Origin of the sequence: Caballeronia sp. ATUFL_F1_KS4A, from assembly GCF_023630905.1 — a bacterium.
GTDB lineage: Bacteria > Pseudomonadota > Gammaproteobacteria > Burkholderiales > Burkholderiaceae > Caballeronia > Caballeronia zhejiangensis.
The window spans coordinates 1-115343 of sequence record NZ_JALQEB010000001.1 but is presented as its reverse complement, the minus strand read 5'-3'; the positions used below and the strand labels follow the sequence as shown (position 1 = coordinate 115343).

Annotated in this window: 101 protein-coding genes, 1 tRNA gene and 2 pseudogenes (1 of these 104 running past the window's edge); 44 read left to right on the top strand and 60 right to left on the bottom strand. The window is 61.4% G+C overall.

The window, feature by feature from the left end; genetic code table 11:
• The 3 genes in view from NCS03_RS00520 to NCS03_RS00510 are tightly spaced (at most 38 nt apart) and all read right to left on the bottom strand, a layout consistent with a single transcriptional unit that may run on beyond the window.
• Window positions 1-1299: the 5' end (the start) of a site-specific DNA-methyltransferase gene (locus tag NCS03_RS00520; RefSeq protein ID WP_250528636.1), read on the bottom strand. Its footprint begins 1809 nt before the window's first position; the window shows 1299 of its 3108 coding nt (coding positions 1-1299); its start codon is at window positions 1297-1299; its stop codon lies off the left edge, out of view.
• A 38-nt stretch (window positions 1300-1337) separates the two neighbouring features.
• The gene (locus tag NCS03_RS00515) at window positions 1338-4256 is read right to left on the bottom strand and encodes an SNF2-related protein (RefSeq protein WP_250528635.1); all 2919 of its coding nucleotides are present in this window, start codon (window positions 4254-4256) and stop codon (window positions 1338-1340) included.
• Complete coding sequence (locus tag NCS03_RS00510) at window positions 4253-4459, bottom strand: helix-turn-helix domain-containing protein (RefSeq protein ID WP_250528634.1); 207 nt, start codon at window positions 4457-4459, stop codon at window positions 4253-4255. Before NCS03_RS00510 ends, NCS03_RS00515 begins: the two co-directional genes overlap by 4 nt.
• A 115-nt stretch (window positions 4460-4574) precedes the next feature.
• Between NCS03_RS00510 and NCS03_RS00505 the strand changes: the two are divergent.
• Window positions 4575-4763, top strand: a pseudogene (locus NCS03_RS00505) (methionine adenosyltransferase); the annotation flags it as partial.
• A gap of 1009 nt (window positions 4764-5772) precedes the next feature.
• Here NCS03_RS00505 and NCS03_RS00495 read toward each other — a convergent pair.
• The gene (locus NCS03_RS00495; protein ID WP_250528633.1) at window positions 5773-6777 is read right to left on the bottom strand and encodes a YiiX/YebB-like N1pC/P60 family cysteine hydrolase; all 1005 of its coding nucleotides are present in this window, start codon (window positions 6775-6777) and stop codon (window positions 5773-5775) included.
• Window positions 6778-8006: 1229 nt separating this feature from the next.
• On the opposite strand from NCS03_RS00495, the gene NCS03_RS00490 reads away from it, so the two are divergent.
• Window positions 8007-8318 (top strand): hypothetical protein, encoded by a 312-nt coding sequence (locus tag NCS03_RS00490; RefSeq protein ID WP_250528632.1) that lies wholly within the window; start codon window positions 8007-8009, stop codon window positions 8316-8318.
• Window positions 8319-8421: 103 nt separating this feature from the next.
• Here the strand turns inward: NCS03_RS00490 and NCS03_RS00485 are convergent, their stop codons facing one another.
• Window positions 8422-10029 (bottom strand): protein kinase domain-containing protein, encoded by a 1608-nt coding sequence (locus NCS03_RS00485; protein ID WP_250528631.1) that lies wholly within the window; start codon window positions 10027-10029, stop codon window positions 8422-8424.
• Between the two features lie 350 nt (window positions 10030-10379).
• Here NCS03_RS00485 and NCS03_RS00480 point away from each other — a divergent pair, with 350 nt between their 5' ends.
• Window positions 10380-10703, top strand: a complete 324-nt coding sequence (locus tag NCS03_RS00480; protein WP_250528630.1) for a hypothetical protein — start codon at window positions 10380-10382, stop codon at window positions 10701-10703.
• 1255 nt (window positions 10704-11958) lie between these two features.
• Here NCS03_RS00480 and NCS03_RS00470 read toward each other — a convergent pair.
• Entirely contained in the window at window positions 11959-12201 is a 243-nt protein-coding gene (locus NCS03_RS00470; RefSeq protein WP_250528629.1) for a hypothetical protein, read from the bottom strand.
• 407 nt (window positions 12202-12608) lie between these two features.
• Between NCS03_RS00470 and NCS03_RS31220 the strand changes: the two genes are divergently transcribed.
• On the top strand, window positions 12609-13193 hold the full coding sequence (locus tag NCS03_RS31220; protein ID WP_350029343.1) for a recombinase family protein: 585 nt from the start codon (window positions 12609-12611) through the stop codon (window positions 13191-13193).
• 60 nt (window positions 13194-13253) lie between these two features.
• On the opposite strand, the gene NCS03_RS00465 is transcribed toward NCS03_RS31220, so the two are convergent.
• Window positions 13254-15695: a CheR family methyltransferase gene (locus tag NCS03_RS00465; protein ID WP_250528628.1), complete on the bottom strand. Its 2442-nt coding sequence runs from the start codon at window positions 15693-15695 to the stop codon at window positions 13254-13256.
• 322 nt (window positions 15696-16017) lie between these two features.
• Between NCS03_RS00465 and NCS03_RS00460 the strand changes: the two genes are divergently transcribed.
• From NCS03_RS00460 to NCS03_RS00450, 3 genes are all read left to right on the top strand, one after another.
• Complete coding sequence (locus NCS03_RS00460; RefSeq protein ID WP_250528627.1) at window positions 16018-16233, top strand: CsbD family protein; 216 nt, start codon at window positions 16018-16020, stop codon at window positions 16231-16233.
• A 50-nt stretch (window positions 16234-16283) separates the two neighbouring features.
• The gene (locus NCS03_RS00455; protein ID WP_250528626.1) at window positions 16284-16541 is read left to right on the top strand and encodes a hypothetical protein; all 258 of its coding nucleotides are present in this window, start codon (window positions 16284-16286) and stop codon (window positions 16539-16541) included.
• 952 nt (window positions 16542-17493) lie between these two features.
• Window positions 17494-19602 (top strand): prolyl oligopeptidase family serine peptidase, encoded by a 2109-nt coding sequence (locus NCS03_RS00450; RefSeq protein ID WP_284504239.1) that lies wholly within the window; start codon window positions 17494-17496, stop codon window positions 19600-19602.
• 1410 nt (window positions 19603-21012) lie between these two features.
• Here the strand turns inward: NCS03_RS00450 and NCS03_RS31215 are convergent.
• From NCS03_RS31215 to NCS03_RS00440, 3 genes are all read right to left on the bottom strand, one after another.
• Window positions 21013-22029: a DUF535 family protein gene (locus tag NCS03_RS31215; protein ID WP_350029345.1), complete on the bottom strand. Its 1017-nt coding sequence runs from the start codon at window positions 22027-22029 to the stop codon at window positions 21013-21015.
• Between the two features lie 69 nt (window positions 22030-22098).
• Window positions 22099-24141: a YadA family autotransporter adhesin gene (locus NCS03_RS31115; protein ID WP_284504253.1), complete on the bottom strand. Its 2043-nt coding sequence runs from the start codon at window positions 24139-24141 to the stop codon at window positions 22099-22101.
• 319 nt (window positions 24142-24460) lie between these two features.
• Entirely contained in the window at window positions 24461-26095 is a 1635-nt protein-coding gene (locus NCS03_RS00440; RefSeq protein ID WP_250528623.1) for an oleate hydratase, read from the bottom strand.
• 1802 nt (window positions 26096-27897) lie between these two features.
• Between NCS03_RS00440 and NCS03_RS00435 the strand changes: the two genes are divergently transcribed.
• Entirely contained in the window at window positions 27898-28146 is a 249-nt protein-coding gene (locus NCS03_RS00435; protein ID WP_250528622.1) for a hypothetical protein, read from the top strand.
• A 2109-nt stretch (window positions 28147-30255) separates the two neighbouring features.
• Here NCS03_RS00435 and NCS03_RS00430 read toward each other — a convergent pair.
• The 6 genes from NCS03_RS00430 to NCS03_RS00405 form a co-directional block, all read right to left on the bottom strand.
• Window positions 30256-32970 carry a DUF927 domain-containing protein gene (locus tag NCS03_RS00430; protein WP_250528621.1) on the bottom strand — a complete coding sequence of 905 codons (2715 nt, stop codon included), beginning with the start codon at window positions 32968-32970 and terminating at the stop codon, window positions 30256-30258.
• Window positions 32967-33302, bottom strand: a complete 336-nt coding sequence (locus NCS03_RS00425; protein ID WP_250528620.1) for a hypothetical protein — start codon at window positions 33300-33302, stop codon at window positions 32967-32969. Before NCS03_RS00425 ends, NCS03_RS00430 begins: the two co-directional genes overlap by 4 nt.
• Window positions 33299-33523: a transcriptional coactivator p15/PC4 family protein gene (locus tag NCS03_RS00420; RefSeq protein WP_250528619.1), complete on the bottom strand. Its 225-nt coding sequence runs from the start codon at window positions 33521-33523 to the stop codon at window positions 33299-33301. The genes NCS03_RS00425 and NCS03_RS00420 overlap by 4 nt, the downstream gene beginning before the upstream one ends.
• A 2-nt stretch (window positions 33524-33525) precedes the next feature.
• Complete coding sequence (locus NCS03_RS00415; protein ID WP_250528618.1) at window positions 33526-33759, bottom strand: hypothetical protein; 234 nt, start codon at window positions 33757-33759, stop codon at window positions 33526-33528.
• Window positions 33752-34039: a hypothetical protein gene (locus NCS03_RS00410; protein ID WP_250528617.1), complete on the bottom strand. Its 288-nt coding sequence runs from the start codon at window positions 34037-34039 to the stop codon at window positions 33752-33754. The genes NCS03_RS00415 and NCS03_RS00410 overlap by 8 nt, the downstream gene beginning before the upstream one ends.
• 1070 nt (window positions 34040-35109) lie before the next feature.
• Window positions 35110-35325: a helix-turn-helix transcriptional regulator gene (locus NCS03_RS00405; protein ID WP_250528616.1), complete on the bottom strand. Its 216-nt coding sequence runs from the start codon at window positions 35323-35325 to the stop codon at window positions 35110-35112.
• A 465-nt stretch (window positions 35326-35790) separates the two neighbouring features.
• Between NCS03_RS00405 and NCS03_RS00400 the strand changes: the two genes are divergently transcribed.
• Window positions 35791-36213: a PRC-barrel domain-containing protein gene (locus NCS03_RS00400; RefSeq protein ID WP_250528738.1), complete on the top strand. Its 423-nt coding sequence runs from the start codon at window positions 35791-35793 to the stop codon at window positions 36211-36213.
• A 534-nt stretch (window positions 36214-36747) separates the two neighbouring features.
• Here the strand turns inward: NCS03_RS00400 and NCS03_RS00395 are convergent.
• The 7 genes from NCS03_RS00395 to NCS03_RS00365 all read right to left on the bottom strand — a co-directional run bounded on the left by NCS03_RS00395 (window position 36748) and on the right by NCS03_RS00365 (window position 41467).
• Window positions 36748-37341, bottom strand: coding sequence for a hypothetical protein (locus NCS03_RS00395; RefSeq protein ID WP_250528615.1), 594 nt, complete (start codon window positions 37339-37341; stop codon window positions 36748-36750).
• A gap of 16 nt (window positions 37342-37357) precedes the next feature.
• On the bottom strand, window positions 37358-38581 hold the full coding sequence (locus tag NCS03_RS00390) for a tyrosine-type recombinase/integrase (RefSeq protein ID WP_250528614.1): 1224 nt from the start codon (window positions 38579-38581) through the stop codon (window positions 37358-37360).
• 453 nt (window positions 38582-39034) lie between these two features.
• Window positions 39035-39110, bottom strand: a tRNA-Ala gene (locus tag NCS03_RS00385).
• 67 nt (window positions 39111-39177) lie between these two features.
• On the bottom strand, window positions 39178-39522 hold the full coding sequence (locus NCS03_RS00380; protein ID WP_008352285.1) for a c-type cytochrome: 345 nt from the start codon (window positions 39520-39522) through the stop codon (window positions 39178-39180).
• Window positions 39519-40319 carry a BON domain-containing protein gene (locus tag NCS03_RS00375; RefSeq protein WP_250528613.1) on the bottom strand — a complete coding sequence of 267 codons (801 nt, stop codon included), beginning with the start codon at window positions 40317-40319 and terminating at the stop codon, window positions 39519-39521. The genes NCS03_RS00380 and NCS03_RS00375 overlap by 4 nt, the downstream gene beginning before the upstream one ends.
• A 23-nt stretch (window positions 40320-40342) precedes the next feature.
• Window positions 40343-40930 carry a phosphoheptose isomerase gene (locus tag NCS03_RS00370; RefSeq protein ID WP_175979691.1) on the bottom strand — a complete coding sequence of 196 codons (588 nt, stop codon included), beginning with the start codon at window positions 40928-40930 and terminating at the stop codon, window positions 40343-40345.
• Window positions 40931-41032: 102 nt separating this feature from the next.
• A complete protein-coding gene (locus tag NCS03_RS00365) occupies window positions 41033-41467 on the bottom strand; it encodes a YraN family protein (RefSeq protein WP_250438621.1) in 435 nt (144 codons plus the stop codon).
• Here NCS03_RS00365 and rsmI point away from each other — a divergent pair.
• Window positions 41466-42347: a 16S rRNA (cytidine(1402)-2'-O)-methyltransferase gene (rsmI, locus tag NCS03_RS00360; RefSeq protein WP_175979689.1), complete on the top strand. Its 882-nt coding sequence runs from the start codon at window positions 41466-41468 to the stop codon at window positions 42345-42347. The genes NCS03_RS00365 and rsmI overlap by 2 nt on opposite strands.
• A gap of 53 nt (window positions 42348-42400) precedes the next feature.
• Here rsmI and NCS03_RS00355 read toward each other — a convergent pair whose 3' ends face one another.
• Window positions 42401-43009, bottom strand: coding sequence for a septal ring lytic transglycosylase RlpA family protein (locus tag NCS03_RS00355; RefSeq protein WP_033536464.1), 609 nt, complete (start codon window positions 43007-43009; stop codon window positions 42401-42403).
• Window positions 43010-43675: 666 nt separating this feature from the next.
• Here NCS03_RS00355 and NCS03_RS00350 point away from each other — a divergent pair.
• The 4 genes from NCS03_RS00350 (at window position 43676) to NCS03_RS00335 (ending at window position 45905) form a co-directional block, all read left to right on the top strand.
• Entirely contained in the window at window positions 43676-44332 is a 657-nt protein-coding gene (locus tag NCS03_RS00350) for an MBL fold metallo-hydrolase (RefSeq protein ID WP_008352295.1), read from the top strand.
• A complete protein-coding gene (locus NCS03_RS00345; RefSeq protein WP_175979687.1) occupies window positions 44329-44955 on the top strand; it encodes a 3'-5' exonuclease family protein in 627 nt (208 codons plus the stop codon). The genes NCS03_RS00350 and NCS03_RS00345 overlap by 4 nt, the downstream gene beginning before the upstream one ends.
• A gap of 105 nt (window positions 44956-45060) precedes the next feature.
• Entirely contained in the window at window positions 45061-45519 is a 459-nt protein-coding gene (locus NCS03_RS00340; protein WP_008352298.1) for an Lrp/AsnC family transcriptional regulator, read from the top strand.
• A gap of 185 nt (window positions 45520-45704) precedes the next feature.
• Window positions 45705-45905, top strand: a complete 201-nt coding sequence (locus NCS03_RS00335; protein ID WP_250497135.1) for a hypothetical protein — start codon at window positions 45705-45707, stop codon at window positions 45903-45905.
• A gap of 117 nt (window positions 45906-46022) precedes the next feature.
• Here NCS03_RS00335 and NCS03_RS00330 read toward each other — a convergent pair whose 3' ends face one another.
• Window positions 46023-46325 (bottom strand): H-NS histone family protein, encoded by a 303-nt coding sequence (locus NCS03_RS00330; RefSeq protein ID WP_008352299.1) that lies wholly within the window; start codon window positions 46323-46325, stop codon window positions 46023-46025.
• 369 nt (window positions 46326-46694) lie between these two features.
• Complete coding sequence (locus NCS03_RS00325) at window positions 46695-47366, bottom strand: HugZ family pyridoxamine 5'-phosphate oxidase (protein ID WP_250478947.1); 672 nt, start codon at window positions 47364-47366, stop codon at window positions 46695-46697.
• Between the two features lie 156 nt (window positions 47367-47522).
• On the opposite strand from NCS03_RS00325, the gene NCS03_RS00320 reads away from it, so the two are divergent.
• Window positions 47523-48746, top strand: a complete 1224-nt coding sequence (locus NCS03_RS00320; RefSeq protein ID WP_250435383.1) for an MFS transporter — start codon at window positions 47523-47525, stop codon at window positions 48744-48746.
• Window positions 48747-48807: 61 nt separating this feature from the next.
• Here the strand turns inward: NCS03_RS00320 and NCS03_RS00315 are convergent, their stop codons facing one another.
• The gene (locus tag NCS03_RS00315) at window positions 48808-49953 is read right to left on the bottom strand and encodes a branched-chain amino acid ABC transporter substrate-binding protein (RefSeq protein WP_008352302.1); all 1146 of its coding nucleotides are present in this window, start codon (window positions 49951-49953) and stop codon (window positions 48808-48810) included.
• Between the two features lie 539 nt (window positions 49954-50492).
• On the opposite strand from NCS03_RS00315, the gene NCS03_RS00310 reads away from it, so the two are divergent.
• Entirely contained in the window at window positions 50493-51197 is a 705-nt protein-coding gene (locus NCS03_RS00310) for a dienelactone hydrolase family protein (RefSeq protein ID WP_008352303.1), read from the top strand.
• 41 nt (window positions 51198-51238) lie between these two features.
• On the opposite strand, the gene NCS03_RS00305 is transcribed toward NCS03_RS00310, so the two are convergent.
• Complete coding sequence (locus NCS03_RS00305) at window positions 51239-51424, bottom strand: hypothetical protein (protein ID WP_008352305.1); 186 nt, start codon at window positions 51422-51424, stop codon at window positions 51239-51241.
• Window positions 51425-51650: 226 nt separating this feature from the next.
• Window positions 51651-52877, bottom strand: a complete 1227-nt coding sequence (locus NCS03_RS00300) for an MFS transporter (protein WP_250519823.1) — start codon at window positions 52875-52877, stop codon at window positions 51651-51653.
• A gap of 324 nt (window positions 52878-53201) precedes the next feature.
• Between NCS03_RS00300 and NCS03_RS00295 the strand changes: the two genes are divergently transcribed.
• The 3 genes from NCS03_RS00295 (at window position 53202) to NCS03_RS00285 (ending at window position 55385) form a co-directional block, all read left to right on the top strand.
• The gene (locus tag NCS03_RS00295; protein WP_008352308.1) at window positions 53202-53414 is read left to right on the top strand and encodes a hypothetical protein; all 213 of its coding nucleotides are present in this window, start codon (window positions 53202-53204) and stop codon (window positions 53412-53414) included.
• Between the two features lie 34 nt (window positions 53415-53448).
• Window positions 53449-54480 carry a serine/threonine protein kinase gene (locus NCS03_RS00290; RefSeq protein ID WP_008352310.1) on the top strand — a complete coding sequence of 344 codons (1032 nt, stop codon included), beginning with the start codon at window positions 53449-53451 and terminating at the stop codon, window positions 54478-54480.
• 176 nt (window positions 54481-54656) lie between these two features.
• Entirely contained in the window at window positions 54657-55385 is a 729-nt protein-coding gene (locus NCS03_RS00285) for a PepSY-associated TM helix domain-containing protein (RefSeq protein WP_239294358.1), read from the top strand.
• Between the two features lie 17 nt (window positions 55386-55402).
• Here the strand turns inward: NCS03_RS00285 and NCS03_RS00280 are convergent, their stop codons facing one another.
• The 13 genes from NCS03_RS00280 to mgrA form a co-directional block, all read right to left on the bottom strand.
• Window positions 55403-56623 carry a PepSY-associated TM helix domain-containing protein gene (locus tag NCS03_RS00280; RefSeq protein WP_250528612.1) on the bottom strand — a complete coding sequence of 407 codons (1221 nt, stop codon included), beginning with the start codon at window positions 56621-56623 and terminating at the stop codon, window positions 55403-55405.
• Window positions 56624-56750: 127 nt separating this feature from the next.
• Window positions 56751-57770, bottom strand: coding sequence for an XdhC family protein (locus NCS03_RS00275; RefSeq protein WP_175979682.1), 1020 nt, complete (start codon window positions 57768-57770; stop codon window positions 56751-56753).
• On the bottom strand, window positions 57743-58288 hold the full coding sequence (locus NCS03_RS00270) for an SRPBCC family protein (RefSeq protein ID WP_008352328.1): 546 nt from the start codon (window positions 58286-58288) through the stop codon (window positions 57743-57745). Before NCS03_RS00270 ends, NCS03_RS00275 begins: the two co-directional genes overlap by 28 nt.
• Entirely contained in the window at window positions 58279-59472 is a 1194-nt protein-coding gene (locus NCS03_RS00265; protein WP_250528611.1) for a vWA domain-containing protein, read from the bottom strand. Before NCS03_RS00265 ends, NCS03_RS00270 begins: the two co-directional genes overlap by 10 nt.
• Window positions 59469-60365, bottom strand: a complete 897-nt coding sequence (locus tag NCS03_RS00260) for an AAA family ATPase (RefSeq protein ID WP_008352332.1) — start codon at window positions 60363-60365, stop codon at window positions 59469-59471. Before NCS03_RS00260 ends, NCS03_RS00265 begins: the two co-directional genes overlap by 4 nt.
• Window positions 60366-60371: 6 nt before the next feature.
• Window positions 60372-61172 (bottom strand): FAD binding domain-containing protein, encoded by an 801-nt coding sequence (locus NCS03_RS00255; RefSeq protein WP_008352333.1) that lies wholly within the window; start codon window positions 61170-61172, stop codon window positions 60372-60374.
• A 12-nt stretch (window positions 61173-61184) separates the two neighbouring features.
• Complete coding sequence (locus NCS03_RS00250) at window positions 61185-63566, bottom strand: xanthine dehydrogenase family protein molybdopterin-binding subunit (RefSeq protein ID WP_250438595.1); 2382 nt, start codon at window positions 63564-63566, stop codon at window positions 61185-61187.
• A gap of 57 nt (window positions 63567-63623) precedes the next feature.
• The gene (locus NCS03_RS00245; protein WP_008352336.1) at window positions 63624-64100 is read right to left on the bottom strand and encodes a (2Fe-2S)-binding protein; all 477 of its coding nucleotides are present in this window, start codon (window positions 64098-64100) and stop codon (window positions 63624-63626) included.
• A 226-nt stretch (window positions 64101-64326) separates the two neighbouring features.
• Entirely contained in the window at window positions 64327-65748 is a 1422-nt protein-coding gene (gene bcaP / locus NCS03_RS00240) for a branched-chain amino acid transporter BcaP (protein WP_284504238.1), read from the bottom strand.
• 156 nt (window positions 65749-65904) lie between these two features.
• Window positions 65905-66558 carry a response regulator transcription factor RqpR gene (rqpR, locus tag NCS03_RS00235; protein ID WP_250528610.1) on the bottom strand — a complete coding sequence of 218 codons (654 nt, stop codon included), beginning with the start codon at window positions 66556-66558 and terminating at the stop codon, window positions 65905-65907.
• A gap of 10 nt (window positions 66559-66568) precedes the next feature.
• Window positions 66569-67432 (bottom strand): sensor histidine kinase, encoded by an 864-nt coding sequence (locus tag NCS03_RS00230; RefSeq protein ID WP_250435379.1) that lies wholly within the window; start codon window positions 67430-67432, stop codon window positions 66569-66571.
• Window positions 67433-67775: 343 nt separating this feature from the next.
• Window positions 67776-68546, bottom strand: coding sequence for a ferredoxin--NADP reductase (locus NCS03_RS00225; RefSeq protein WP_008352345.1), 771 nt, complete (start codon window positions 68544-68546; stop codon window positions 67776-67778).
• Window positions 68547-69044: 498 nt separating this feature from the next.
• Window positions 69045-70088, bottom strand: coding sequence for an L-glyceraldehyde 3-phosphate reductase (mgrA, locus tag NCS03_RS00220; protein WP_250528609.1), 1044 nt, complete (start codon window positions 70086-70088; stop codon window positions 69045-69047).
• Window positions 70089-70322: 234 nt separating this feature from the next.
• On the opposite strand from mgrA, the gene NCS03_RS00215 reads away from it, so the two are divergent.
• A complete protein-coding gene (locus tag NCS03_RS00215; protein WP_008352348.1) occupies window positions 70323-71120 on the top strand; it encodes a mechanosensitive ion channel family protein in 798 nt (265 codons plus the stop codon).
• Between the two features lie 60 nt (window positions 71121-71180).
• Complete coding sequence (locus NCS03_RS00210; protein WP_008352349.1) at window positions 71181-71384, top strand: DUF3185 family protein; 204 nt, start codon at window positions 71181-71183, stop codon at window positions 71382-71384.
• 12 nt (window positions 71385-71396) lie between these two features.
• Here NCS03_RS00210 and NCS03_RS00205 read toward each other — a convergent pair whose 3' ends face one another.
• Window positions 71397-72173: a phytanoyl-CoA dioxygenase family protein gene (locus tag NCS03_RS00205; RefSeq protein WP_250528608.1), complete on the bottom strand. Its 777-nt coding sequence runs from the start codon at window positions 72171-72173 to the stop codon at window positions 71397-71399.
• Between the two features lie 317 nt (window positions 72174-72490).
• On the opposite strand from NCS03_RS00205, the gene NCS03_RS00200 reads away from it, so the two are divergent.
• A complete protein-coding gene (locus NCS03_RS00200) occupies window positions 72491-72841 on the top strand; it encodes a hypothetical protein (protein WP_174447735.1) in 351 nt (116 codons plus the stop codon).
• Between the two features lie 21 nt (window positions 72842-72862).
• Here the strand turns inward: NCS03_RS00200 and NCS03_RS00195 are convergent, their stop codons facing one another.
• A complete protein-coding gene (locus NCS03_RS00195; protein WP_250528607.1) occupies window positions 72863-73978 on the bottom strand; it encodes an alkene reductase in 1116 nt (371 codons plus the stop codon).
• Window positions 73979-74102: 124 nt separating this feature from the next.
• Window positions 74103-75290: a methionine adenosyltransferase gene (gene metK, locus NCS03_RS00190; RefSeq protein WP_008352353.1), complete on the bottom strand. Its 1188-nt coding sequence runs from the start codon at window positions 75288-75290 to the stop codon at window positions 74103-74105.
• 254 nt (window positions 75291-75544) lie between these two features.
• Between metK and NCS03_RS00185 the strand changes: the two genes are divergently transcribed.
• The 12 genes from NCS03_RS00185 (at window position 75545) to NCS03_RS00130 (ending at window position 88650) form a co-directional block, all read left to right on the top strand.
• Complete coding sequence (locus tag NCS03_RS00185) at window positions 75545-76429, top strand: lipid A biosynthesis lauroyl acyltransferase (RefSeq protein ID WP_008352354.1); 885 nt, start codon at window positions 75545-75547, stop codon at window positions 76427-76429.
• Window positions 76430-76479: 50 nt separating this feature from the next.
• Complete coding sequence (dapF, locus tag NCS03_RS00180) at window positions 76480-77361, top strand: diaminopimelate epimerase (RefSeq protein ID WP_008352356.1); 882 nt, start codon at window positions 76480-76482, stop codon at window positions 77359-77361.
• A gap of 15 nt (window positions 77362-77376) precedes the next feature.
• The gene (locus tag NCS03_RS00175; protein WP_008352358.1) at window positions 77377-78096 is read left to right on the top strand and encodes a DUF484 family protein; all 720 of its coding nucleotides are present in this window, start codon (window positions 77377-77379) and stop codon (window positions 78094-78096) included.
• 2 nt (window positions 78097-78098) lie between these two features.
• Window positions 78099-79025, top strand: a complete 927-nt coding sequence (gene xerC, locus NCS03_RS00170; RefSeq protein ID WP_239294365.1) for a tyrosine recombinase XerC — start codon at window positions 78099-78101, stop codon at window positions 79023-79025.
• 35 nt (window positions 79026-79060) lie between these two features.
• The gene (locus tag NCS03_RS00165) at window positions 79061-80260 is read left to right on the top strand and encodes a class I SAM-dependent rRNA methyltransferase (RefSeq protein ID WP_250528606.1); all 1200 of its coding nucleotides are present in this window, start codon (window positions 79061-79063) and stop codon (window positions 80258-80260) included.
• 110 nt (window positions 80261-80370) lie between these two features.
• A complete protein-coding gene (locus NCS03_RS00160) occupies window positions 80371-81444 on the top strand; it encodes a CobW family GTP-binding protein (protein WP_008352364.1) in 1074 nt (357 codons plus the stop codon).
• Between the two features lie 568 nt (window positions 81445-82012).
• Window positions 82013-82429, top strand: a complete 417-nt coding sequence (gene dksA / locus NCS03_RS00155; RefSeq protein WP_008352366.1) for an RNA polymerase-binding protein DksA — start codon at window positions 82013-82015, stop codon at window positions 82427-82429.
• Between the two features lie 357 nt (window positions 82430-82786).
• Window positions 82787-83323 carry an ATP-dependent protease subunit HslV gene (hslV, locus tag NCS03_RS00150; protein WP_008352368.1) on the top strand — a complete coding sequence of 179 codons (537 nt, stop codon included), beginning with the start codon at window positions 82787-82789 and terminating at the stop codon, window positions 83321-83323.
• A 12-nt stretch (window positions 83324-83335) separates the two neighbouring features.
• Entirely contained in the window at window positions 83336-84688 is a 1353-nt protein-coding gene (gene hslU, locus NCS03_RS00145) for an ATP-dependent protease ATPase subunit HslU (protein ID WP_008352370.1), read from the top strand.
• Window positions 84689-85022: 334 nt separating this feature from the next.
• A complete protein-coding gene (gene ada / locus NCS03_RS00140) occupies window positions 85023-86105 on the top strand; it encodes a bifunctional DNA-binding transcriptional regulator/O6-methylguanine-DNA methyltransferase Ada (RefSeq protein WP_250528605.1) in 1083 nt (360 codons plus the stop codon).
• 240 nt (window positions 86106-86345) lie between these two features.
• Window positions 86346-87965 (top strand): glutamate--cysteine ligase, encoded by a 1620-nt coding sequence (gene gshA, locus NCS03_RS00135; RefSeq protein WP_250528604.1) that lies wholly within the window; start codon window positions 86346-86348, stop codon window positions 87963-87965.
• 133 nt (window positions 87966-88098) lie between these two features.
• A complete protein-coding gene (locus tag NCS03_RS00130; RefSeq protein ID WP_008352375.1) occupies window positions 88099-88650 on the top strand; it encodes a hypothetical protein in 552 nt (183 codons plus the stop codon).
• Window position 88651: 1 nt separating this feature from the next.
• Here the strand turns inward: NCS03_RS00130 and NCS03_RS00125 are convergent, their stop codons facing one another.
• Together NCS03_RS00125 and NCS03_RS00120 are read right to left on the bottom strand one after the other, a co-directional pair.
• Window positions 88652-90214 carry a DHA2 family efflux MFS transporter permease subunit gene (locus tag NCS03_RS00125; protein WP_033536461.1) on the bottom strand — a complete coding sequence of 521 codons (1563 nt, stop codon included), beginning with the start codon at window positions 90212-90214 and terminating at the stop codon, window positions 88652-88654.
• Between the two features lie 119 nt (window positions 90215-90333).
• Window positions 90334-90834, bottom strand: coding sequence for a MarR family winged helix-turn-helix transcriptional regulator (locus tag NCS03_RS00120; RefSeq protein ID WP_250528603.1), 501 nt, complete (start codon window positions 90832-90834; stop codon window positions 90334-90336).
• A 199-nt stretch (window positions 90835-91033) separates the two neighbouring features.
• On the opposite strand from NCS03_RS00120, the gene NCS03_RS00115 reads away from it, so the two are divergent.
• Window positions 91034-91309: a hypothetical protein gene (locus NCS03_RS00115; protein ID WP_008352380.1), complete on the top strand. Its 276-nt coding sequence runs from the start codon at window positions 91034-91036 to the stop codon at window positions 91307-91309.
• A gap of 186 nt (window positions 91310-91495) precedes the next feature.
• Entirely contained in the window at window positions 91496-93028 is a 1533-nt protein-coding gene (locus NCS03_RS00110) for an efflux transporter outer membrane subunit (protein WP_250528602.1), read from the top strand.
• Here NCS03_RS00110 and NCS03_RS00105 read toward each other — a convergent pair whose 3' ends face one another.
• The 12 genes from NCS03_RS00105 to gspD form a co-directional block, all read right to left on the bottom strand.
• A complete protein-coding gene (locus tag NCS03_RS00105; protein ID WP_008352383.1) occupies window positions 93029-93808 on the bottom strand; it encodes a type II secretion system protein N in 780 nt (259 codons plus the stop codon).
• Window positions 93805-94308, bottom strand: coding sequence for a type II secretion system protein M (locus tag NCS03_RS00100; protein WP_008352384.1), 504 nt, complete (start codon window positions 94306-94308; stop codon window positions 93805-93807). Before NCS03_RS00100 ends, NCS03_RS00105 begins: the two co-directional genes overlap by 4 nt.
• Window positions 94305-95651 carry a type II secretion system protein GspL gene (gene gspL, locus NCS03_RS00095; protein ID WP_250528601.1) on the bottom strand — a complete coding sequence of 449 codons (1347 nt, stop codon included), beginning with the start codon at window positions 95649-95651 and terminating at the stop codon, window positions 94305-94307. The genes NCS03_RS00100 and gspL overlap by 4 nt, the downstream gene beginning before the upstream one ends.
• A gap of 36 nt (window positions 95652-95687) precedes the next feature.
• Window positions 95688-96809: a type II secretion system minor pseudopilin GspK gene (gene gspK, locus NCS03_RS00090; RefSeq protein ID WP_250435367.1), complete on the bottom strand. Its 1122-nt coding sequence runs from the start codon at window positions 96807-96809 to the stop codon at window positions 95688-95690.
• Window positions 96806-97480, bottom strand: a complete 675-nt coding sequence (locus NCS03_RS00085) for a PulJ/GspJ family protein (protein ID WP_239294371.1) — start codon at window positions 97478-97480, stop codon at window positions 96806-96808. The genes gspK and NCS03_RS00085 overlap by 4 nt, the downstream gene beginning before the upstream one ends.
• Window positions 97458-97844 (bottom strand): type II secretion system minor pseudopilin GspI, encoded by a 387-nt coding sequence (gene gspI / locus NCS03_RS00080; RefSeq protein ID WP_008352388.1) that lies wholly within the window; start codon window positions 97842-97844, stop codon window positions 97458-97460. Before gspI ends, NCS03_RS00085 begins: the two co-directional genes overlap by 23 nt.
• Entirely contained in the window at window positions 97844-98317 is a 474-nt protein-coding gene (locus NCS03_RS00075) for a GspH/FimT family pseudopilin (RefSeq protein WP_008352389.1), read from the bottom strand. Before NCS03_RS00075 ends, gspI begins: the two co-directional genes overlap by 1 nt.
• Window positions 98318-98333: 16 nt before the next feature.
• Complete coding sequence (gene gspG / locus NCS03_RS00070; protein WP_061132519.1) at window positions 98334-98804, bottom strand: type II secretion system major pseudopilin GspG; 471 nt, start codon at window positions 98802-98804, stop codon at window positions 98334-98336.
• A gap of 152 nt (window positions 98805-98956) precedes the next feature.
• Complete coding sequence (locus tag NCS03_RS00065) at window positions 98957-99370, bottom strand: general secretion pathway protein GspC (RefSeq protein WP_175979674.1); 414 nt, start codon at window positions 99368-99370, stop codon at window positions 98957-98959.
• Window positions 99370-100587: a type II secretion system inner membrane protein GspF gene (gspF, locus tag NCS03_RS00060; protein ID WP_008352392.1), complete on the bottom strand. Its 1218-nt coding sequence runs from the start codon at window positions 100585-100587 to the stop codon at window positions 99370-99372. Before gspF ends, NCS03_RS00065 begins: the two co-directional genes overlap by 1 nt.
• 4 nt (window positions 100588-100591) lie before the next feature.
• Window positions 100592-102079 (bottom strand): type II secretion system ATPase GspE, encoded by a 1488-nt coding sequence (gene gspE, locus NCS03_RS00055; protein ID WP_008352395.1) that lies wholly within the window; start codon window positions 102077-102079, stop codon window positions 100592-100594.
• Window positions 102076-104463, bottom strand: a complete 2388-nt coding sequence (gene gspD, locus NCS03_RS00050) for a type II secretion system secretin GspD (RefSeq protein ID WP_008352397.1) — start codon at window positions 104461-104463, stop codon at window positions 102076-102078. Before gspD ends, gspE begins: the two co-directional genes overlap by 4 nt.
• Window positions 104464-105066: 603 nt before the next feature.
• On the opposite strand from gspD, the gene NCS03_RS00045 reads away from it, so the two are divergent.
• Window positions 105067-105510, top strand: a complete 444-nt coding sequence (locus NCS03_RS00045) for a lytic transglycosylase domain-containing protein (protein WP_033536472.1) — start codon at window positions 105067-105069, stop codon at window positions 105508-105510.
• A gap of 139 nt (window positions 105511-105649) precedes the next feature.
• On the top strand, window positions 105650-106912 hold the full coding sequence (locus NCS03_RS00040) for a GTP-binding protein (RefSeq protein WP_250435363.1): 1263 nt from the start codon (window positions 105650-105652) through the stop codon (window positions 106910-106912).
• 80 nt (window positions 106913-106992) lie between these two features.
• On the opposite strand, the gene NCS03_RS00035 is transcribed toward NCS03_RS00040, so the two are convergent.
• Window positions 106993-107271, bottom strand: a complete 279-nt coding sequence (locus NCS03_RS00035) for an HU family DNA-binding protein (RefSeq protein ID WP_008352404.1) — start codon at window positions 107269-107271, stop codon at window positions 106993-106995.
• Window positions 107272-107569: 298 nt separating this feature from the next.
• Here NCS03_RS00035 and NCS03_RS00030 point away from each other — a divergent pair, with 298 nt between their 5' ends.
• The 6 genes and pseudogenes from NCS03_RS00030 to NCS03_RS00005 all read left to right on the top strand — a co-directional run.
• The gene (locus NCS03_RS00030; protein WP_008352407.1) at window positions 107570-108604 is read left to right on the top strand and encodes a VTT domain-containing protein; all 1035 of its coding nucleotides are present in this window, start codon (window positions 107570-107572) and stop codon (window positions 108602-108604) included.
• Window positions 108605-108622: 18 nt separating this feature from the next.
• Window positions 108623-110434: a bifunctional tRNA (5-methylaminomethyl-2-thiouridine)(34)-methyltransferase MnmC2/FAD-dependent 5-carboxymethylaminomethyl-2-thiouridine(34) oxidoreductase MnmC1 gene (gene mnmC, locus NCS03_RS00025; protein WP_250528600.1), complete on the top strand. Its 1812-nt coding sequence runs from the start codon at window positions 108623-108625 to the stop codon at window positions 110432-110434.
• Window positions 110435-111237: 803 nt separating this feature from the next.
• A complete protein-coding gene (locus tag NCS03_RS00020) occupies window positions 111238-112440 on the top strand; it encodes a cation:proton antiporter (RefSeq protein WP_008352411.1) in 1203 nt (400 codons plus the stop codon).
• 40 nt (window positions 112441-112480) lie between these two features.
• A complete protein-coding gene (locus NCS03_RS00015) occupies window positions 112481-113593 on the top strand; it encodes a YbdK family carboxylate-amine ligase (protein ID WP_008352412.1) in 1113 nt (370 codons plus the stop codon).
• 734 nt (window positions 113594-114327) lie between these two features.
• On the top strand, window positions 114328-114972 hold the full coding sequence (locus tag NCS03_RS00010; RefSeq protein WP_008352413.1) for a MarR family winged helix-turn-helix transcriptional regulator: 645 nt from the start codon (window positions 114328-114330) through the stop codon (window positions 114970-114972).
• 153 nt (window positions 114973-115125) lie between these two features.
• Window positions 115126-115343 (top strand): annotated as a pseudogene (locus NCS03_RS00005) (glutamine amidotransferase); the annotation flags it as partial.

The following is a 115343-nucleotide window of genomic DNA, read 5'->3' as shown; positions in this document are numbered from 1 at the left end:
TTTTATGTCATCGAGTGAGCCAGGATTTGACTTGGTCCACATGCCTAGAGCCTGCCACTGCGCCCACTGCTTCTCGTTCGCCGCGATTTCCTCGTGGAATGCCTCGGGCACACGGTCCAGCGTGATGCAGTAGTCGCAAGACACAACAAACTTCTTCTTCAGCCACAACTTCTTCTGAAAGTCCTCCAGTTGGGCCATAAACGCAATCAATTCCAGCGCAATGGTGCGCAGGCACTGGATCATACGTAGGTTCTTCTCCACATCCGCAAATGCACCGGCGTTTTGGACATCATCCAGGTGTATGACTTCGTTCTTGATGTAGAAGTCCAACTCCCGACGAAGAAATCCACCCAAATCCTTATGGATGAAGTAGTCGGCGGTGTTCTTGGTGGTGTAGTCGGTCAGATGCTTTTCCAACAAGGTGCGCTGCGGATTCTTTTCTGTCGGTGCACGCGCTCCTAAGTCCAGCCAGCGAGCCTTGATGGCTTCATCCGCCAACAGTGCCTGCACAGCCTTCGCGACCAGAGCCTCCTGCTTGGTACCCTTTGCAACAGGTATGTACTCGAAACGGACGATCAGCTCCTTTCCACTCGTGCCGCCTACCTCTTCGACAGGCAATACCTCTTCTTCGTACTCATCGCCCTCTTCGTCGACGCGAATGACGGTCTTCTTCTCGATAAGCGCGAAGCGACGCTCCTTGTCGTTGTCTTTGCGGTTGTCCTTGGCAGTGTCGGCGGCAACGAGGCGAAAGTGGACAGTGCGTCCATCTTCCAGCCTGAAGCTGAAGTTAGCAAAGTTTTCTCCGCTCTTGGTGTAGTACTGGTCCTTGTTGGCCCAATTCAGAATGACTTCTTCACCCGCGTAGGGAATAGCATAGGTGTCTCCCTTGTAGCGCCGCTGGCTGATGAAGTCGCCGTTGTCGTAGTAGCGCGTGAAGAATACCAATAGGTGCGAAAACACGGAGTTCTCGTGCTCCGAGGCACCACGCGTGGACTCCAGTAGCTTCGAACGCAGCTCCTGCACCTTGGGCACGCCGTCGGGGCTGACACCGAGCGCGTGCGCGCTCTTTTCGGCCTCTTGCAATTCGGCTCGCAATTGTTGCACGCTGGCAGTGTTGCCCGCGGCCAATGCAGCTTGCACCTTTTCGGCCAGCCGATTTTCAAGGTAGTCGTTGATCTCGCTCGCGCGAGCATTAAGGATGCGATAAATGCCGAAGTCTAGTTCAGGCCGGTCTATCTGAAAGATTTCGCGCAGCTTGGCGATGAGCTGTTGGAATTTAGTGTTCTGTTTTGTCGTCATGATTCGGATTTCAATGTCTTTATTTTCCGTTGCACGCCTCACGCCACGTGCCAGCAGACGGTGAATAGCGTTTGGGTTTCCGTTCTCTCGTGCAGCCGTTGCTGAAGCGAAGCGATCAACGCATCACGTTTCTCGATGATTTCGTCCTCGACGGCGAAAATCTCTTGGCGCAGGCGGCGCTGGTTGCGCTCCAGTTCGGACAGCTCGCGCTGGATGCCGTCCTGCTCTTGCAGCGTGGCAGCTTTGCGGGCGTCACGCTTCAACTGGGCGATGCGCGCCTTGGTGTTTTTCAGGGCTTCCTCGGCTGCCAGCAGCTTGTCGTCGGCCCAACGTTCCAACTTGTCGCGTTCCTCGTTGAACAGACGCTGATTGGCTTCCAGCACTTCGGCAATGGTCGCCTCCACGAGACGCTGGTTGTTGGCCACAAGGCTTTGCGGCGCGGCATCGTCGATGGCGGTGGGCTTGCCCACCGCTGGAATAGACATCAGTTTTTCGCAAGTTTCCTGATCGAGCACTTGGCCGTCGTCGGTGATGCCTGAGAACAGCAGGGCTTCGGTGGTCTCGAACGCCGTGACCGCCAGACGCACCAGCGTGAGCCAGCCAGATCTACCGCGCAGCTTCTCGACGACGGAGACGCGCGCACCGCGCGTGCCGTAATCTAACTTGAGCATGGCGGGTGGCGTGAGGGCGTTAAGGCTGGTGGCGATGCTCCACTCGCCCAGCGGATGGCTGAGGCGATAAGCATGGGCCAGCATGTCGGGCTGCCCCGCACCGCGGATGAGCTGGTAACGGCCCACGGGCGCTTGCGGCTCGATGCCTTCCGGAGGATGCGACAGGGAGAATGCATGGGCCTGCTCGTCGAAGCGCGCCCGCTCATTCAGGGCAAAGCGGGTGACCCCCCAAAACCAGCGGCCGAGCTTATCGAGCCGCGCTTCGGCTTCGTCCAGCCGAAGCTTGAGGCGGTCATGGACATCCTCGTCGAAGTTCTCCAGCAATTGTGATTGCGTGTCCCTGATGCGGTCGGAAATGACACCTTCCAGCTCCGCTTGAAGGGCATTGAAAGCTGCTTCGATTTCCTCAGGCTGGCGGCAAGTGTCGTAGATCTGCAGGATGCGCTTTTCGAAGTCAATCCCGCCCTCAATGCGGCCCAGCACCTCGTCCGATGCACCAAACACGCCGGAGAATAGATTGAACTTCTCGGTTAGCAGTTCCAGCACACGCTGGTCGGCTTGGTTGCGGGTGTTAAGGAAGTTGATGACCACCACGTCGAACCGCTGTCCATAGCGGTGGCAGCGCCCAATGCGCTGCTCGACGCGCTGGGGGTTCCACGGCAAATCGTAATTGACAATCAGCGCACAGAATTGCAGATTCACGCCTTCGGCGGCAGCTTCCGTGGCGATCATGATCTCCGCACCACTGCCATCGTCCTTGCGGAAGTGATCGATCAGCGCGGTGCGGCGATCCACCTGAGGTGAGCCGGTGACCAGATCGGTGCCTTTGCATTCCTCCAGCCAGCGTTGATAGATGGCACTGGAATCCTCATGGTTGTTGGTGCCGCTGAACGGCACTAACTTGCCTGCGTAGCCGTTGGCCGAAAGAAAGCGATACAGGTATTCTTGCGTGCGCCTGGATTCCGTGAAGATGATGGCTTTGCGCGGCCCCCGGAGTTCGGCCATCTTGCCAAAGCCCAACGTCAGCGCCTTGAGCAGCGCCTGCGCCTTGGTGTCTGCCTGCAGGGCTTGCGCAGCATCGATGAAGGCGGTCAGTTCTGCTATTTCAGCGCGCACGGCGTCGGAGTTGAGCTTGCGGTCTCCCACGTTCCCCGGACTGGAATGCGTGCCGCCCGCCGAGTATTCTTCGTCGTCGGAATCGTCTTCCAGGTAATCCTCCTCAAGGCCGTCTTCAGCAACGAGTTGCTCGACCAGTTGCCCTCCATCATCTGCCGCCGTCCCCGCCAGCAGCCGCTCCAGCCGGTCACGAATGGTGGTCAGCGTAGCCGCCACGGCGTGCGAACTGGAAGCCAATAGCTTGCGCAGGATTAGCGCGGTCAGATGGCGCTGCTGCTTCGGCAGGGCGTAGGAGTCCTCGCGCTGCAAGAAAGCCGAGATGCGCTCGTAGAGCGACTGCTCATCGTCAGTGGGCTCGAAGGGCTGCGTCAGCGCCTTGCGTTCGGTGTACTTGATGTACTCCAGCACGTCGCGCCGCAGCGTGCGCTTTGCAAAGGAAGCGAGCCGTGTGCGCAATTCGTCCATGCCAGTACTACTGTTCATGAACTGTTTGCGAAATGCGGTTTCGTCACCAAACAGGTGCTCGTCAATCAGCGTGGACAAGCCATACAGCTCCATGAGGGAGTTCTGTAGCGGCGTAGCGGTGAGCAGCAGCTTCTTACGTCCCTCCAAGGCCCGCTTGAGCGCCTGGCCAGTGCGGTTGCTAGACCTATGGGCGTTGCGCAGCTTATGTGCTTCATCGATGACTACGACGTCCCACGACACAGCACGAAGCTCGGCCTCCATCTTGGCGGCAAACTGATAGGACATGATGACAACGGTCTTGCCGAGCATGCCCTGCAGGGTAGCCAAGATGTCGCCAGCAGCTTGCTTTCGCAGAGATATCGCGTCGACCACGGTCGTTGGAACCGCGAATTTGTCGTGCAACTCCTGCGCCCATTGCTTGCGGAGGCTCGCGGGACAGATCACCAGCAGACGGCGGCGACGCTCCGCCCAGTGCTGACAAACCACGAGCGAAGCCTCGATGGTCTTGCCCAGACCGACTTCATCGGCCAGGAGCACCCCTTCCTGTAACGGGTTACGTAGGGCGAAAAGAGCCGCGTCGATCTGATGAGGGTTCAGATCGACGCTGGCATCGAACAGCGACTGCGACAAGCGGTCAACGCCGTCAGAAGCATGACGCCGCGTGATTTCATGGGCGTAATACTTGGCGTGATAGGCGGAGATCACCCTGCTTGGCCCTCCATTGTCCCGGATTGGGCCGCGATCCAGCCATCGATGTCTATCCTTCGGAAACGCCACGTCCCGCCAACCTTGAAGGCGGGAATCTTCTTGGCTGCTGCGAGCCTGTAGATAGTCCGCTCCGTGACCTGCAGAAAGTCGGCGACCTGCTTGATGGCGAGGATTTCGCCCTCTTGGCTACTTGTAGGCATGGGTCACGGTCAATTCAGGTCAAACGGCGACAAGATTGTACAAAATTTTCAGACTAGCGATGACGGCCTGCTGAGTCGACACGTGACGAATGCAATTCGATGCGTGATCGGTGGTCAGTCGCAGGACATTAGTCAGGGCGTCGACCGAGCGGATGGCGTGCTGGGCGCCGGCGATCAAGGGTTGCTGTTCGGCTAGGCGACCAACGAGATGCCCGAGCCGATGCCCTCGCCGATCGTGTATGCGCATCGCCACGTCCGGCGGCCCGCCGAACTGCCCAAGACCGGAGTGCTGTCAAGGCTGCAAGGTGCTCGATAACTTCCGTTGTCACGCCTGCGGACACACGTTCAGCCGCCACAAAGGATCTGCCTGATCCGTAGCTTTTCTCTTCAGCATTCCCCTTTTCTTTCGCATTTGCTCGGCCATACGCCGGGCTTTATGCCGTTTACATGGAGCTATTCATGCGTCTCGTCAAATCGATGGCCTAGGTCGCGAAACGCCTTGGCGTGGCCTTGGTAATCAACTCTCTCCACGTCAGCCGATCAAGGTATAGATGAAACAATCGGGGATGGACTGGGCTATTGAATCAGCAGAGGTCCGGTACATCGCAAGTAGGGACAGCAGTCTTGGTTCGATCCACGCCTTCCCGAACAGCGCGTGCTGTATCGCCCGGACACTAAGGAACCGCTCTCCGTCGTTTCGTCACGCTATAAGGTGGTCCAACCCAAAGACATTCAGTTCTACCGCGACCTCACCGAAGACGGCGGCTCGAGCCGCATTTCAATTCTCGATTTAACGCACTATCGGTCCTTCAATGCATCCGACGATCTCCTCTCGTGCACCTTATTTTCTTTCGATTTTTCGTGCTTTATTTTTGGGCGAATCTTGCAAGACAATCGTCCGACTCCACATTTGGCGGAATCTGCGGGCTAAACCTGAATTTTTAATTTCGCGGGTGTAAAAATTCGACGGACCGGTCGGTCCCGGGCCGATTCGCTCCAGACTTTTTCACCCCCCTCCCCCAAGGCGTAATTCAGTACACTACCCGCAGCTTGAACGCAGCGCGTGCCTAGTTGGAAACTTCGCGCAGTTCTTAAAAGTAGGCACGAAGGCCCGGCCCGTATCTTGGCACGCGTCGAGCTAATTTCCGCAGTCGGCCATCTTCGGCCTTTCCGACACGCATTGGGCCGGCAGTTTAACGTCGGTTTTGCATGCCGATGCGGACGCTAACGGCCTCACTCTGCGTTAAGACGCACTACTCTTGAAAAGCGGTGCATCAATTCTTTGACAGGGAACGCGTCGACAGGTAGTTGTTTTAGCTCGCTGAATCACCATACACACGGAGCAATATTTTTGCAGACTTCACTCGCTGCTCGTGGTGAAAGCATAGTTTTAAATACAGGTCGAGTTCGAGCCGAAATGTCTCAAGCGGCATTTCGCTAAACAACTTTTGCATCGCCTTTGCATTCGCTGCCCAGTGTGCGAAGTCACCTTCAGCATCGTGCCTTAGAGTCTCCCGACAATAGTCAAGCAGTTCCTCTTTGTCATCGAGCGCGTGGTAAAACTGCACGATGGCAACGGGATCGTACCTCCACGGGAAGCGCTCTACTTCTACTCTCCAATAAGTAAGATAGCCCGATTCGACAAACGCTGCGGCGAATTCGGCATCATGCATTGGGTTTTTCATCAGAAACGGCTCGATGTCGTGCAACACCCTGATTGAGCTCTCAATCTTACGAAGCGCGGCAAGCAGATTGTTGGTGACAGCCCTCATTCCGACAGTCGTGTCTTCCTGACTCGTGACTGCTTCGAGCTCACCTGTACTCACAGATATAGATACATCCTCAAGTTGCCTAAGTTGAGTAGATCGTTGAATATTTGCTGGTGTCGCAAACTCCGGGTTTTTTGAAATTCGAAGCCCTACGCTCGCATACGCTCGAGCGATCAGTCGGGAACAGAACTGGTTTTTCCCGCCTCGTCCGTACAGCGCAATCGGAGAGACGATTGCCTCTGCTACGGAGTACGGGGCCCCCGTTTCTGCGCGCACGTAACCGACGACCAAATCTAACGTTGCGTCTGGAATAGACATGATCGGCCGATAGGCGTATATCGCACAGCTATCGTCATAGAACATCTTGTCAATGTTGCGTGCTTGGACTCCCTCCCCCGTTGAATCCATAACCGAGGAATTTGCCACATACAACATCGCGTGCGAGATGTCGCTGTTAATGAAAAACCGAATAACTGCGCTTTCTCGGGCAGTAGATGTCGAAAGAATGATGTCGCCTTTCTTGAGCTTGCTGACGTCGATTTTCTTCATGGTGTGGCACAACCGCAGAGGTGCTTTTCTATAGACGCCTGCAATCATACCTTCCCCTGAACATCAGCAGGTGCCGCAGCATCAAGTGCATGGCGCCTAACTCACGGACAGTAGATGTCGGTTGCCAGACCGAGATCGGCCGTTGGAAGCCTGATCCAACGAATGTCCCCGATGGGTCGGCAAGGGATGCTCGCCTGTCGGCGCGTTCGGCGGCGAGCCGCGCGTCCTACCAACTTCGGGGAGCGGCCACTTTCTGCCGGGCAACTTAGCCATTAGAAGGTAGTCCGAACGACCGGTCCTCTCCGAGATCCGCGGCATCCCCGACGCGCGAGCGGCCAAGATCATGATCAACGACGCGCGGGCTTCGTGGAAGCGTACTCGCCGTGTCAATTTGCCTGAAGGCGACCCGGGCGGCCAGCAGTCGTTAAGCAAATAAAACAAACGCAGCGAAAGTGGCATGCCCGTTGCGGCAAAGAGAAAGCGGCTTTGTCTTCATGCTTGACGCAGCCAGACGCTCTTTCGATGCCTCGCTTATGGATTGCCCGTCAATTCCGCGCCGACAGTGCGCCCGTGACCATGCTTATCATCGACGATGAACACGCGACGGTCGATGCGCTCGTGCCCGCACTTGAGGCTGCTGGTTGTCGTATCCGCAACGTGCATTGCGGCTTCGCTGCCTTTCATATTCCACCAACATTGACGCCGCATCGTCGTTCTTGTTATTGAAATGCCGCCTATGACGGCTCTTCGGTCGCCGAGGCGATGCGCGGTTCGATCCGGTTGGAGGTGGTTCCAATCATCGCTTACCCGCTTACCAAATCTGAAGTCATTGAGCCTGTCCGATCAGTGGAGATCGACGCTTTTACAGCACCCTTAGAAACGCTGCTAGCGCTACTAGCCATTCAGCGCACCGGTAGGCTTGACGAATCACTGATGTTGGTCGCGTGGAAAGCATTGACTCGGGCGTCTAGACGGGTCGACTTACGTCGACCGCGTCAAGTAGCAGTCGACCACGGACGGCCAGTGGCAGCGATCGGTTTGTTGCTTTTGTCTTAAACGGCCAACGTCTTCTACCCTCCTGCGCAATGAGCGGTATGTTTCCGGTAAGCGATGCGGGGCAGCACCGCTTTGATTTCGCCAGTAGTTGACGTCCCATCCGATGATCCGGCGGTACTGCCATGGCATTAGCCTTGCTTTGCTCCGTGGAAAGACATCTTAGAGCGCAAAGGATGAAAGCAACCATTTGGGGACACACACAGCTGCCAGACTCGCATCAGGAGATTCATCGTTTTGCTTTCGAACTGCACGACGGAAGTGCTGCTCCACCCGTCCGCGAGTCTGTTTCGCTACGCACCGCTCGTGTTGTCGTCGCCCATCTACAGGATGGCAACGCATTAATCCAAATGTTCCGAGCCATTGTGAATAGCGACCCGGCAGACTACGATGACTTGGTCGGGCAGACCTTTGAGGATGATTTCATCGAAAATGGTCCAAGCGATCGCGTCGATGAAGCGCAGGGATGGCAGAACGCCGATCGGTGACGCGCTGACATTAACGACAGTCGGACTGCGAGGCGCTTGCCGGCCAAGAGCGGTCATTCACTCGTGACCTTGGTCGCGCATTCGGGCATCAGTTGCTCCTCTGTTAGCTGCCGTTCGACGCGCGGTCACCGGTCTCGTCCCACTCTGCGATGTTTCCGCGGAGACGAGACTCGGCAGCCATCCACATCTCTTGTAGACGTTCGAGCTGAGCATCTTTTGGCACGAGTTTCCGCACCTGATTCAGCAAGAGGCACGCATCAGTTAATCGACCCGCCTGCCATTTTTTCGATGCCTCGGTCATTATGACGCTCGCTTTGACGATAATTCCGCCATTATTAATCGCCTGCACGAGTTCATGATTGAAGCCGCCCAAATCTTGTAGCCGCTCGACATTGACACTGAGGATCTCCGCAATAGCCTCAATATCGCTTGCGAGTTTTGTGGGTTTTCGCTCTCCATAAAAAAACGCCGGCCAGAGGCAGTCCGAGTCCAATTCGCTGGGGCGAGTAGTCACGAAGTTGACAACGGTCGTCGACGCTTCCACAAGTAAAGATTTGTCTTGTTCACTACAGTCTGCCCCGCATATCCGATGGAAAGTATTGGCTAGGTGATGGATGCGCAGCAGAGTCGCAACGTTCAATGCCTGTTCTTGGAGAGATCTTTTCAGATCGTTCCTAATATCCGATTTCACCAAATTATGCTGACTTGCGATTCTGGAAAGTTTCAGCTGTCGATCCAGCTTCGCTTCAAGCCCGCCATACTCTGCAATGTAATCGAAGTAGTCGAAAAGAAGCTCAAGCTGTTCTAAAGTGGCCGGGCTAAGAGCTTTCAGAATACCAGCCAGTCGCTTGTAACAGGCTGATAACGACGGTCGCTGACTGGGTACGGCAGCCAGCATTTCTGTTAGCAACCCAACCAACTCTTGGGCCTCGGCCGAAATCGCGGGCGCAAAGTTCCTGTGCCCCTCAGTGGTCCACCTTTTTAATTTAGATCCCTTCCATTTTCCCACCTCAATGCCTTCTTTGCTCGCGGCGGGATGGTAGCCCTGGAAAAGCTCCGCGATGACCAGTCCCACTGCGAAAACGTCAGGTAAGAACGGGGTGGCCAACGTTGAATCATGTTGTTCGGGCGCTCGGTAAGCGTTCGTGCCGCCTGGATGATTGTCCCGCCATGCGTTTGCGACTCCGAAGTCGGCAATTCGCACAGAATACCTAGCCCACCAATCGACGCCTTCAGGCGGAAAGCCTTCAAATTCTTTACTGAAATCTGCGTAGAGCAGATTCTCAGGTTTGATGTCCTGGTGGTGTTCCATGCCGCGCGAATTCGCGATAATAATACCTTTGACAATTTGCAAGGACAGAGTGAGCGCGCCTATAAGGGAAGGCCGCTTTTCGATGAGATCTCGGAGGTCTCCGTCGCAATACGGCATGCAAATTAGCGGAACTCCGTCACACATTCTCACGTAATTCGGCGTTATAACCAGGGGATGACCTGAGAACTCGAACCAGTTACCGGCTTCACGATCGAACCGCTCTGTCACGACTGGGAGCGAGCCCTCAAACTCTTTCATAGTCTTAAAGGCCACCCGCCTCGGAAAGGCATCCCGTTCGACGATGTAAATCAAACCTCCTCTACCTTTTCTCGTTTCAACAATCTTTCCGTTAAATAGGTTGAGTTCCAGAAGCGTACGTTTGGAGTCAATTTCGGTCATAGTCGGATTCCGGTTGTTCTTTTTTGTCCTATTAGTGACCCCGAGCATAACGTCACTCTGAGCGCACCCGACGGCTTTCAGCCGGTCACGGCATTCAAACACGCGAGATGGCCGTTCCAGCGACCATTGTGCCCTGTCAAGAGACGCTAGGTGCACCGAAAGTCGACGGCCGTTGAGGGTCGGTTTCTGTCTCACAGCCATTGCGACGGAGCCTGCGGCAACAGTTTAAAGAGGCGACGGACTACTCTGCTCCTTCCCGAGCAATCACAGACGAAACTCCTAAAGAATGCCCGCTCCGCGCCGTTAACGCCAACATGCAATGTTGCCGTTATGACAAAAGAGGAGTAGATATGGCCGATGTTCAAAGCCAGTCCAGCCGCCCAGCGATGACCACTGGCAAGGGCATGGGAATCTATGCGGTTTGCTTGGTCATTCTGATGGTAATGATCAACCTTTGTTCCCATGCGCGGATCGTTTCACCGTTCATGGCGATACTTGGATATCTCATCCTCGGCTTCGTCCTGAATCGGATCGTACTCCGCGGTTTGATCGAGTGGCACCCCGTCTACAACACGCTGAGCAATGTGTCGCGCGCAAAGCTCGGAATGCTATTGTTCTGGCCGCTGCGCTATCCGATCATGTTCTTCCAGTTGCTCGTCTCGAAGCATCTGTAAGAAAGATAGATGCTCGCTGCGATTCGGGGCGGCGGCTGCTAACTGCCGATGCCCGGCTCGCAGGTCTGCTCTTGCACCGCTCGAAAATCGCATGTTAGGTGACAGTCATCCTTATCAGTAGCGAATTTCGCCACCTTTCCGAATCATTGACGAGGCGGTCGGTCGGCACGAGCCCGACGCGCTTTGGGCGTTCCCGGATCCTACACGCCGGAAGCCGCTTCATTAGTCAGCTTAGGCCCCTACCCGCCAGCCTCGTTTAGCTTGATGGCGCCGACGCGGCCTTTGCTTTCTTTGCAGCTTCGTGGTGACCGACGGCGCAGCGCAAAGCTGCGCGTGCCACAGCATGATGCCTGGCTACTTATCCGGCGACGCCGCCGACCGCAGCGCCCTGAATGCATCGGTTAGCGTACGCGGGCGCCGCACACAATGGGGCGATCAAAAAAGTGCGTTGAATGTAAGCTTCATTACTGCAGTCGTCAGAAACCTCGTTGCTCTGTATTGCAGCAGGCAGAGCGGCGTTGCGAAAGCTGCCGAGATCACCAATCGCTTTAATCACGGGCGTTGACGTCGACTGTCATGCACACAGGACCGCAGCAGTGGCCACAGAACGCGTTGGACAATGCGGCTCATGGTGAGCAAGGGGAGGGGGTATCAAAGCTCTGGACACCTTTGACGCGGACACAGACCGTTCCCTCACGCGCAGAAAAAATCCCCCTTTAACAAAAAATGTTAAAGCCTTTAACATGTCCTAATTCGGCAAACCCCTTTACTGGCGGGACTTTCCGCCAATCTGACGGATGTTAAAGCGATGTTAAAGCCGGGTTATATGTTAAAGCTGGCAATACGGTCCGGGGAGGTGACCGGCGACCCGGATTGTTAGTTTTGCGAGCACAGAATTCGACGGAGCGGTCGCTCCCTATCGCGATCGCCGCCAAGACTTCTCGCCCCTGCCCCTCCCCCAAGGCGGAATGTTCTACGCCCAGGCGTGCCGTGAATATATCGGACGGGGCTGTTGAGCGCCCGCGCCATCTCGTGAGTACACGGAGGACGGCTCGACTAGCGGCTCGGCGCGCGTCCGGCAACTGCTGCAATCGGCCAATTTCGGTCATTGGCATCGGCCATACGGTGGTCGTTCGAACAACCGGTAGTCGTTAAAAACCGCCGCATTGGTGCGCGCTCGTCGGCCCCGTCCGGACGTTTGGCGAGGTTCATCTCTACGTAGCAATCACCGATTTGCCGAACTTGCTCTGTCTCATCAGAGATCGTTGAACTGGCGACCGACCAGCGCATCGTACGTCTTCGGCTCGGCCGTGACGATCGCCCGCATCAGTTCGTCAAGCGCCGTGCGGCTGGCAAATTCGCGGGCGAAAACCCGAGCGGTGCGCACCGACACTTGATGCGAACGCAAGATTCCACCTCCGTCCACGTCGAACGTAAAAAAGTGAAGATCCGGGTCACCGTTCGGCGCTGCTTGATGCGCTGCGATCGTCGCAATCATGGCGAAGGTCGAGTTTTCATTGCGAGCATACGTTGGCCCAAAGGCGCATTTTTGACGTAACGGCCGAGAAACGGGGCGTCCGTATAAGACGCCTTCCGGAAACGTACTAAAATGTCGTCAACGGAATTACATCGGCGGGGGTTCGAATGCTGACGCGAGAGGGCGCTGATGAAGCCGAAATAATTGTCCGGCCGCGCACCGGTGGCGGCTGGCAGGTCGAATTTCCGTCGTCCACGGGGGTCCGTGTCACTACGGCGGATACGGAGCAGGAGGCGCTCGCCTTAGCGCGGTCGTTAGGTCCTGACATGCAAGTGCGCCTTCTTCCTGCCGCTGATGGCGTCGTGCGGGAGCGGCAAAAGGTTGACAGGCCCGTCTGAGATTGTGCTGGGTCTTTGATTAACAATGACATGATCGTTGTGTTCCGGAATGAGGGAAGTGTCGGGCACGAGTACGCGGCCCAAGCCCTACGCGCTGTCGATCTCGAAGTTTGTGCGGATGATGTATTTGTAGGCGCTTCATCAGTGACGACCCCCGCGCGCGAAAGGCCGACGTTGCGATGTGTCATTGATCGACTATGGGCGAACGACATGGTTGTGGTTTTCGATCTGGCGTCCCTTGGCAACGGCTACGCCGATGTTCTCGATACGTTACGGATGATCGCGGAGAAAGGCGCGGCGGTTGCCTGCCTCAGCCGAACAGATGCAGGATGGACGATCGTCCGACATGAAACGTTGATCGCCGCGCTCACTTTAGTTGCGGACATAGATCGAAAGGTCCGGACAATACGAGCGAGGGACGCCTCTCGGCGGTTGGGTGACCTTGGAGCGAAAGTAGGGCGCCCCTGTTCGCTGAGCGCGACATTACAGCGTGAGGCGCTCGCAGCGTTGGCAGCAGGAAGCACGGTCTCGGAAGTTGCCCGCGCCTTGAACACATCACGACAGACAATTTTGCGACTTCGCCGATCGCAGGAAACGAGTGAAGGCAGCGCTTGAACTGTCGCACCAATGCAGCGCGCTGCCCTGGAGTGATTGGTCCACCTCCGGGCGCGCCTGCTAATTTGAGGGCGTTGAGGCGCCAGGGTCACGGAAGCTCGCAATGTCGACGAAGGTGACCGCTACGCCGACGGTTTCGCCGGTGTCCGAACTGTAAGGGAAGATCTTTCGAACAAAGCAACGTTGGCGATCGTCACGTATGACAGCTTCGAGTGGCTTACTCGCGTGAAGTACCCGCTCGATGTCTGCATAGAAGTCGTCGTCACGGAAGATGGGCACGAGGTCGGCGATACTCCGTCCGGTGTCACCGGACCTCAGTGGAAAGACGTCACGCATTGACGATGTGAACCACCGAAGCTTCAACGCGGTATCGAGGAACATCGTCATCACGCCGGCGCACAGCAGTACATGATGCTGCATAGCCAGTTCAGCGATGTTCGCCTGCAATTCTGTGTTTGAGCGGTCAAGATCTTCGATGCTACGTGCGAGCTGTTCGTTAGATGCTTTCAGCTCCTCGTTGAGCGCCAACAGCTCTTCGTGTGACGCGTCGACTTCTTCGCGCGAGATCCGGGCTTCGTCCTTCCAATCCATACTTTCGGCCGCGCCGAGGTCGTCTCGCAGGAGGGACGAGCCGTCGGCAGCAAGCGCGCGTCCGTCGTCCTGCCCTCTTATGAATGACACCAGCAAGCGATCACACGGGCGGTCCTCCGCGTTTCGAAGCGGCGTGACGCGTATGTTCATCGATGTGCTCGCCGAGGCGCCGTCTTGCGACACCGTGAGTATCAGCGAACGCTCTTCGTGCACGGCTTGCAACATGCCCTGCCGAAGGCATGCCGCCCATGGCTGGGGGACCAGGTGGATGACATTGAGTGAAGGCTCTCCCGGAGGAAGAGCGAGAATCCCGCTGGTTCTGCCGTACGTACGCAGAACGTTGCCCTTCTGATCCGTCAGCACCGATGGAATGTCGAACCGTTCGTAGGCGACGCGAAGTGCAGCACGAGGCAACGCTGCTGCATGGCGGACGGTTCGCGCATGGCTTATCCGCGGTGCCGTGGGCATGGGCCCGGTTTTGCGGTAGATGTTCCATTTTCGCGAGACGCTCTCAAAGCCATGCCCATCGAGCGGTAAAGCCTCACTTCTGCCTAAGAACAGGAACCCGCCTTCGCGCAACGAACCATGAAGAACGTTCAGAACGTCTTTCACCGTCTCGGGTGCCAGGTAGATGAGCAGATTTCGGCAAGTGACAAGATCCAGACCGGAAAGTGGCGGATCGGCAATAAGATCCTGCGGCACAAACACCAGTTTTTCACGTAGGGCCCGTTTGACTCGGAACGCACCATCGACTTCGTAGAAGTACCGGCTTTGCTGTGCCTTGGAAAGCCCGCCTAGCGACTCTTTGCGGAATACGCCACGACTGGCCAGCGCGACCAACTCTGGCGCCGCGTCGGTTGCGAAAAGTTTAAAGTCGCTCGACTGTTTTCTTTCGCGCGAGATGTCGTCAAGAAGCATCGCGACCGAATATGCCTCCTCCCCGGTCGCGCAGGCCGTCGTCCAAACTCGAATTGAACGCCGGCCCTGTGTCTGGAATAGGAGCGGTTCGAGCACGTCATGACGCAGGGTCTCCCAGGCATCAGCATCACGGAAGAATTCCGTCACATGTAACGGGATCTTGCGCACCAACGCTTCCAGTTCAATCAGGTCATCTTCGAGGAGGGAAGCGTAATCATCGAATCGCCACACCTTTCGCACATCCATGCGCTGCTGAATGCGCCAAAGCAACGGAGACGGCTTGTAGCCGCTCAAGTCAAAGCCCGCGTGCATGCGGACCAGGGAGATGATGCGATGGAGTGATGCGGTCACGTCGTCAGTCGCCTGAGTGGCTGACACCGGGGCAGCGTAATCGCGGTCAGTGCAGGCCACAAGCTGCTGGCCAATGGCACCGACAGGCAAAATGTGGTGGTGGATACCTCGACGAATGACCGCGTTCGGCATGCCGTCGTGCAAAGCGGTAAGCGGATCTTGAACGATCACGACGCCCCCGGCTTGCCGGATGCGCACGGCGCCGGCCGTACCGTCCATGCCCGTTCCCGATAGGATGACGGCGATTGAAGGCGGCTGCTCTCGAAGAGCCAAGCTCTCGAGAAAAGAATCAATCGTGTCAATGCCGGGGCGTCGCGACCCGCCTTGCGCGGGTCTCGTTGCAAAAACGCCGTCTTCGAGCGTCAGAACGTGCTCCGGCGATGGAAAATACACGCGGTTGGCCTCGGGGCGCACTCCGGCCGTCGCAGCTCTGACCGGAAGGTGAGTGCACTTCGCGATTAAGGCCGGGAGGGCACTGGGCGAGCCGGCGGGCAAGTGCTGCAAAACGACGATTGCAAAGGGGACTGGGGCCGGAAGTCCTCTAAACAGCTTCTGCAGGGCCGTGATGCCGCCGGCCGATGCGCCGACCGCGACAATCGGCACGTCGGCCGCGGTCTCGTTCGACGTTAGCGAATCGTCCATAGCCAGCTCCTTTGACAGCTGTTGATGCTAAGCCAGTTCCGGGCAATCTGCCGCCGCTCGTTGAGGCGGTCGTCGAAACGGTCACCTAGCTCGCCTGAGACTTCTCGGAGACCACTTCTTTAGCCGCCTGCTGTCTTTGCGTTCGCTTTCGATAGACAGGCCGCCCAGGCCCAGCCGCCGGACTCGCGTTCCCCTTTTGATCTCGAACGGTTGCGACGTTTCTTGCCTCCTAATTCCAACATAGACGACGCTCATTTCAAGGCATCTTTTTTGCGCCGTTATATACGCTTGCAATCCGCAGGCGCACGTGAGGAGCACGGCCATGAATGAAGATCAGGTGAAAGGTGTCGGAGAGAAGGTGAAGGGCAAGATCAACGAGGGCGTCGGCAGGATGACGGACGATCCCGCACAGGAAGCGAAGGGCGACGCCCAGCAAATTGCTGGCGAGGCAAGAAAACAAGTCGGCAACGCCGAAGAGGATGCGAAGGATGCTGGCAATGAGGCGGTGGATCGTGACCGCGGCTCTAATGCACCGTAACCTATCGATTCAAGAATGAGGCAAGCCGTGTAAAGGCTGGGGAGAAAGCCATGAATCGCATCTCGTTTCTGTTAAGCGTGCTCGTAATAACGGCAAGCACCAGCGCGGTCGCGCAGACTACACAAAAGGCTCCGTCGCCAACGACTCAGAGCGGCGCCACGAAGGATCCAACGGCCGACACCGCTTCCAGCGGGGCAAGCAACTCCGACGGTCCGACACTGATGCAGCAACGTGAAAAGGGCATGTCTCCGGATGGCGCTTCGGGCACAGACGCAAGCGGTAAGGCGACGGGCAAAATGAAACAATAAAGTCACGCCCGTCCTCGACGGGCGTTGACCGTTGCCGCGAACACAGAAAGAAACTGGACGTTCTCCGTGCGTTCGCTACGTCGCACGGCGGCAGATGGACGAACGCGTACGTCATGAAAAATAAAGCAATGGACCCATGACCTAGTGGTCAACGCAATCCGCGCGATGCCGGCGGGCGTTGCACGTGTCGAGTATGCAGCCTGTCTTGTCTATCTGAACTCTTGAAAGGCAGCCAGTAGGCCGCGGTGGGAACGTTGACCGTCTGGTGACTGCTAGGCTCCAGCAAGAGACAACTGGGGGCGCAAGCATCGAGTGTCGGCTCGGGGTCGCGAAGACTCATTCGCAGTTCCCCGAAGCCGACAATACCCCGCGCCTCACCGCCAACGACAGCAGCGAAGTGGTGCGGCCTTCCAGTTATGGAACGGCGAATAGCGGCGATTGCCGACAACCGCACTCTCGATGGCTTTGCGGCGGACGTAGCGTCAGAGCAGACACGTGCGCTAGGCGCACTTACGAGCCATGAAAGATCTTCCCCCGCACGTATCTTCGCTGGCTCTAACAGCAACTCTCCCAGCGTTTTAATCTGCTACACCAGACGCACCTCCATCTCGGTGATGTTTCGCCGGGCCCAACTAGCCCGCATCCCAGATGTGTCGATCGTCGTACCGGTACTCGTCACTGCTCTTCAAATACTCTTCGAAGTTGGTTTATGAAGGGGTTACAAGGGTTACGTGCTCCTCGGCTATTGATTTGAATGGAATATTTCCCCAGCCCAACGTGTCCTCCCGACGTCGCGTAACCGTGGTTTTGGGTTACATCGCTTTTGCTGTAACTAGCGCTGTTACCTCTGTGTTCTAAAAACACAAACGCACCGATATCGGACTTAGACATATTTATAAAAATGGCCCGTCTCCCGCACAATTGATTTTCATCAATCGCATACTGTCTGCCCATGAGATCGCTTGACATACGTGACGACCTAGTTTGGCCCCAAGCTGAAGACGGCGACCCTTTCAATGACCTCGAATTGCTTGATGACAATCGTGTGCAAGCCTGGATCATGGCGCAGAATCAGAGGACTGAAGCGGTCTTCGGAATGGCACAGAAGACGAAGGCGCTCGAGGCACGTTTAGCAAAAGCCTATACATCGAAAGACCGCATCGTCACATGTGCTCGCTACGGCGATTGGGCTTATAACAAATGGCAAGACAGCGCGCATCCGCTAGGAGTTTTCAGGCGCACTCGATGGAGTGCGTGGCTTGACGGCGTGCCCCAGTGGGATGTCCTACTGGACCTCGATGCGCTGGACGCAAATACGCGCGGATGCGATGAACAGCGTTGGGCGCTTACGAAGTTTGAGATGCTGCACCCTAGCTACGACCGAGCACTACTTAGCCTGTCCCCAGGCGGTTCGGACGCAGTCATTGTGCGCGAGTTTGATATCGAGTCAAGAAGCTTCCTCGAGGAAGGTTTCAACGTGCGAGCAGTCGGCAAGCATCGTATCTCGTGGATAAACCGCGACACTGTGTACATCGGCTGGGACGACAACCATGTCAGTGCTAGGCCTACGCTTACCGATTCGGGCTTACCAAGAGCGTCACGCCGCTGGTGCCGTGGCACACCGCTCGCCGATGCGCCCATTGTGTTCGAGGGTGCACAACGCGATGTGTTTGCGATCTCGACTTATGACCCCAATGAAAAGCTGCATCTCGCCTTGCGCGGTGTGACCTTCTACGACACGCTGCATTACTGGCTCGACGAATCCAAGAGCGAATGGTGTCAGTACGATCTGCCGACGCACACGGAAATCGAGCACTGGAACGGCTGGCTCTTCGTGACGCCGCGCAAGTTCTGGAACGCGGGTGGCCGTCGCTACGCGCCCGGCACGCTGACCGTCATTCGGCGCGACGCGTTTCTCGCGGGCTCGCGCCAGTTCGTCGCGATCTTCACGCCGTCCGAGCGGCTCGTGCTCGCGGGCATCGACTTCACGAAGCACTGGCTCATCGTCTCACAAATGGACGACGGCGCGCCGCGCGCCACACTGCTGCGCCCGCCCGCGACGCCCGACGGCGATTGGGCATCGCGCGCGTTCGCGCTGCCGGATGCGAGCCAGTCCTGGGTCGATTCGATCGACAGCGAACGTGACGACACCGTACTCATCCACGTCGAGCACTTCCTGACGCCGCCATCGCTGTATCACGCCGATCTCGCCAACGACGCCCCGTGGCAACTGCTCGCGCGCCTTCCCGCCCAGTTCGATGCGGCCGGTCTCACCGCCGTGCGCCGCCACGCGCTCGCGCCGGACGGCGAGCGCATTCCCTTCTGGTTGATCGGCCGCGACGTCGAGACGCGCACTGACGCGCGCTCCTGCTTGCTCTATGGTTACGGAGGCTTCGAAGTCGCTCTCAATCCGCGATACGAGGCGACGACCGGCATCGGCTGGCTCGAGCGCGGCGGACTGTACGCGGTCGCCAACATTCGAGGCGGCGGAGAATTCGGCCCCGATTGGCATCAGGCCGCCCTGCGGGGCAAGCGTCAAGTGTCGTTCGACGATTTCATTGCGGTCGCACAGGCGCTGATCGATTCCGGCGTGACAACGTCGAAACAGCTTGCAATTCGCGGCGGCAGCAATGGCGGCCTGCTGGTCGCCGCGTGTATGGTCCAGCGGCCCGAGCTTTTCGGCGCGGTGCTGTCAGAGGTACCGCTCATTGATATGGCGCGCTTCCATCTGTTGTTGCAGGGAGCCTCCTGGATCGACGAATTTGGCGATCCGAACGACCCCGACGATCTGAGTTATCTGCTGAACTATTCGCCGTATCACAACGTGCGAGCCGAAATCTCCTATCCTCCGGTGTTATTCACTTCATCGACGCGCGATGATCGTGTGCATCCAGCCCATGCGCGAAAAATGGTCGCGAAAATGCAGGCACAAGGACACAAGGATGTTTGGTATCTTGAACTGGCGGACGGTGGGCACGGAATGGGGATTACGCCGAATGCCATCGCGCATGCGGAATCCGTGGCGCTCACTTTCATTGCGACGATGGTAGGACTGACCTGAGGTCCAGTCTTGGATGTACGCCCGCCGGTACCAGAAGTTCGGCTATCACAAGGCCTCGAAAGTCGCGCAGACACGCTGTTCAGTACCAGTATGCCGAGCTCGTGCTAAATCACCCCGTTTAGCCGTGGCTGGCCTGCCACCGTCGCGCCTTCGAGTGACTCGATGGCTTCGCGTTGAAATGACGGCGCGAGTCGGGCAAGTGCGCGGTTAGCATGTTGGCGTCGGCCATATGGCGAATGAAGTAGACGGCTCGGTTGACGCCAGAATGCTTTGTACGGTCCTCGTGAAGCCTGTGATCAGCACCTCTCTCCCGACAAGTAGCCGCATTTTGACGGCGAGTTCAGATAACCTGCGTTCTACGGAGGTCTCAGTCACTTGGCCAGCTCGACGATGCGTGCGAGTTCTCTCGTTCATTTTCCATGCGCTTTAGAGATCTTCGCCAACAAACAATCTTCTCGAATAATCGCGCCAGCTCCAATACGTCTTGATGACTAGGATGAAGCCATTCAGTTTCGTTGTGACGGTTATAAACGACCTCACTCGATCTATGACTTATGTGCCTCATCTTTGAACTCCGATAAATATCAGTTATCGTGGTAATCATTGAATCAATCGCATCAGCCGATAATTCTTCACGACAGGTCGCAGCAGAATCCTGTGCGCGGGAACAATCATCACTCTCACCAGAGCTTATCTTCTAAGATCTAGACCGTTAACCAGTCCGATCAACGAATTAACTCATATGCGTCCGATCGGCCGGGTCGGACAGTGATGTGGGCGTGATCAAGCGGCGCTAGCTATCAAAGTGCACCGTCAGTTCTCCGGACAGAGGCTGCGCATTTCCATCCCGCACTTGGAGGCGTCGAAGGAGCGCATCCATTACTTCTCCGCGATTTCCCGAAAATGCGTTAGTTGAGTGAACCCTCGTGAAACAACTGAAAATCCACAAGGCACGCCTTCGGTAAGCAAGCTAGCCGGGCGAATTTTTACCGGCGAACTACGGGTTGGCCAATTGAGGGGCGAGCGAATCCGAATCGGTTACATCAACTGGTAGCCTCCCAGGGGCGATCATCCAACGGTGTCGCCCCAGCCACCGGTCCTTCTTGTGGGTGGCTCCAAGCGTCTCCGGCGATTTGGACTTTGGAGCATCAACGACTGTCTTGTCGCAGCGGTAATCGTCTTGCATTTGTACCGCCGCCTCTACGCGTATTTCACAACCTAGAAGAAATACAACTAAACAGACGAAGTTAAGGCATGAAGATTCCACCATGCTTGTATGATTCAAGTATCAACGTAATTCGACGCAAATGTCGACCTGAAAAAGGGAACACGTACGACGAGATTTATATTTCGAGATAACAATTGACTGGCCAAGGCGTCGGTTCACCGGCTCAATCCCGCGGTGAAAGTTCAGCGCAGCGCGGTTCTGATTTGGTACGCCAAGAGCCATTTCAAGGTTTCACGCCTCTCTCGACGAGTCGGTCGTGACGACGTTGCTAATTCTCTGGTAGCAGGGACGCCAAGTACGAACCATCCGCGTAGTGATCTCACTCTACTAAGCGTGGACACGAGCGCTGTATGGTCCGCCTCGATTCGATGCTTCGATGAGGAATAGCGCCATCGTGAATAAACGTGCGCTTCGTTCGATACAAGCAAGACGTTGTGAGCCCTGATCTCCCGAGCAAGTGTTTGAGTCAGATAGATTATCAGCGCTTTCGGCCGTAGGCCATGCCATTTCTGCGTGAGCTGCCGGAAGAGGTCGTGTCCGCCCCTACCCTTGTCTGGTCCTTGCACGCACCCAATGAGGACCCTAGGTCTAGAGACCTTGCCCCCGAGACATGCAATCGAAAATGAGCATGAGACAAGTCGGGCACCGCTGCGGTCTCTGATCGTCAGAGTCCAATCCCCTTCTTTCTGAAATCTTTCGAGTATCTCGATCGACATATGCCAAATCTCCTGGCCTACGGAGATCGTTCCAAGATTAGCCTTTCCGAGCGTTGCTAACTTTGGCGTAACCGTTGGCGCAAGAGCTTTCGTGAAGGCGTCATGTTGAAGGCTGATCTTCAAGATGTCGCTAGGCCGCAGAGCAGCGTGGAGAAAAGGTCGGTGAATCCGCTCGAGGTTTCGCGGACAACTTTTCAGCCACCAGCCCTTCTCGGCCGCAAAGCACAAGCCTAGCCAAGGGGTCGTTGCCCTCAGATACAGGCAAGAACGAAGCAGAAACCGGAGCCGCCGCCAGAAAGCAAATGTTGTGTTTTCAGGATAAGCGCTCAAAGCTCCATCGACAATCAAAGCGCTGCAGCGCAGTGTCTGAGCGATGAAGCGAAGCCTACCGAGGCCATGCGTTGCCGCAGGAGAAGCCGGCGTGCAAGATCTTGCGGCCGCGGCCGGCGCACTCTTAAGGTCGGTGGTGGTCTTTGCCCGCATGTTTCGCATGTCATCAGCCATTTCTCCGGCCCGTGGCTTCATGCTCCGCTCAAGCATGTTTGCCACGGCCTAAAAACGATAACCCGCACCCACGCCGCCACCATAAGAGCCGCGGGTGTTACTGGTGAACGACGCTTTTACCGTCCAAGATCTTGTGGCGGTCGACAAGCCAAGGGCGACGGCAGATTGGCCTCCGTAGGTGCCTCCAGCGACTGATAACATGCTTTCGCCGGGGAATGCCTGCGGAAGATTGGCGGTGGCTATTGCGGACGCGGATCCACCTTTTGCATCTTTGCGGTCATGTTCCATTTCCATCCGCACTTCGCCAATCGCGGCGTCGGTATGTGCATTCGCATTCTCAAGGTTCGCTTTGAGCGCAGCGTTGAGCTGCCCGAGGTTGACAGCGTCGGTTTGTGCCACGCCGGCGCCGACCTCGGAGATGCGCTGTCCCCGTCTGGACAGCGCACCACTGTTCGGATTCTGACGAGGATCGTTGTGTTCAGGATGGACCTTGTCGTCCACGAGAGAAGGTGCACGATGTTCGAGCGCATCGACTCGGGAAGTCAGCGCGAAGACCTGATCGCCGTTTACGGCGTCCGTGCTGCCCTTTCCAATGCGTCCCGCAGCGAGGTTCGTCAACGTAACAACAGAAGAAGCGCCAATACCGCCAAGGGTCACCGACGCTCTGCCTGACCCCGTGTCGTAGACGATCGCATCGAGCGTTTTCCCCCGGCCATCGATGAGGCCGGCCGACTTAAGCTGCGCAACATTCACCGCGTCAGTGTCTTCAGTTCCCGGGGCAACGTGGGTAATTTGGCGGTTCATTCCATCTCTGCCGATTGAAATGCTACTTGAGCGGTCCGCCGATGAGCCTGCCCCGATTGCGACGGAGTTATCGGCACTCGCGTTCGCATTCGAACCGAACGCGATTGATGACACGCCCGTTGCGGTCGCCGCCCCGCCGACGGCAATAGCTTCGGTTCCCTCCGCTGTCGCCTCTTCGCTCGTGGAGTTCACACGAACGAATCGATTTGCACCGCTCCTACCTATTTTGTCGACGGCTGCCTTAACGTCTTTCACCTTGCCACTTACGCCTTCCACCGCCTGATTCGTTTGGAAAAGCTGAGCCCCTGTGACCGCTTCGCTGCTATCAGAAGTGATGGCTCCAGGTGCGAGATTGCTGATTGTTGTCCCCGACGGCCCGTTGAGACGGACACTCCTACCGCCGCGGTCGTCGTATGCGACTAGCGCGCTCTGTGCATCGCCATTTCCGTCAAACTTCGCACCGAGCTGCTTCAACTGTGCAACCGTCACCGCGTCTTGTTCTGCGACACCAGGTATGACGTCAACCACCCGTCGGTTGCCAACTGCTACGGTCCTGGCGCGCGTCGCCACCGTGTCTTCACCAAGAGCGACAGAACCGGTTGCGCCACCCCATACCGCCGATCCACTGCCAACCGCGACACCTCCGTTTTCCGAAATCTCCGCGTACTCCCCTATAGCGACGGATTGGACGTCCTCTGCCTTCGCGTGTGCTCCCAGAGCGACGCTGCCGGATGCCGCGCCTTTCGTCCAGGCATCAAGACCGATCGCGATGCTGTTTGCCCCTGCCGCTATCGCTCCATCGCCGACGTTTACAGCGTGATCCCCTCGTACCGGGATAACCACTCTCGCTGATAGTGGTCTTTGGTTCTGACTTCCAAAGTCGAAAGACGGCGCGTCAAATTCGTGTGGACGTTCGCGTGAAGGGCCATCCGATCGTGACACGTCGAGCACATTGGTCCGAGATGGTCGGGACGACGCGCCCACAGAGGCGGCCGGAACGTGCACGTCATCTGGCCTAGGACTCTCGGAAGCATCGGCCCCTCGTCCATAAGGGCCAGTGCGCCCAGGTTCAGAAATTCGTCTCAGTCGGGACCGTCCATAACCCTTTTTCGGTCGCGACCTCCATCCGCCCTCGCGATAGCTTTTCGTCGTAGCCAGAGAAATACCACCCACATGGAGGTTGTCATTCCGATCAGAGAACGAACCCGAAGCGAATGTCGCACCAGGACATACACTGAGTAAGCCCGCCAAAGCAATAAACGCGATTTTATATGTAGTACTATGCATTGAAGTTTGCTTTTGATTGAGAAAACGCTGAATTGCAACTGCACATGCGCTTGCGAACAGAGTCCGTCCATGTGCTGAGTGCCTCTTCAACACGGCCTACTGTGCTCGAATACGAATTCCGCATTCGCCGGTACGAGAATTGTTCCGCTCAAATCAGGAAGACGATGTTTCGGCGTGCGCGGGACATTCAAAAGCCATTCAGGACGGACCGGCGGTTCTGGCAGAGCAGCGCTCGCTGAACAACTAACGTAGAAGATAACAGTGGCGCATCATTCACACTGCGTACCAAGCGAACTTCGGCAGCGCTGCCGTTCGCCAATCAGGACCGGCCCAAAAGGCTCATTACCGACCGACCGATAACGCGGGGATCGTGCCCTCCGCAGTAAACTGGCGGCGGGCGCCGGTTCAGCCCGAGTCGTCGATACACCGCGGTTTGAGCGGACCGAATGGAGTACTCCACGGTAAAAACCGCGTCCTCTTTCAATTCGCAGAATTGACCGATGAAAGCGAGGTTCTGCCAAGCGTCAGGGATCACATCAGGTCGGTCACCACTGCGACGATTCAGGAATTGACTTGTGATGTAAGGCATTAGGCAGGGAATGCATTGAGCCGAACCGAGTATCGGTCTCGCTTCATCACCTATTCGGAGATGGCCGACAAGTTCGGTCAGGATTTCGCGACCTGTGCACAATGCCATGGGTTTGTTAACGAAGTTTCCGGGGCGCTCTAAATTTAGCCCGTATCCCCACAGCACCTGTACATCGTCAGGCTGCCCGATGAAGTGGGGCTGATGAGGTAGGACAATCGACATCAACCAGTTCGATTCGGGGAATGTGATCAACCCTCCTTCGCCGGGGACGTTTCCGGTCAACGCTCGAATGAATTCAAAAAGTAACGGCGCGCGCAGTGTGGCGGTAAATGACAGCCACATCGATTCATCTAAGTGGTCACTGAACACGGATGGCCTTCCGAATTCCGGCCGACCGGCAGCTATCTTGTGCCACAACGTCCAGGCACCAGCTCTTTCGTGAATACCAAGCTCGGCATGCCGGTTCGTGGATCCAAGGCTAGAACTCGCAGTCATCGACCCCAGCGTCACGAAAACAGAATCGCGCTCAGTAAGGGGGAAGACCTCGCGCCGCCCGCTCGACTCGCAAACGAGACCGATAACTCGCTTCTTGCCCGCATCCTCATCCGCATATAAATCGTCAACCCGGGTCGTTCTGCGAAAGTCAACTCCGCGCTCTTCCAGCCACTTCTGGACGGGTAGCACCATCGAGTCGTACTGGTTATAGACGGTTCGCATGATCCCATTTAAGCGATTAAAGCCAGTCGTCATATGCGCAAAGCGCAATAGGTAGCGGCGAAATTCCATAGCGCTATGCCATGACTGGAACGCGAACGTGGTCGACCACATGATCCAAAAATTTGTTTCAAAGAAGTCGCGCTCAAAGCGATCACAGATCCGAACGTCGTCCAATAGTATTTCAGGCTCTATTGCGAAACGACCAAGAGCGAACAAGTGACTGTTCTTCAATCCATAGCAGGGAGATTCTTTGGGTCTTCCGTCCACCACGAAGCGCGCCTTAGATGCAGTACGTAAAGCCTTGTTCCATTCAAAAATTTCCTTCGTAACCGTGCTTCTTCCGTCTAGCGTAGGTATCGCGTCGAAGAGGTCGTACGTGCAGACGTAGTTGCTCTCAAGCATCCGGCCGCCGCGGATTACATAGCCGTCTGTGGGCGACCGCGCGCCGTCAAGGCTGCCACCGAACTTGTCCAACTCTTCCAAGATAGTTATTCGATGTCCATCGATCGCTCCGTCGCGAATGAGGAAAGCAGCCGCAGCGAGCGAAGCTATGCCCCCGCCAACGAGATAGAACCGCCCTTGCGCGACTGCATCGCGCAGTTCTTCGCGCTCACCGAGAGAAGTCGATTCATACATACATTTGGTCATAAGTGATGGCCTAACGAGCGGCTGCATTCAATGGGAGACTCAACATAGAGAATAACGACGTCTGGGGAGGAAAGTAATCGGACGGATACGAAAGTTCATGATAAATTCGTTAGGCATACTAGTCGGTCCTCGGGCAGACGAAGTCATGCTCTCCTTCACTCACGTCTGTTATTGGATCGACACTGTAAGTTATGTCCGACCGACCTCCGGTTGGACCAATTGGAAAAGACCCGCTTTCCCGTACGGGTACGAGTTAAGTCAATTTCCGTCGCATTGACTAAGAGTCGTCTTCTTCCTTTAAATTCGCGTGACTTCAATCGGTACCGATATCCCCGAGGCATCGGAAAATGCATGGCATCTTCTGCATGCAGTCGGCGTTTTGCATAATTTCAAGGGTCCGCGTGCTACAGCGTCTGCTCCGCAGTTGGCGTCGCCCGCGCCAGCGGACATGGACGGCTTCGCAAACCACTCGGTTTCTTTTCGAGAAGCAAGCGATTCGACACGCCCTGAACTATTGCCCGGTCCCGCAAACTTGCTTCTCAACTCGGAGCCCTGGACAAGGCTTTGATTTAAGATCGATGGGCCAGATCTGGTAGTCAGTATTCCGACCAAAAGTGAGGTCCGTATCGCACCGCTGATAGAGCTTCTTCCACACAAGCGCTTCGTACAATTGCCGACGGATGCTATCGCGGCGTGACAAACGCTTACTGTAAAGAACGTCGCGGCGGGAATATCGACGACTTCAGTGCTCATACAGCCTGAGACCAGGCACGGCCGTCCGAAAGCGTGGTACGAAATGCGTGTGAAGGTAACCCTCACAGCGCGACGCCCCTGGCGCCACGGTTCTATATCGCCCCTCCAAGCAACGGCTTCACGGATACGAAAGCGCGGCCTAGTAGCGCCTATCGCCGTCGTGCGGCGCTGTCCGTTTCTCCGTTGGGCAAGCTCGTTGCAGCGCCTCAGGCTGTGAGGTATCCAAGTGGTGGTATCGAAGACGTCTAATGTTCGATAATGAGCGATGCAGGGGATGGTCGAATCTCACCTTAAGACAACGAGACGACGAGTCGCCGATCACGTAATTGGGCGACGCTTCTCCGCGTCGGCCACGTCAATGCTGATATTCGATCAGCGAACGGCACCCCGAACGGGCGCAGCAACTGACCTTTCCGATCTGCACACTCTGTGCATGTTGCAGAAGATCAGCGCGGAACGTGCGACCTCACCTTGACCCGTAAGCAACGCCTCGCAGGTCCGGTAGGGACCAAGGGCCCCGACCCATGCATGTGAGGGAACCGCACGGTCTAAGCTGCTCCCATTGCCCTACCGACGATTCGGCACTCGCGCACATATCCCGCATGAGCCCTTAGCTCTATCGTCCGCGGTAGCCGCGGCGCACCGCGACGCTAAATGTCTCCGGCGCCATCTCTCCTGCTAACTGCAGCGCTGGACTTGCATGGCCCTTCGTGCCAATTGACCCGCGGATCCCGCGCTTTTCGCAGTCTGGGTGGAGCGAGAATCTATCGCTCGATTCACCCGCGTTAAGTCAAATCCTTCCCCAAGATCCCCTTTTTAAACTCGTAAGCACTGTCCCGACCATTTGATTAGTCGGTAACCTCTACCGATTGATTCTAAGAAACCGCCAGAATTGCTGTCATAACGTCGTTTCTAGGATGCGAGCGACTGTGGTGACAAGGTGCCGCGGCAGTCGGAAGGCACGGGCGAAAAACAATCGTCTTTGTACAGCGGCGCTCGTCTAGCGGACGAGCCCGAGAGGAGTTCGCCCTCTTTATGGAGAAGTTTTTATGATTGCAGACCCGTATGCGGCCAGCCTGCTCTACTCCGCGTTACTGAAGGCTCAAGGCACTTTGAACAGTGCACTCGTTGAGCTCTGGCCTCTGCTTGACAAGGATGAACGTGAAATGGCGACTACCGCGGTAGCATCCATTTTCGCGGAAGTGCTGATTAGCGGGATGAGTCCGCTTGAGCACGCACACCCGGGTCTTTATTTGCCAAAAGAGGGCGTCGCAATAACCGATTGCCCCTCAATCTGAGTCGTCTGGCAAATCAACGTGTTTCTAATTCGAACCTGGATGCGGTGCGTTGGATCCGACAATTGACAACAAATGCCGAATCTTCGACATAGCTCCCTAGCATGTGCAATCAAATCGAAGCTGTAAATTTCGCCGATTGGGGCTTCGACTTAGTGCCAGGCGAGTGCCGATCGTTCGTAACTGAGCGACAACCAATGAAGCTGAGACTTCGCGTAATACCGGCCGGCTCGGTGCTCAGGTTCGAGGCCATCGATCAGCCCGATAGACGGCTAAGCACCATCACGAGCGGAGTCGAAGCATTGAGTATCGCACTTCGTGCCCCCGTCCGACTTCTTGCGAAATCAGGCTTCGACCTCTGTATCGTCGCGGGTTCGCATATCAAGTTGACCAACGTTTCGAACGTCAATGTGCGTTTATATATCGTTCATGTTGATTTCGTGGCGACCTGCATAGCGATTTCTCCATGAACTTCTCAACCGCCATTCGAGACCTGACAACATTATGCATTTAGAGAGGAGCGTCCTCAACCAGCCCAAGATATTCCGCTGCAGCGTCGAATGGACCGCTAGATCGAGAACCATACGCGTTGAGATGGGCAAGCGAGAATTTTCGGGTATTTTCACTGGCTTCCTCGGAGTGAGCGATTATCGAACCGAGGACATGCTCGTTCAATTACTAAGCGGCAAAACGCTTTGCGATTTATGGAATGCATCCGGATTCTCCTTAGACGTTGGTCACGCCATTCCGCGATATATGTCAATGCTTTTCGCACATCGAACATCGCGGCTTCCAATTGCAGTTGTCAGCGGTCCTATCACCCTGCTCGGAAAAACACGCATCGAAGGCATAGGGATTTGGAAAGCCCACTCCGGCCCTAGCGGCTAAGGCGACAGGGTTTGTTACCCATTCCGAGGTTATCCCCAAATCGACGCTTATGCGGCAACGATATGAAAGTCGAAATAATAGGTGGAACTCTTCTGCTGACGTCTGTGTCCTCTACCGCGTTCGCTCCGAATGAAGAGCACACACTTCAAACGATGCGCGTCGGAGACGTAGAGATCGGCTAATTACCAAGAAGCGTGTTACAAAGCATGCCAATGAAACGAGCGGCTGACGGGGCCTTCTCGATAAAGCCGCATTCGAGCCCACGCGAGCTGGACGAATTGCACCGGCGCTTCTGCGCCACGTTTAACGCTGAAGATGTAACAGACGAAGCTGAAACGTCGGTCTCATCGCGATCGATATGGTGGTCTGTAAGCGAAAAATTGACTGGAGTGACACAACGGATGCGAAAGTACCTTCGCAGATAAGCGTTAGTGTGCCGCAGAACATTATCGCGTATCCGATTGGGCCGGCACGCGGTAAGACGACACAACACCTCAAGGAACCGCAAACCTCCTCTTCGAAACTCCAAACCGGCGCGGTGCAGGGACCGGCGCGGATCGTTCCTATTTCCGGGCACTCTTCCATCAGTCTCATGAACCTGGCGCGCCATCCCCGGTTTGTATAGCGTTCGCACCGTCGCTGCGCGACAGACCCATCTGTGGTTACCTCTCGATCACATCCGGCCCCTCCGCGATCGCATTCAGCATTTCGATACCCGCCACGCCGGACCTGCGCGCGCCATCCTCGTTGACCGGCGCCGACAGATGCGCGCCGCCGTCTTGCCCATGCAGCGTCTCTAGAGACCGAAGCCCTGACCAGCATCGGCGAGAATCTCGACCAGCCGCACTTCCTGACCCGCTTGGGCCTCTCGCCCCCAGTTCGCATGTGCTGCGCAAGGCCGATCTCGCCGGCTAGTAGGAGCAATAGTCGTTGCCGAACCTTTCCAGCCTATCGATTTCGGTGTAACAGGTGTAGCAGGTGTAACGGCTGCCGCAAAGCAAAGCTGGGCGGCGCTTTCAGCGTTACACCGAATTTGTTATTAGCAAACCCCTGTTACACCGCTAGGTGTAACACGGGAATCTCCGCTCAACCGCGCCGGTGTAACGGTGTAACGTAATCGCGCGATCGGTGTAACGCCCAAAGGCTTGCCGGACAAGGCTTTGGCGGATGCGTTACACCTGCTACACCTGTTACACCGATTTATAAATGATCACTATGAGTACGCTACACTGACCAAACGCGAGAGGTAAATACATAGACGCGGGTGCTTCCTTTTCCGGGAATGCGCTCAACGCGCTGATACTTGCCGTCAGGGGAGGGGCGAATCCAACCCGCATTTACCAACGCCTTGGCCGTGCCTTTCGGATCGAAGCCCTGAGACACTTCGCGCTTGAAGACTTCCGGGAAGACGAGGTACTCCGGCGTACCTTCGACCAATCGTCTATAACCAGCTCGATTAATGGTCGGTCGATCGGAAACATCGTTCAGGTCCGTGAAGCGTGATTCCTCGTGAGCCTCAAAGAACGCTTTCACGTGGGAGAGAATCGCGGCATGTTCGTGGTTACCCACGCCGCCTCGGTTCTCAACCCAAGCCCTAAAGCACGTGACCGCCGCGGAGCATGCTTCGCCACTCTTCCACCCAGTAACTCCTAGATCAGTCGCATACTCGCCGGCCAGTCCGATAAGGGCGAGCCGCTGACACACGCGATGTGCTTGGCCATTTGCGTCAGCCGGGAGATGGTCGGCGAGGAACTTCGTCGTCTCCTGACGCAGGTATCGTTCGACCACGTCCGGCTCCTTCGCGATCGCATTGAGCATTTCGATTGCTGCCACGCCATAGCTACGCGCGGAGCCCTCGTTAATCAGCGCCGACAGTTGCGCGCCGCCAGCATGCCCGTGCAGCGTTTCAAAGAGGCCAAAGCCCCGACCCGCATCGGCCGGAATCTCGACCAAGCGCACTTCCTGACCCGCCTTGGCCTTCTTCCCCCCGGCCTGCATGTGTTGCGCGAGCCCAATCTCACCGGCCGACAGGAACAGCAGCCGCCATGATTGCCGTGCGCGCGCCGATCCGGTTCGCCCCGCGCGTGCCTTGCCGGTGCCGTTTGCCAGCATGTAGGCGATCTCGCCCGCTTCGCGCGGATCAACCTGCGCCAGTTCGTCGAGCACAAGGAGCGTGTCGTTATGCAGTGCGGCAAGACCTTCAAGGCCGTTTGACGTCGCGCGCCACCGCTGCATGTAATCCGGGCCTCCGTAGACACTGCAGGCTGCACGAAGCGCCGTTGTCTTTCCGGTCGACGAGTCCCCAACGATGTTCAAGCCGCCCGACTCCTGCCCCGAGTACGCCAGCATCATCCCGGCGAACGCCGTCGACACCGCAACCAGCATCCGAGAGTTGCCCGAGCAATAAGCTGCGACGTCGCGCTTCCAATCCTCAAGCGTGCCGGCTTGCGAATAAGTGCGCATCACGACTTCGGACTGGAATATCACGCGCTCGGCCGACTCGCCTATCGTCCGGTCCGGAAAGACGAACGCGCCGTTATGCCAGCCCGTGCGCGTGACGCATCGGCAACGCGCCCTTGGTTTAGCGGTCGTCACATATTCGGTCAGCTTGTTGCGCGCGCGAAAACTGGGCGAGATGTCCAGCCCCAGCCGTGCGAGCTCGCCGCGCATGTCCGCACCATCTGAACGCAACATCTCCATGGGCATCGCCCAGACGTGAGGGTGATCGTCAGCGTCCTTCCACTCCAGCAGGCGGCCCCAATTCTCAGACGCGCGATCACGGACTAGCGCACGGACATGAAGTGGCGAGCAGATCCAGTGCGGCATTCCGTCGTCGTCTGTATAGAACACACCTTCCCTGCTCACAGAGAAGCCACGCGGCACGCATCCCTTGTCAGCTTGGTCCGAGCTATCCGGCTTAGTTGCCCTTTCAATCTGCGCGGCGACCGCGGCTGCGCCAAAGCGTGTGTGCATGTCGTTGAAGTCGTTCTCGTCCTCGTTGCGTTTGGCGCCGAATTCGGGTGTGGCAACGGTGCCGGCGACGGATCGCGCCGCCTCTACAGCCTTCTGTTGTCCGTTCCCGAGATCGGCGAGTACGGTGATTTCGGCGTTGGGATAGCCAGCCCGCATCGCCTGAGCAGCCTTCATGAGGTTGCCCGCCGAGAGCGCGGCTACCGTGGCGTGGCCGGTGCACGAATGAGCTGACAGCGCCGTCGCCACACCTTCGGCGATCAGGATGCGATCGTAATCTTGCCGAACTGCGCAAACGAACCAACAGCCGCCGGCCTTCTCGCCACCCGCTAGGGCAGACTTGCGGCCCGACTCGTCGATCATCTCCACGGTGGTCACAGCGCCGTTGATCGTCACCGGCGCGATCAATATCCTGCCTTCGAGCTGCGCGCCGCCGGAGTGCGGGCGATATCCAATCAACATCTGGAGCTTTTCGGCATCCAGCTCACGAAGGGTGTTTACCGCCGCAACGCCCTTGCGCAACAGGTAAGGATGATCGTCGCGCGCGCGCTGGGACTTCTTAACGATGACGAGTGCAAGCGTTGCTGCATGCTTGCGGTCTCTCGCTCGGCGTTGCTCCTCTTTTTTGGCGCGGGCATTGCGCTCATTCCGGCGGCGTTCGACTTCCACCGGGTCAACGACGATTGCCGCCTTCGCGCGGGGGTTGTAGCCGTACCTCTTCGCGATCGCAAACAAGGTGGCAATGGTGATGCCGCCGTCAGGACGGATCGAGCGCCACGTGTCGCGCACGTCCGCCGCGACGTAGTTCGGGCTTCCCTGGCTCCATTGATCGAACGTCTCGAAGCCAGCGTCACCTTCCTCATGCTTCAACGAGGCAGCGACGCGGAACCACACATCGCGCTCGACATCCGGCGGGATGAACGAAAGCGCTTCGAGGATCCGCTGGTGATTGTCAAAGACGGTGCTCATTGCTTACCTCCCGCTCTCACGCCTGCCTGTGCGATCACGCGAGCAAAGGCGAGGTTGTCGCCGATCGCCGCGGTCGCTTGCTGCGCAAGCCTGCCCACGCGCGGCGAAGGATCACCCTTGGCCATCAGCGTTTCGAGGAGATCGACGCGGTGAAAGCCGCGCTGGGCAGCTGCGGCGAAGACAACATCGAGCACGCGGCGGGCAAACTGGCGAATATCGTCATCAGCCTTCTTTGCGTGGAACGCAAGGAAGCCGCACATCAGAACGCATTGAGTAGGGCTCGCGTACTCGCCTTCGGCGATGGGAATGCCTAGTTTGTAGTTTTCGTTCACAGCGCCTCCTGCGATGCGAGCGTTAGGCCTTGAATGACCTGCGGCAGCAACTCGGGGCGCACCATTAGCCCTTTTTGCGTCGGAACGAACTCGCCCGCGGCATTGACGACCAGCAGACGAACATCGACATACTGGCGGCCCTTAAACCAGCGATGCGAGATGCGGATCCGCTGCGTCGCGCTCTTCTGGATATCGAGAATGACCTGTTCTTGATTTTCCATAGTCAGACACCTCCAAATGAGGAGTACTGAGCGCGCTCGTCACGCGAAATCGGCTCAATAACCTTGACGTCGGAGAGCTCGTTCGCAAGCTCGCGCGAGAGGGTCGTCAACAAGCCCACGACACCGGAAACGGGCACTGCACTGTTCTCTTTGTCCTCAGGAAGTGCCGAGAAGAGCGTCTGAAGCACGTCGTGGATCTGCCATGCTCTGGCGGAAAACTCGTAGATGTCATGCATGCTTCGCCTCCTGACCATCGACTGAGCGGATCTGTTCCGTCAAGTTAACGCCGTGCTCCCGATAGGTTGCGCCTTCCTCCTCGTAGGCGGCGGCATTCGACTCACTCATACGGGCGCCGAGAGCGGAGAGCTGGTGTACGAGCGTGGGGTTATCCGCGAGCGCGCCGAGGGCATTGAACAGCGCCGAGATGTCAGCGAATGATCGAGAGGCACAATCGAGCTCAACCGAAGCAGTTCCAATCAGCGAGGCGATCTCTCTGAGGTCGATTTCCTTAGCCACGTGCCACCTCCTCACGAGCAAGTTCAGCGAGGTGAAGAAGCGCGTCGGCGCAGCAGTCGAGCGCCTCGTTCGCGCTGGGCGCGAGCGCTGCGTCGCGCAACGCACGATTGATGATTTGGATTTGCAGCGGGGATTGTGATTGCTCAGGACGAGCGGGGATAGCGGGGCACATGCAAAGCCTCCTTGTACAGGTTCGACGAACCTAGCCCCCAACGCCAATTGGGGTGGCCAGGCACAAGATAGGGTTGGCGTACCGGCGTACAAGGAAACCGGCGAGCGCGAGCGCTCCCCCACCAAGGCCCGGCCATTGAAGGCGAACGCATGGCAGCGGACGAAAAAATACCGCCGGTCGGCGGTTGTCCGCCTTGTACATTTCGAGACGCCAATCCCGAATGGGAGGTGTCTCCTCCCACGCTTCCGAGGATAGACGATCGTTTCTGCGTCCGTCAAGCCAAATGCAATCTCGTACGCGACTGATAGTGTCGAACTCGTGGTCGACGTAACATGCAAACTCGTCCCTCCGAAAGGATTTTGGCTGGCCATACGGCCAGCCATTTTTTTTGCTCCGTACGTCCGGATGACGGCGCAATGGCCAAGCACGACGTCGTTCAACAATCGATAATCAATTTGAATTCGCAATGTTGAACGATGAAGCGGCTTGCTCTCGCCCATCAGAGCAAAACCATTAGCCGGGAAAGCCGCGACTGATTGTCGGATTAGTTGAAGCGCTGTTTGCGGTGCTTCGAGTACTGCGCTTTGAGCACAAGCGCTACACTCCCCCCGCGTGAAGCCGCGCGCATTTTCGTACTTGACCAATAGCGTGTGCGCTCTTGCTCGACTAGCATCCTCATTGGGGTTGTCAGTTTGACCGGCCATTGCGCCGGTCCTTTTTCTTTTCGCCCGAAGTAAAACGCTGACGCGCAAGCTCACCTCGCTCTTACTGTGCTTGAGGATCAACGCGCTGTCCCACATTACATATTCCGTCGAGGCGGCCTCACGCGTTCCGCAACTACGCATTCCGACGGTCAGTCGCCGACTTGATCGAAGCAAGGTTGTCGTCGAATTAGAACTTACGAGCACGTTGTGTCCTCCGCGCGGTACGTCGCAGGAGCAACGAGGAAAGCCTCGATGTCGCCCAGACGCCAACCAACAGATCGAGGCCCAAGTGCGATCGGCGCGGGGAAACTTTTCTGGCTTATTCGAGCGTAGATAGTGGATCGTGAAAGCCCTGTTAGTTCTTCGACCTGCGCCCTTCTCAGGATCGCTTGTGAAGTCTGAAATTTCATCGCCTTACCTCTTCGGAAGCATGTGTTCCGGCCAATCCGGGACACCCAGGCGACAGCTTCGCTTTGCGGCCTTCGAACATGTCCCAATACGAAGTGGCCCGCGTCCGAATTCGGATGATGGTCTATATGCGGTATGGCTCATCGCCGTGATGTGCACGGCTCACCGGGTTGCTGATTCAGGCGAGTTCCCTGCTATTCGTTCAGGCGCTACGCGCGCGACTACGCGGATGCATTCCGGCCGCGAACATTGAATCGACCGTGCTGGCGAGAGAACGCAAGAGGGGTATTCGAATCGGTGAGAAAGAAACTGATGTTTGACGACTCCTTCATAGTGAGTCGCACTGCAGCCGTGCCTTGGTCTCTACGCGGTGGAGGCGCAGTAGACACGACACGGGACGAGAGAGGAGCCGGGCCCAAGTTTTGCAACTCGGAGAGCTTTTCCAGTGAGGGAGGCGACTTATGAGAATGTCTTGCCAATTCGCAATAGCAACAATCATCAGCGCAGCTGGCATCTCTGCTCATGCGCAAGTAGCGGGAACCCAGCCACTTAGCGTCACTGTCCAACAATCCCAGGCATTGCTGCAGGGTTGGAGCGCGAAGAAAGGCATTCTCGGAAAGGCTGTCTACAACGACAAGAACGAGAAGATCGGCTCGATCAAGGACCTCATTGTCACGCCTGATGCCGCAGTGTCTGCGGTCGTGATCGCCGCTGGCGGTTTTCTCGGAGTAGCTACACATGACGTCGCGGTGCCGGTTGCGTCTCTCGAGAATCGCGAGGGCAACTTCTATCTTGCAGGCGCAACTAAGCAGGCGCTGGAGGACACGCCCGAGTTTGAATACAACAAGGTGAAGGCTCCGCCGAAGCCGCATAAGCTCAAGGCGGACTAAGTCGAGCAAAGCTCTGATGCCGTAATTCAGGCGACGCGGCGAAGCTGCTGCTGCGTCGAAAAGCCTTGGCCGTGGGCCACTGGCGTGTCACTTCCGGAGGAACGCGATGCAGTCCGACCCGTTTGACCCTACTGCGGTACCGGCAACACTGCCCGATGCGCCAGCGCCTGGCCCCACCCCGGGCGACGTCCCCGACGTTGGGGAACCGGAGCCAGAACCGGACCGAAACTGAGTTCTCTGCGCCGTGCATGGGGCTCTGGCGTCAGCGCCCGGCGATGCTGACCAAACAGTCTTTCCTCGCAGGCACGACGGGCCTCGTCAAGCGACGCTTGACGTCGGCCTGCGTGCGTTGTCGCGAACTGCGCAACTGCACGTCTTTCACGAACCTAACCAAAGGTGGCGCTAGGTGACGCGAAGTGACTATCCGGCACTTCCGCGTAACGGCCATAACGCCGTGTTCGTTATTGAAGGCGTTGAAGCATCGACACCTTTTCGAGAAACGCGTAGTTTGACGGCGGTCGATCGGGCAGTAGCTCAAAGACGCTCGTTCGATCGTCCGTCGTCGATGAGCGATTTCCTGAGCCGACGCGCCTCGTCGAGATACTTCTTGATGGTTGCGTCGTCCAAGGGAACGCCTGCACGCTCAAGGTCGATGCGCATCTCCTTCGCGTGTAGATTTCGAGGCGCATCTGGATCCATCCTATAACCGCCCATCGCAAGTCCTACTATCAACTTCAACATCGCGTGACGCTCCTTCGTCGCCGCGCTCCTATTCACATTTGCGTCGTCGAATCGCGGTGCAGCTCGTGATTCCCCGCGCGTCTGACGCTTCGCGAGCTCACGAACCAACTGTGCCGGCAAACTGAAGCCGGCACGTCGAACCGCATCGCAGATATAGAGAGGATCCTCTTTTATCTGCCACTTGCAGATTCCGTAGCGCTGCCCCCAATTCGTTCGCTTAATTACAGCGGCGATTTGCTTGGCGTGCTCGTACTCGGGCTGCTTTGTTTTTGAGCGGATGGAAAACGCTGCATGTTGACGAGGATCCTTCCCGTCGAGCAAGAGCGCCGCTTCCTTGACGGTCCACCTGTCGAGCGCTACCCAATAGCGGTAGTCGATACGCTCCATCAGGCTTCGAAAGTATTCAGCTCAGGGCTGAAAGTTCTTTGACTTCGGGAATGCCATCCCCGCCGCTCTTTAGATTATCGAGATAGTCGGCCCAAGCTTGCATCATTCGGATTCTTTCGTCGATAAATTTGGTTCGGTTATAAGCCGTACCTAGGCTGTCTGCAACTCGATGCGCAAGTTGATGTTCAATGACTTCCGAAGGAAAGCGCAATTGCTCGTGGAGAATCGTCCTAGCCATCGCGCGGAAGCCATGTCCTGTTATTTCGGTCTTGGTATCAAAGCCCATGCGACGAAGCGCTGCATTTATCGCGGCTCCGCTCATCGGCTTTTTCACATCTCGCCCTGGAAAGACGTATCGCCGAAGCCCGGTGAGAGCGTGGAGCTCACGCAAGATTCCCACCGCCTGAGTTGAAAGCGGTACGAGGTGGTCCGTCTTGGTTTTCGACACCTCGTACCGCCAGGTTGAACGCTCGAGATCGAAGTCTTTCCACTCGGCATTGCGTAGTTCTCCCGGGCGCACAAAAACAAGAGGTGCAAGCCGAAGCGCGCATTGGACGACGAATGTGCCTCTGAAGCCATCAAGCGCACGAAGCAACCCGGCTACTTGCTCAGGCTCAGTGATGGACGCAAAGTGAGTGTGTCGTGCCGGCGTCAAAGCGCCGCGTAGGTCCGTGCTGCAGTCTCGTTGAGCTCGCCCAGTTGCAACGCCATAGCGGAGTACTTGACCCACGTTTTGTTGTACGCGGTGGGCGGTATCCACTGCACCGCGCTTCTCGACCCGTCGAAGCACCGCGAGGACTTCAGGTGCCGTAATGTCTGAGATTGGCCTGCCCCCTAACCACGGGAAGACGTCGTTTTCCAATCTCGCAATCACCTTGTCGGCATGTGACTTCGCCCAAGTCGGGGCTTGCCGTGCAAACCACTCTCGTGCGACGCATTCGAAGCTATTCTCAGCACGCTCGACTGCTGCCGCTTTCTGAATGCGGCGTTCGAGCCCCGGATCGATTCCATCTGCCAGCAGCCGTCGGGCGTCGTCGCGACGCCTCCGAGCGTCCTTGATCGTGATCAGCGGATATGCCCCCAGCGCAAGCCGCTTCTCCTTGCCGCCGAAACGATACTTCAGGCGCCAGTGCTTACCGCCAGATGGGCTGACTTCCAAATACATACCTGCACCGTCGGTTAGTCGGTACGCCTTCTGCCGCGGACGTGCGGCCCGAATCTCCAAGTCTGTGAGAGGCATCCTATTCGTCATACAAAACTAAAAACGAAATGTCGCCAAATAACCCTCACACTGTCAAGGTTTTACCGGCGAAATCTGTAACGAGATGCTTCAGAGTAAGCACAGCGTGCGTAACGACGGCCTTTGCCCTTACTAGGCGGGATGCTTTGTGGCTAAACGTCTGGCGCTCAGCCTGCGTGCCTTGAACGAAGCAACCTTCGCCTGCGTCGACGGATGCAGGCTGCAAATTGATTGTTTGAATCGGTACGGAGCGGGACCACTAAGCCGTCTTTATGAGCTCTCAAACCGGGTGGGGGCATCGTCTTTCAGCGATGAAAAGATGCCCCCAGAAAGTGCCTCGAATGCGGCCGGATGACATCGGATTTAACCGGATGACACTGGAAACAAAAAACCCCGCGAGCCTTGCTGGCTGCGGGGTTTCGGGACTTCTTCGGACTTGCTAGGAATGTTGGTTGGTGGAGAGGAGGAGGATCGAACTCCCGACCTTCGCATTGCGAACGCGACGCTCTCCCAGCTGAGCTACCCCCCCAACGAATCAAAATTGTACCACAGCAAAATCGCCGTCAGGCAAGCCTTCAGACGACTTCAATCAACGCTCACTTCTGCGGCGCCCCCGCCAGAATCCAAGACACGACCGTCTTGATATCCGCGTCGTTCATCTTCGGGTGCGAAGGCATCGGAATCGAGCCCCACACCCCCGCGCCGCCGTTCTTCACCTTCTTTTCAAGCATCGTGCTCGCCTGCGGATCGCCCTTGTACTTCTCGGCGACCTGTTGAAACGACGGCCCCACAAGCTTGCGATCGATCGCATGACAACCCATGCACGCGTTGCTGCGCGCGATCGCCATCGCATTCGCGGATGAACCCGTCTGCTCCGCAGCAGACACACCAAAAGACGCGGCAACGATCACCGCGCCGACAATCGAACGCATCATGTTCATTTCACCGTCGAAGCCGGATTGGCATTCCCCGGACGCACATCCGAGTTCTTCACGGGCGCGGGCGATTGCGTATCGAGCGGACGCGACGTCACGCCCGAATCAGGCACCGTGCCAACCGTCGCCTCAGCCGGCGTGCTTGCCGCCGGCGCCACGCTCGTCCCCGACGCGGCCGCCGCTTCCAGCGCTTGCGCCTCTTCAGGCTTGATGTACTGGAACACCTTCACGACCTGCTCGACGCCCGGCACGCGCGCGGCGACATCCGCGCCATGCGCGCCTTCGTCCGGCGTGACGAGCCCCATCAGATAAACGACACTGCGCTCGCACACCACCTTGTAGTCGTTCGCGTGCAAGTCCTTCTCGCCGACCATCGCAGTCTTCACGCGTCCTTCAAGGTAGGAATCGTTCGCGCGCGATGAGTACGAACTCGCGCCCTGCACCGACAGCTCGTTGACGATGCTGCCGACGTTATTGATGTCGCGCACCACCGCCTCGGCCTTCGCCTTCGATGCGTCGTCCGGCACTTCGCCCGTCAGCAACACGCGCCGGTTGAACACGGTCACGTTGACATGCGACGTATCGGGCACGTTCTCGTTGATCCGCGAAAGCGCCTTCACCTGAATCTCGCGATCTTCGGTCTGCGCGCCGAGCGTGCGGCGATCCGTGGCGATCAACGTGCCGCCGGCCGCCGCGCCGACGACCGCGAGCGCGCAGCCCTGCAACGTCAATGCAACTCCCGACAACATGCCCACCATCAGCGTGGCCTGGGCCAGCGTCGCCTTGACGCGTGTCTTGTTCATCAACTCCGTTCCCCCTTTCAGTTTCAGTCGTCGCCGAGCAGCATCGCATCGATGCCGTCGCACAGACAATGAATGGTCAGCAGATGGACTTCCTGGATGCGCGCCGTTCGTTCGGCCGGCACGCAGATATGAATATCGGTTTCGGCGAGCACGTCGGACATCGCGCCGCCGCCCTTGCCCGACAACGCGATCACGATCATCTCGCGCTCGTGCGCTTCCTGAATCGCAGCGAGCACGTTCACCGAGTTGCCCGACGTGCTGATCGCAAGCAACACGTCGCCCGACTGGCCGAGCGCGCGGACCTGGTTCGAGAAGATCTGCTCGAACGCATAGTCGTTGCCGATGGCCGTGAGTATCGACGTGTCCGTGGTCAGCGCAATCGCCGGCAAGCCCGGACGCTCGCGTTCGAAGCGGCCGATGAGTTGCGCGGCGAAGCGCTGCGCATCGGCAGCCGAGCCGCCATTGCCGCACACGAGAATCTTGTTGCCGTTCGCGAGCGCGCCAAAAAGCGTATCGACGGCGGCCGCGATCGGAACCGCCAGCGCGTCGAGTGCTTCGAGTTGAAGTGCCGCGCTGTCGCGGAATTGCTGTTGAATGCGTTCGACTGACATCGACTCTCGATCATCGGCCGCGACATGCGCGGTGTGTGGCTTGAACGCTCAAGGCGTCGGTTGTTGCGCAGTTTACCGCATGCATCATGCGATGAACCGCAGTCACGCCTCGTCGGCGCGAAACGCATCGGGCAGCCAATGGATGCGGCCCGCATCGAACGCGACGACGTCGAAACGGCACGCAGGCAACGCGCCGCGCCATGTCGTCAGGAAATGCTGCGCGGCATGTACGAGGCGCGCGCGCTTCTTCGCATCGACGCTTGCGACGGCATTCGCGTAACGCCTGCTTCTTCTCGCGCGGACTTCGACGAACACGAGCGCGCCGCGTTCATCGAGCATCACGAGATCGATCTCGCCGCCGCGACACGTCACGTTGCGCGCGACAAGACGCATGCGCTGCCGCTGCAGGAACGCGAGCGCGTGCGACTCGAAAGCGTCGCCGAGCGTTTTGGACACGGCTCCTCCGTAAAAGTTGTCGGCGGGCCACCGAATCGCGCATGGCAAAATGACGACCTTTCCTTCGACGCCCGCGCTCATGCTTCAGATCTCCGAACTCGCCGCTGGGCAGCACTATCCGACAGGCGCGCTGTATATCGTCGCAACGCCGATCGGCAACGCGGCGGACATCACCGTGCGCGCGCTCCACGTGCTCGGACTCGCGGATCGCATCGCCGCCGAAGACACGCGCAACACCGCGCAACTGCTCGCGCGCTATGGCATTTCGAAGCCGTCGATCGCCGTGCACGAGCACAACGAGCGCAGCGCCGCCGAACGCGTGATCGAGCATCTCAGGAACGGCGAGCGCATCGCGTGCGTATCCGACGCGGGCACGCCCGGTATCTCCGATCCCGGCGCGCGTCTCGTCGATGCCGTGCGCGAGGCCGGCCTGCCGGTCATCCCGCTGCCGGGCGCGAGCGCGCTCACGACCGCGTTGAGCGCGGCGGGCGCGTTCGTCGGCGGCTTCTCGTTCATCGGCTTCCTGCCGACGAAGGCGAAGCAACGTGCGTCGGAGCTGAAGAAACTCGCAAGTCTTCCGATGGCGCTGGTGTTCTACGAGGCGCCGCATCGCATCGTCGAAACCGTGCGCGCGCTCGGCGACGCGTTCGGCGGCGAACGGCAACTGCTGATCGCCCGTGAGCTGACGAAGTTACATGAGAGCCTGCATCGCTGCACCCTGGCCGAAGGGCCAACGTGGCTCGAAGCCGATGCGAATCGTCAACGCGGGGAATTCGTCCTGGTCGTCGAAGGCGCGCCCGAAGCGCACGACGCCGACGACGCCCACGACGCGCTGCTGTCGACGCTGCTGGAAGAGTTGTCGGTGAAAAGCGCGGCGCGCATCGCGGCGACGTTGACGGGCGCGTCGCGCAATGCGCTGTATGAACGCGCGCTGAAGCTCGCCAAACGCGACGAGAAATAAAAACGGGCCGTTGCGATAACGGCCCGTCGGGTTCTGCGAAGCTGTCGGCGAGATCAGTTCACGCTGTCGTCGGCCAGCGCCTGAGCCTGCTCTTCGCGCGCCGCACGCGCTTCCTGCTGCGTGAGACCTTCGATCTTCACCTTCTGCGTGCCGGCGCCGCGCATGCCGAGCACCGCCGCCGCTGCATACGACAGATCGATCACGCGTCCGTGCACATAAGGGCCGCGATCGTTGATCTTCACGACGACGGTCTTGTGATTCGCTTCGTTCGTCACGCGCACCCACGACGCGAGCGGCAGCGTGCGATGCGCTGCGGTCATCGCGTTCATGTTGAACTTCTCGCCGCTCGCGGTCTTGCGACCGTGGAACATGCGTCCGTACCACGACGCCTTGCCCTTCTGCTCGAAGTTGCTGGCGTCGGGACCGGTCGTGATCGGCTCGGCGTCGGAAAGCGACTGCGCCGGTTGCGCCGGCTTCTCGGCGGGCAGCGCGGAAAGGTGCGAATCGAAGGCGAGCGGCGCCGTCGAGCGGGCACTGCTCGTGCTGAAGGAGTTTGTGTTCTGAGGATTGGATGCGACATCGCCCGAACCCGGCGCGGCGCAACCCGCCAGCACGCCAACTGCTAGCAGGCTCCCGACATGTCGAATAAATCGAGCATTCATAGACGTGTTTTCAACGATAAAGGAGCGGCCGCGCTGCGCTGGTCGGCGCGCGCAAGGCTGCTCGAGGCTTTGCCGTGCAAAGCAGAACGCCGCTCGCTGAAGCGAACGGTGGACTGTGCTCGGATGCGGCGCACTCGTGCCGCAAACGCCCGGTTATTGTTCACGTCTGGCGCAACCTGTCCCCGGCAGCCTGACCAGACCCCACAAGCCGCCATCGAACGTGGCATCACGTTCGTGCGCTGGTGAAGCCAAGTGAGCGCAGGAACGGCGGCGTAGGCCCCATCCGGCGTGACGGCGGCAAAGGCCATCTGACAGACGCGCGGCGTCTGGCCGGACAAGACGTGTGCACCTACTGGAGGTGCGTGAGTTGCAATTGCGAGGCTTTTGGCCCCCAACAGCGTACTGACAGCGATTGTAAAAACGCACTAGCGTTTTGGCATTCGCCCAATGACGGCATGGTTTGATCCATGCACAAGTAGTGCCATTATACAAAAAAACCGTGGTCCGGCTCATCCGACCCATCGAATTGTCATTGATTTTCGCTATGAGCGTAAGAATTGCCGCTTTTTTTGGGCAACGCCGCAGCGGCGCGCGCTGCCGTCGGACCCGTGGTCGCACCGGTACAATGAACGTTTTTACAGGCCCGCGCGCATCGACGTCAGTCATATGAAAGTCATTCTCGTTCCCGTAACGCCCTTTCAGCAGAACTGTTCGATCGTGATCTGCGAAGCGACCCAGCGCGCCGCCATCGTCGATCCGGGTGGCGACATCGAACGGATCATCGCGGAAGTCGAACGCCAAGGCGTGACCGTCGACAAGATTCTTCTCACGCACGGCCATCTCGATCATTGCGGCGGCGCCAAGGCGCTCGCGGACCATTACGGTATACAAATAGAGGGACCGCATCGCGAAGATGCGTTCTGGATCGATCAGTTGCCCGCGCAGACTCAGCGCTTCGGTTTTTCGAACGCCGAAGCCTTTACGCCGGAACGCTGGCTCGACGACGGCGACGCCGTGCAGTTCGGCAACGAGTCGATGGAAGTCTATTTCTGCCCAGGCCACACGCCGGGTCACGTCGTATTTTTCAGTCGGGAGCACAATCTGGCGTTCGTCGGCGACGTCCTGTTCGCCGGTTCGATCGGCCGGACCGATTTCCCGCGCGGCAATCAGGCGGAACTCATCCGCTCGATCCGCGAAAAGCTCTGGCCGCTCGGCGACGATGTCACCTTCGTTCCCGGACACGGCCCGGCATCGACGTTCGGCGAGGAACGGCGCAGCAATCCTTTCGTGCGCGACGGCGCGGCAACGGGTGCGACAGCGTGAACGCAATTCCCGAAATCTACGTCAGCACCGATGTCGAGGCCGATGGCCCGATTCCCGGACCGCATTCGATGCTGAGCTTCGCGTCCGCGGCCTACACCGCGGACAAGCAGCTCATCGGCACCTTCTCCGCGAATCTCGAAACGCTCGAAGGCGCGACGCCGCATCCGGTTCAGGCGGCATGGTGGAAGACGCAGCCCGACGCGTGGGCCGCATGCCGCAAGGACCTGCAGAAGCCGGAAATCGCCTTGCCGGCCTATGTCGAATGGGTGGAAGCGCTGCCCGGCAAGCCCGTGTTCGTCGCGTATCCGGCGGGCTTCGACTTCACGCATATGTTCTGGTACATGATGCGCTTTGCCGAGCGCTGCCCGTTTTCGTGGTCGGCGCTCGACATCAAGACGCTCGCCTTTGCGATGACCGGCCTGCCGTATCGCAAGGCCATCAAGCCGCGTCTGCCGAAACACTGGTTCGACGAGCTGCCGCATACGCACGTCGCGCTGGACGATGCTATCGAGCAAGGCGCACTCTTTTGCAACATGCTGGCCGACCTGCGGATCTCGCAGGAGAAGCTGGCCAGGCTTGCGAAGGAATCCGGCGACGACACTGAAGGTAAAACCGCGCCCTGAGGCGGGGGAGTTAGGGAAACTCCCTCAGTGCGGGCGCGTTTGCATTGCGTTTCTTTTTCGACGCCTCTACTATGAGAGTCAAATCGCGACCGAACGGAGGCGCAGTTGACTCTCGATACATTCTCACAAAAAATCTTGCGTCTCCTGCAGCTGGACGCACGCCGCTCCGTTCAGGAAATCTCCGACCAGGTCGGCTTGTCGAGCACGCCGTGCTGGCGTCGCATCAAGGACATGGAGCAATCGGGCGTCATTCAGCGCTATACCGCGCTGCTCGATCGCGAAAAGCTCGGTCTGCATGTCTGCGCACTCGCGCATATTCATTTGACACGGCATACGGAAGGCGGCGTCGAGCAATTCGAACGCGAAATCGCCACTTGCCCGGAAGTCACCGAGTGCTATAGCACGACCGGCGAATCCGATTACATCCTCAAGATCGTCGCGCCCGATATCAAGGCTTACGACGCGTTTCTCCACGATCGCATCTTCAAGATTCCTGCCGTCGCTCAGGTGCGAACGAGCGTTGTGCTCCGAGAGATCAAGTTCGACACGCAATTGCCGCTCTGACGGATTGCGTTTAGCGCCGCGTTTCTAATGCGCGCTTGGACCGTTGGTTCCAGCGCGCGGAATCGGTGCGTCCGTTGGAAGAGCCTTGTAATGCAATGGGCGAACGCGCATCCAATTCCCTTTCAGCCAGTCGATAAAAATCAAACTACCCAGCACGCCCGGCCTGATACGGGCGAAATATCCTGATGGTTGGCGATCCCGGTTCGCTCGCGAGCCAGCATTGCGGCGCGAACCGTGAACAGCAATCCGCCGAGGAAATTAATGCCGAAATTCGACGGCAGAACACGATGATCCGCGTTGCCGCAAGTCTGCTATCTGGCGCAATATTCCTTCAGGAGACGTCCCGGTTTTTCGGCCTGCGCGCTGTTGACGCAAGCGCGGTGTAATGTGTCTTCGGTCTTCGAACTTCGGCAAATGACGAAACACCGTTCATCTGATCGCACAAATGAAAAAGCCGCGTCACGTAACGCGGCTCTTCGAATGCATCGATTGATGCTTTGCAATTACTTGCCGATCAGAAAATTATCCCGATCCTGCCCGGCGATCCACTTCGGCGGCTTGCCGCGACCCGACCACGTGCTGCCACTTTCGGGATCGCGATATTTCGGCGCCACGCCCGAGCGGCTGCGCGCGGCCTTCGCGCCTTTTGCGCCACGGCCGCCAGCCAGTTCCTGAAGCGTGATGCCATAATCCGACATTTTCTGCTTGATCTCATTAAGCACTTCCGCGTATTCGCGCGACTTCGCTTCTTCAATCTGACGTTCGAGAGACTCGCGTTGTGCGAGGAGTTCCTTGTATGAAGGCATGGCAATTCCCTAAGTGGTTTGCTGACTTGCGAATCGGCGCGCTCGCTTTCAGTTATCAGTATAGCCTCGGACTGGCACGCAGATTAACACAGTTCCCAATAACGCGGCATGTGCGAATCGCCACTTATTAAAAGTTTAGCAATTTTCTTCGTAACAATTGCCGAAAGCTCAGAAGGTTCGCTTGTTCGCTCTTCGGACTTAAAAAGCTCTGCCAGTCGAGACGACGACTCGACGATGGCATCGGATGAAAACAAAGACAAACGAGTCAGTCGCAAAGTTTCATGAGATGGCAACTTGCCACGAAAAAGCCGCTCTGCAGCGCGTTCCATGCGGTTGAAATCGGGTCGCAACGTCTCGGATTTATCTCGTTCAAATATTACGTTGACGCTCAAAACAATCGATAACCGCGGCCTTCAAATCCTCGTTCGTCAGTTTCGGGTAATCGAATGTAAAACGATTGCGGATGTCGGCGAGCAGCAAATCGCAGCCGTACCGGTCTATCCCCAATAATCGGAGATTCTCCGGACGGCCGCTGTAAGCATCGAAATATTTGCATAACGACGATTCGTCGTCCGCCGAAAGCGGCGGCAGCGAATCCAGTTCTTCTCCGCCGAGCCATCCCATCGCGCCGAATCCGCCTATATAACGCATGCGCTCGAGCGACATCACCCAGAAGGAAAAATCGCCGAGTTCCAGATAGCGTGCCGCATCCGGGTGATAGCGCAAATAGCGCCGCGCGAGCTCTTCGCGATCTTCGGGCGCGGCGGGCGCGAAACTGCCGAGCATCGTCAGGCGCTGGCCTTCCAGCACGCCGCCATCCGCCGCGTGGGAAACCAGAAACCCCGCGCGCGCATCGGCCTGAAGATTGCGCGTGTGCTCGGCGAGATGGCTGATGAGCACCATCGGCACATGGCGCTCGGTCGGCGCGAACGGCAGCGCCGTCGGATAGGGAAAGCCGCGCGGCTCGCGGGTAAGCGTGGCGAGCGTGCCTTCGGAGACGCGATGCAGCAGATGCAGCGGCGCTTGCGACGGGATGTTCATCCGGGCCTCGTGCGTGGGTGAATGGTCGGACGATGGTAATGCAGCAGGTCCGAGCGTGTCGCCTGGCCGTTCGATAGAATCGAAAGCCTTCGCGTTCGATGGCAACATGTCCGGTTGTCATCGCATCCCGCGCAACTTCAAAGAACGATTTCATTCGTGTCCGATTCGACCACTGCCTCCGCCGCCTGCGAATCCAATCCGACGCTCGCGCTACATCGCACTCTTCCGCATGCCACACGCGTACGCGCGCGCTACGCGACGATGGCCGTCTTCTTCATCGCGGGCATGATGTACGCCTCCTGGGGCGTGCACGTTCCCACCGTGCGCGACAAGTTCGCACTCAGTCCCGGCATGCTCTCGTTCGCGTTGCTGGCGGTCGCGGGCGGCTCGATCTTCGCGATGCTCACCGCCGGATCGTGGATCGCGCGCGCCGGCACGCGCACCGCGTGCATGGCGGGCGGCATCACGATGATGATCTGCGGCTCGCTGATCCTCGTGACGCCTTCTTACTGGATGCTGCTCGTCGTGCTCGCGATTTTCGGCTTCGGCATGGCGACGCTCGATGTCGCGATGAACGCCGAGGCCAGCGCGGTCGAGCAGGCTCTGGCGCAGCCGATCATGTCGTCGCTGCATGGCATGTTCAGCATCGGCGGGATGGCGGGCGCGGCCGCGGGCGGCGCACTGCTCGCGCACGGACTCGCGCCGGCGGCGCATCTCGCGCTCGCTTCCGGTGTGAGCCTGCTCGTACTGCTCGTATCGATGCCCGCCGTGCTGCCGCACGTTCCGCATCACGACGAGCACGCGAAGGCGTCGTCATCGAATCGCTGGCGCTCGGGCGCGCTGTGGGCGCTCGGCGGCCTCGCGCTCGTCGCGCTGATCGCGGAAGGCGCGATGTACGACTGGGCCACTGTATATATGCGCGATGTCGTCGAAGCCACGCCGTCGGTGTCGAGCGCCGCTTACGCCGCGTTCTCGGGCGGCATGGCGGCAGGCCGCTTCGGCGGCGACGCGGTGCGCGCGCGTTTCGGCGCGCCGCAACTGATCTTCGGCAGCGCGGGGCTTGCGTTCATCGGCATGGTGATGGCGCTCTTGCTGCCGAACACCATCGTCACGATGACCGGCTTCACGCTGATGGGCTTGGGCCTCGCGAACATGATGCCGGTGCTGTTCGCAGCAGCGGCGCGCGTCGAGGGCGTGACGCCCGCGGAAGGGCTCGCGCAGGTCGCGGGCCTCGCGTATTTCGGGCTGCTGCTCGGGCCGGTGTTGATCGGCGGCGTTGCACAGGTCAGCAATCTGCCGATCGGGCTGTGCGTCGTCGCGGCGTGCTGCTTCGTCATCACGCTCATCGGACCGCGCATTCTCAGGCGCTGGAAGATATGAAAAAGCGCGCGGTCCTTTCGGAACCGCGCGCTTCTCTTGACTTCGAGAAGTCCGAAGGAAATTACATCTTCACGACGTCGAGCAGCGTCTTCTTGCCGCCCTTGTAGTTGTACAGCGAGATCACGCCGTGCTTCAGATCGCCCTTCGAATCGAAGGTCGTCTCGCCGATCACGCCCTTGTAGTCCGTGTTCGGCATCGCGGCGACGATCTTCGCCGGATCGGTCGAGTTGGCGCGCTTCATCGCGTCGACGATGATGTACACCGCGTCATACGTGAACGGCGCGTAGATCTGGATCGGCTGGCCGAAGCGCTTCTGGAACTTCTCCGCGAACTGCTTGCCGCCGTCCATCTTCTCGAGCGCCATGCCCGCTTCCGAGCACACGACGTTGTCGGTCGCATCGCCTGCGAGATCCGACAGCTTCTCCGTACAGACGCCGTCGCCCGCGAGAACCTTGGCGCGCAGGCCGAGCTGCTTGGCTTGCTTGGCGAACGGGCCGCCGGTTGCGTCCATGCCGCCGTACATCACGGCGTCGGGGTTCTCACCCTTGATCTTCGTCAGAATCGCGCGGAAGTCGACGGCCTTGTCGTTGGTCGCGTCGTGCGAGATCACCTTCAGGCCGAGCGACTTGGCGGTCTTTTCGAACTCGTTCGCGAGACCCTGGCCGTATGCCGTCGAGTCGTCCACCACGGCGACGCTCTTCACCTTCAGGTTCTTCGCGGCGTAGTTGGCGAGCGCCGGACCTTGCTGCGCATCGGTCGCGACGACGCGGTACGTCGTCTTGAAGCCTTGCTGCGTGTAGGTCGGGTTCGTCGCCGACGGGGAAATCTGCACGATGCCCGCGTCGCTATAAATCTTCGACGCCGGGATCGACGTGCCGGAGTTCAGGTGACCGACGACGCCCACGACCTTGTCGTCGACCAGCTTCTGCGCGACTTGCGTCGCCGTGCGCGGGTCGGCCGCGTCGTCTTGCGCGTCGAGTTCGAGCGTGACCTTCTGGCCGTTGATCGTCAGGCCCTTGGCGTTGATCTCTTCGACTGCGAGCCGCGCGCCGTTTTCGTTATCCTTGCCCAGGTGAGCAATGCCGCCGGTCAGCGGAGCGACGTGACCGATCTTGACGACCTGGTCGGCTGCTGCGGACGTTGCCAACGTCGCGAAGAGCACGGCTGCGGCGCTGATCGGCAACAGTTTGTGAAGCTTGGTGTTCATGTAAGTCTCCAGTTTCGGTCCCAAAAACAACGTAATCGCCCTGTGCCCCGTCTTTCATCACGATCGCTCAGTCCCGTGGACGACCACGCCGGATGCATCGTCATGCACTTGGCAAGTCCTTCCGGCAGGCCGTTCGTGGCAGCCGCCATCCGCACTGCGCGCAAGTGTAGGGTTGTCAAATTAATTTAGGGAAGTTTTTTAAGATAGTGGTGTCACTACCAATTAACGGCCAGTTGTGATGCGCCGCCGTTTGTGGTGGCGTTCGCGTGAAGAAGCCCTGTGCATGCGGGTTTGCGCGACATCGGCGCGCAAAGGTTTGGCCGTCATTCGAGTCCGGCAGACGCGCGCCGATAATCCCTGCCCATCGGCACCATTAGCCTGTTTTTTAATGACTGTTTTTAGCTGGCATTTAGATCGGCGCCTCTAAAAACCGGCTGCGCCTCAAAGCGCGTGCCAGAGGGCGCGCGGACGTTCAGGGCGACTGAAAGGGAAAGCTGGCAAACTCACACGCCTGCATTCCCACACACAAGGAGTTTGACGTGACCGTTTCCACGACTTCACGCTGGATCGACATTCCGGCCGATGGCGGCAGCTTCCAAGGCTATCTCGCGCTGCCGAAGACGGGCACCGGACCCGCCGTGATCATCCTGCAGGAGATCTTCGGCGTGAACGGCCACATTCGCAGCGTCGCGGATCAATACGCCGCCGATGGCTACGTCGCCCTCGCACCCGATGTTTTCTGGCGCACGCAGCCGCGCGTCGAGCTGGGTTACGAAGGCGCGGATCGCGAAAAGGCGATGGAACTGCTGCAAAAGACCAAGCTCGATGCCGCTGTCGCGGACGTCGGCGCGGCTGCGAAAGCGCTGCGCGCGCTGCCCGAAGTGACGGGCAAGATCGCGGCGATCGGCTATTGCTTCGGCGGCCGGCTCGCGTATCTCGCGGCGGCCGAGGGTTCGGTGGATACGGCGGTGGCCTATTACGGCGGCGGCATTCAGAACGCGCTCGACAAGGCCGATCAGGTCAAGGTGCCGATGCAGTTCCATTACGGCGAACTCGACGCGCACATTCCCGCCGATGCCGTCGATGCCGTCCGTCAGAAGTTCGCGGGCCGCGAGGATTCGGAACTGTATGTCTACGCGCAAGCCGACCACGGCTTCAACTGCGGCGATCGCGCGTCGTATAACGGGAAGGCGTCGGCGCTCGCGCACGGACGCACGCTGACCTTCCTCGGCGCTCATCTGTAATAGAAGCACCTTTCGCAAGCGCGCCCTGAACGGCGCGCTTGCTATATCAGCGCGGGCAATCCTTCGACGAGCAGAAAGGCGGCGAGCACACCGAGCAATGCGCCGAACACGCGCAGTACGTTGTTTCTCAGATGCGTCGCGCAGGGAATGGCCCCGAGGAACAGCGCGCCAGCGAGCGCCATCGGGATGATCAGAATGAAGTCGCCGATCGTGAAATACGTCGTCATGGTGCGTCTCCCATCGTCCTGCTTCTGGCTTTATCGTCGCGTGTGAAAAGCTGCATCGACGATTCGAGTATAGGCCGCGCCAACGAAGGCGTTAGCCCAACTTCGTGCGACGGCAAACCACGAAAACGTACGAAAGCCTTGCGCGACAAGGACTTGCAGGCACCTATTTTTAAGCGGACGCGGAAAAACCCTTAGCTTCGGCTTATTTCAATCGGCTTTCGATTGTTCAGACGACAGCGTGCTCGCGCCGGTTCAGATGCACCGCGCCCGCAATCCCGACGAGCAGCAGCGCGCCGATCAGCCCGGCGACGCCCTTCCATCCGAATGCGGTCCAGAAGTGCCCTCCGTACGATCCGATCAGACTCGACCCTATGTAATACGCGAGCAGATAGAGCGCGGCCGCCTGGCCTTTCGCTTGCATCGCGAGCCGTCCGACCCAGCCGCTCGCGACCGAGTGCCCTGCGAAGAAGCCGAACGTCAGGCACGCGATACCCGCAATGATCACCGGCAGCGCGTTCGACAAGGTCAACGCGATGCCGAGCATCATCAGCACCAGGCTTGCGATCAGCACGCGGCCGCGCCCGAAGACATCGGCCATCTTGCCGGACCACGGCGACGCGACCACGCCCGTCAAATACACGGTGAAGATCGCGCCGATCTGCGTCTGATTCAGGTCGAACGGCGCGCCCAGCAACCGATATCCGACGTAGTTGTAAAGCGTGACGAAACTGCCCATCAGCACGAAGCCGATGAGAAACAGAAACGGCAAACCGCGATGCCGCAGATGCCCGCCGAGCGAGCGCCGATGATGCGCGAACCCGACGCCGCGCCGCGGCTTGAAGCGTCGCGACGGCGGCAGCAGCGAACGGAACGCGAGCGTGGCGAGCAGACCCAGCAGCCCGATTCCGCCGATCGCAACGCGCCAGCCGAAAAGATCCGCGAGGATGCCGCTGATCACGCGCCCGGCCATGCCGCCGATGGCCGTCCCGCCGACGTAGAGTCCCATCGCGAGACCGAGGCCTTCGGGATGCACTTCCTCCGCGAGATACGCCATCGCGACCGCGGGCACGCCGCCGAGCGCGAAGCCTTCGAGCGCGCGCACGACGAGCAGCGCGTGCCAGTCCGGCAGCACGGCGGCGATCACCGTCAGCACCGACGACGCGAGCAGCGAAAGCGTCATCAGCCGATGACGGCTCCAGCTTTCCGAGACGAATCCCGCGATGAAGATGGCGATCGCCAACGCCGCCGTGCTCACCGACACCGCGAGCGCGCTGACCGCCGGACTGACGCCGAACGCCTTCGTGAACTCGGGAAGCAACGGCTGCACGCAGTAGAGCAGCGAGAAAGTCGCATAACCGGCGAACAGCAACGCGAGCGAAGCACGCCAATAGGCGCGCGAGCCGCGTTCGAGATACGGAGCGGCATCGGCGGCCCGGTTTGCGTTAGCATCCACGAATGAAGTCTCTGCTGAAAAAACTCTCGACGATACGCCGATCCTCAGGGTTTTGCCTGATAAGCAAGCCGCGATCCGGCCACGTAGCCCATTAATTGCTGCTATTCGTCTGCGATCGGCAACATAACGAAGCGAATGGCGTCGCGCCGACGCGCCGCCATGCGCTAAAGTTAGAGCACAATCGTTCATGAAAGCCGCGCGTGTCGCGCTTCCCGCAACAGCGACGCGGCGATTGTCTGGTGCACGAGCCGTGAAAAGCCTGTGCTTGGTGAAAACATATGACCGGCGCTTCAATCCCAGCCGGCGTTGAAACGGGGATTCATCATGCAAATCGGTTCGATTGTCCGCTCCGTGCATATTGCCGTGCCTCAGGGCGCGCGCGGCATCGTGATGCGCATTCTCGGCGACATGGCCATGGTCGCCTGGTACGCGGGCGAGCCTGGCGTAACCAAACTGCTCAATACCGAGCCGTTCTTTCTCGAAGACCTGATCGATACGGGCGATGTCGTGCGCCCGTCGAACACGGTCGTGCACTGAGAAGCGACGCGCCGCATTGCGGCACAATGCCGGGATGAACTCGATCCATCCCGACTCCCAGGGCGCGCCCGCCGACGACGCGCCGCCCTTCTCCGGCCTCACGCCCGATTGCGTACTCGATGCAGTCGACCGCGTGCTGATGCCCGCAGGCGCGCGTACCGATGGCCGCCTGCTGCCGCTCAACAGCTACGAAAACCGCGTCTATCAGGTGGGCGTCGAGGACGGCGCACCGATCGTCGCGAAGTTCTATCGGCCGAAACGATGGTCGAATGCGGCGATTCTCGAAGAGCACGCGTTCGTCGCGAGTCTCGTCGCGCGTGAGATTCCGGCCGTGCCCGCGCGCGCGCTCGATGGCACGACGCTGCACGAATTCGACGGCTTTCGCTTCTCCATCTTCGAGCGGCGCGGCGGACGCGCGCCCGACCTCGATCGCAGCGACACGCTCGAATGGCTCGGGCGCTTCATCGGGCGGATTCACGCGGTGGGCGCGGTCGAGCCGTATCGCGAGCGGCCGACGCTCGATATCGACACTTTCGGCTATGAACCGCGCGAGTTCCTGCTGACGCACGGCTTCGTTCCCGCCGATGTGCGCGAAGCGTGGGAAGCCGTCGTGTCGATGGCGCTCGAAGGCGTCGCGCGATGTTTCGAGCGCGCGGGCGATGTGCGGCACGTGCGTCTGCACGGCGACTGTCATCCGAGCAACGTGCTGTGGACCGACGCGGGCCCGCATTTCGTCGATTTCGACGACAGCCGCATGGGCCCGGCCATTCAGGACTTGTGGCTGCTCTTGCCCGCCGGACGCGCGGATGCATCGCGCGCGCTCACCGATCTGCTCGCCGGTTACGAAGATTTTTGCGAGTTCGATCCGCGCGAACTGCATCTCATCGAAGCGCTGCGCACGCTGCGGCTGATTCATTATTCGGCGTGGCTCGCGCGCCGCTGGAACGATCCGGCGTTCCCCGCCGCCTTCCCGTGGTTCAACACGCAACGTTACTGGGAAGACCGAATCCTCGAATTGCGCGAGCAAGTCGGCGCAATGCAGGAAGGCCCGCTTTGGCCCGTTTGAAATTTTTTGTGACATTCGCGGACTGTCAGGCGATCGCAAAGCGTTGAAAAGCGCTTTTCGGCATGTAATGATAACAATTCTCATTTGCCCGCCTGACATCGATCGCCGCGCGCGCGTGCGCGTTTAGCGATCGGGGCGCGGCTTTGCCTGCCAACGCCCGAATTCTGGAGAGACGCGTGAACGCGCCTGAAACCCTCAATACGCCGCCGTCCGCGACGGGCGGCTCGACGCATTACCGTCCGCATGGGCGTCTCATCGACGATGCCGAGCAGATCGTCCGCAAGAATCGCTCGCGCCGCTCGACCTTCCTGAAGTGGCTGCGCAAGGTGCATGGCTGGGTCGGTTTGTGGGGCGCGCTGCTGGGCCTGCTGTTCGGCGCGACGGGTTTTCTGCTGAATCACCGCGCGCCGCCGCTGCGCATTTCGACCGGCGAGCCGCAGGTTTCGCAGATGCAGATGCCGCTGCCCGCCGAAGGCTTCAAGTCGCCGCGCGACATGGGCGCGTGGCTGAAGAAGGAACTGAAGATCGACGGCAATCTCGGACGCGCGCGCAAGGAACCGGCGCATCCGGTCGGCTGGGGCGACAAGAGCACGATGCAGCCGGAACAATGGTCGGTGATGGTGGCATCGCCGGGCGGCAGCGTGATGGCGGAGTACTGGGTCGGCAACAATTTCGTGTCGGTGAAGCGCACCGAAAACACCTTCCTCGCGATGATGACCAACCTGCACAAGGGCGTTGGCCTAAGCGTGGGCTGGGTGCTGCTCATCGATACGTTCGCGGGCAGCATCATCCTGCTGTCGCTTACCGGCGTGCTGCTGTGGACCGAGCTGAACAAGAAGCGCACGGCGGGCGTGGTGATCGTGGCGGCGTCGCTGATTGCGGCGATTGTTTGCGGGTTGATTTGAGGGATTCGGGACGTCGATCACGCGGCCGACGTCCCCTTCCCCTTCCGCGGGTTATGCCGCGTCAGCCACAAATAAAGCCCGCTCCCGAGCACGACGATCGTCAGCACATCGAACGCGGCCCAGAAAATCTTCAGCGGCATGCCGCCGAAATCGCCGAAATGCAGCGGCTGCGAGCCGAGCAGCACCTTCAGATACCACGGCAACTCGCGTGAATCGGTGAGCGCGCCCGTCGATGCATCGACGAGCACAGGTCGCATGATCCGCGTCGTCAGAATGCCGTCGCCGCGCATCCACACGGCATAGTGATGCGGGCTCGCGAAGCGCGTTCCCGGAAACGCGACGAACGACGGAATCATCTCGGGCGCGACGCGTTGCGCTGTCTTCACGGCATCGTCGATGGAAGCGCGCACGACGACCGGCGGCTTGTCACGATACGGCGCGACCATCTGCGCGAGCTGATCGTTGCGCCATGCTTCGAGCATGAGATCGGCGAGCGTGTTGATCGAACCCGTCGCGCCGACGAGCAACGCCCACGCGAGCGTCAACATGCCGATGGCGTTATGCCAGTCGAGCCACACGATCCGCCGCTTCTTCTTCAGGCGCACGCGCCCGAGCCCGACCTTTCGCCAGAACGGCAGATACACGACGATACCCGACACGATCGCCGCGAGAAACACCACGCCCATCGCGCCGAGAAAGAGCTTGCCGAAGAGCCCGGCGAACATGTCGACGTGCAACTTCAGCAGCACGAACTTGAGCGAGCCTTTGCCGGGCGGCATGCCGAGGGGCTGGGCGGTGCGCGCATCGACGGTCGTACTGAGCGTATCGTCGGGCGGCGTGTCGGCTTTCGGCGCGGTGACGACGACCGGCAAAAGCGGATCGTCCGGCTCCCAGATCATGTATTGCGGCACATGGCCCGGATGCTCGCTCAGCGCCGCGCGCAACACCGCGTCGTAGCTCGCGCGCGCATTCGCCTGCGATGCAGGTAGCGCCGGCGCTTCGATCGCATCGCCGGTGAGGATGTCGAGTTCGTGGCCGAACACGAGCGGCAAGCCGGTCAGACACAGCAGCAACATGAACGCCGTGCAGACGAGACTCGTCCACCGATGCACGATCGACCATACGCGCAGCGCGTGCTGGCTCATGTGGCGCTTGTTCGCGGACGAGCGCGAGTCGGGCGATGCATCGGCGCGGGCGGGTGCGCGCTGGTCATCGCCGGTCAAAAACTTGCCGGGCATTCGATTGAATCGTTGAGCTGAAAGGGAAACGGCTGCGCGTCAGCCGAAGCCGGCCACACAAATGAGAATGATTATTATATAGCCGTCGCGCCCGTCCGGGCCGCGTTTCGTCAGGATTTTGTAATAATCAGACGCCGCAGACTTCGCCTTTTCCGGCAACCTCGCGCGCCGCTTTCGCGCCTTCCACCTGCAACAGTTCGGGCAACGACACGCCGTTCTTCGCCGCCGTCACTTCCGCGAGAATCGACACCGCGATTTCCGGCGGCGTCCGGCTGCCGATATAAATGCCTACCGGCCCATGCAACCGCGCCAGTTCGGCCTCGCTGAGATCGAACTCCTTCAGACGCTCGCGCCGCGCCGCGTTGTTGCGCCGCGAACCGAGCGCGCCGACGTAGAACGCGGGCGTCTTCAGCGCTTCCATCAGCGCGAGATCGTCGAGCTTCGGATCGTGCGTGAGGGCGATGACCGCGCAGCGTTCGTCGAGCTTCATCTCCATGACCGTGTCGTCGGGCATGGTTCGCACGATCGTCGTGCCGGGCACATTCCACTCTTCCGTGTATTCCTCGCGCGGATCGCACACGGTCACCTGATAATCCAGCCCGACCGCGATACTGCACAGATAGCGCGACAACTGCCCCGCGCCGATCACGAGCATCCGGTAACGCGGGCCGTGAATCGTCAGCAGATGCGCGTCGTCGAAGAGCACGCCGTCGGTGGCCTGCGCCGGTTCGAGGCGCGCCGCGCCCGTGGCCATGTCGAGCGTGCGCGCGACGAGCCTGCCGCTTTCCACCGCCGCGCACAATTCCGAGATGCCGCTTTCCATCGTCAGCGGCTCCAGCACGAGCTGGATCGTGCCGCCGCACGGCAAGCCGAAGCGATGCGCCTCTTCCGCGCTGATGCCGTACTTCACCGCTTCCGGCTTCGTCTGCTCGATGCCCCGCTGCCGCACGCGATCGATGAGATCGTCCTCGATGCATCCTCCCGACACCGAACCGACGACGTGGCCATCGTCACGCACGGCGAGCATCGCGCCTTCGGGTCTCGGCGACGAGCCCCATGTCTTCACGACCGTCACGAGCAGCACGCGATGTCCCTCTTCGAGCCATCGCGCGCTGTTCTTCAGGACTTCGAGATCCACGCTGTCCATGATTTCTTTCCCTTTTCCTTCTCTTCTGCGCCGCTTTCGTCTTGGTCGGCGGCTGCATCTTGCGATTCCTGGCCGCCTTGCAGCTGCGCGCTGAATCGCTTGAAGAATTCTCCCGCGATCTTGCGCGCCGCGCCGTCGACGAGCCGCGAGCCGATCTGCGCAAGCTTGCCGCCGACCTGCGCGTTTGCACTGTAACTGAGCTTCGTCGTGTCGGCTTCGTCGCCGGGTTCGAGGTTCACGGTCGCGCTGCCCTTGCTGAAGCCGGCCGCGCCGCCCTGCCCTTCGAAGACGATCGTGTAAGTATGCGGGGCGTCGATATTCGTCAGCTCCATTCTTCCCTTGAAGCGCGCTTTCACCGGACCGACCGCCGCCGTCATCGCGACGTTGTAGGCGTTTTCGCCATCGGCGTCGATGCTGTCGCAGCCCGGAATGCAGACCTTCAGGATCGACGTGTCGTTCAGCGCTTCCCACGCGCGCGCCTGCGGCACCGGCAACGTGTGTGTTTCGGTCAGTTCCATCTCGTGTCTCCAGTGTGCCGTGACAGCGCGGCCAGTTCGGCTCCGACCGCGCCGAGGCTGTCGAGGTTATGTGCCGCGAGCATTGCATCGACGTGTGGCAGGATCGCGCGCACGCCTCGCGCGCGCGGCGTGAAATCGGCGAAACGCAGCAGCGGATTGAGCCACACCAGCCGATGCGCGAAACGCCTGAGTCTTTGCATCTCGGCATCGAGCACGTCGACGGCTTCGTGATCGAGGCCATCGGTGACGAGCAGCACCGTCGCCCGACCGGCCAGCACACGCCGCGCCCAGCGCCGATTGAACTCCGCGAGCGTCGCGCCGATGCGCGTGCCGCCGGACCAGTCCGCGACGTTCTGTCCGAGCGCGGCAATGGCGACATCGGGATCGCGTTCGCGCAAGGCGCGCGTCGCGTTCGTGAGCCGCGTGCCGAACAGGAACACTTGCAGACGCTCGCGCGATTGCAATAGCGCGTGACAGAAGTAGAGCACGGCGCGCGAATACGCGCTCATCGAGCCGGAAATGTCGAGCAGCAACACGAGCGGCGGTCTGCGCTCGACCGCCGCGCGATATTTCCACACGGTCCAGTCGCCGCCCGAGCGCACGGCGTGTCGCGCGCTCGCTTTGAGATCGGCATGCGTGCCGCGCGAGCCCGCCTTCAGCCTGCGCGTCGGCTCCGTCGCGAGCGGCATCCGATGCGCGCGAATCTGATGCCGCAGCGTGCGCCATTCGTCGGCGCTGAGCGTGTCGAAATCGCGATGGCTCAAGCGTTCCTGCGCGCTGAACGTGATGCGCGCGTGCGCCTCTTCCGGCTTCGATTCCGGCGGCGGCGTTGTCGACGATGCCGCCGCGCGCGTCGCCAACGCATCGGCGAGACGGTTGTTGCGCTTCGGCGGCGGCATGCCGCTCTTCACCTTCGGCAGCAACAGCGCGCGCAGCTTGCCTTCCCAGTCGGGATCGCGCCAGAAAAGATCGAACGCCGCATCGAAGATGTCGCGTTCGTCGCTCGCGTGGACGAGCAAACACGCGAGCGTCGCGCGCACATCGTCGCGGCGATTCAGATCGACGAAGCGCAACGCGTCGAGCGCATCGACCGCGTGCGCCGGCGACATGCCGAGCCCCGCGCCGCGCAGAAGCCTCACGAAATGCACGACGTTGCGCGCGAACGGTTCCATCGTGGTCGTCATGGCGTGGCCGCGAGGCATTGCGCGAGCGTATCGGCGTCCATGCGCGCGAGATCGTCCTGATACTTCAGCAGCACGCCGAGCGTGTTCTGCACCGATTGCGGATCCAGTTCCGTCACCGACAACGCTGCGAGCGCGCGGCACCAGTCGATTGTTTCCGCGACGCCCGGCGCCTTGAAGAGATCCAGCGTGCGCAGCTCGTGCACGAACGCGACGGCGCGCTGCTGCAACGCCTGCCCCGCTTCGGGCGCGCGCGCCGCGACGATCGCCAGTTCGACATCGCGCTGCGGATAGCCGATCCACTGATAGAGGCATCGCCGCTTCAACGCATCGTGGACTTCGCGCGTGCGGTTCGACGTCATCACGACGAGCGGCGGTTGCGCCGCGCGCACCGTGCCGTACTCCGGAATCGACACCTGAAAGTCCGACAGCAATTCGAGCAGAAACGCTTCGAACGGCTCGTCGGCGCGGTCGATTTCATCGATGAGCAGAACGCGGCGCGCGTCGGGATTCGACGCATCGGGCAGCAAGGCCTGAAGCAGCGGACGCTTCAGCAGAAACTCGCTGCGATACAGCGAATCGTTCGACGGCGTTTCGCCCGACGCCTCCGCGAGCCGCAGCGCCATGATCTGCCGCGGATAGTCCCACTCGTATAGCGCGCTCGCGGTATCGAGCCCTTCGTAGCATTGCAGGCGCAGCAGCGTCGTGCCGCACAAGCCCGCCGCCGCCTTCGCGAGTTCGGTCTTGCCGACGCCCGGCTCGCCTTCGAGAAAGAGCGGCCGCTGCATCTTCAGCGCGAGAAAAAGCGCCGTCGCGAGCTCGCGGTTCGCGAAGTAGCGATGCTCGCGCAAGCGCGCGAGCGTCTCGTCGATGGATTGCGGCGCCTGTTCCGTCATCGCGGACTAGAACGACATCGCGCGCTCGATCGCGCGGCCCGCGAGCACCGGAATCAGATGCGCGCGATATTCGGCGCTCGCGTGCATGTCCGCGTTCAGCTCGTTGGGCGAGATCGTCACGCCGCGCGCCGATGCCACCGAAAAGTCCTTCGACAACGCCGCTTCCAGCTCCGCCGGACGAAACACCGAAGACGCCGCGCCCGTCACGCCGACGCGCACGCCGTCCTTGAACTTCGCGACGAACACGCCGACGAGCGCGAAGTGCGACGCGGGATTGCGAAACTTCTCGTAGCCCGCGCGCTCGGCCAGCGGAAACTCGACGGCCGTGATGAGCTCGTCGGGTTCGAGCGCGGTCGTGTACATGTCGATGAAGAAATCGTCCGCGGCGATGCGCCTTCTGTCGGTCACGACCGTCGCGTTCAGCGCGAGCACGGCTGACGGATAGCACGCCGCCGGATCGTCGTTGGCGAGCGAGCCGCCGATCGTGCCGCGCTCGCGGACCTGTCGATCGCCGATGCGTCCCGCGAGATCCGCGAGCCCCGGCAGCGCGCGCTGCACATCCGCGTTCGATGCGACCGCCGCATGAGACACCGCGCCGCCGATCGTGAGCTTGTCGCCGTCGAGCGTGACGTTTTTCATCGACGCGATGCGCGTCACGTCGACGAGCGCCGAGGGCTGTGCGAGCCGCAGGCGCATCGTCGGCAAGAGGCTTTGGCCGCCCGCGAGGAACTTGGCGTCGCCGTTGGCGGAAAGCACCGCGACCGCCGCCTTCGCTTCGTCCGCTTTCTGATAGTCGAATGAGTACATTTGCCGGTCTCCTCAGGCGCGTTGAGCGTTATGCATCGCGGTCCACACGCGATGCGGCGTCGCGGGCATCTGCAAGTCCTTCACGCCGAGCGGCGCGAGCGCATCGAGAATCGCGTTGATGACCGCCGGCGGCGAACCGATTGCGCCCGCTTCGCCGCAGCCCTTCACGCCGAGCGGATTGTGCGTGCACGGCGTGCCCTTCGCGGTCTCGACGGTGAAGTTCGGCAGATCGCTAGCGTGCGGCATCGCGTAATCCATGAACGAGCCGGAGAGCAACTGGCCGGTGCTGTCATCGTAGACGCAGCGTTCGAGCATCGCCTGGCCGATGCCCTGCCCCAGCCCGCCATGCACTTGCCCTTCGACGATCATCGGATTGATGACGTTGCCGAAGTCATCGACGGCCGTGAACTTTTCGATGCGCGTTTCGCCGGTGTCCTGATCGACCTCGACTTCGCACACATACGCGCCCGACGGATACGTGAAGTTGGTCGGATCGTAGAACGCGTTTTCGTTGAGGCCCGGCTCCATGGTTTCGAGCGGGAAGTTGTGCGGCACGTACGCGGCGAGCGAGACGTCGACGAACGATTTCGTGCGATCGGTGCCCTTCACGCGGAACACGCCGTTGGTGAACTCGATATCTTCCGCCGACGCTTCCAGCAGATGCGCCGCGATCTTCTTCGCCTTCGCTTCGACTTTATCGAGCGCTTTCATGATCGCGGAGCCGCCCACCGAAATCGAACGCGAGCCGTACGTGCCCATGCCGAACGGGATGCGCCCCGTATCGCCGTGAATGATCTCGACGTTCTCGATCGCGATGCCGAGCCGGTCCGCGACCACTTGCGCGAACGTCGTTTCGTGGCCCTGTCCGTGACTGTGCGAACCGGTGAAGACGGTGACGGAGCCGGTCGGATGCACGCGCACTTCGCCCGCTTCGAAGAGACCCGCACGCGCACCGAGCGCGCCCGCCACGTTCGACGGCGCGAGCCCGCACGCTTCGATGTAGCACGAATAGCCGATGCCGCGCAGCTTGCCCTTCTGCTTCGATTCGTCGCGCCGTTTTGCGAAACCCGCGACATCCGCGAGTTCCAGCGCGCGATTCAGGCACGCGTCGTAATCGCCGATGTCGTACGTGAGACCGACCGGCGTCGCGTACGGAAACTCGCGGATGAAATTGCGCCGCCTCAATTCGACGGGATCGATATTCAGCTCGCGCGCCGCCGTCTCGACGAGCCGCTCGACGACATACGTCGCTTCCGGCCGGCCCGCGCCGCGATAGGCATCGACGGGCACCGTGTTCGTGAAGACCGCTTTCACTTCGGCGTAGATCGCGGGCGTCGTGTACTGGCCCGCGAGCAGCGTCGCGTAGAGCACGGTCGGAATCGACGATGCGAACGTCGACAGATACGCGCCCATGTTCGCCGTCGTATGCACGCGCATGCCGATGAACTTGTTGTCCTTGTCGAGCGCGAGTTCGGCCTTGGTCACATGATCGCGGCCGTGCGCGTCGGAGAGGAAGGCTTCGGAGCGCTCGGCCACCCACTTGATCGGACGCCCGACTTTCTTCGATGCCCACGTCAGCGCGACATCTTCCGGATACAGGAAAATCTTCGAGCCGAAGCCGCCGCCGACATCCGGCGCGATCACGCGCAGCTTCGATTCCGGCAGCGACAGCACGAACGCCGCCATCAGCAAGCGCTCGACGTGCGGGTTCTGATTCGCGACGTAGACCGTGTAGCTGTCGTCGTGCTTCGAATAGCTCGCGTTGACCGCGCGCGGCTCGATCGCGTTCGGCACGAGCCGCTGATTCACGATATCGAGCGTCGTGACGTGCGCGGCTTTCGCGAACGCGGCGTCGGTCGCGGCCTTGTCGCCGTGGCCCCAGTTGTAGCAGACGTTGTTCGGCACGCTGTCGTGCACGAGCGGCTGCCCCGCGTCCGATGCGCTCGCCGTATCGACCGTCGCGGGCAGTTCGTCGTAATCGACCTCGATGAGTTCGAGCGCGTCCTTCGCCTCCTTCACCGATTCGGCGACGACGAGCGCGACCTGATCGCCGACGTGCAACACCTTGTCGTGCGCGATGACGGGATGCGGCGGCTCGTGCATCGGCGAGCCGTCGGTGCTGTGGATGAGCCAGCCGCACGGCAGTCCGCCGACGTTTTCGCCCGCCATGTCCTTGCCGGTGAAGATGCCGATCACGCCCGGCGACTTCAGCGCCGCTTCGATATCGATGCGCGCGATCTTCGCGTGCGCGTGCGGCGAACGCAGGAACACGCCGTAGCTTTGCTGCGGCATGACGACGTCGTCGGTGTACTGGCCCGCGCCCGTCAGGAATCGATAGTCTTCCTTGCGCTTCACGCCAGCGCCGATCAGTTTCTGTTGCTCAGGGGCATTCATCGCGATCTCCTTGGTCAAAGGCGCGATACATCGTGTGGAATGTGGATTGACGCGGAATCAGGCGCCCGCTTTCATGTTTTGCGCGCCCTGCAAGACCGCCTTGACGATGTTGTGATAGCCCGTGCAGCGACACAGATTGCCGTCGAGCTGCTCGCGCACTTCTTCTTCGGAGAGATTCGGCGATTGCGCAGCCAGCGCGCTCGCGCTCATCACCATGCCCGGCGTGCAGAAGCCGCACTGAAGGCCGTGACATTCCCTGAACGCCGCCTGCATCGGATGAAGCTGGCCGTCTTTCGCCATGCCTTCGATGGTCGTGACTTCCATGCCGTCCGCCTGCGCGGCGAGGATGTTGCACGACTTGATCGCGCGGCCATCGAGATGGACGGTGCACGCGCCGCACTGCGCCGTGTCGCAGCCGATATGCGTGCCGGTGAGCCTGAGTTGATCGCGGAGAAACTGGACGAGCAGAACGTGCGGTTCGACGGTGGCGGTCACCGGTTTCCCATTGACCGTCAGGCTGATGCTGAGCGCCATTTTCACTGTCTCCTAAGTGAGGACGATCCAGCTTCACGCCACGCACCTGCCATCTGCCGCCGTGAGCGTTCAGCCGGAATTGGTGTTATGTGTTTGTGACAATGAGTAAAACACAAATCGGCGGGCGTCGCTATCGGCGCGAACGTCCGTCCCAAACTCAAGGTTTTGCCGCTGCAAATGCAAAGCGCCGCCTCGAGGGCGGCGCTTTTGTGTCGAGCAAGGACGCTCAGTGCGTCACGGTCTCTCGCTGCTCGTGCGTTCGACGTCCGAGCACCGAATGGCGTCGCGAGTACAGGAAATAGATCGCGAGGCCGATCACGAGCCACAGCACGAACGCGATCCACGTCATCGCCTGAAGATTGACCATCAGGAACAGACACGACGCCACCGCCAGAATCGGCACGACCGGCACGCCGGGGCAGCGGAACGCGCGCGGCAAGTCGGGATGCGTGCGGCGCAGGATCAGCACGGCGATGGAGACCATCGAGAACGCGGCGAGCGTGCCGATGTTGATGAGCTCGGCGAGCACGTTGAGCGGCACGAGCGCGCCGATCAGACCGAAGAAAATGCCGACGATCCACGTCGTGAGGAACGGCGTCGCGTAGCGCGGATGCACCTTCGAAAGCCGCGCGGGCAAGAGGCCGTCGCGCGACATCGCGTAGATGATGCGCGTCTGGCCGTAGCTCATCACGAGAATCACGGTGAGCATGCCGAGCACCGCGCCGAGATCGATGAAGCCCGCGACCCAGTTCTGACCCGCGACTTGCAGCGCGAACGACACCGGATGCGGATTGTTCGCGAACTGCGGCGCGGGCACGATGCCGGTCACGACGGCCGCGACCGCCACGTACAGCACGGCGCACACCGCGAGCGACGAGATGATGCCGATCGGCAGATCGCGCTTCGGATTCTTCACTTCCTCGGCCGCCGACGACACCGAATCGAAGCCGATGAACGCGAAGAACATGACGGCCGCCGCGCCGAACACGCCGGACCAGCCGTTCGGCATGAACGGCTGCCAGTTTGCCGGCTTCACATGGAACACGCCGACCGCGATCACGAGCAGCACGATGGTCACTTTGATCGCGACCATGATGTTGTTCAGGCGCGTCGATTCCTTCACGCCGACCGAAAGCAGCCAGGTGATCGCCATCATCACGAGGAACGCGGGCAGGTTGAAGAACGTGACCTCGCCGGGCAACGCGCCGGGCGCGGCGGTGAGGACGGTCGGCAGCGAGATGCCGAAGCCGGCGAGCAGCGACTGCAAGTAGCCCGACCAGCCGACCGAAACGGCGGACGTCGCGAGCCCGTATTCGAGCATCAGATCCCAGCCGATGATCCACGCGGCGAGTTCGCCGAGCGTCGCATACGAATACGTGTAGATGGAACCGGCGACCGGAATCGTCGACGAAAATTCCGCGTAGGCGAGGGCGGCGAAGCAGCACGCGATCGCCGCGATGATGAACGAAATCATGAGCGCCGGGCCGGCCTGGACGGCGCCGGTGCCGGTCAGCACGAAAATGCCCGTGCCGATGATCGCGCCGATTCCGAGGAACGTCAGATCCAGGGCGCCGAGCGTCTTTTTGAGCGATGTGCTGTGCGCGCCGGCCAGCATGTGCTCGATGTTTTTCTTGCGGAACAACGACATTGCGATGAGTCTCCTTCTGGCGCGCGCGAGCGGCCGTTACCTCGGGAAAACCCGATATTTTATCGGAGACTCAGAGATTGCCTATCCATTGAGCATGCAACGCAGAATTGCGGCAATTTGTTACGATCCACCCGTTTTATCTAGCGCGAGATAAACCTACCCGGCGATGGCGGGATTCATGTCGACGAGACGGTTGCTCATCACATAGAACGTAAGCTCTGCGTTGTTGGCGAGCTTCATTTTCTCCAGCAACCGCGCGCGATAAACACTTACGGTCTTAACCGAAAGCGATAAGGCGTTCGCGATATCAGTGAGCCGTTTTCCCGAAGCAAGCATGCACAGCGTCTGATATTCGCGGTCCGATAGTTTCTCGTGCGGCAACCGGTCCGTATCGAGCGAAACGTAGGTTGCGAGGGCTTCGGCCATTTCAGGGCTCACGTATTTTCGGCCTGCGGCGACTTGCTGAATCGCGCCGATCATCAGCGCGGGGTCCGCCGTCTTCGACAGATAGCCCGCCGCGCCCGCCTTCAACGCGCGCACCGCATATTGATCTTCGCGATACATCGAAAACATCAGCACCGGCAGACGCGGGCTTTCGCGCTTGAGACGCTTCAACACGTCGATGCCGTTGATGTCCGGCAGCGAGATGTCGAGCATCGCGACATTGAGCGGGCGACGCGCGGCGAGCGCGAGCGCCTGCATGCCGGTCTCGGCCTCCAGCACTTCGGATGCGACGCCGCGTTCCAGCAGCAATTGCGCGACGCCGCGGCGCACGATGCCGTGATCGTCGGCGAGCAGGATTCTGAGCATCGCGGCGGCCTCAGGCGTTGACCACGCTGAGCGTGAAGAGGCCCGGACCCGCCGCAGCCCACGGAAAACGCGCGCGCACGCAAGTGCCGGCAGGCTTCGCCGCCGCGACGCGCAGATTGCCGCCGAGCGCCTCGCAGCGCGCGCGCATCCCGGAAAGGCCGAAGCGTCCGCTCTTGCGACGCGCCGCCGCGCTGATGCCGACGCCATCGTCTTCGACGAGCAGGATCACGCCTTGTCCGTCGAGCGCGACGGACACGCGCGCATGCCCGGCGTGCGCGTGACGCGCGACGTTGCCGAGCGCTTCCTGCATCACGCGAAAGAGCGCGAGCGACATGTCGTGCGACATGCGATCGAGACGCGCATCGTCGGGGCACGAGAAATCGACGGCGATCGCCGTGCGCGCGCCGAAATCCGCGATCCAGCCGGCCAGCGTGGCGGCGAAGTTGGCATCGAAAGTCGGCGTCTGCAATCCCTCGACGATGCGATGACTCGTCTCGCAGACATCCGCGAGCGCCGCGCGCGCCTGATGCAGCGCGTCGTCGAGCGCGGCGGGCGCATCGGCGGGCAGCCAGTGCTCGGCGCGAGCGAGCGCGATATTCGCGACGGTGAGCGCGGCGCCGCTCGCGTCGTGCAGGTCTTGCGCGAGCGCCTGACGCGCGCGCTCTTCGGTGGCGGCGAGCAGCGCGGCGAGTTCCTGGACGCGGGCGGTGAGACGCTGAATCTGACGGTCGCCCTTGAGCTTGGCGTCGATCAGCGCGGAATAGGGTGAGGCAAACGACGCGCCGGAGCATTCCGGCGACGGTGATGGAACCGCGCGCAGCGGAGCGCGGCGAATCGGGTTCTCATCGAGCGTGATCGTGGCCGACGGGTTCATTCACTATCCTCGCTTCGAGCGCAACTGGAGCTACGTCCTCGGGTAACTCACGAGCGGCGTAACCGAATTTACACTCAGTAACATCGTTGACGGACTACGGGATGGCCTGCGCCGTCAAAAAGTAAACGCATCATATCTCAAAAAAATGATAAATCCATGTCGCGCAAGGCTCCGGCGGTCGAACTTCATGTCGTTTACCAAGTCCGCTGCGCATAATGCGTAGGAAAAAGACCTACCGACCGTGGTCAATTTGTAGCAGCGACGCGCGTATGGTGATTTCGTCGAGGCGAAAAAAAACCGGAGCGCGAGGCTCCGGTTTGTGCAATCGCGACGTCGAGACAGCTTATCCGACGAACGCCTTTTCCACGACGTAGTGGCCAGGATGGTTGTTGCTGCCTTCCTGGAAGCCCATCGCGTCGAGCAGTTCGCGCGTGTCGCGCAGCATGTGCGGGCTGCCGCAGAGCATCACGCGGTCGTTTTCGACCGAGAACGGCTCGACCGAGAGATCGGCGAACAGCTTCTTGGTCTCGATCAGATCGGTGATGCGACCACGGTTCGCGAACTCCTCCCGCGTGACCGTCGGGTAATAGACGAGCTTTTCGGACACGATTTCGCCGATATGCTCATGCGCCGGCAAGTGCTCGGTGATGAAATCCTTGTACGCGAGTTCGTCGACGAAACGGCACGTGTGCGTCAGCACGATCTTCTCGTAGCGGTCGTAGACGTCCGGGTCCTTGATGATCGACATGAACGGCGCGAGGCCCGTGCCGGTCGACAGCAGCCACAGCGTCTTGCCGGGCAGCAGATTGTCGGCGACGAGCGTGCCCGTCGGCTTCTTGCCGATCAGCACGGAATCGCCCACTTTCAGATGTTGCAGGCGCGAGGTCAGGGGGCCGTCCGGAACCTTGATGCTCAGAAATTCGAGATGCTCTTCGTAGTTCGCGCTCGCGAGGCTGTACGCGCGCAGAAGCGGCTTGCCGTCGACTTCGAGACCCACCATCGTGAACTGGCCGTTCTCGAAGCGGAACGAGCTATCGCGGGTGCAGGTGAAACTGAAAAGCGTGTCGGTCCAGTGATGGACGCTCAGAACGGTTTGAGAATTAAGGTTGCTCATGGCTTCTTGAACTGTGCTCTAACTGTGCGAAAGCGGTGACGCTCTGACGCTCGCGCCTGGCTGGCGGCGGATGCCACGCCGGGCCGATGTCGAAAACAAAGCGCGCTACGAGGGCGCAACGAGGGGCGCTGCGCTGTCCGAACGGGACGATCGAATGGTGAAGGTCGCCGATTGATCCGAAACCCGCGATGCGAGGACAGCGATTCACGCCGCGCCACGCGTGAACTTCGCGCAAAAAAACTGACAGCCCGGCGCAATCGGCTATTTTAACCCGATAGTCGTTTCGCGGTCCGAACGTCGATACGGCGGCGGTGGCGCGCACGCGCGCCTCGTGGGCGAACGTGCGTGCAGAAGAAATGCACTTTCGGCTGACTGCGCGGCCGGTGGCCGGCCTCGGCGGCAACTCTTATCGCTGCGCAAAAGCCGCCGAGTCCGCATGATAGCAACGGATGCCGCGCATATCTCGAAATACCCTTCTGGCGAAAGGCCGCACGCGTGTCAGATGCGTTGATCCGTCGACGGTTTTTCCCACAGGTTGATGCCGCCTTCCTTCGCGTGCTGATCGATTTCCGCGAGTTCTTCGTTCGAGAAATCGAGATTCTTCAGTGCGCCGACGTTCTCGACGACTTGCTCCGCGCGGCTCGCGCCGATCAGCACCGAGGTCACGCGCCCGCCTCGCAGCGCCCACGCGAGCGCCATCTGCGCGAGGCTCTGGCCGCGCTTCTGCGCGAGATCGTTGAGCTTGCGGACGTGCGCGAGGTTCGCATCGCTCAGATGTTCCTGCTTGAGCGAGCCGCCGCCCGGTTTGTTGACGCGCGCGTCCTGCGGCACGCCATTCAGATACTTGCTGGTCAGCAGACCTTGCGCGAGCGGCGTAAACGCGATGCTTCCCGCGCCGATGTCGTCGAGCGTGTCGAGCAGGTCTTCTTCGATCCAGCGGTTCAGCATGTTGTACGACGGCTGATGGATCAGCAGCGGCACCTTGTGCTCGGCAAGCAGCTTGGCCATCTCGCGTGTTTTGGACGCCGAGTACGACGAGATGCCAACGTAAAGCGCCTTGCCCGAATGCACGGCCGTCGCCAGCGCGCCAGCGGTTTCTTCGAGCGGCGTATCGGCGTCGAAACGGTGCGAATAGAAGATGTCGACGTAATCGAGGCCCATGCGCTTCAGGCTCTGGTCGAGGCTCGCCAGCACGTATTTGCGCGAGCCGCCGCCTTGGCCGTACGGACCGGGCCACATGTCCCAGCCGGCTTTCGAGGAGATCAACAGTTCGTCACGATAGGGGCGGAAGTCGTCCTTGAAGATGCGCCCGAAGTTCGTTTCGGCGCTGCCGTACGGCGGGCCGTAATTGTTCGCGAGATCGAAATGCGTGACGCCGAGATCGAACGCCGTGCGCAGAATTTCACGTTGCGTGGAGATCGGCGTCGTATCGCCGAAGTTGTGCCACAAACCGAGCGACAGCGCAGGAAGTTTCAACCCGCTCCTGCCACAAGTGCGGTATTGCATCTGCGTGTAACGCTCGGAGGCTGCTTCGTAGGCCATGACGGATTTCCTCTGCGGATGGCGAATTGAACGGACTGGAACGGACAACGTGCATTTCACGCGGCACGCGCGGACACGCACGCTGTCGAGGGCGTCAATGGTAAGCCAATCGGGGCTGGGCGCGCACGGCACGCGATGCCGTCCCGCTATTCGGTATAGGCCGGATGGCCAGCAAGGGGAACGATCCAACGCGATCGCGGACAAAAGCAGATTCGTTTTGAAGGACCGCTACCCATGGATTCGATCGACAGACTTCGCCCCGCTTACGATTCGTTTAGTGCAATTGCCGTGACTTACGGCATCGATATTCTGCTGGCGCTGCTGATTCTCGCGGTCGGCTGGTGGATTTCGAACGCCGTCGCGAACACCCTGCGCCGCACGCTCGCTCGCACCAATGTCGATGCCACGCTCACCCCGGTGCTCGCCAGCCTCGCGTTGTGGGCGATCCGCGTCGTCGCGATCGTCGCCGCGCTCGGCAAGCTCGGCATTGCCGCCGCCAGCATCCTGACCGTGCTCGGCGCTGCCGGCCTCGCCATCGGCCTCGCGCTGCAGGGCACGCTGCAAAACATCGCGGCCGGCCTGATGCTCCTGCTGCTGCGTCCGTTTCGCGTCGGCGATTACATCGAAGGCGTCGGGACGACGGCGGGCACGGTCAACGAGATCGGACTTTTCACGACGCGCCTCACGAAAGCCGACGGCATCATCATGTTCGTGCCGAACAGCCTCATTTGGGCGAACGCCATCACGAACTACAGCGCGAACGATCGGCGTCGCGTCGTCATCAACTTTCAGGCACAGCATGGGCTGAAGGTCGAGCGTGTGCTCGAGGAACTGCGCAAGCTGATGAGCGACGATCCGCGCATCGTGCAGGACGGGCCGTCGGCGCCGTGGGTCGCCGTGACCGATTACACGGACACCGGCGTCAAATACAACCTCGGCGCGTGGACGAGCAGAAGCGATCATCAGTACGTGATGGCCGACCTCCTGCGCAAGATTCAGCCGTACACGCGCGAGCAGGCGCAGGCGGCGTGAGTGGACGCGCGAGCGCCGACCCGCTAACCTGACGCGCTTTTCCAGCCAAGAGACCACGCCATGACCCGAGCGATTTCCGTTGCGCTGCTAGTCGGCGGCGTCGTGCTGCTGTATTTCGGCGGCCAGTCGTTTCATTCGCTCTCCAGCGACGTCGCGCGCTTCTTCACCGGCTCGCCCACGAACAAGACCATCTGGCTGATCGCGGGCGGCATCGTCGCGTCGCTCGCCGGGCTGATCGGCCTCACGATTCCGTCGAAACGCTGAAACGCTGCGACGTCAAACGAGCGGCACTTCCGGCTTCGACGCCGAGCGCGTGCCGGGCAGCGCCGCGTTGCTCGCGCCGCGATACGTGAACACGAGCGAGAACTTCACCTGATCGGTGAGGTTCTTGCCCGCCGAATGCAGCGTGTTGCAGTGGAAGAACACGACGTCGCCCGGTTCCAGCGCGGGCGACACCGCCGTGCGGATCAGCGCGGCATTCTCGGGCAAGTCGGAGCGGAAGAATTTCGCGTCGTCGAAGCGATCCGATGTGAACGGCAGCTTGTGCGACATCGGCACGAACCACAGCGCGCCGTTTACCACCGTTTCGTTGCCGAGCGCGACCCACGCGGAAACGAGATCGTCGCGCTCGAACGCCCAGTAGCGCACGTCGCGATGCCAGCCGGTCAGGCTGCCGTACGCCGGGTGCTTCGTCATCATGCAGTTGTGATGCGCGCGCGACAAATACGGCGTCTCGCCGAAATACAACTCCATCCATCCGCGCACTTCCGGCGATGTCGCGAACTCCGCGTAAAGCGGATGCCGCGCGTAGGCGTCGAGCAGGCGGCGCACGGTGTGTCCGCCGGGCGCGTCCTTCGAATCCGGCGCGCCGGGATATTTCAGATCGGCCTCGAACTCGACCGGCGCGGCGGCCTCGGCGAGTTGCCGGCGCGCGACTTCGAGCATCGCGTCGCGGCGTTCCTGCGAAACCAGCCCTTTCACGATCACGTAGCCGTTTCGACGCAGCTCGTGCACCTGTTCCTTCTTCGATTTCAGCAGGTTTTGATCAGACATTTCAGTTCTTGGCTCCGGCGGCTTTCGAATTTCTTCATGCCGTCGACGCTATATCCGGAATTGGGGCGAATACGGGGATTGTAAATCCGGCAGCGCAGGAAGGCCCATGCGAGAACGCTTCCGCCGATTTTTATAAGCAGCCGCTTCATGAAACGGCAGGGAAAACGCGGACTTACCCGGGTAATACTGGTCCTGTACATTGATCCGCATCAATTCGGTGCAACTTCGCAAATGCTGTTGAATCGAAGCGTTGAACTTCATTTTTGAGACGACTATCGTCGAGTCTGCTTCCACGCAAACCGACCTTTCCCGCCGACATGAACCACCGAATCGCTATCGGACTTACTCGCGTCGCATCGCGAGCCGCGCGTCCTGCGCGCCGCGGCATGATCCGCGCGCTGCGCCATCACTCCACCCGCACGCAATTGCTCGCCGAGCAACTGAAGAACGTGCATCCGGTCGACGGCATCCGGTCGTGGTTCCGCGGGTTCTTCTTCAATCTGCGCGTGCGCGCGGCCTCGCGCCGGGTGTCGTTGCGCGCGCTGTTGCGCCGTCCGGTGCAGTTGCGCGCGCCCGCGCCGAAGCCGAAAGCGGCTGCGCTGACGAGCCGTCGTCCGCGTCGCGTGTCGGCGACGAGCGCCGGCTGGTACGCGTTCGCGGCGCGCTGAATCGCGCAATCGCGCAATCCCTCACTTGCGCTCGGCCTCGTCGAGCGTCGGATAGTCCGTGTAGCCTTTCTCTCCGCCGCCGTAGAACGTCGCCTCGTCGGGCGCGTTGAGCGGCGCGTTCATCCTGAAGCGCTCGACCAAATCCGGATTCGCGAGAAACGCGCGACCGAAAGCCACGGCGTCGGCTTCGCCTCGTTCGATGCGCGCATTGGCTTCTTCCGCGGTGTATTCGCCGCAGACGATGATCGCGCCGTCGTAAGCCTCCCGCAGCGCGTCTCGATAGCCGTCCGAAAGCGGCGCGCCGCCCGCCCAGTCGCCTTCCGCCAGATGCAGATACGCGATGCCGATGCGCTTCAGCTCGCGCGCCAGATACAGCGATGACGCTTCGCCTTCATCGTCGTGCAGATCGAATCCCGTGAAGTTCGGCGATATCCGGATGCCGACGCGATTCGCGCCCATCACGCCCGCGACCGCCTCCAGCACATCGACGACCAGCCGCACGCGATTTTCGATGCCGCCGCCGTACTCGTCGGTGCGATGGTTGGTGCCCGTCGCCATGAACTGATGCAGCAGATAGCCGTTGGCCGCGTGGACTTCGATCATGTCGAAATCGGCGCGCTTGGCGCGATGCGCGGCATCGACGAACTGCAGCACGATGCCCGGCAACTCGCCGATCTCAAGCGCGCGCGGTTCGTCGGCGTCGGTCATGCCATAGGTGCCGTCATCGTGTCTCACGAACACTTGCGTGTCGCGCGCGCGGATCGCGGACGGCGCGACGGGCGGCGCATCGCCCTCCTGCAGCAATCGATGCGACACGCGCCCCACATGCCACAACTGCGACGCGATGCGCCCGTGCCGCGCGTGAACCGCGCCCACGACGGCTCTCCATCCGGCTTCCTGCGCGTCGGAATAGATGCCGGGCGTCGCGACATAACCCTGACCTTGCCGCGAAACCTGCGTCGCCTCGGTCACGATGAGTCCCGCGCCCGCGCGCTGCGCGTAATAGTGCGCGTTCATTTCGCTGGGTACATCGCCGGGCTGCGACGCGCGATTGCGCGTGAGCGGCGCCATCACCACGCGATTCGGCAGTTCGAGATTGCCGATTGTGACGGGAGAAAGAAGCGTTTCGAACGGCATGACGGCTCCGTGGATGATCGGTTTTGCCGTCCGGTTCGGTCGCAAGAAACGCGCCGCGCAGGCGAAAAAAAACCGACAAGCGCGATGCTTGCCGGTTCTTGTCCCGCGCGTTCGGCGAATGGCGTTACGCCACGCTTGCGACCGGCTCCGTGCCCGCCGCTTCGGCCAGCATGAGCGCCTTGTCGGTGGCTTCCCACGAGAATTCAGGCTCTTCGCGGCCGAAGTGACCGTATGCCGCCGTCTTTTCGTAGATCGGGCGCAGCAGATCGAGCATCTGGATGATGCCCTTCGGACGCAGATCGAAATGCTCCAGAACGAGCTTCGTGATTTCGGCATCCGACACGCGGCCCGTGCCGAACGTGTTCACCATCACTGAAGTCGGACGTGCCACGCCGATTGCGTACGAAACCTGGATCAGCGCGCGCGATGCGAGACCGGCCGCGACGATGTTCTTCGCGACATAACGTCCCGCGTACGCCGCCGAGCGGTCGACCTTCGACGGATCCTTGCCCGAGAACGCGCCGCCGCCGTGCGGAGCCGCGCCGCCGTACGTGTCGACGATGATCTTGCGGCCCGTCAGACCGCAGTCGCCCTGCGGACCACCGATGACGAAGCGGCCCGTCGGGTTCACCAGAAACTTGATGTCGCCCTTGATGAGTTCCTTCGGCAGCGTCGGCTTGATGACTTCCTCGATCACCGCTTCGCGCAGTTGCGGCAGGTCGATGTCCGGCGAATGTTGCGTCGACAGCACGACCGTATCGATGGAATGCGCGCGGCCATCGACATAACGCACGGTGACTTGCGACTTCGCGTCCGGACGCAGCCAGGGCAAACGGCCATCGCGACGAAGGTTTGCCTGACGCTCGACGAGGCGATGCGAAAGGTGGATCGGCAGCGGCATCAGTTCGGGCGTTTCGTCGCAGGCGTAGCCGAACATGAGGCCCTGGTCGCCCGCGCCCTGATCGAGATTGTCGTCGTGCGCCTTGTTCACGCCTTGCGCGATATCCGGCGATTGCTTGTCATACGCGACGAGAACCGCGCAGCCGCGATAGTCGATGCCGAAGTCGGTGTTGTCGTAACCGATGCGCTTGATGGTGTCGCGCGCGACCTGGATGTAATCGACGTTGGCGGTGGTCGTGATTTCGCCCGCGAGGACGACGAGACCGGTGTTGCACAGCGTTTCCGCGGCGACGCGCGAATATTTGTCCTGCGACAGAATGGCGTCGAGGATGGCGTCGGAGACTTGGTCGGCAACCTTGTCCGGGTGGCCTTCGGAAACGGATTCGGAAGTAAAGAGGTAGTCGTTCGACACGCTTCAGACTCCAATAAAAGTACGGTTGATATTCACGTAGCCGTCTTCTTTTGGAGTCTGAAGCGGCGACGCTTTAGCGGATGTGCTTCCAGGCCGGCGCTTCTCGAAAGTAAGAAGACTCCGACCCGCTTCGCCCCGCAAGTTGTCCATTAACTCGGCGAAGGTTTTATTATACCGGTTTCCTTAGTTTTCACAGAATTGACCCTTTTGACTTCCTCGGTCCCGCTCCACTCGTCCGCCCGCCGGAGCGAGTCATGCTAGGTCGTATCGGCGTGGCGCTCGCCATCGGTTTTCTCAAATTCCTCGCGGTGATTCCATACGGCATCACCGCGCGTTTCGGCGACGGCCTCGGCTGGCTGCTCTATCAGATTCCGAGCCGTCGCAAGCGCATCGTCCATACGAATCTGAAGCTGTGCTTCCCCGAGTGGTCCGACGAAAAACGCGAGGACATCGCGCAGAAGCACTTTCGGCACGCGATCCGCAGTTACGTCGAGCGCAGCGTGCAATGGTTCGGCTCCGCGAAGAAGCTAGAAAAGCTGATCGAAGTCGATAGCGCCATCGATCTCACCGATCCCGATCTTCCGCCCACGCTCTTTCTCGGACTGCATTTCGTCGGCATCGAGGCGGGCTCGATCTTCCTCAACTACTCGCTGCATCGGCGCTGCGGTTCGCTGTATCAGCCGTTTTCGAATCCGCAGATCGAGGAACTGGCGAAGAGACAGCGCGCCCGTTTCGGCGCCGACATGGCGAGCCGCGCCGACAGCGCGCGCATCGTGCTGCGCTGGCTGCGCGATCGCAAACCCGTGATGCTCGGCGCGGACATGGACTACGGCATGCGCAACTCCACGTTCGTCCCGTTCTTCGGAATCCCGACGTGCACGCTGACCGCCGTCGGCCGGCTCGCGAAGACGGGCAAGGCGCAGGTCGTGCCCTTCATCGGAGAAGTTTTGCCGAACTACAAGGGTTATCGGCTGAAAGTCTTCAAACCTTGGGAAAATTATCCGAGCGGCGACGACGAGGCCGACGCGCGCCGCATGAACGCGTTTCTGGAAGAGCAGATTCCGCGCATGCCCGAGCAATATTATTGGGTGCACAAGCGCTTCAAGACGCGCCCGCCGGGCGACCCGAGCTTTTATTGACGCCCGAATCGCGCGAAACGCGGCATCGCGGCTCACATACAATAGCGGCCATGAAACTGAAATTCACAAAAATGCAGGGCGCGGGCAATGACTTCGTCGTGCTCGACGGCTACACGCAGGCGCTCGATCTGTCCGCCGAACAGGTGCGCGCGCTCGCGAACCGTCATTTCGGCGTCGGCGCGGATCAGTTGCTGCTCGTGGAAAAGCCGACGATCGAAGGCGTCGACTTCAAGTACCGCATCTTCAATTGCGATGGCGGTGAAGTCGAGCATTGCGGCAACGGCGCGCGCTGCTTCGTGAAGTTCGTCCGCGACCGGCGTCTGACGGATGCATCGACGGTGCGCGTGCAGGTGCAAAACGGCGTCATCACGCTGACGATGCAGGAGAACGGCGAAGTCGTCGTCGATATGAGCACGCCGGTGTTCGATCCGCCGAAAGTGCCGTTCGACGCGCAAGGTCTCGAAGGCCGGAAGGAAGGCAACGACACGCTCTGGCCGCTCGACGTGAACGGCTCGATCAACGACCGGCGCTGGATTTCCGTCGTGTCGATGGGCAATCCGCACGCGGTCCAGATCGTCGATGACGTCGAGGCGTATCCCGTTCTGACCGAAGGTCCGCTCGTCGAACGTCACGCGCGCTTTCCAAAGCGCGTCAATGCGGGCTTCATGGAGATCGTCGATCGGCATTCGGTGAAACTGCGCGTCTACGAGCGCGGCGCGGGCGAAACGCTCGCGTGCGGCACGGGCGCATGTGCGGCGGTGGCGGCCGGCATTCGCCGCGGCCGGCTCGATTCGCCCGTTCGCGTCGAGACGCACGGCGGCACGCTCACGATCAGCTGGGACGGCGCGAAGAACGAAACCGCCGCGCTCTTCATGGCCGGGCCCGCCGCAACGGTCTTCGAAGGCGAGATCGAGCTCGATCGCATCGTTTAACGCATACACGTCACCATGAATCCACGCGAAGTCGCCGACTATCTGCTCGACAACCCTGATTTCTTCGTCGAGCACGCGGAACTGCTCGGCACCATCCGGCTTTCGAATCCGCACGGCAAAGCGGCCGTGTCGCTGCAGGAACGCCAGATGGAAATGCTGCGCGACAAGAACAAGCAGCTCGAACGGCGTCTCGCCGAATTGCTGCGCTACGGCCACGAAAACGACAGCATCTCGACCAAGTTCAATCGCTGGACCGTGCGCGTAATCTCGCAGCGCGATCCGTACGCGCTGCCCGCGACCATCAGCAAGGGGCTGTGCGAAATCTTCGACGTGCCGCACGCCGCGCTGCGCGTGTGGGATATCGACGAAGCTTATCGCCAAGCCGATTTCGCCCGTCAGGTCGGCGAGGAAGTACGCCTTTTCACGACCGGTCTCGCCGCGCCGTACTGCGGCGTGAATACCGGCTTCGCCGCCGCGCAGTGGCTGGGCGCGGCGAACTCGGCATCGGCGACGGTCGCGCCGAGCGACGGCCCGTCCGACATCGACCGCAAGATCGAATCCGTGTCGCTCATCGCACTGCGCGATCCGCAAGCCGGCCCGGATGCGCCGAGCTTCGGCCTGCTCGTCATGGGCTCGCCTGATCCGCGCCGCTTCCACGACGGCATGGCGACGGATTTCCTCACGCAGATCGGCGCGCTCGCGAGCGCCGCGCTGTCCCGCCTGCTGCCGCATTGACGATGAACGCCGCCGCCGACGTGATCGCCGACTATCTCGCGATGCTCGAGCATCAGCGGCATCTTTCCGAGCACACGCTGCGCGGCTATACGCACGAGTTGAGCGAGCTGCGCGCGCTCGCCAAGGATCGTCCACTGGAATCGCTCACATCCGCCGATATTCGCGGCGCGGTCGTGCGCGCGCACGCGAGCGGATTATCGTCGCGTTCGATCGCGCATCGGCTGTCGGCATGGCGCGCGTTCTATCGATGGCTCGCCGAGCGCGTCGAGATGCCCGCGAATCCGGTCGCGACGGTGCGCGCGCCCAAGCGCGAAAAGACACTGCCGAAGGCGCTTTCCGTCGATGACGCCGCGAGGCTGATGGACGCGCCGCAAGCCGATACGACCGAAGCGCTGCGCGATCACGCGATACTCGAACTGTTCTACTCGTCGGGTCTGCGGCTCGCGGAACTGGTCGGGCTGGACGTTCGCCACGTCGACACTGCCGAACACCGGTCCGAAGGCTGGATCGATCTGGAAGGCGCCGAAGTCACGGTGCTCGGCAAAGGTAAGCGGATGCGCAAAGTGCCGGTCGGCAGCAAGGCGGTCGAAGCGCTGCGCGCCTGGCTCGCCGTGCGCGACGAGTTCGTCAAGCTCGAACCGCACGCGCTCTTTCTCTCGGTGCGCGGCAACCGCATGTCGCCCGGCGTGGTGCGCGAACGCGTGAAGCGGCTCGCGCTGCTCGCGGGCATTCCGTCGAATGTGCATCCGCACGTGCTGCGGCATTCGTTCGCCACGCACGTCCTGCAATCGAGCGGCGACCTGCGCGCGGTGCAGGAACTGCTCGGCCATGCAAGCATCACGGCCACGCAGATTTATACATCGCTCGATTTTCAGCATCTCGCCCGCGTCTACGATGCGGCGCACCCGCGCGCGAAGAAGCGCGATTAACTCCGCGAGCGCCCTGCGCGCCGCCTCGGCTTGCAATGGACACCATCACGCTCAAACCGGCGAAGGACAAGTCGCTCGTCCGCCGCCATCCGTGGATTTATGCGAACGCCATCGCGCGCATCGACGGCAATCCCGCGCCGGGCGCGACGGTCGTCATTCGCGCGGCCGACGGACGCTTTCTCGCGCGCGCGTCGTACAGCCCGCAATCGCAGATTCGCGCGCGCGTCTGGACGTTCGATGAAAGCGAGCCCATCGATCACGCGTTCTTCAAGCGCCGCGTGCAGCGCGCGGTCGCGCATCGGCGCACCATGGTCAAGGACACCGGCGCGACGCGACTCATATTCGGCGAAGCGGACGGCTTGCCGGGCCTGATCGTCGATTACTACGTCGCGGATACCGGCGATCACGCACAGCTCGTCTGCCAGTTCATGGCGACGGGCGTCGAGTCATGGAAAGCCGCGATCGTGCAGGCGCTCGTCGATACGACCGGTTGCGCGAACGTCTACGAGCGCTCGGACGTGTCGATCCGCCAGAAGGAAGGTCTCGAACAGACGACCGGCGTGCTCGCCGGCGACGCGCCTCCGGCGACGCTCATCGCGAACGAATGCGGCGTGCGCTATCACGTCGACGTGCGCAATGGCCACAAGACGGGCTTCTACGTCGATCAGCGCGACAACCGCGTGCTCGTTGCGCAGAACGCGCAAGGCCGCGAAGTGCTCAACTGCTTCTGCTACACGGGCGGATTCTCGCTGGCCGCGCTGAAAGGCGGGGCGACGCGCGTGGTCTCCGTCGATTCATCGGGCGAAGCGCTCGCGCTCGCGCGGGAGAACGTGAAGGCCAACGGCTTCGACGCGGAGAAAGCCGAATGGCTCGACGCCGATGCGTTCAAGACGCTGCGCCGTCTCTACGACGAAGGCCGGCGCTTCGACCTGATCGTGCTCGATCCGCCGAAGTTCGCGCCGTCGAAGGAAACCGTCGATCGCGCCGCGCGCGCGTACAAGGACATCAATCTGAGCGGCTTCAAGTTGCTGCGTCCAGGCGGCCTGCTTTTCACGTACTCATGTTCCGGCGCGATCGATACCGACTTGTTCCAGAAGATCGTCGCGAGCGCGGCGGCCGACGCACGCGCCGATGCGCGCATCCTCAAGCGGCTCGGCGCGGGCGTGGATCATCCGTTGCTGACGGCGTTTCCGGAAGGCGAGTATCTGAAAGGGCTGCTGTTGCAAATCGCGTGATCGGCCTCAGTTAAGGGCGATTCGCGAGCGAAGGGCGCACGAAGCGTCGGCTCCGCAAATATGTTCCAATATTCGATTCCGCGCGTTTCCCGAACTTAAAAGGCGACACCATGATTCCCGTAACCATCCTGACCGGCTTTTTGGGCAGCGGCAAAACCACGCTGCTCAAGCGCATCCTGAACGAGAAGCACGGCATGAAGATCGCCGTGATCGAGAACGAGTTCGGCGAAGAGAACATCGACAACGAGATCCTCGTGCAGGAGACGAACGAGCAGATCATCCAGATGAGCAACGGCTGCATCTGCTGCACGATCCGCGGCGACCTCGCGCGCGCGCTCGAAGACCTCGCGAACCGCAAGAAGGCGGGCACGCTCGATTTCGACCGCGTCGTGATCGAAACCACCGGCCTCGCGAATCCGGGTCCGGTCGCGCAGACGTTCTTCATGGACAACACCGTCGCCGACGAATTCCTGCTCGACGCGATCATCACGCTCGTCGACGCGAAGCACGCGAATGCGCAGCTCGACCAGCACGAAGTGGTGCAGCGTCAGGTCGGCTTCGCGGATCGCCTGTTCATCACGAAATCCGATCTCGTTTCCGCCGACGAACTCGAAGCGCTGAAGCATCGCCTGCTGCACATGAACCCGCGCGCGGCGATCAAGGTCGTGAATTTCGGCGACGCAGACATCAAGGAAATTTTCGATCTGCGCGGTTTCAATCTGAACTCGAAGCTCGAGATCGATCCGGATTTCCTCGCGGAAGACGATCACGATCATGACCACGCGCATGACCATGATCACGATCACGATCATTCGACCTGCGGTCACGACCACAGCCACGATCACGAGCACGGGCATCACCATCATCATCACGCGCATCACGACGACAAGATCAAGTCGTTCGTGTATCGCAGCGACAAGCCGTTCGATCCGAACCGCCTCGAAGACTTCCTCGGCGGCATTCTGCAGATTTATGGCGAGCGCCTGTTGCGCTACAAGGGCGTGCTCTATATGAAGGGCGTCGATCGCAAGGTCGTGTTCCAGGGCGTGCATCAGATGATGGGCAGCGATCTCGCCGGCAAGTGGATGCCGATCGAGAAGAAGAACAGCAAGATGGTGTTCATCGGCATCGAACTGCCGAAGGATCTGATCACCGACGGCCTCGACGCCTGCCTGGTGAAGTAATCCGGCATGCATCTCGCTTGGATTGCCGCGAATCACGCGGGGCGACAAAACGGGCACTGACACAGAACGCCGCCGCGAAGGGCTCGCGCGCGGCGTTTTTCATGTCCGACTTTCGGTGCGCGTATGTAGTCGCGCCCACCAAGCGTCATCGCTTTTTGCGCGTTCAGGCGTTATATTTTTGAAATTCCGGCGCAAATCGACAGGGTTTTCCGTAGGTTTAGTTGGAATTTGCGGTTCAGTTACAATACAGCCCCACTGGAGAAGGGCAGTTCCGCTGAATGCGCGTCTTCGAGGCGCTCGGCCAGCGGATCTTGGGAGAAGGGATGTCCCGTCGGGACGATGCCTCGATTTGCCGGGGGAAGGCAAATCAAGTCAAAGCACCGGGGCCGGAAATCCGGGGCCATGCGAATGCGCCCGGTCTTCCGGAGCATCATCCAATATCGGTTTCCAGAGGAGTTCGGCCCCGCATCGACGTGTCGCGTAGCCCCTAGCGTACGGATGCGCTGAATGCGGGTAACGCAAGTGCGGGCGTTGCGAAGACATCGCCCTACATTGAAGAAGCAAGCTGATGACAACGAAACTCTTGACCGAAGCCGAAATCCTGAAGATGAGCGAGAAGGACTACATGAACGAGGATCAACTCGCCTTCTTCAAGAACCGGCTCGAACAGTTGCAAGCGGACATTCTGAAGAATGCCGGCCAGACGACCGAGAACCTGCGGGAAACGGTGATCGTGCCGGACCCGGCGGACCGCGCGACCATCGAGGAAGAACATGCACTGGAACTGCGCACGCGCGATCGCGAACGCAAGCTTCTGAAGAAGGTGCAGCAGTCGCTCGCGCGCATCGAGTCCGGCGATTACGGCTGGTGCGAAGAGACCGGCGAGCCGATCGGCATTCCGCGCCTGCTCGCGCGTCCGACCGCCACGCTGTCGCTCGAAGCGCAGGAACGCCGCGAACTGCGTCAGAAGCTGTTCGGCGACTGAAATCGCTGTCGGCAGGCGAGCGTCGCGGGACCGCCCGCAACGGGGAAGACGCCGCCGCAAAAAAGTTGTGCAGAAGCAGTCGCATCGGCAAAAAGGCATCCAACGAAGGGATGCCTTTTTTGCTTTGTGCCCGGTAAAAACGGCGAGCGCCGATACCGTACGCCTTGATAAATCCGGCGTCGCCCTAAAATGAATCCGACGCGCGCCGCAAAAGCTTCATCGCGGCAAGCGCGAGCGCGGCGCCGTCCGCCTCGGGCCTCACGCCCGACGGAACCCCGCGCCGTGCACTCCATCGAATTCTCGACTGCGCGGCGGACTTTCATCGCCACGCATCGTCTGTTTATCCAAGGAACGCACATGGAACAATTTCACGGCACGACCATCGTCTCCGTGCGCCGCGACGGCAAGGTCGCGCTGGGCGGCGATGGTCAGGTGACGCTCGGCAATATCGTCATGAAAGGGGGCGCGAAGAAAGTGCGCCGCATCTATGGCGGCAAGGTGCTGGTCGGCTTCGCCGGCGGCACGGCCGACGCGTTCTCGCTGCTCGACCGCTTCGAAGCCAAACTCGAGAAGCATCAGGGCAATCTGACGCGCGCCGCCGTCGAACTGGCGAAAGACTGGCGCACCGATCGCATGCTGCGACGCCTCGAAGCCATGCTCATCACCGCCGACAAGGACAACACGCTCGTCATCACCGGCAACGGCGACGTGCTCGATCCGGAGCACGGCATCGCGGCGATCGGCTCGGGCGGCGCCTATGCGCAGGCTGCGGCGCAGGCGCTCATTGAGAACACCGATCTCTCGCCGCGCGACATCGTCGAGAAGGCGCTGACCATCGCCGGCGACATGTGCATCTACACCAACCACAATCGCGTCATCGAGACGATCGAATAAAGGACTTTTGCGATGACCACCATGACTCCCTCCGAAATCGTCTCCGAACTCGACAAGCACATCATCGGCCAGGGGCGCGCGAAGAAGGCGGTTGCCGTCGCGCTGCGCAACCGCTGGCGCCGTCAGCAGGTCGCCGAGCCGCTGCGTCAGGAGATCACGCCGAAGAACATTCTGATGATCGGGCCGACGGGCGTCGGCAAAACCGAAATCGCGCGGCGTCTCGCCAAGCTCGCGGACGCGCCGTTCATCAAGATCGAAGCGACCAAGTTCACCGAAGTGGGCTACGTGGGCCGCGACGTGGACAGCATCGTGCGCGATCTGATCGAGATTTCCGTGAAGCAGACGCGCGAATCCGAGATGAAGAAAGTCCGCACGAAGGCCGAAGATCGCGCGGAAGACCGCATCCTCGACATTCTTCTGCCGACGGCGCGGCCGGTCGGATTCGGCGCCACGAACGCGATCGAGTCGTCGGGCAGCGAAGGCGGCGACAACGCCACGCGTCAGACCTTCCGCAAGCGCCTGCGCGAAGGCGCGCTCGACGACAAGGAAATCGAGCTCGATGTGGAAATGCCGCAAGTCGGCATGGACATCATGGGGCCGCCGGGCATGGAAGACATGACCGAACAGATTCGCTCGATGTTCGCGAACATCGGCGGCGGCAAGAAGACGCGCCGCAAGGTGAAGGTCAAGGAAGCGCTCAAGCTGCTGACCGACGAAGAAGCCAGCAAGATGCTCAACGACGAAGAGGTCAAGAGCAAGGCGGTGCAGAACGTCGAGCAGAACGGCATCGTGTTTCTCGATGAGATCGACAAGATCGCGTCGCGCAGCGAGACGGGCGGCGCCGAAGTCTCGCGCGCGGGCGTGCAGCGCGACCTGCTGCCGCTCGTCGAAGGCACGACCATCAACACGAAGTACGGGATGATCAAGACCGATCACATCCTGTTCATCGCGAGCGGCGCGTTTCATCTCGCCAAACCGAGCGATCTGATTCCCGAACTGCAGGGGCGCTTTCCGATTCGCGTCGAGCTGGATTCGCTGTCCGTCGGCGATTTCGAATCGATCCTGAATTCGACTGATGCGAGTCTCGTCAAGCAGTACAAGGCGCTGCTGGCGACCGAAGGCGTCGAGCTCGACTTTGCGGAAGACGGCATCCGGCGTCTCGCGGAAATCGCGTTTTCGGTGAATGAGAAGACCGAAAATATCGGCGCGCGGCGGCTTTATACGGTGATCGAGAAGCTGCTCGAAGAAGTGTCGTTCGCGGCGGGCAATCATGCCGGCAAGCCTGTGCGAATCGACGCGCCGTATGTGGAACGCGCGCTCGGCGATGTGGCGCAAGACGAGGATTTGTCGCGCTACGTGCTGTAACGGCGGCGGAATCGTCTACGAGAAACCGGGCCACGCGCCCGGTTTTTTTGCGCTGACGTTTCGAACAAGCAAAAACCACGGACGAAAAAAAGCCCGCCTTAGTGGGCGGGCTGAATCCATATCAGGAGGAGACATGGAGGAGACAGTTCCAATCATACACAGCCACTTGATGCGACGCAATAGAAATTTCGGTAAAAACCCCTATGGCGTCCCTTTGTGGTATCTGAGCGTCACTTTTCGGATTTCGCGGACCGATGACAGAGCAAGAATCGGCGCGTAACCTCAGTTGGGCGGCTCTACAGTGGTCACGTACCCAAGAGCCATCGAGGTCGTCATGAAAACCGTCACGAACCCTGTTTTTTCCTCCGATGAAAGCCGCTGGCAAGCCGTCGTCGATCGCGACGAGCGCGCCGACGGTGCCTTCTTCTTCGCCGTTCGCACGACCGGCGTGTTTTGCCGACCGTCGTGCGCGTCGCGTGCGCCGCGTCGCGAGAACGTCGAATTCTTTCCGACGACCGACTCCGCCGAACAAGCCGGATACCGCGCGTGCAAGCGCTGCCAGCCGACGAGCCTGCCGCGCGAACTCGCGATCGTCGAGCGCGCATGCAAGGTGCTCGACGCCGATCCGCAGCAACGCATGACGCTCGCGCAATTGAGCGACGCCGTGCACGTCAGCCCGTTTCACCTGCAGCGCCTGTTTTCGCGAATCGTCGGCATTTCGCCGCGTCAGTATCAGGCGGCGCAGCGTGCCGGCGTGCTGCGCGATGCGTTGCAGCGCGGCCGCGACGTCACACGCGCGACGCACGACGCCGGTTTCGGCTCGCCGTCGCGCATGTACGAGGCCGTGCCCGCGGAACTCGGCATGACGCCGTCCGCGTATAAGCGTCAGGGCGCTGGGCTGACCGTGCGTTACGCGACCGCCGCGACGCCGCTGGGTGCCGTGCTCATCGCCGCGACCGACAAGGGCGTCTGCAAGATCGCATTCGGCGACGACGCGCCCACGCTCGTCGATCAGCTCGCCGCCGATTTCGCGCAGGCCGAACGCGTCGAGGATGCCGCGAAACTGGAGCCGTTCATCGCGCAGATTCGCGCGTATCTGCAAGGCACGCGCGAGCGCTTCGATTTGCCGCTCGACATCGGCGCGACCGCATTTCAACGGCGCGTGTGGGACGCGTTGCGGCGCATCCCGTATGGGCAGACGCGCAGTTACACCGAGATCGCCGAATCGCTCGGCGCGCCGCGCGCGGTGCGGGCGGTGGCGAATGCGTGCGCGTCGAATCCGGTGGCGCTCGCGATTCCGTGTCATCGCGTCATCGGCAAGGATGGCGCGATCGCCGGCTATCGCTGGGGCACGCCGCGCAAGGAAGCGCTGCTCGAAACCGAACGCGCGCGCAACGAAACCAACAAGGTTGCATGAAGCAGGCGCGCTCGCCGTCGACATGACGCGCGAGCGCTTCGATGTCCTCGCGAGCCGCTCCAAGCGGCTCCAAAGCGCACCGCCGCGTATTCCGCGGATCTCCCGCGCATCTCCCGAAAAACCCGCAATCCCTTGCCTGGTCTGGGCCCAAGCACGCCATACACCGAGATGTTAAAGTGCCCGCTACCCTAAAAATACGACCGCGCGCACACGCGCTCGCGCTCCTCGCAGAACGCTTCAATGGCAAACAAGAATCCCGCTCACACCAAGGCCGGCGCTTTCGAGCGCAGGCTTGCCGCGCTCGCGTCCGGTCCGCATGCCGACGCGTTGCGCCAAGGCTTGCGCGGCATCGAAAAAGAAAGCTTGCGCGTGACGCCACAGGGCAAGCTGGCGATGACGCCGCATCCGCGCTCGTTCGGCTCCGCGCTGACGCATCCGCTCATCACGACCGATTACTCCGAGGCGCTCGTCGAGCTCATCACGCCCGCCGAATCGGATGTGGCGATCACGCTCGATCGCCTCGACGCGCTGCATCGCTTCGCGTACGCGCACATGGGCGACGAGTTGCTGTGGAACAATTCGATGCCCAACTCGCTGCCGCCCGAGGACGAGATTCCGTTCGGCTATTACGGCACGTCGAACATCGGCATGTTGAAGACGGTGTACCGGCGCGGCCTCGCGCTGCGCTACGGCCGCACGATGCAATGCATCGCGGGCATCCACTACAACTATTCGCTCGATGAAAACGTATGGCGCGCCTGGCAGGCGCTCGATGCGACGAGCACGCTGTCCGCGAAAGACTTTCAGTCCGAGCGCTACTTCGCGCTGATCCGCAATTTCCGCCGCACGAGCTGGCTCCTGATGTATCTGTTCGGCGCGTCGCCGGCGCTGAACAAGCGCTTCGTCGCCGGCAAGAAGCATCATCTGGAAACGTTCGATGCCGCCACGTTCTATCTGCCGCACGCGACCAGCCTGCGCATGAGCGATCTCGGATACACCAACAATCCCGCGCAGGCCGATCTGCTGCCGAGCTACGACAATCTCGACGCGTATCTCGACGTGCTCGCCAAAGCCGTGAGCCAGCCGTATGCGCCGTATGAAGCCATCGGCACGCAGCGCGACGGCGAATGGGTGCAGATCAACACGAACGTGCTGCAGATCGAAAACGAGTTCTACTCGACGATCCGCCCGAAGCGCGTCACGCATTCGGGCGAACGTCCGCTGCATGCGCTGGCCGAGCGCGGCGTGCAGTACATCGAAGTGCGCTGCCTCGACATCGATCCGTTCGTGCCGACGGGCATCTCGCTCGAAACCGCGCGCTTTCTCGATGCGTATCTGCTCTATTGCGCACTGGAAGACAGCCCGCTGTTGCCGCCCGGCGCGAGCATCGAAGCCAACGCGAATTTCATGACGGTGTCGAAGGAAGGGCGCAAGCCGGGTCTCGCGCTGCAACGCGACGGCGCAAGCGTGCCGATGCAGCAATGGGCCGAAGAACTCTTCGATGCAATCGAACCGGTCGCGAAGACGCTCGACACGCTAAACGGCAACGGCGATCACACGCGCGCGCTGGAAGCGCTGCGGCCGCGCATCGCCGATGCGTCGCTCACGCCGTCCGCGCGCGTGCTGCAAACGATGCGCGACAAGCAGCAAACCTTCGACGAGTTCGCGCTCGATCTCAGCGCGCGTCACGCGGAAGATTTTCGTGCGCGTCCGCTTTCCGTCGCAGAAGAGCGCGTGATGGACGAGCTTGCGGCAAAATCGCTTGTGGAACAGGCGGTCGTCGAAAGCAGCGACACCGAAACGTTCGACGCCTTCGTTGCGGCGTATCACGTCTACAAGCTGAACCCCGCGAACGCGTGAGGCGATTTTTCCGCTGCGGTGTCAGCACGCGGCGGCAATTGTTTCCGGCTTATGCAACAGAGGGAAACGCGTCATCACATCATCCGATTTGAGGGGTCAAAATATGGCCGACTTTTCGACGATCGGGGGAGTAATGAAGAAGAAGTACTTCGCCGCCGCCGCGCTTGGGGCTGCATGGCTCGCCCTTTTTAGCGGCTGCGCCGTGCAGGACCAGGTCAGCAGCACGACGATGGAGCAGGCCACGCAACCGCTCACCTGCATGAGCAAGCCGGAATGCGACGCGTGGTGGGCGCGCGCCCAGGTCTGGGTGACGAACCATTCCGAATACAAGCTGCAGACCGTCACCGATTCGATCATCCAGACGGCGGGGCCGTCGAGCGGCAAGCGCGCGCTCGCGTATCAGATCACCAAGACGCCGACCAACGAAGGCACCGCGACGATCGGTTTCGCCGCGCATTGCGATAATCCGCTCGGCTGCCAGCCGAATCCGTGGCAGGCGGGCGCGGATTTCAAGCAGTTCATCAAGAATGGCCCCGGACTGCGCAAGACCGAAACGCCGCAAGCCACGCAGACCCCGCCTGCACCCGCGCCGAGCGGCGTGCAGGTCAGCCCGCTGGATCAGCCGGTCCCGCTCAATCTGGAGAACCAGCCGGGGCAGTCGGTCACGCCGCTCACGCCTCAGTAGTTCAGTGTCCCATCGAGGCTGACGCGCCCTTCTTCGGCCGCGTCAGCCAGACCATCGCGGCCAGCACGAGAAACGCATAGAACGAAATGCGGAAGAAGTCGTTGGTCGACATCATGTACGCCTGCGCCGACACCACGCGATCCAGTTGCGCGGTCAGCGCCTGTCCCGACAAGCCGAGTCCCGACAGCAGGTCCGAATACGCGTTCGTGCCCGCCGAATAAGGCGTGACCGATTCGGTCAGACGCGCGTGATGGCGGATCATGTCGTTTTCCCAGAACGTCGTGCTGACCGCCGTGCCGATCGCGCCCGACAGCGTGCGCAGGAAGTTCGACAGGCCCGCGGCGCCCGCGAGCCGTTCGTCGGAGACGCTGGAGAGCGTGATCGTCGTCATCGGCACGAAGAAGCACGCGACGCCGATGCCCTGAATCAAGCGCGGATAGATGATCTGGTCGAACGGCGTATCGAGCGTGAAGGTCGAGTTCCAGTGCGACACGAACGCGAACGTGAGGAACGCGAAGCTCGCGACCACGCGCAAATTCAGCCGATGCATGTTCTGCCCGATGATCGGCGACAGCACCAGCGCGAGAATCCCGACCGGCGCGGTGGCGAGACCCGCGAGCCACGGCGTGTAGCCGAGCACGGTCTGCAACCACAACGGCAACACGACGACCGAGCCGAAGAACGCGAGAAAGCCGAGCGACGTGATGAGCACGCCCATCGCAAAGTTGCGGTCGCGAAAGAGCGAAAGGTCGATCACCGGTTCCTTCTCGGTCAACTCCCACGCGAACATGAACGCGAGCGAGACCGCCGACACGATCGCCAGCGTCACGATGAAGTTCGAGTTGAACCAGTCGTGGTCCTTGCCGAGGTCGAGCATCATCTGCAGGCTCGCGACGCCGATCACGAGCAGCGCCAATCCGACACCGTCGATGCGCTGCTGCGTCGTCTTCGTCTCGTGGCCGCGCAGCAGGAAGTACGCGATCGCCGCCGAGAACACGCCGATCGGCACGTTGATATAGAAGATCCACGGCCAGGTGTAGTTGTCGGTGATATAGCCGCCCATCACCGGGCCGAAGATCGGCGCGACGATCACGGTCATCGCCCAGAGACCGAGCGCGAGGCCGCGCTTTTCGGGCGGATAGCTGCGCATGAGGATGGTTTGCGACAGCGGGACCATCGGGCCGGAGACGAGGCCTTGCAGCAGCCGGAACGCGATCAGCGATTCGAAGTTGTGAGCCAGCCCGCACAGCGCCGACGCGATCGAAAACAGCAGCACGGAAATCGTGAAGAGCTTCACCTCGCCGACGCGCCGCGCGAGCCAGCCGGTCAACGGCACCGCAATCGCCGAAGCGACCGAGTACGACGAAATGACCCACGTGCCTTCGCTCGTCGCGACGCCGAGGCTGCCCGAAATGGTCGGCACGGCGACGTTCGCAATCGACGTGTCGAGCACTTCCATGAAGGTGCCGAGCGCGAGGCCCATCGTCAAAAGGGCGAGGATGCCGCCCGTGAGCGGCACGGGCGTGGGCGGCGTGGCGGGCGTGCCCGCAGTGGATGTGGACATCGAAGGTTTCTCCGGCGCGCGGCGCTCGAAACGCGCATCGCACGCAAACTATTTCTTGTCGCGGCATTCTCTGCTCAGACAGTGAAATCGGCGCAGAAATGCAGGTTAATTCCGATGAATCAGGGCAAGTCGTCGTCGAGCATGCATGGCGCGCAGTCGCCCATCGGCGTATTGCCGACGATGCGCGCGAGCATCGCGATCAGCAGATCCAGCTCGGCGCGGGTAAAGCCGTGCAACTGCTCGTTGAGCACGGCCGCGCCGATCACCGGCAAACGCGCCGCCGCGTCACGTCCGCGCTCCGTCAGACTGAGTTCGACGATTCGCCGGTCCACTTCGCTACGCGCGCGGCTGACGAAACCCTTCTTCTCGAGCCGGTCGAGCATGCGCGTCATCGAGCCGCTGTCGTACGACAGCTCGCGCGACAGTTCCAGCGGCGTGCGCGCCCGCCCCGACGCGAGCAGCAGAATCACGCCGATCTGCGGCGACGTGAGTTCGAGCGGCTTCAACGCCTGATCCGTTCGCATGACGAGCACGTTGCGCGCCTTCGCGAGGTAGTAGCCGAGGCTCGTTTCGAGCTGGATCGTCGCGGGATCGTAAAGCGGTTCGCCGTTATGCGACATCGGTCAAACCGCGGATGCAAAAGTGTGACACTGCGCCGCGTCTCCTAAAGGCAACAATTGCGAAAAGCAATCAGCAGTATCTTGAAAAGTAGTTGCACAGTCAATATTATTCTATGCAACGAGTTACGCGCTTCATGCGCCGCCCGAGACCATGTTCTGACCGCCCGCCGTCGCTCGCCGACGCCCGAAGGACCTTTCGATGACCCGCTTTGTCCGTACCGCCCGCCGACGCTTCGGCCCCATCAGCAGCAAGATCGCCGACGCCTCCCGTCACTTCGTCCCGCCGAAGCTGAGTTCGTGGAAACTCGCGTTGTATCTGATCGTGTTCCTGCTGCCGGGCGGATCGTTCGTCGTCTTGGGCATGGGATGGTTCGAGAACCGTCAGCGTCGTAAGGCGGCGGCCGCGCCCGCGAAAGCGCCGGCGCGACCGTTGCTCTCGGCGCCCTGCTCGCCGTGTCCCGGTAGCGGACGATAATCGTCACCGTAACGCGTCGTAACCGATTCCACCCGCTGCGTAACACCCGCCTTACGGCGAACCCGTTACGCTAACGTCTGCCTGACGCGCGCGCCGCACGAGCGCCCGTCGCGTTCCGTTACCATTTCGGCTTGCCGCGTCCGTCATATCGAACGGCGCGGCGCCGACAGGAATTCCGACAAGCAGATGCCGTATCGCCCCGCCTTTCCCGCTTCCGCCGCCGCGCGCCTGACCACGACGGCGCTCGCCGCCATGCTCGCGATGTTCATCGCCGGCTGTGCTGTCGGGCCCGATTATCAGCGCCCGACGACGGCGGTCCCGGCCAGCTACAAGGAAGCGCCCGAAGGCTGGAAAGTCGCCCAGCCCGCCGACCAGGCCGATCGCGGCGCATGGTGGAGCATCTATCGCGACGAGCGCCTCGACGATCTCGAAGCGCACCTGAATCAATCGAACCAGACCATCGCGCAATACGCGGCCGCGTATCGTCAGGCACGCGCGCTCGTCGGCGAGGCGCGCGCGGCGTATTTCCCGACGATCGGCGCATCGGCTTCGGCGGCGCGTTCGGGAACGGGCGCGGGCAACCGGTCGACCAGCAGCTCCAGCCTCGGGCAGACGGGTGCCGTCACCAACCAGTTCAGCCTTGCGCTCGACGCATCGTGGGAACCGGATCTGTGGGGCAGCGTGTCGCGCACGGTCTCCGCGCAAAAGGCCGGCCAGGAAGGCGCCGCCGCCGATCTCGCCAACGCGCGGCTGTCCGCGCAGGCCACGCTCGCGCAAACCTATTTCCAGTTGCGCTCGCTCGACGCGCAGCAAAGACTCCTCGACGACACCGTCGCGGCCTACGAGCAATCGCTCAAGCTCACGCAGAATCAGTACGCGCAGGGCATCGTCGCGCGTTCGGACGTGATTCAGGCGCAGACGCAGTTGCAGTCGGCGCAGGCATCGGCCATCGATAACGGCGTCGCGCGCGCGCAGTACGAACATGCGATCGCGGTGCTCGTCGGCGAGGCCGCTTCCACGTTTTCGATTCCGCCGATTCCGCTCGACGCCACGCCGCCGACCGTTCCCGTGCAGATGCCATCCGCGATTCTCGAGCGCCGGCCCGACATCGCGTCGGCGGAACGCAAGGCCGCGGCGGCGAACGAGCAGATCGGCATCGAAATGGCCGCGTACTTCCCGACGCTCACGCTCTCCGCGCAAGGCGGCTTCGAAAGCTCGGTGCTGTCGCAATTGCTGCGCGCGCCGTCGCGCTTCTGGACGCTCGGGCCGGACATCGCCGCGACCATTTTCGACGGCGGCCTGCGCTCCGCACGCACCGAAGCCGCGCGCGCGACTTACGACCAGAACGTCGCGACGTATCGGCAGACGGTGCTGACCGCGTTCCAGGACGTCGAAGACAATCTCGCGTCGCTGCGCATTCTGGAGAAGGAAATCGTCGTGCAGCAGCAGGCCGTGGAATCGGCGCAGCAGGCGCTCGCGATCATCAACAATCAGTACAAGGCGGGAACGGTCGCGTTCATCAGCGTGCTGACCGCGCAGACGACTGCATTCACCGCGCAGCAGAAGCTCGCGAACATCGCGGGACAGCGGATGGTGTCGTCGGTCGGACTGGTGAAGGCGCTCGGCGGCGGCTGGGATGTCGGGCAGATGGATCGCGAAACGGGCGCGGTTCAAGCGCCCGCGCCCGCGTCGAGTCCGGCGCAAACCGCCAGCCGCTGATCAACGCATGAAGGTCAGGGCGACCGTGTCCGGATCGGTGTGACGGCCGAGCAGGTTGAGCAGACCCGCGAGGTTTTCCCGCTGATCCGGCGCGGCCGTCGCCGTGCCTTGGAACGACGTCGATTCCGGTGAGATCGCGCCGTTGCCGGTGAGCATCAGCGGACCTTTGCTCGTCGAAAGATCGATGGTCGCGGACGCGCCCTGCGCCTGCAACGCGACGCGATACGAACCGAGCGGCTTCACGCGCGAGACGCGCGAAGCCATGTCATCGAGCGTGACGACCACTTGCCCGTACGCATTGCGGTTCAGCAGGCGGAACTCCGTCCACGAGAGCCGCACGCTGCCGTCGAAATCGAGCGTATTGAACGGCGCGCCGAGGCCCGAGAGCAACGTCGCGGGCACGGCGATCTGGCCGGCGGTGATGACCGCGCCGCGCGTGGTGGCGTCGACGATCACGGCATCGGGCATCGCTTCGGTCTGACGCATGGTCATGTGAACGCGGCCGGTGAAGAGCGGCAGAAACGCCGTCGTCCATTCGATGCGCCCCGGCAAGAGCGTCGCGCCCGCGCCGTCGCTGCCCGCGGCGAGCATCAGCGTGGCCGAGCCGCTCCACAGCGAGCCCGCCGGATCGACCAGATTCACATGGCCGCCCGTTGCCTTCGAGAACTGCGGCACGATCCACGCGGCGGGCATCATCGCGAGCAGCGTGCCGGCGACCGAAATCACGATCACGAAAAGCGCCGGCAACGCGAGCCGGATTCGTCGCGTCCAGTAACTCATTTCGTGCCGGCCGGTTGCAGCGATGCCGTCAGATCGACCTGGCCATCCGGCTTCAGCGCCGTGACGTGCGCCTCCGAGACCTGCACCTTGAACTGCTTGCGGGCGTCGTCGAGCCACGCCGTCCAGTTCGGAAACGACGCGTTCTTCAACTGAATCTGCACCGCCGCGCCGATCACCTGAACCTGCGTCGGCTGCATGCCGTTGTCGGCGAGCGACTTCGCGAGCGCATCGCGCAGCGCGGCGCCGGTCGGCATCACGCCTTCGGCGGCGGGCGCGAGCGAGCGCGCGTCGTTGGCCTGCGCGGTCATCGTCGCGAGCTGGCGCTGCATCGTCGGCAGCGATTCGCGCAGCCGCGCGCGGCCTTCATAGGCGGGCGCCCACAGCACGAGATAGACGAGCGCGAGCCCGACCGCGATGCCGCCCCACATGAGAATGGTCTTCTCGCGCGGCGTGCGCGCTTCCCAGAATTCCGACAGGGAACGTCCGATTTCCGCTTTCATTGGCCGCTCCTGATCGTCCATTTGCCTGTGTTCGTATCGATCGATCCGTTCAGGCCGTTCGCGGCAAGGCGCTTCGAAAGATCGGGATCGACCTTCGTCTCCGGCTTGAAGGTCACTTCCAGCCGACGCTCGCGATAATCGAGCCCCGCGACGCCGTTCACCGGCACCGGACCGAGCGAGCGCGCGAGGCCGTCGGCGAGCGACAGGAAATCCGACGGCGACAGCTCGCCCGATGCCACGCGCAGACGATCGAGATTGCGCGTCATCTGGTCGGGCGCATCGAGCACGGTCGTCGTCTTCGGGAAGGCGTTGAGCAGGAGCTCGGTTTCCTGCGCGCTGATCGCGTCGCGCTGACGCGCAAGCTGCAGCCATTGCACGTTGATGCCGATGATCGACACGACCACCGACGCCGCCACGAGCGCGATCGGCACGCGCAGACGCCGGATCGTCGCGCGGTCGAGCCGCCACGGTTGCGCGGCGAATTCGAACTGGCACAGGTCGAAGCGGCACGCGAGCGCGTTGCGCGCGAGCGCCTCGAACGTGATCGGATGCGCGCCGGCGATGGCCGCCGCAGCATTGCGCGAACCGGACAGGCGCGGTTCGTCGCCGGGCAGATCGGCGAGCGAATAAAGCGTCACGGGTTGATCGCCGGCGAGCGCGGCGAGCGTTGCCTCGATCGAATCGGCGGGCAGCGCGAGTCCTTCGCCGAGCGCCGCGCGTTCGCCGCGCGCAATCGCCACCTCGATGCGCGGCGCGCCGAGCGCGGCGGGCGAGGGCGCGGCCATTTCGCCGATCAGCGCGGGCGCGGTCGACACGACATGACCGAGCAGCCCCGCTATAAACGGCTGCGGCGGCGCTTCGATCTCTTCGGCTTCGCCGGTTTCATCGAATGGCACGGCGGCCGGAACCGGCAGGCAGCGCATCGCGGGCACGGCCTTCAGATTGCGATGCCCCGCGCCCGAAAACGCGCCGACCACGAAGCGGAACCAGCCGCGATCGATCACGCCGACGACGCGCTTGCCATCGGCGAGGGCGACCGGATCGACGGCGATGTGGCACGTCTGCGGATCCTGGATCAGCTGATCCTCGACGACGTTCGGCAGCGCCTGCCGCAAGCGCGGCCCCTTGAGTGGCGGCACGGCAGCGGCGAGCAGAAGCGTGTCGCGCGCAGCGACGATCAGCACGGTCGCACTCGCGCGCGGCAACAGCCCGATCGCCGCGCGGCCGATGCGTTGCGGCTCGCCGCGCTTGTCGAGCAGCAGAAACGGCAGATCCGGCAGATGCCACTCTTCCGAGCGCACCGCGGGATCGCGCGGCGGTAACAAAACGATCAGTGTGCTCAAAGGCCACTTCCTCTCATCAATAACAGCGCATCGGTTCTACAGCGAATCACGCGTGTAGACGATGCGCGTCGTATGCGTCGTCGGATCGCGATACACGAGCGTCGTGCGCTCCAGTTGCGCGCGCTCGTGTTCGACGCGCCCGTGGATCACGAAATACTTCGTCGTGACGTCCATCTCGTTCGAATCGATCGAGACCGTCTTGACGCCCGCGCCGGTCAGCGCGAGTTGCACGTTGCCGATGTCGTGAAAGAACACCGTCTCGCGGCGCGCGACGAACGCTTGTCCCTGCGACAGATTCATGCCCGGGATCAGCGCGGCGATCACTTCGGCGGGCGCGGTGTTCATGTTCACGGCGGTCGTCGTCGGCAGCACGGTGACGAACGGCCTCAGCTTCGCGACCGCTTCCGCGGAAAAACCCGGCACGTCGAGCAGCGAATCGACGGTGATCATCTGCAAGGGCGCGACCGGCGCGTTGCTGTCCGCGTCCTTCAGGCCGGGATCGTCGGTGAAATTGCCGCCGCCGGCCGCGCCGCCGCCCTGCGCGATCGCCGCGAGCGTCGTCGATTCGTTGTTCTGGCCGCTCGCCGTGGTCGCGCTGTTGCCCGTTTGCGTCTGGAAGCGCGTTGCGGAGCGCGCGAGGCCGGCGCGCATCTGCAGCGCGACCGTCTTCGCGAGCGAACCGTTGATGCCGAGCATCGTCAGCAGCCGCTGAAACGCCTGAATCTGCGCGACGTTGATCGTCAGCACGCCGGGCGTCGGCGTCGACACCAGATTGCGCAGGTTGAATTTCGCCTGCGCGTCCTCGATCGAGCCGGACAGATACGTCGACGCGCCTTGCTGCGCGCGCACTTCACCGATCTGCCCGAGAAAATCCGACAGCTTCGTCCGCGCGATCGGCACGCCCCACACGCCGCCGAGATACGTGACCGTCGGCGAAGTATCGGCTTCCGAGCGCAGGATGAGACGCGTCCAGTCGAGCGCGCTGCGCGAAATCCATTGCGCCTGCGCGAGCAGCCGCTGATTCTCGATGCGCCGAATCTGCACCTGCTGACGCCACAGCATGCCCGAGACGAGAATCGCCGTGAGCGATACGACGAGCAGCGCGCTGATGATCGCGACGCCGCGCTGCTTCTTCCGGTTCGGAGCGCGCATGTTCATTCTCCGACCAGAAAGACGCGCGTGATCGGCGTCGCCAGCGTGCGCGCGCCGACCGCGACCTGAACGCCCGACACGGCGCGCGCCAGCGGCGCGTTGCCCAGTTGCGGCACTTTCAGGTTGTTGTCGTTCTGGTTGATCTGCGCGAACACGTCGCCCATGCGCGTCGTCCAGCCTTTTTCCGGAATGTAGACGCGCGTCGCGAGCGACGCCACGCCGCCCATCAGCGGAATCGATGTCCAGCCGTCGCCCGAATCGCCCGACTGCAACGCGCGCCGCACTTCGCCGACATTCGACAGCGGCGGCGATGCATAGCGCACGATCCGCCCATTCGACAGCCTGTAGCGCACCACTTGCAGACGCGGCGCCGTACCGGGCGCGAAAACGCCGCGCACGATCTGCAGCGAGCCATTGCCGATCTGCACGGCGGGCTGGCCGGCTTCGTCGTCGGTTGCGGCCTGGCGCGCGTCGATACGCATCTGGTCGAACAATTGCGCGACGATGCGCTCGTCCTGCATCGCGTTCTCGATGGTCGCGCGGCCGCGAATCACCGAATCGAGCCCGCGCCACGACAGCACCGCGAGCACCGCGAGAATCGCGATGGCGATCAGCATTTCCAGCAGCGTGAAACCGCGCTGACTGGTGCGGCGGTCAGAGCGAGCGGTTCGTTTCATTCGCCACCACCGTGACCATTTGCGCCAGATAGCCGGAGCGGCCCGGCGTCGTGACCAGCATCTCGACGCGCCGGAAAATCGGATTGGGCGTCTGGCTCACGCGCTGCGTGCACGAGAGTTTCAGATTGCCCTGCGAGCAGTCGAACGTGCGCGAGCCGATCGCCGGAAACTGATGCGAGAGCCTGAGCTGCGCGAGTTCGTTGTCCGCGCTCCAGCCCGCGAGCAGCCGCCGATGAAGCTCCGCTTCGCCCGTCGCGAGCGAGCCGACCGCGCGCACCGAGGCGGCGAGCGCCACCGCGATGATCGCCAGCGCGACGAGCACTTCGATCATCGTGAAGCCGCGTTGATGACGACGCTGGCGCATCACTGCACCTGATAGCGGCCGTTGCCGCTGCCGACGATCGTCACGCGGCCTACCGCCGAGAACAAGGTGATTTCCATGGGCGAGTCGATGGCCTCCGTGCCGAACACGAGCCGGCCCGCCGTTTTGTCCGAATCGAGGAACTGGATGGATACGCCGGTCACGCCGCCTTCCCAGCGCCGCTGACGCAGGAGTTCGTCGCGCAACGGACGCCAGCCGTCCTCGGTGCGGATGTCGAAGCGATACCCGCCGTCGATGGGCTGCCACGCGATCGGCCGCGCGCGCACCTGCGCTTCGTCGCCCGCCGATTCGAACAGCAGCGCGAGACGCTGCGCTTCTTCCTTCAGATCGGTGCGCGGGTTGCGCGTGAGTTGCAGCGACGCGAGCGACACGAGCAGGCCCGCGATCACCAGCACGACGAGCATTTCGAGCAGCGTGAAGCCTGCCTGACGCCGCGCCGCCGAATGCCCGTTCACGATTCAAGCCGCCGATTTACTGCCAGGAGCCGACGTCGGCATCGTTGCCTTCGCCGCCGGCCTTGTTGTCCGCGCCGTAGCTGAACACGTCGACTTCGCCGTGCACGCCCGGATTCAGATATTGATACTGGCCGCCCCACGGATCGGCCGGCAGGCGCTCGAGATAGCCGCCGTCTTTCCAGTTGTTCGGCACCGGCTCGGTCGTCGGCTTTTCGATCAGCGCGCGCAGGCCTTGCTCTTGCGTCGGATAACGGCCGTTATCGAGGCGATACAGCTTCATCGCCTGCATGATGGTGCCGATGTCCTGCTTCGCGGCGACGCGGCGCGCCTCGTCCGGGCGGCTCATGATCTTCGGCACGATCAGCGCGGCGAGAATGCCGAGAATCGCGATCACGACCATGATTTCGATCAGCGTGAAGCCGCGCTGGCGGCGTCCTTGCGCCTGAGCTTGTTGAATTTGCATGCGGCGTTGGGTCCACAATTGCATGACTGCTACCTCTTGAATTGAAAATATTGTTTCCGGGTCTTGCCCGGTGATTACAAAAATCGCGCGGCTTTCCGCCTTGCCGAAGCCGCCGGTCATTCTATCGATCCGCTTTCGTCGCGTGATTCGGCCGCAAGCGAGGCATCGCGTCGCGTTCAGCGCACCCAGATCGTCGGGCCGGGCGGATTCTGCGGCAGGAAAATCTCCGACTTGACGCCGTTGCGCTCGATGATGATCGAGCGCGCGCGCACTTCCGAAAGCTTCACGCCTTGCGTGAGCGGACCGCCCAGCGACACGGCTTTCGCCGCCTCGCCGCCGTAACTCACGATGGCCGCCGCGCCGCCCTGCAGCGCGAGAATGCCGAACAGATGCACGTCCGAATTGGCCTGACGCTCCAGCCGTCCGCCGAAAATGGTCGCAGCCTGCTCGACCGACGGCTGGCGCGTCGCCGCCGCGGCGGGCAGCGGCGCGGTTTGCCGCGAAGTCAGCGTGACGACCCAATACGTCACCGTCACGCAAAAGAGCGCGAGCGCGGCGAGCGTCAGTAAGCGAGTTTGAAGGGCGTTCATCACTGCACCAGATTATTCAGTTCGATGATCGGCAGCATCACCGCGAGCACGATCACGAGCACGACGCCGCCCATCGCAAGGATAAGCAGCGGTTCGAGCAGGCTCGTGAGGAACATCGTGCGGCGTTCGAGTTCGCGCGCTTCGCCTTCGGAAGCGCGGTCGAGCATCGTGGTGACGTCGCCGGTCGCTTCGCCCGAGCGGATCAGGTGAACCAGCACCGGCGGAAACGTCTTCGTGTTGCCGAGCGCGCGCGACAGCGACGAGCCTTCGCGCACGCGCACGATGGCGTCGTCGACGTTCTCGCGCATCGCCGTGTTGCTGAGCGTTTCGCCCGCGGCCTGCAGCGCGCGCAGGATCGGCACGCCGGCGGCGGTGAGGATCGCGAGCGTGCTGGCGAAGCGCACGGTGTTGTAGCCGCGCACCAGCTTGCCGATGAGCGGCGCGCCCAGCAGCCAGCGGTCGAACGACATGCGCGGCCCGGGCCGCGCGAGAATCGTCTTCACGAGCCACGCGAAAATCACGACGCCGATCAGCACGGCCCACCAGTAACTTCGGACGAAGGCGGAGAGCGCCATCATCATGACGGTCAGGAAGGGCAGCGCCTGCTTCGTGCTCGCGAACACGTTCACGACCTGCGGCACGACGTAACTCAGCAGGAACGTGACGATGCCGAACGCAATGATCGTCACGATGCCCGGATACGTGAACGCCAGAATGATCTTCTGCTTCAGCGCATTACGCTGTTCGATGTAGTCCGCGAGACGCGACAGCACGAGGCCGAGCTTGCCGGTATGCTCGCCCGCCGCGACGAGCGCGCGGTAAATCTCCGGAAAGTCCTTCGGATGCTGCGCGAGCGCGTTGGCGAACGAATGGCCGCCGAGCACTTCGGCGCGGATCGCGGCCATCAGTTCGCGGATGTAATCGCGCTCGGATTGCTCGGTCAGCACCGCGAGCGTCTCGCCGAGCGGCAAGCCCGCGATCAGAAGACTCGCGAGCTGACGCGTGAGAATCGCCTGTTCACGCTGCGACAGCCGCCGCCCGAGCGACAGGCGCTGCTGGCGCTCGCCGCGCGTGCGCGAGCCCGCCGCCTCGACGACGAGCGGTGTCAGCCCTTGCGTGCGCAACTGGCTGCGCGCGGCGCGGGCGCTGTCGGCGTCGAGCACGCCTTTTTGCGTCTTGCCCGCGTGATCGATCGCCTCGAAACGGAATGCCGGCATCTGCTTATTCTCCGCCCGTCACGCGCAACACTTCTTCCAGCGACGTCACGCCGGCCGCGAGCCAGCGATCGCCGTCCTCGCGCAGCGTGCGCATGCCTTGCTTGCGGCCCGCCTCGAGAATCTCGGCATCGGCCGCATTGCGATGGATGAGCGGGCGGATCGCGTCGTCGATCAGCAGCAGCTCATAGACACCGCGACGGCCGACGTAACCCGACTGGCCGCATCGGTCGCAGCCGACCGGATGGTAATGCTTCGTGCCGTCTTCCTCGACGCGCTCTTCCTTGCACACCGGACAGAGCTGGCGCACGAGCCGCTGCGCCAGAACGCCGAGCAGCGACGACGCGAGCAGATACGGCTCCACGCCCATGTCGGTGAGACGCGTGACGGCGGAAGCGGCATCGTTCGTGTGCAAAGTGGCGAGCACGAGGTGGCCGGTGAGCGAAGCCTGCACCGCGATCTGCGCGGTCTCGAGATCGCGGATTTCACCGATCATGATGATGTCCGGATCCTGACGCAAAATCGACCGCAACGCGCGCGCGAACGTCATGCCGATGCGTTCGTTCACCTGCGTCTGGCCGATGCCCGACAGGTCGTATTCGATCGGATCTTCCACCGTCATGATGTTGGTGGTCGTCGTCTCGAGGCGCGACATCGACGCGTACAGCGTGGTCGTCTTGCCGGAGCCGGTCGGGCCGGTCACGAGCACGATGCCGTGCGGGCGGCCGATCAGCTTGTCGAACTGGACGAGCGTGTCGCGCGCCATGCCGAGCGTTTCGAGATTCAGGCGTTGCGCGTCCTTTTCCAGGAGACGCAGCACCGCGCGCTCGCCGTGGCCGGTCGGCAGCGTGGACACGCGCACATCGACCGGACGGCCGCCGACACGCAACGTGATGCGCCCGTCCTGCGGCAAACGTTTTTCGGCGATATCGAGCTGCGCCATGATCTTGATACGCGAGATCAGCGCGCCGTGCAGCGCCTTCTTCGGCCGCACGACGTCGCGCAGCGTGCCGTCGACGCGAAAGCGCACGACCGACGCGTTCTCGAACGGCTCGATGTGAATATCCGATGCCTGTTCGCGCGCCGCCTGCGTGAGCAGCGCGTTGATCATGCGGATGATCGGCGCGTCGTCTTCCGATTCCAGCAAGTCTTCGACTTCCGGAATGTCCTGCATCAGGCGCGACAGATCGACTTCGCCTTCCACTTCGCCGACGACCTGCGCGGCGCTGCCGTCGTTGCGCGCGTAGGCCGAGTTGATTGCCGCGGCGAGCTCGTCGGCGGGCTTGCGGATGATCGACAGCGCGCCGAAATTACGCGCGACTTCCGCGAGCGCCGCGTCGGTCGTGCGCTCGCTTATCCAGACTTCGATGCTGTCCGCGTGCTGATGCGCGAGCAGAATCTGCCCGCTGCGCGCGAAGCCGTAAGGCACGAGCCGGGCCGCCAGCGGCGACGCCGCGGTGCTCGCGCTCTCGACTGCATCGTTGACCGTGCTCACGGATGGACTCCCGTTGCGGCATTGCCCGGCATGGCGTTGGTCGCGCCATTGGCCGGAATCGCGTTCGTCGCGCCGTTCGACGGCGCCGGATACGTGCTTTGCGGCGGCAGCGTCGATTGCGGCGCGGTCTGCGTCGGTTGCGGCGCGGGGCCGGCATCCGGATTCTGTGGCAGCGTCGTGCTCGGGCCGGGACCGCGCGTCGTATCGCTCCAGTCCAGCAGATTTTGGGCCGGCGGTCCACCGCCTTCGGAAGGACCGAGCGGTTTCGGCGGCATGACCGGCACGTTCTGATCCTTGATGATGCGGTTATCCGTCGTCGAGCCGTATTGCTGCTGACGCAGATAGTCGTAACGCGTGTTGGCGATCTGCGTGGCCGTCGCCTGGTCGCGCACGATCACCGGACGCAGGAACACCATCAGGTTGGTCTTCGTGCGCGTCTTGCCTTCGCTGCGGAACAGGCTGCCGATGAACGGAATGTCGCCGAGCAGCGGAATCTTGCTGTTGTTGTTGTTGTACTGATCCTGCATCAAACCGCCGAGCACGACGATTTCGCCGTCGTCCGCGAGAATCGTCGACTGCACCGAGCGCGTGTTGATCGTCACGCCGCCCGGATCGTTCTTCGTCGTGGAATCGACGCTCGAATCTTCCTGATAGATCTGCATCTTGAGCACGCCGCCGTCGGTGATCTGCGGCTTGACGTGCAGGGTCACGCCCACGTCGCGGCGGTCGAACGTGTTGAACGCCGTGACCGACGTGGCGGCGTTGGCGGTCGGCGTCGCGTACGAACCCGTCACGACCGGCACGTTCTGGCCGACGACGATCTTCGCTTCCTCGTTGTCGAGCGTGATGAGGTTAGGCGTCGAGAGGATGTTCGCATCCGCCGATGTCGACAGCGCCTGCAAGAGTCCGCCGAGACCGAAGAGATTGCCGAAGCGGTGCAAAAGGCCGATGTTCAAGCCTTGCGCGAGCAGGCCGGACGTCGACGTGAGGGACGACGGATTCTGCGCGATCGCGTTGCCCTGCAAGGTCAGATCGACGATGTTCGTATTGCCGGCGCCGAAGCTCGAGCTGCCGTAGAGCGCGTTGTTGCCGCTGTTGGAAAGCAGCGCGCCCTGCCACTGAATGCCGAGATTCGAACCGCTCGTCGCGGAAAGTTCGACAATCAGCGCTTCGATGTACACCTGCGCGCGGCGCGCGTCGAGCTGGTCGATCACGGTGCGCAGGTTCCGATAAACCGGATCCGCCGCGGTGATGATCAGCGAATTCGTCGCGGCATCGGCCTGGATCATGCCGCCGCCCTGGTCGTTGCCGGAATCGTTGTCCTTGTTCGACGAGAAACTCGAGTCCTTGTTGCCGGTGCCGCCCGACATCGGATTGCTGCCGCTGCCCGAACTGCCGCTGAGTCCGCCCGGCAGCGGCGGCGTGCCGGACGTTCCGGTGGACATCGACGAATTGCCGAGACCGCCGCCGCTCTGACCGAACGTGTTCGAGCTGGTGTTCGACGTGTTGTCCGAGCTGTTGTTGCCCTTGCCGAGCATGCCTCGCAGCGTCTTGGCGAGACGCGTCGCGTCGGCGTTGCGCAGCGCCACGACGTGCATGTTGCCGGGCTGGGTCGTGGGCGCGTCGAGCTTCTGCGCCAGTTGCTTCGCCGCGGCGAGGCGCGAGCTGCTCGATGCGCGGAACATCAGCGAGTTGGTGCGGGCATCGGGCGTGACGGTGACTTTCAGCGTCGCGTCCGTGCTGCCGATCGCGCCGGGATCGAGCAGCTTGTTCATCTGCTCGGCGACGTCGATCGCATTCGCGTTCTTCAGCGTGACGATGTCGACGGAGCGGCCCGCCGCCGTATCGACGCCCGCGATGATGCCCGCGATGCGGCGCACGTTGTCCGCGTAATCGGTGACGACGAGCGTGTTGTTCGCCGGATACGCCGCGATCGTGTTGTTCGGCGAGATCAGCGGACGCAGCACCGGCAGAAGGTTGTTCGCCGATTCGTTGTGCAACTGAAAGACCTGCGTGATCACCTGATCGCCGCGCGCCGCCGGCGCATTGCCGACATACGTGGGCACGCCCTGCAGCTTGGCGTCGGCTTCGGGCACGACCTTCAGGACGCCGTGATCCTGCACGAGCGCGAAGCCCTGCATGCGCAGCGACGACTGGAGCGTCTTCAGCGCTTGGTCCTCGGGAACCGAATTCTCCGAAACCAGATTGAGTTGCCCCTTGACGCGGGGATCGACGATGATCGTTTTGCCGGTAGCGGCGCCGATCGCTTTCGCGACCTGGTCGATATCCGCGTTGACGAAATTCAACGTCACCTGCGCGTGCGCGGCTTGGGCGACGATAAGTCCCGCCGCCAGCATTGCCGTCGCCAGACGACGCAGTGCCATAGGTTGTCTTCTCATGGGTTTGATGTCAGAGCCGGGTCTTCGGAGCCGGCTGAGGCAGCCCCGCTCGTCAGCCGAGAGCGCCGCCAACCGCGGTGTGGAACGGGCGGGCCCGACCCCTCGCGGTTATTTTAAAAAATATGACGATAGCAGCTTTGTGTAACGGAATTGTGCCAATTCGTTCCGGATCACGTTGCCCTAGGCTGCCACGTGCGATACAAAATCCAGCGCTCTCAAGCTTTCGAATAACTTGCCGATAGACCGTATCTGAACGATTCCGAGACTCGGCCGATGTACGCGGGAGCCGAATTGTACAACGTCCAGAAGTCTTATTATTCAGACATTTAGAACAAGTCCGATCAATAGGCCGGTGCGCCTCGCGCGCATGCGGGTTTCGGAGCGCGAAACGGGCGTATGTCTGATAGCCAACTTTTGGGCGGATTCGTCAGCCGGTATGATACGGTCGGTTCCGCATTCCGGGCGGTTACAGAAAGGGTGGGTTTTCCCCATGCACGCCCGGCCGCGGACGTTGATTTGTTGGCGTTGGCGCCAAGGCGCCGCAACGGCGGCATGACGTTCCGCGTGTGCGGATGGAGCAGAAGGAAGATGAAGAGAATATTGCGATCACTGGCGATATGCGGGCCGCTCATGGCGGCCGCGGCCGCGCACGCAGACTGCTTCGACGAAGCGGCGAAGTATCAGAAGGTCAATCCGCTCATCCTGCGCGCGATCGCGTGGCAGGAATCGCACAACAAGCCCGACGCCATCAACAAGAACGCCAATGGTTCGACCGATTACGGGCTGATGCAGATCAACTCGATCCATCTCAACACGCTCGCCCAGTACGGCATCTCGAGCGGCACGCTGATGGAGCCGTGCAAGAGCGTCTATGTGGCCGCGTGGCATCTGCGTCAGAAGATGAACAAGTATGGCAATTCGTGGCAGGCGGTCGGTGCTTACCATTCCGAAACACCTGCGCTGCGCGACAAGTACTCGGCGCAGATCATCGAGATCCTGCGTCGCTGGAAGCTGCTTCAGGCTACGCGCTGACCTTCGCCCGCGCTTTTCCGCATGTGCGCCGCGCACGGCGTGCATTTGATGCAAAATCCCCTATTCGATCGCCCGCGCCGCCCGACCGGCAGCGCGGGTTCGCGCTCGTGCGCTCCGTTCCCTGTCACGCTCCATTGCGATGAATCAGATGCCATTGCCCATTACCGTGCTATCGGGATTCACCGGCGCGGGTAAGACCACGCTCGTCGATGCCTTGCTCGCGAACGCCGCAGGCGTGCGCATCGGCGCAGTGACGTGCAGCAAAGCCGCTTCCGGCGCCGATCGCGAAACCACCGAACTGCCCAACGGCTGCCTGCTTCTGACACTCGGCAGCCGGTCGATGCAAGCGCTCGAAAGCGCGATCAGCTGGATCGCGGAGCAGCAGCGCTTCGATGCGATCGTCGTCGAAACGTCGGGCATCGCCGAACCGATGACCATCGCCGAGCATCTCGCGTTCGGCGACGACGACGATGCGACGCTCGCGGGCCACGCACATCTCGACACATTCGTCACCGTGATCGATGCCGCGAGTTTCCTGCGCGATTACGCGTCCGCGGATTCGCTCGCCGAGCGCGGTCTGTCGCCGGAAGGCCATGACGACGAAGACGATCGGACGGTCGTCGAGACGCTCATCGAACAGATCGAATTCTGCGATGTCATCGTCATCAACAAGATCGATCTCGCCAGCGCGGATGAAATCGAAAAGGTCGCGCGCATCCTGCATGGTCTCAATCCGCGCGCGCTCCAGGTCCGGGCGCAATCGGGCGACGTTCCCATCGGCGACGTGCTGAACACCGGCCGTTTCGATTTCGATGCGACCGCGAGCGCGCCCGGCTGGCTCGCGATCCTGAACGGCGAACATCCGTCGGCCGACGAACCCGATGCGTTCGGCGTGGGCCATTTCGTGTATCGCGCGCGCCGGCCGTTTCATCCCGAGCGTCTGTGGAATCTGTTGCATCAGGAATGGCCCGACGTGCTGCGCGCGAAGGGCTTCTTCTGGCTCGCGACGCGAAGCGATGTAGGCGGCTCGCTGTCGCAAGCGGGCGGAACGGTCCGGCATGGACCGGCGGGACTATGGTGGGCCGCGCAGGATCGCAGCGAATGGCCGACTGACGATCCCGAGCTCGAAGCCGAAATCGTCGCGGAATGGTATGGCGATCCGGATGACAACAGCATCGGCGATCGCCGGCAGGAGCTGGTGCTGATCGGATTGAATCTCGATCCTGCCGTCTGGCAAGACCGCTTCGACGCATGTCTGCTCACCGACGACGAATGGGCGCGCGGTCCCGACGCCTGGCGAAGCTTCGCCGATCCGTTCCCCGCGTGGGAAGTCGAGGACCACGATCATGAGCACGACCACGACCACGGTCCCGACTGCGATTGCGACGATCATCGGCATTGATGCCGGACGAAAAAAAACCCGCCGAAGGGCGGGTCATGTACATCTGGCTACTTCGAGTAGCCGCACAATCGGCAAGATGCTTACCGCTTGTTCACTGCGTCCTTGAATGCCTTGCCAGCCGTAAACTTGACCGTCTTCGCGGCCGGAATCTTGATGGACTCGCCGGTCTTCGGATTGCGGCCGGTGCGCGCTGCGCGCTTTCCCGAGCCGAAGCTGCCGAAGCCGATCAACTGCACTGCGTCACCTTTCGAGACAGCCTTCTTGATCACTTCGAGCAACGTGTCCAGCGTTTCGCCGGTTTGAGCCTTGCTGGCGCCGGTCTGCGCGGCTACGGCGTCGATCAGTTCCTGTTTGTTCATTAAGGTTCCTTTATCAGTTTAGGTTGACACGAACAGCGCGAACGCGCCGATTATACGTGCGCAAACCGTGCAGTCGAGTAGGGACGGCCTTCTGGCGTGCCTCCCCGACGATTCGGCGTTCTTGCGCGGCATCTCACCGGCATTGCTTCACTTCGTCGCCTTCGCGCCGCCTCTATACGCGGCGCTTGGTATGATAGCGCAGCGCAAACCCAATCAGGATAAGGGTTTCAAAGATTTACCCTTATATTTTTGAGGCTCCCGGCCGCTTTTTTGGGCGTAGAACACCAGGGCGCGAACCATGCTACGCGAGCTGATCATCGAATACGGCCTGCCGTTGGTTTTTGCCAACGTTCTGCTCGAGTGCCTCGGCTTGCCGCTCCCAGCCTTGCCCACATTGGTTTTGACGGGAGCGATCGCGGTCTCCGCGAGCTTCGCTTCGGCGTCGGGTTCGGGGCTTGCAACGAGCTTTCCATCGGCGGTGTGGGAGGCGCTCGCGGCCATCGTGGCCACGGCCAGCATCGCGGCGCTCATCGGCGATGCGCTCTGGTTCTGGCTCGGGCGCCGCTACGGCAGCCGCGTGCTCGCCTTCATGTGCAAGCTTTCGATCTCGCGCGATACCTGCGTGAACCGCAGCCTCGACTTCTTCGGCCGCTTCGGCGTACGCATTCTCGCGGTCTCGAAGTTCATTCCCGGCTTGTCGACGTTGGCTATTCCCGTCGCGGGCGCGACCGGTATCGGCATCGGCAGCTTCCTTCTCTATGACGCGCTCGGCGCGCTCTTGTGGTCCGGCATCGGCGTCGCGTTCGGCGCGATGTTCGCCGATCTCGTCGATAGCGTGCTCGCCTGGCTCGACCTGTTCGGACGCGGCGTGATCGCGATCGCGGTCATCGCGCTCGCGCTTTATCTCGCCGTGCGCTGGTGGCAGCGCGTGTCGCTGTTGCGCAGGCTGCGCATGGCGCGCATCGATATAGCAATGCTCCGCACGCTGCTAGAAGGCGAGCCGCCGCCGCTCGTCATCGACGTGCGCCGACGCGAACGTCGCGCGATGGATCCGTTCGCGATTCCCGGCGCGCTGCTCTTGCACGACGACGCCGCATCGCAACTCGCCGGCATATCGCGCGATCGCAAGCTCGTGACCTACTGCGATTGCCCGAGCGAAGTATCGGCCGCGCTCGCCGCCAAAGAGCTGACGGCGCACGGCTTCACCGATGTCGCGCCGCTGCTCGGCGGCCTCGAAGCATGGCGCGCGGCGGGCTACGCGCTCGAACCGCTGATGATCGAAGACGCCGCGAACGGCATGGCGCCGGCCATCGCCAAGTCATCTTCGGCTTGATGTTTCCCAATCTTTCGCATGACCGAATCCCTGCTTTTCGCGCCGCACGATCTGCCCGTGCGCTGGCGGCATGAACGCATCTTCACTTTCGTCGATACGACGTTCAGCGCCTTCCTTCCGCTCTGGCAACGCTGGCGCGACGACGAAGCGCGTTGCGAGCGGCTGCATGTCGTCGCTATCGCGCAGCCGAATGCGCTGAACGAACCGCCTTCGGCCGACGATCCATCGCCGCTCGCCGCCGAACTCGCGCGCGCCTGGCCGGTGCGCGTGCCGGGCGTGCATCGCCTCGAGTTCGATGATGGGCGCGTCGTGCTGACGCTCGCCATCGGCGATGACGTCCACGAGATGCTCGCGAAACTCTGGCTGCGCGCCGACGCGTTTCATCTCGATGCGCCGGACGATCCGCTCAAGCTGTGCAAGACGCTCGCGCGCTTTGCCGGCGACGGCGCGACGGTTTGCGCGAACGCCTCTCCGGCGCATCGTCCGACGTTGCGGCGCGCACTGGCATCGTCGGGTTTCGACTGCTCGCCCGACGCAACGGATGCGCCGCTCGTTGCGTGTTTCGCACCGCGCTGGCGTGTGCGTCGTCATGAACCGCCGCTGCCTTGCGACGCGGGCGCGCGCGAAGCCATCGTCATCGGCGCGGGGCTCGCGGGCTGCGCGGTGAGTTCGCGGCTCGCCGCGCGCGGCTGGCACATCACGCTGGTCGATCGTCATGCGGTCTCCGCGCGCGATGCATCGGGCAATCCGGCGGGCGTGTTTCATCCGATCGTCTGGCGCGACGACAGCGTCGCCGCACGCCTCACGCGCGCGGCATTTCTCTACGCGTTACGCCGATGGCGCGCGCTGGAAGACGCGAATCACGAGTTGCATCGCAGCGGCGCGGGTCTGCTTCAGATCGCCGATACGGCCGAAGACGCCGATGCGCTCGCCGCCGCCATCGCGCGATTCGCGTATCCATCCGACTACGTGCAGGCTATGACGCGCGCGGATGCATCGCGCATCGCGGGCGTCGATGTCGCGCGCGGCGGCTGGTTCTTTCCACGCGGCGGTGCGATCTCGCCCGCGGCCGTGTGCGCGGCGCAAATCGATGACGCTTCGGCGCGGATCACGGCGCGCATGAATACCGAAGTGACGCGCATCGAACACGATGGCCGCATCTGGCGCGCGTTCGACGCGAGCGGCGGTGAGATCGCGAGCGCGCCGGTCATCGTGCTTGCGAACGCGCACGATGCGGCGCGGCTCGCTGGCCTGTACGGCGAACCGACGCGCAGCGTGCGCGGCCAGCTCACCGTGCTCGATAGCTGCGCGCTCGATCCTCTGCGCATGCCGGTGATCGGCGAAGGCTACGCGGTGCCGCTCGGCGCGGGCGGCACGCTCGTCGGCGCGACGTATGACATCGACGATCCCGATCCCGCGATCCGCGAGGCCGGACATCGGGAGAACATCGGGCGCGTGGCGGGCATGTTGCCGGACCTCGCGCTGATGCCGGGCACAGTACGCGCGGGTCGCGTCGCGTTTCGCTGCGTGACGAGCGACCGCATGCCGATGATCGGCCAGCTCGCCGACGAACACGCCGCGCGCCGCGATGCGCGTGAACTGTCGGGCGCGTGGCCGCTCGATCTGCCGCGCATGCCGGGTCTCTATGGCGCGTTTGCGTTCGGCTCGCGCGGACTCGTCTGGGCGACGCTCGCGGCCGAGCTGATCGCTTCGCTCGTCGAAGGTGAACCCTGGCCCATCGAGCGCGAACTGGCCGAAGCCATCGATCCAGCCCGCTTTTTGCTAAAGGCGTTGAGGCACGGCGAGATATCCCCGGCAAGTTGTGGATAAGCCGTCGAATTGCGTGTGAAAGTCGTGTGAACGCGTTGTGCACGTAAATGGGACAACTGAGGCGTCCGGTTTACGCGGCCAAAAGTTGTTCCGCGTTCACCGCGCGGCGCCAACATGTTTACGGCCCGCTTCTGCTTTCTCCAAATGATTGAATGAAAAGACAAAACCCATGTTATCCACAGAAAAGGCGTTGCTTTGTTAACCACTACTACGTTTATATACAGTAAACCTGTAAACACCTGAAGGCGAGTTCATCGGCCGGCCGTAAACGTGGAAGTCCGGTCGCCGGGCAAGCCGGTAGCCGGTCAGGTTTGCCATTCGCGTTCGAGCCTGGCAGTCGCTTTTACTTCATAAGAATCATGAGCTTGGACTTTCTGCCGGGCGACGCGAGGTATGGCACAATCGCGCTTCTTCCTGCGTTGCGCCCTCTCCAAGATGGCGTCCGCTTCAATGGAACGATGGTTGCGAGCCAAGAATCTGATCAACGAAGCCGCAACCGTCGTTTGCTGCGTTCGGCCCGGCATCCGAGCGGGCGCCGCATGCGCCACTCATGTCACACGGATCGGAGATGTCCGGTGCGACATTGAGGGCATGCAAGGCGTCTCGTGGTCAGCCGGACGCGTCGTCTAATTCGTGCACGGTTCCGCCGTGACGCCGTGTTCGTTCGCATTTCGATTCGCCTGAATGAACCAACGCTCGCGTAGCCGGGCGGATGCGCCTCGTCCGCGAGCGCGCGCCGCCGATGCGAGTCACGCAACGGAACGTGCACGCTCTGCTGCAGCACCGAAGGAGAATCCCATACGATGAATTCGGCATTTTCATTTTTGCCCGCCTGGCCGCTCGAACCCGACGCGATTCTCTGGGCCGGCCTCGCGCTCGTCACGGCGGGCCTCGCCGGCGAGTTGCTGTGGCGCGCGTGGCGCTTGCCGCGCATCACCGGTTTCGCGGTGATCGGGCTGATTGCCGGCAACGCGGGCCTCGGCGTCATCGACGCGAGCGCGGGCGGACTGTCGCGGCCGCTGCTCGATGTCGCGCTCGGGCTCTTGCTCTTCGAACTGGGCGGACGGCTCGACTTGCGCTGGATTCGCCGCAATCCGTATCTGATTCTGTCGAGCATCGCCGAATCGACGCTCACGTTCGGCCTCGTGCTGATCGCGCTGACGCTCCTCAACGTGCCGACGATGCCTTCGGTCGTGATCGCATCCATCGCGATGGCCACGTCGCCCGCGATGGTCATCCAGTTGAAGACCGAATTGCGCGCGGAAGGCCAGGTCACGCAGCGCCTCCTGACGCTGACGGCGCTGAACAGCATGTACGCGGTGGTCGTCGAGAAGCTCGCGGCCGGCGTGTTGCATCAGGAAATCTACGGCAATGCGTTTGCGACGATCCTGCAGCCGCTTTATCTGCTGATCGGTTCGCTCGTGCTCGCGTTCCTGCTCGCGCGCGCGTGCAACATGCTTGTGCGGCGCCTGCCCGCGAACGACGAGCATTCGTTCGTCGCGCTCTTCGGGCTCGTGCTGCTGGCGATCGCGATCGCGCACATCTTCAAGCTGTCGACGATTCTCGCGCTGCTCGCCGCGGGCATCATCGTGAAGAACGCCGATGAACGCCCGCAACTGTGGCCGTCGCATTTCGGTTCCGCCGGATGGCTGCTCACCGTGATCCTGTTCGCGCTGACGCTGACATCGTTTCACTGGCGCGACATCGCGCTCGGCGGCGTTGCGGCGGTCGGGCTGATCGTTGCGCGTTTCGTCGGCAAGCTGGTCGGCGTGCTGATTTTCGCGAAACCGAGCGGCCTCAACTGGAAGCAGGGCGCGGCGCTCGGCGTCGCGCTCACGCCGATGTCCGCGCTCGCGTATCTGCTCGTCGACGACATGTACGTGCTCTATCCGGACTACGACCCGACGCTGCGCGCGATCGTCATGTGCTCGATCGTCGTGTTGCAGATCGTCTCGCCTTTCGTCGTGTACCGTAGCCTGTCGGCGGTGGGCGAGCGGCGCGAGTAAGCGCCCGTACTCTTCAAGCATTGTTCATTCAAGAGGCGCCATGGCACTCGAACCTTTCATCAACTCCGAACCGTTCACGTTCGGCGTCGAGCTGGAGATCCAGGTCGTCAACACGCATGACTACGATCTGACGCGCGCCGCGTCGGACCTCATGCGTCTCATCAAGGACGAAAAGATTCCGGGCAACATCACGCCCGAAATCACCGAAAGCATGATCGAGCTGTCGACCGGCATCTGCACGACGCACGAGCAGGCCGTGACGGATCTGCGCAAGATCCGCGACGTGCTCGTCGCCGCGGCGGACCAGCTGAACGTCGGGCTTGCGGGCGGCGGCACGCATGCGTTCCAGCAATGGAGCGATCGCCAGATCTATGACGCGCCGCGCTTTCAGTACATTTCCGAGCTGTACGGATATCTTGCCAAACAGTTCACGGTGTTCGGGCAGCACGTACATATCGGCTGTCCCGATCCGAACAGCGCGCTCTTCCTGCTGCATGCGATGTCGCGCTACATCCCGCATTTCATCGCGCTTTCGGCGTCGTCGCCTTACATTCAGGGCGTCGATACGGGCTTTCACTCGGCGCGTCTGAACTCGGTATTCGCTTTTCCGCTGTCGGGACGCGCGCCCTTCGTGCTGACCTGGGACGGCTTCGAGGAATATTTCTCGAAGATGGTCAACACGGGCGTCGTCAACAGCATGAAGGACTTCTACTGGGACATCCGGCCGAAGCCCGGCTTCGGCACGATCGAAGTGCGCGTGATGGACACGCCGCTGTCCGTCGACCGTGCCGCGGCGATCGCCTGCTACATCCAGACGCTCTCGCGCTATCTGCTGCTGGACAAGCCGCTGACGCCGCGGGAGGACGACTATCTGGTCTACACGTTCAACCGTTTCGAGGCGTGCCGCTTCGGGCTGGAAGGCACCTGCATCCATCCGCAGACGGGCGAGCGGCAGACCATCGGCGAGGACATTCTGGCAACGCTCGACGTGCTCGCGCCGCACGCCGAAGCGCTCGGCTCGCAGGCCGCGCTCGCGGAAGTCGCGGACATCGCGCGCGGCGTGAACGACGCGACGTGGCTGCGCGGCGTGGTCGACAAGGAGAAGTCGCTGCACGAGGCAGTCAGACAGCAATGTCTGCAATGGCGTCGATAACGCAGCGCTTACGCTTACGCTGATGCAATTCAGCGAATCATGACGAAAGGCCGCTTCGAACTATTCCGAAGCGGCCTTTGTTTTTGAGCCGAATGAAACATGTGCTTGACGAGCAACGGGAATAACGCGCTCACGGCAACGTTTGAAAAAGAACCGATTCGACGTCGCTAAGGTTTACTTCGAAGAATCCGTATACATCCGTAATAGTAGTTAACAAGGCCTGCGCGTCGCTGTGGAAAACGTCAAAAAGAGGTTCAGAGTCAACGTGCTAGCGCGATGATAACCATGTGGATCATGCGCTCGTCGCGATACGAAATTCTGGACAACCGAAGGGCGTGCGACGCGCCGGCAGTGTTATCAAGAATACGTCCACAAACAAAGAAGACGTTTTTCCACGGGTTATCCACAGTTCTGCGTGGATAATTAAGGTGTACGTTTATTCTAGGTCGCTTAGAATGGCGACTTTGCTGGCGTAGCGTTATAGTCGGCAGGAAAACAGCGCCACGAGCAGGACCATAAGAAGGCGCAAAACGAAGAGGGTTGCAATGTCCCCAATCAGGCACCGCTAATTGGCTTGGCACGCCTGAATTTTGAGACGGCGGGGACCGAGAACGAAGTGCAGTTCGCAAGGGGTTCGGAGTACTCTTCTGCGGACGGCGTTTCGGACGAGGTGTTCGCGGCGGTCGGCGCGAACGTGCCGTCAAACACATAAGCGGAACAACAAGCGAAAGACTATGAGTGAAGGCGTTTACGGAGAGCAGGCGACGGGGCGGGTGACCCACGGCCTGCTGAGGCTGAGCACCGCGATGCGCAGCCAGGCATGGGAATGGGCGGAAGGCGCGGGGCTGACGCCGACCCAGGGTGAAATTCTCGTTCTGCTGATGCAGCGCAAGGGGCCGATGCGCCTCGGCGAGATCGCGCGTGAAACGGCGTTGACCGCCGCCACGACGAGCGATGCGGTGAGCACGCTCGAAGGCAAGGGTCTCGTCGAAAAGCGCCGCGCGCTCGACGATGGCCGCGCGCTCGCGGTTCGTCTGACCGCGCGTGGCCGCACGGCCGCGAAGAAGGCGCTGCAATGGCCGGACTTCCTCGCGAAGGCGGTCGGCACGCTGCGCGAGGACGAGCAGGTTGCGTTCTACCGCACGCTGCTCAAGACCATCCGTCAGCTCGAATCGCAACAGCAGATTCCGGCGCACCGCATGTGTCTGTCCTGCTCGCACTTCGAAGCGAGCAAGAATCCGAAGAAGACGCCGCATCACTGCTCGCTTCTTCAGATCGACATGGCGGACACCGATCTGCGTCTCGACTGTTCGGTATACGAAGAAGCCGACGTCGCCACGCAGAAGAAAAGCTGGAAGGTCTTCGCCCAGGTCGCCTGATCCGGGCGGACGGCGTACAAGCCATTCGGCGTCATCCGGCGCTGTGGGGCCGCGGCGAGTCGGTTAGACTGTGCCCGTCGCGCCTCACCGCGAGGCGCGGCTCGTCACAACTTCGTTCCGGGCCACACGCGCTCGACCTACGGAAAGCCGCCGATGAAACATGAAGTCCTGGCGATTCGCCACGTCTATTTCGAAGATCTGGGCAGCCTCGAACTCGTGCTCGGCGATCGCGGCCTGCCGGTGCGGTATCTGGACGTCGGGCGCGGGGGGGGGGGGGGGGCCCCCCCCCCCCCCCCCCCCAAGCCTCTAGTTAGTGTGGGCCCCGCAGGGCCCGTTTTTTATAAGACCCAACACCAACACCATCCCCAGCG

Excerpts from the sequence above, each read along its gene's own strand:
- NCS03_RS00510 (WP_250528634.1), bottom strand. The coding sequence starts at position 4,459 with ATGCCTACAAGTAGCCAAGAGGGCGAAATCCTCGCCATCAAGCAGGTC.
- NCS03_RS00495 (WP_250528633.1), bottom strand. The coding sequence starts at position 6,777 with ATGAAGAAAATCGACGTCAGCAAGCTCAAGAAAGGCGACATCATTCTT.
- NCS03_RS00490 (WP_250528632.1), top strand. The coding sequence starts at position 8,007 with ATGAAAGCAACCATTTGGGGACACACACAGCTGCCAGACTCGCATCAG.
- NCS03_RS00485 (WP_250528631.1), bottom strand. The coding sequence starts at position 10,029 with ATGACCGAAATTGACTCCAAACGTACGCTTCTGGAACTCAACCTATTT.
- NCS03_RS00480 (WP_250528630.1), top strand. The coding sequence starts at position 10,380 with ATGGCCGATGTTCAAAGCCAGTCCAGCCGCCCAGCGATGACCACTGGC.
- NCS03_RS00470 (WP_250528629.1), bottom strand. The coding sequence starts at position 12,201 with ATGATTGCGACGATCGCAGCGCATCAAGCAGCGCCGAACGGTGACCCG.
- NCS03_RS31220 (WP_350029343.1), top strand. The coding sequence starts at position 12,609 with ATGATCGTTGTGTTCCGGAATGAGGGAAGTGTCGGGCACGAGTACGCG.
- NCS03_RS00465 (WP_250528628.1), bottom strand. The coding sequence starts at position 15,695 with ATGGACGATTCGCTAACGTCGAACGAGACCGCGGCCGACGTGCCGATT.
- NCS03_RS00460 (WP_250528627.1), top strand. The coding sequence starts at position 16,018 with ATGAATGAAGATCAGGTGAAAGGTGTCGGAGAGAAGGTGAAGGGCAAG.
- NCS03_RS00455 (WP_250528626.1), top strand. The coding sequence starts at position 16,284 with ATGAATCGCATCTCGTTTCTGTTAAGCGTGCTCGTAATAACGGCAAGC.
- NCS03_RS00450 (WP_284504239.1), top strand. The coding sequence starts at position 17,494 with ATGAGATCGCTTGACATACGTGACGACCTAGTTTGGCCCCAAGCTGAA.
- NCS03_RS31215 (WP_350029345.1), bottom strand. The coding sequence starts at position 22,029 with ATGCGGGCAAAGACCACCACCGACCTTAAGAGTGCGCCGGCCGCGGCC.
- NCS03_RS31115 (WP_284504253.1), bottom strand. The coding sequence starts at position 24,141 with ATGCATAGTACTACATATAAAATCGCGTTTATTGCTTTGGCGGGCTTA.
- NCS03_RS00440 (WP_250528623.1), bottom strand. The coding sequence starts at position 26,095 with ATGACCAAATGTATGTATGAATCGACTTCTCTCGGTGAGCGCGAAGAA.
- NCS03_RS00435 (WP_250528622.1), top strand. The coding sequence starts at position 27,898 with ATGATTGCAGACCCGTATGCGGCCAGCCTGCTCTACTCCGCGTTACTG.
- NCS03_RS00430 (WP_250528621.1), bottom strand. The coding sequence starts at position 32,970 with ATGAGCACCGTCTTTGACAATCACCAGCGGATCCTCGAAGCGCTTTCG.
- NCS03_RS00420 (WP_250528619.1), bottom strand. The coding sequence starts at position 33,523 with ATGGAAAATCAAGAACAGGTCATTCTCGATATCCAGAAGAGCGCGACG.
- NCS03_RS00415 (WP_250528618.1), bottom strand. The coding sequence starts at position 33,759 with ATGCATGACATCTACGAGTTTTCCGCCAGAGCATGGCAGATCCACGAC.
- NCS03_RS00405 (WP_250528616.1), bottom strand. The coding sequence starts at position 35,325 with ATGAAATTTCAGACTTCACAAGCGATCCTGAGAAGGGCGCAGGTCGAA.
- NCS03_RS00400 (WP_250528738.1), top strand. The coding sequence starts at position 35,791 with ATGTCTTGCCAATTCGCAATAGCAACAATCATCAGCGCAGCTGGCATC.
- NCS03_RS00395 (WP_250528615.1), bottom strand. The coding sequence starts at position 37,341 with ATGGAGCGTATCGACTACCGCTATTGGGTAGCGCTCGACAGGTGGACC.
- NCS03_RS00390 (WP_250528614.1), bottom strand. The coding sequence starts at position 38,581 with ATGCCTCTCACAGACTTGGAGATTCGGGCCGCACGTCCGCGGCAGAAG.
- NCS03_RS00380 (WP_008352285.1), bottom strand. The coding sequence starts at position 39,522 with ATGAACATGATGCGTTCGATTGTCGGCGCGGTGATCGTTGCCGCGTCT.
- NCS03_RS00375 (WP_250528613.1), bottom strand. The coding sequence starts at position 40,319 with ATGAACAAGACACGCGTCAAGGCGACGCTGGCCCAGGCCACGCTGATG.
- NCS03_RS00370 (WP_175979691.1), bottom strand. The coding sequence starts at position 40,930 with ATGTCAGTCGAACGCATTCAACAGCAATTCCGCGACAGCGCGGCACTT.
- rsmI (WP_175979689.1), top strand. The coding sequence starts at position 41,466 with ATGCTTCAGATCTCCGAACTCGCCGCTGGGCAGCACTATCCGACAGGC.
- NCS03_RS00365 (WP_250438621.1), bottom strand. The coding sequence starts at position 41,467 with ATGAGCGCGGGCGTCGAAGGAAAGGTCGTCATTTTGCCATGCGCGATT.
- NCS03_RS00355 (WP_033536464.1), bottom strand. The coding sequence starts at position 43,009 with ATGAATGCTCGATTTATTCGACATGTCGGGAGCCTGCTAGCAGTTGGC.
- NCS03_RS00350 (WP_008352295.1), top strand. The coding sequence starts at position 43,676 with ATGAAAGTCATTCTCGTTCCCGTAACGCCCTTTCAGCAGAACTGTTCG.
- NCS03_RS00335 (WP_250497135.1), top strand. The coding sequence starts at position 45,705 with ATGGTTGGCGATCCCGGTTCGCTCGCGAGCCAGCATTGCGGCGCGAAC.
- NCS03_RS00330 (WP_008352299.1), bottom strand. The coding sequence starts at position 46,325 with ATGCCTTCATACAAGGAACTCCTCGCACAACGCGAGTCTCTCGAACGT.
- NCS03_RS00325 (WP_250478947.1), bottom strand. The coding sequence starts at position 47,366 with ATGAACATCCCGTCGCAAGCGCCGCTGCATCTGCTGCATCGCGTCTCC.
- NCS03_RS00315 (WP_008352302.1), bottom strand. The coding sequence starts at position 49,953 with ATGAACACCAAGCTTCACAAACTGTTGCCGATCAGCGCCGCAGCCGTG.
- NCS03_RS00305 (WP_008352305.1), bottom strand. The coding sequence starts at position 51,424 with ATGACGACGTATTTCACGATCGGCGACTTCATTCTGATCATCCCGATG.
- NCS03_RS00295 (WP_008352308.1), top strand. The coding sequence starts at position 53,202 with ATGCAAATCGGTTCGATTGTCCGCTCCGTGCATATTGCCGTGCCTCAG.
- NCS03_RS00290 (WP_008352310.1), top strand. The coding sequence starts at position 53,449 with ATGAACTCGATCCATCCCGACTCCCAGGGCGCGCCCGCCGACGACGCG.
- NCS03_RS00280 (WP_250528612.1), bottom strand. The coding sequence starts at position 56,623 with ATGCCCGGCAAGTTTTTGACCGGCGATGACCAGCGCGCACCCGCCCGC.
- NCS03_RS00275 (WP_175979682.1), bottom strand. The coding sequence starts at position 57,770 with ATGGACAGCGTGGATCTCGAAGTCCTGAAGAACAGCGCGCGATGGCTC.
- NCS03_RS00270 (WP_008352328.1), bottom strand. The coding sequence starts at position 58,288 with ATGGAACTGACCGAAACACACACGTTGCCGGTGCCGCAGGCGCGCGCG.
- NCS03_RS00265 (WP_250528611.1), bottom strand. The coding sequence starts at position 59,472 with ATGACGACCACGATGGAACCGTTCGCGCGCAACGTCGTGCATTTCGTG.
- NCS03_RS00260 (WP_008352332.1), bottom strand. The coding sequence starts at position 60,365 with ATGACGGAACAGGCGCCGCAATCCATCGACGAGACGCTCGCGCGCTTG.
- NCS03_RS00255 (WP_008352333.1), bottom strand. The coding sequence starts at position 61,172 with ATGTACTCATTCGACTATCAGAAAGCGGACGAAGCGAAGGCGGCGGTC.
- NCS03_RS00250 (WP_250438595.1), bottom strand. The coding sequence starts at position 63,566 with ATGAATGCCCCTGAGCAACAGAAACTGATCGGCGCTGGCGTGAAGCGC.
- NCS03_RS00245 (WP_008352336.1), bottom strand. The coding sequence starts at position 64,100 with ATGGCGCTCAGCATCAGCCTGACGGTCAATGGGAAACCGGTGACCGCC.
- bcaP (WP_284504238.1), bottom strand. The coding sequence starts at position 65,748 with ATGTCGTTGTTCCGCAAGAAAAACATCGAGCACATGCTGGCCGGCGCG.
- rqpR (WP_250528610.1), bottom strand. The coding sequence starts at position 66,558 with ATGCTCAGAATCCTGCTCGCCGACGATCACGGCATCGTGCGCCGCGGC.
- NCS03_RS00230 (WP_250435379.1), bottom strand. The coding sequence starts at position 67,432 with ATGAACCCGTCGGCCACGATCACGCTCGATGAGAACCCGATTCGCCGC.
- NCS03_RS00225 (WP_008352345.1), bottom strand. The coding sequence starts at position 68,546 with ATGAGCAACCTTAATTCTCAAACCGTTCTGAGCGTCCATCACTGGACC.
- mgrA (WP_250528609.1), bottom strand. The coding sequence starts at position 70,088 with ATGGCCTACGAAGCAGCCTCCGAGCGTTACACGCAGATGCAATACCGC.
- NCS03_RS00215 (WP_008352348.1), top strand. The coding sequence starts at position 70,323 with ATGGATTCGATCGACAGACTTCGCCCCGCTTACGATTCGTTTAGTGCA.
- NCS03_RS00210 (WP_008352349.1), top strand. The coding sequence starts at position 71,181 with ATGACCCGAGCGATTTCCGTTGCGCTGCTAGTCGGCGGCGTCGTGCTG.
- NCS03_RS00205 (WP_250528608.1), bottom strand. The coding sequence starts at position 72,173 with ATGTCTGATCAAAACCTGCTGAAATCGAAGAAGGAACAGGTGCACGAG.
- NCS03_RS00200 (WP_174447735.1), top strand. The coding sequence starts at position 72,491 with ATGAACCACCGAATCGCTATCGGACTTACTCGCGTCGCATCGCGAGCC.
- NCS03_RS00195 (WP_250528607.1), bottom strand. The coding sequence starts at position 73,978 with ATGCCGTTCGAAACGCTTCTTTCTCCCGTCACAATCGGCAATCTCGAA.
- NCS03_RS00185 (WP_008352354.1), top strand. The coding sequence starts at position 75,545 with ATGCTAGGTCGTATCGGCGTGGCGCTCGCCATCGGTTTTCTCAAATTC.
- dapF (WP_008352356.1), top strand. The coding sequence starts at position 76,480 with ATGAAACTGAAATTCACAAAAATGCAGGGCGCGGGCAATGACTTCGTC.
- NCS03_RS00175 (WP_008352358.1), top strand. The coding sequence starts at position 77,377 with ATGAATCCACGCGAAGTCGCCGACTATCTGCTCGACAACCCTGATTTC.
- xerC (WP_239294365.1), top strand. The coding sequence starts at position 78,099 with ATGAACGCCGCCGCCGACGTGATCGCCGACTATCTCGCGATGCTCGAG.
- NCS03_RS00165 (WP_250528606.1), top strand. The coding sequence starts at position 79,061 with ATGGACACCATCACGCTCAAACCGGCGAAGGACAAGTCGCTCGTCCGC.
- NCS03_RS00160 (WP_008352364.1), top strand. The coding sequence starts at position 80,371 with ATGATTCCCGTAACCATCCTGACCGGCTTTTTGGGCAGCGGCAAAACC.
- dksA (WP_008352366.1), top strand. The coding sequence starts at position 82,013 with ATGACAACGAAACTCTTGACCGAAGCCGAAATCCTGAAGATGAGCGAG.
- hslV (WP_008352368.1), top strand. The coding sequence starts at position 82,787 with ATGGAACAATTTCACGGCACGACCATCGTCTCCGTGCGCCGCGACGGC.
- hslU (WP_008352370.1), top strand. The coding sequence starts at position 83,336 with ATGACCACCATGACTCCCTCCGAAATCGTCTCCGAACTCGACAAGCAC.
- ada (WP_250528605.1), top strand. The coding sequence starts at position 85,023 with ATGAAAACCGTCACGAACCCTGTTTTTTCCTCCGATGAAAGCCGCTGG.
- gshA (WP_250528604.1), top strand. The coding sequence starts at position 86,346 with ATGGCAAACAAGAATCCCGCTCACACCAAGGCCGGCGCTTTCGAGCGC.
- NCS03_RS00130 (WP_008352375.1), top strand. The coding sequence starts at position 88,099 with ATGAAGAAGAAGTACTTCGCCGCCGCCGCGCTTGGGGCTGCATGGCTC.
- NCS03_RS00125 (WP_033536461.1), bottom strand. The coding sequence starts at position 90,214 with ATGTCCACATCCACTGCGGGCACGCCCGCCACGCCGCCCACGCCCGTG.
- NCS03_RS00120 (WP_250528603.1), bottom strand. The coding sequence starts at position 90,834 with ATGTCGCATAACGGCGAACCGCTTTACGATCCCGCGACGATCCAGCTC.
- NCS03_RS00115 (WP_008352380.1), top strand. The coding sequence starts at position 91,034 with ATGACCCGCTTTGTCCGTACCGCCCGCCGACGCTTCGGCCCCATCAGC.
- NCS03_RS00110 (WP_250528602.1), top strand. The coding sequence starts at position 91,496 with ATGCCGTATCGCCCCGCCTTTCCCGCTTCCGCCGCCGCGCGCCTGACC.
- NCS03_RS00105 (WP_008352383.1), bottom strand. The coding sequence starts at position 93,808 with ATGAGTTACTGGACGCGACGAATCCGGCTCGCGTTGCCGGCGCTTTTC.
- NCS03_RS00100 (WP_008352384.1), bottom strand. The coding sequence starts at position 94,308 with ATGAAAGCGGAAATCGGACGTTCCCTGTCGGAATTCTGGGAAGCGCGC.
- gspK (WP_250435367.1), bottom strand. The coding sequence starts at position 96,809 with ATGAACATGCGCGCTCCGAACCGGAAGAAGCAGCGCGGCGTCGCGATC.
- NCS03_RS00085 (WP_239294371.1), bottom strand. The coding sequence starts at position 97,480 with ATGAAACGAACCGCTCGCTCTGACCGCCGCACCAGTCAGCGCGGTTTC.
- gspI (WP_008352388.1), bottom strand. The coding sequence starts at position 97,844 with ATGCGCCAGCGTCGTCATCAACGCGGCTTCACGATGATCGAAGTGCTC.
- gspG (WP_061132519.1), bottom strand. The coding sequence starts at position 98,804 with ATGCAATTGTGGACCCAACGCCGCATGCAAATTCAACAAGCTCAGGCG.
- NCS03_RS00065 (WP_175979674.1), bottom strand. The coding sequence starts at position 99,370 with ATGAACGCCCTTCAAACTCGCTTACTGACGCTCGCCGCGCTCGCGCTC.
- gspF (WP_008352392.1), bottom strand. The coding sequence starts at position 100,587 with ATGCCGGCATTCCGTTTCGAGGCGATCGATCACGCGGGCAAGACGCAA.
- gspD (WP_008352397.1), bottom strand. The coding sequence starts at position 104,463 with ATGGCACTGCGTCGTCTGGCGACGGCAATGCTGGCGGCGGGACTTATC.
- NCS03_RS00045 (WP_033536472.1), top strand. The coding sequence starts at position 105,067 with ATGAAGAGAATATTGCGATCACTGGCGATATGCGGGCCGCTCATGGCG.
- NCS03_RS00040 (WP_250435363.1), top strand. The coding sequence starts at position 105,650 with ATGAATCAGATGCCATTGCCCATTACCGTGCTATCGGGATTCACCGGC.
- NCS03_RS00035 (WP_008352404.1), bottom strand. The coding sequence starts at position 107,271 with ATGAACAAACAGGAACTGATCGACGCCGTAGCCGCGCAGACCGGCGCC.
- NCS03_RS00030 (WP_008352407.1), top strand. The coding sequence starts at position 107,570 with ATGCTACGCGAGCTGATCATCGAATACGGCCTGCCGTTGGTTTTTGCC.
- mnmC (WP_250528600.1), top strand. The coding sequence starts at position 108,623 with ATGACCGAATCCCTGCTTTTCGCGCCGCACGATCTGCCCGTGCGCTGG.
- NCS03_RS00020 (WP_008352411.1), top strand. The coding sequence starts at position 111,238 with ATGAATTCGGCATTTTCATTTTTGCCCGCCTGGCCGCTCGAACCCGAC.
- NCS03_RS00015 (WP_008352412.1), top strand. The coding sequence starts at position 112,481 with ATGGCACTCGAACCTTTCATCAACTCCGAACCGTTCACGTTCGGCGTC.
- NCS03_RS00010 (WP_008352413.1), top strand. The coding sequence starts at position 114,328 with ATGAGTGAAGGCGTTTACGGAGAGCAGGCGACGGGGCGGGTGACCCAC.